This is a genomic window from Desulfuribacillus stibiiarsenatis (assembly GCF_001742305.1).
GTDB lineage: Bacteria > Bacillota > Bacilli > Desulfuribacillales > Desulfuribacillaceae > Desulfuribacillus_A > Desulfuribacillus_A stibiiarsenatis.
Genome location: NZ_MJAT01000038.1, coordinates 1 through 115,343, shown reverse-complemented (window position 1 = coordinate 115,343; position 115,343 = coordinate 1). Strand labels below are relative to the sequence as shown.

Here is a 115,343-nt window from a genome sequence, read left to right as displayed (position 1 = left end):
AGATGTTAGTCCGCTCAGGTATTCTAGAAACAATTCGTGGTGCCCGCGGAGGTGTCCGTCTACTAAGAAATCCGAAAGAATTAAACTTCCGTCATGTGATAGAAGCCGTGGAAGGTCCAATTGCTTTAAATCGATGTATAGAAAGTTCTATGCGTTGTGACAGAACCCAAACTTGTGATACACATCCGGCGTGGAAGACCATTAACCAAAAATTAATCGAAGAACTTGAGAAGGTGACGTTTGATACCCTTATCAAGCATAAATAATGTAAGTTCCTTGCTGAGTAACCGTATTATGTAAAATACTGGACTCTTGCTGCAGGGAATTTTTCTTTGATTTGTTGGCGTATGAACTGGTCTAACTCTTTTGATTTCTCATCAGGATAGACCCATTTTCCACGCCCATATTTGCCCCACTTATATTTTCGATTCGATTCATCCATATCTAATTTCGTGTTAGGAAAACGTTCAAGAATAATGTTTTTCGCTGCCTTTGTAAAACGATATTGGATTAACTCAAATGTTAAGTCTTTTACGCTTGTATTAGCTAAAGTTTTACTTAAGTGGGAAAGCATATATGAATACTCGTCCTGCCATCCTTCATAATGCATGATGGGAGCTAAGATAAAGCCTAATGGATAGCCAGCTTGTGCGATTTTTCCAGCAGCTTCAATACGTTCCTCAAGTGTTGCTGTCATCTGTTCGAAATTTCGTATGACATAATCTGAGTTTAAACTGAAACGGAAACGGGTATGTTGATTATGATGAATGTCTAGTAAAGAGTCTACTTGCGCAAACTTTGTAACAATTCGTAAGCGACCATATTTTGATTTAGCAAAAAACTCGATGGCCTTTTTTAAAGAACCTGTCATATGTTCTACACCGACTGGATCTGAGCTACTTGAGGATTCGAAAAACGTGAGTCTTGGTGCTCGCTTTTCAATATATTGATTCAAATTATCAAAGATTTCATCTGTATTTACATAAATACGTATATATGGTTTCTTGCCCATTGTTGTTTGTAGATAGCAATAATGACATCCACCGACACAGCCCGTTGAGAGGGAAAATTGATAGTTTGCTGAAGGTTTACAAATATCTAACTCCATCGTTCGCTTGATTCCAACGACGATTGTACGCTTAGCATTCCGATAAGCTTCCATAGGGTTTGCACCTGGAATTCCAGTGACTCGATTATGGGAAGGGATGATTGTAATTGGGATACTATGTTTTTGTAAAAATGTATGCATTCTTTTTCCAAGTGGGTATTCGAGAGCTTCTTTTTCGAAAAAGGCTTGTTCCGGCCGAAAACGTTTCAATACAATCCCTCCAGGTACTTTACACATATATCCGATGTTGGCATAATGTCTTTATCACTATTTCTTAATGTTATTTTGGTCTAAGGGGGTTTAAAATATGACAGAAGTGAAAAAATATAAAACTGATGGTTTTTCTACAAAGAAAAAGAAGAAAATCAAGGTTGCTAGATTGTTCTTCTTAGCGGTTATCATAATGATTGTGATTGGATTAGTAGGTAGTTCATTCTTATTTTTATTTGCATAACACTTTCTGAAATGTGATATTGTTGTATAATAGCTGGGAAATATATATAATACAGAATGACGAATGATAGACAGTGCTTGAAGGGGGTGTATTATGCCGACAAAACATGAACAAATTTTACGTTATATCGAGGATCTTCCTGTAGGAAATAAAATTTCCGTAAGAAGGATTGCTAAAGATTTAGAAGTTAGTGAAGGTACAGCATATAGAGCGATTAAAGAAGCAGAAACCCAGGGCTATGTAAGCACAATTGAACGTGTAGGTACAGTCAGAATTGAGAAGAAACAGAAGAAAAACATCGAGAAGCTTACATATGCTGAGGTTGTAAACATTGTAGATGGGTCTGTGTTAGGTGGGCGTTCTGGACTCCATAAGACATTACATAAGTTCGTAATTGGTGCAATGGAAATCGATGCTATGGTTCGTTATGTCGATCCAGGTAGTTTGCTCATTGTAGGGAATCGTTATGAGGTTCATAAGATGTCATTACACCAAGGTGCAGCTGTTTTAATTACTGGTGGTTTTGATACGACGGAAGAGGTAAAACGTCTAGCGGATGAATTAGATTTGCCAGTGATTACATCTTCTTATGATACGTTTACAGTAGCTTCATTGATTAATAGAGCAATCTATGACCGCCTAATTAAAAAAGAAATCGTCTTAATTGAAGATATCATACATAAAAATCCTGATGTTAGCTATCTGTCCATATATGACACAGTAAAGGATTGGAGCAAACTTGCTGAGTCATCCGGACATAGCAGGTTTCCAGTTGTCGATGAAGTTATGCGAGTCCAGGGGATTATTACTCCAAAGGATACTCTTGGTCAATCTGATGATACGCCAATAGAAAAAATCATGACAAAAAATCCGATCTCAGTAGCAATGAAAACTTCGGTTGCTTCTGCTGCGCACGTAATGGTTTGGGAAGGTATAGAGCTTCTTCCTGTAGTGGAAAATCGAAAGCTCGTAGGTGTTATTAGTAGACAGGATGTAATTAAGGCATTGCAATATATCCAAAAACAACCGCAAATCGGACAAACGATTGAGGATATTGTTCTATCTAACTTTACGGAAGAGAAGGTAGACGATCGTTCTATTCGATTACATGGTGAGATTACACCACAAATGTCGAATCAATTAGGTGGTGTGTCGAGCGGAGTGTTGATGATGCTAATTACAGAGGCTGGTTACTCTGCTTTGAGAAAGACGAAGAATAGTGACCTAGTCGTAGAGAATATCGTCATTTACTTCCTGAAGCCAGTACAAATCGATGTTCAACTAACGGTTCGTTCAAGAGTCATAGATAGTAGTAGAAAGTTTGGGAAAGCGGATATAGAAGTGTATCACGGTGATCAGCTTGTATGTAAATCACTGCTAACTGCCCAGGTACTGGAAAAATAATTGCACTTGAATTGGCATTTCAAAGATACTTCAATGAAACATGAATGAAAATTCAAACGACTGAGGTTCAACTGAAGGTCAATAAAAGTCAAAGAAAGTATAATAATTATCACGGTATATTTTATTCAAGTAAATGAAAATGGGTTTCAAAAATGTAAGATAAAACTTATAAATATAAATAAAAATCCAATTACATTTTTTATGTAGTTGGATTTTTTTTATTATGTTTACAAACTGTATAATTATTTGGCTTGTGAATCATTAGACGCGAAGTCCTTATAAATCACTAGTAAATAAACTGTATCACATACAACTGTATATCTGTTTCAGTAACATGAAATATTTTTAAAGCACATTACAATTTATATATTTTCACTAAAAGCATATGTAAATAATAATTACATAGATTAAAAAAAGTCTAAGTAATTAAGGTATAAGCATTGGTCAGACCATCAATACTTAACAATTATTTAACAATTTATGCTATAGTGACTATATGAAAAAATAGTTACCTTTGCCTATATTCCCAAGGAGGTTTTAATATGAATAAAAAGCTTATAGATGAACTAATTGCAGCGATAGGTAGTGAAAATGTACTATACGATGATGCGGATTTGGTTAGTTATTCGTTTGACGCAACTCCAGATATGCCTAGTCAACGTCCAGATGCTATCGTAACTCCTATGACGACGGAACATGTAATTAAAATCATGAAAATTGCAGATCAATATGATGCCCCAATTTACACAAGAGGTGCCGGCACGAATTTAAGTGGTGGAACGATTCCAATCAACAAAGGAATTGTCCTACTAATGGTGAAAATGGATAAAATTCTTGAGGTAGATGCAGAGAATCTAACGGCTACAGTAGAGCCAGGCGTTATCATTCAAGATTTAAATGACGCAGTCATGGTACATGGGCTGATCTATCCGCCAGATCCAGGTACTGTTAAAACAGCGACGATGGGTGGAAGTGTCGCTGAGAACTCTGGAGGACTAAGAGGTTTAAAGTATGGCGTGACAAAGCATTATGTAATGGGCATGGAGCTCGTAATGGCGAATGGTGATTTAGTGAAGTTTGGTGGGAAAACGGTTAAAAATGTTACCGCCTATGACTTTGTTAAACTATTTACTGGTTCAGAAGGAACACTTGGTATCATTACCAAAATTATCGTAAAACTGATTCCAGCTCCAGAACATCGTAAAACAATGCTTGCATCTTTCCAAACATTAGATGATGCAGGAAATACAGTTTCCAATATTGTAGCGGGGAAGGTTATTCCAGCGACTTTAGAAATTTTGGATAACACAACGATTAAAGTAGTTGAGAATTATACAAAGGCAGGACTTCCGGTAGACGCAGAAGCAATTCTACTAATTGAAGTAGATGGTATTGCAGAAGTAGTAGAAAAGGAAGCGAAAATAGTAGAAGAAGTTGTTAAGAAGAATAACGGTAAGTTACAAATAGCACAAACAGATGAAGAGCGAGATAAGCTGTGGGCTGCTAGACGTGCGGCGCTTCCAGCATTAGCTCAAGTGAGTCCTACGACTGTTCTTGAAGATGCTACTGTTCCAAGAAGTGAAATTACAGCGATGCTACGTGAATTAAAGAGAATCGCAGAACAATATAATCTACACATAGGAACATTTGGTCATGCAGGAGATGGAAACTTGCATCCTACCATTTTAACAGATGAGAGAAACAAGGAAGAAATGGAAAGAGTACACAAGGCAGTTGATGAAATCTTCGCTGCTGCGCTAAAGCTTGGTGGTACATTGACTGGTGAGCATGGTATTGGCATGGCGAAGATGAGATATCTAGGTTGGGAATTAGGAGAAGAAGGTTTAGCGGTAATGCGTAAAGTGAAAGAGGCACTTGATCCGAAGTATCTATTAAATCCAGGTAAAATGGTTCAGAGGAGTGAATAATAGTGGCTCAATATATATTAGAACATCTAGAGGATGACATCATCAAATGTATGAAATGCGGAAACTGCCAAGCTTTCTGTCCAATATATAAAGAAACAAAAATGGAGGGTGACGTAGCTAGGGGTAAGATTCAATTAGCAGCAGCAGTACTGGCTGGTGAGATTGGATATTCTCCAAGTGTGGAAAAACGTCTTCTCAATTGTTTGACTTGTAAAGCTTGTTCTGCGAACTGCCCATGTGGCGTCGATTGCACGAAAATTATCGTTGCTGCTAGACAGGCATTGGGAGCTAAGAAAGGTCTGCCAAAAATCAAGAGAGCCATCTTTGAAGTGGTAAAACGTCCGATGATATTCGATTTATCGATGCGTTCGGCTGCCATCTTTAGCCCACTGATGTTTAATAAAAAAGGTAAGCTAAGAGTCCCGGTCGTACTAAATCCGAAGAAGGTATATCCACTATTATCAACTTCGCCAGTGAAAAACAGATTGCCAGAGTTCAATCCAGCGAGTGCAGAAGCAAAGCAGAGAGCGAAGAAGCCTACGAAGGTTGCTTTGTTCACGGGCTGTTCTATGAACTATATATATCCCAATGTCGGGAAGTCGATTGTAGAAATCCTAAATGCGAATGGTGTCGATGTTGTGATTCCGAAAGACCAGTCTTGTTGTGGAGCTCCAATTTATATCCATGGAGACCGTAAAGCAGCTATCGGGATGGCAAAAGGAAATATTGCGGCAATGAACAAGCATGACGATATTGAAGCAATTATTACTGGATGTGGCACTTGTGGTAGCCAATGGCAAAAGTATTTCCCGGAAATGATGGAAGATCAACCAGAGGCGGAAAAGTCGAAAGAATACTCGAAGAAAGTATATGATATTGCGTACTTTTTGACAGATATCTTACAAATCGACACATCTTTATTAGGTGAAGTCAATCGTACAGTTACGTACCATGACCCTTGTCACTTAAAACGTGGGATGAATGTCTATAAAGAGCCGAGACAACTTCTTAAGAGTATACCGGGGCTGAAGTTCGTGGAAATGAAAAATGCTGATCGCTGTTGTGGGGGAGCTGGCTCATTTAGTCTAACGCACTTTGACTTATCTATGGATATCCATAAGCATAAAACAGAGGCACTAAAGGCTAGTGGGGCAGATACGGTTGTTACAGGCTGCGGCTCTTGTATGATGCAGTTTGCTGACGGTCATGATCAAGCAAAGATAGAAGTTCCAATTATGCATACCATGGAAGTGCTGGCAGAGTCCTATCGCAATAAAAAATCATAACAAATGAATTGAAACGAATGAAAAGATATTTTTGAAATATGTATTAGTATACGAAGGTCTTAGGGAATGAAGCAAAAGACCATTTTGCGCATTGGTTGCATTTTGGTCCAGAATGGCATGAATGTGCTAAAATTATGGGCGCTAAAGTGCAGGATTTTTCACAGCTTGTGTATAATACTAGAAGAGAGACACTCGAACAAATAATCAGCAGAATTACTTGCTGAAGAGTTACTTCGTTAGGGGGGTGTTATAGAAAGAGAGTTCTTGGAACATAATAGAGAGAAATGTAGAAGTTTAGTATCAAAACACAAGAAGTACACAAAAACTGAGGAGGTTTAAAATGAACGCAATATTAGCTTTAACACCTGTATTGACCGTATTCATTTTCCTAGTAGTGCTTAGATGGCCAGCAAAATACGCGATGCCATTAGCATTAGCAGTAACATCAATCCTTGCTCTTACTTATTGGGGAGTATCAGGTACAGTAGTAACTGCAGCAATTATTGAAGGTTTACTAATATCTTTTGAAATTCTTTTAATCGTTTTTGGTGCAATATTACTTTTGAACACATTAACGAACAGTGGTGCCGTTAGTACAATCCGCAGAGGATTTATGGACATCACACCTGACAGAAGAATTCAAGTAATTATCATTGCATGGATGTTTGGAGCGTTTATTGAAGGAGCAGCTGGTTTCGGTACTCCAGCAGCGGTTGCAGCGCCACTATTAGTAGCGTTAGGATTCCCAGCGATGGCTGCGGTAATGTCTGCACTTATTATCCAAAGTACTCCAGTATCCTTCGGAGCTGTAGGTACGCCAATCCTAGTTGGGGTTAACAGTGGTTTAAATGATCCAATGGTTAAAGATGCAGTAGCTGCTTCAGGTATGGAGTGGTCGCAATACCTTTACGAAATTGGTCTAAATGTAGCTGTACTTCACGGTACAATCGGTATTTTGATTCCTTTATTCATCGTAGCATTATTAACGAAAACATTTGGTAAAAATAAATCGTTTAAAGAAGGTCTAGAAGTTGCACCTTTCGCAATCTTCGCTGGTCTAGCATTAACGATTCCTTATATGGCAGTTGCTTATTTATTAGGACCTGAATTCCCATCAGTAATTGGTCCATTAGTGGGTCTTGTAATTGTAGTATTTGCTGCGAAAAACAAGTTCTTAATGCCTAAAACTACATGGGATTTCCCAGAAAAGAGTGCTTGGGATCCGAAGTGGATTGGTAGTGTTACGCTTAACGTAGGTGAAGAGCGTAAAGGTATGAACCTATTTAAAGCTTGGCTTCCTTATGTATTAGTTGGTGTTTTCTTAATCGCTAGTAGAACAATTAAGCCACTAACTACTTTCTTAAGAGATTTCAAAGTAGGTATGACTGATATCTTAGGCGTTACAGGTGTAACGAAGATGATTGAACCATTATATCTTCCTTTTGCTATCTTCGTAGCAGTAGTAATTTGCACATTCTTTATTCAAAGCATGAAAGTTAGTGAATTGACAGGGGCTATTAAATCTTCTTTCAAGACAACTGTAAGCGCTTCACTTGCAATCGGTTTCGCTGTACCAATGGTACGCGTATTCATCCGTTCTGGTATGACTGATATTGAAGGATTACGCAGTATGCCACTAGAATTAGCATCAGGTGTTGCGGCACTAGCTGGTGGAGCATGGCCGTTCTTCGCAGCAGTTATCGGAGCTTTAGGTGCATTCATTGCTGGTAGTAACACAGTAAGTAACATGATGTTCTCTTTATTCCAGTATGGTGTTGCAACTGAGATTGGTGTAGCACAGACAGTTATCGTAGCTGCGCAAGCGGTAGGTGGAGCAGCAGGTAACATGATTACAGTTCATAACGTAGTAGCAGCTTCAGCGACGGTTGGTTTGATGGATAGAGAGGGAGAGATTATACGGAAAACGATTATTCCGTTGACCTACTATCTCATCATGGCAGGTATCTTAACCCTGGTTGCTATCAACATTGGCGCAGGAATCATGCTATAATTCGAAATCGTTTGATTTATTGAAATTGCACAAACAAGAAGTAATACTTGTTTGAACAGGGGAGAGGTTAGCCTCTCCTTTTTTCAAACAAATTTTTTCTCCTTTGTGTTATAATACAAGCATTGAAATTTCCTAGTTATTATATTATTGTATGAAATACTGGTGTTTTTAAATGGATGATTATGAGCAAAACCATATAAGATGCAACAGTAGAGACATTTGATAAGAGATTGAATTGGATTATATGGGGTGTATCCAATGAATTTTAAACCAGTAAAAGTGAAGAAGATTTATGCTGAAATTGTAGAGCAGATTAAGGACCAGATAAAAGCGGGAAAACTGTCGTCGGGTGATAAATTACCGACTTTAAAGGAATTCGCTGAAAATCTTCAAGTCGGTCAGTCCGCAGTGCGTGAAGCTCTTACGGTATTAGAGGCAATGGGATTAGTTGAAATTCGTCAAGGTGGAGGGGCGTATATTCGCCGCTCACAGACAGATGAGACAATCGAACCTTTGAGTATGATGCTGTTATTAGAGAGGGATTTGTCCCTTGAAGTATTGCATGTGCGGAAATTCCTAGAGGTTGGCGCTGCAGGTCTTGCGGCCACACAAAGAACTGCTGAAGAACTGCTGACGATGGAAAAAGCGTTGCGAAAAATGGAAAAAGACATTCAATCAGGAAATCTGGGCGAAAAAGCCGATTGGGAATTTCATTATGCGGTTGCTGAGGCGTCTCATAACTCATTATTAATTCGTCTTATGCATACAGTGGCTGATAATATGAGAGTATCAATGAAAACGAACCGTAGATTATTGTTCGAACAAAACGGCATGCCGAAAAAGCTTTATGAAGAACATAAAAAAATCTATGAAGCAATTAAAAATCAGAATAGTATGTTAGCAGAACAAAATATGTATGATCATTTGTATAGAGTGGAGTTATATATGGGACATATAGATTTGGTAGAGAAAAAGTAGTCTTTTTCGCAAGAGAAAGGATACTTTTTTTCTTTATGCTAGTATGTTAACATAACTAATATCATAAACAAAACTTGGCATACGCCAAGTCCTTTTGGACGAAAGTGAATGCCTTAGTTGCCGTTATACTATCTACATTATATTTATAAATTCTGATAGTATAAACAAAACTTGGCATACGCCAAGTCGTTAAGACGCAGGTGAATGCAATCAATATATCGCGGAAGAAGTGTGTACCATGTCTTATAAATGGCTTTTAGAGAAAAATTGGAAAAATCTCGATATGTTTTTACTACTACTATTATTTGCCTTTGCACTTTTTAGTGTTACGATTATTAATAGTGCAACAGGTAGTGACGCGGAAGAAGGGTTATCCTTCTACGCAAAAAGACAGTTACTATGGATTGTAATCGCCACCATTTTAATGGCTGTCGTTGCAATCACTGACCATCGAGTATTTGAGCAGTATGCACTGCCATTATATATTATAGGAGTTTTGTTGCTACTTTACGTAGAAGTGCAAGGATTTGCAACGAAGGGATCTCAGCGCTGGATTGATCTAGGTTTCTTTCGAATGCAACCTTCAGAGTTCGTGAAAATTTGTGTAATCTTGATGCTAGCCAAAGAATTATCAAAGTTTGAAGGGGAAATTTATCGATTTAGAGACTTAATCCGATCGTTTGTAATTGTTGGGGTACCGTTTCTATTGCTAATTATGGAGCCGGATTTGGGAACATCTCTGGTCTTGATTGGAATTATGATTTGTATGTTTCTTATAGCAGGTGTGAATTGGAGAGTATTTTTGATTCTCTTTATCATCGCTGCCCTGTTTATTGGCATGTTAGTGTTTTTCTATTATGTGAATGAAGAATTATTTTTTAAGTTCATTAAACCATATCAGTTATCTAGAATTACATCTTTTATGAATCCCGAAGGTGATCCGTTACAAAGTGGATTTCAAGTGACCCAATCTTTGATTGCTGTAGGCTCAGGGCAGTTAACGGGGAAGGGTTTAAGTAGCGGTAGCCAAACCCAAGGTGGATGGATACCAGAACATCACACGGATTTTATTTTTGCTGTTGTAGGAGAAGAACTTGGTTTTTTTGGGGTTAGTTTATTAATCTGTTTATTCTTCTTTCTAATTTATCGGATTTTATTAACATCGGGGAATTCAAAAGACTTATTCGGGAGCTATGTAGCAGGTGGGATTATTGGACTTATCGTTTTTCAAGTATACCAAAACATCGGCATGACAGTTGGGCTTATGCCGATTACTGGACTAGCATTACCATTTATAAGCTATGGAGGGAGCTCGCTTCTCGCCACATATATATGTATGGGGCTTGTATTCAGTATCGGCATTGGAAAAAAACCTTCACTTTTCTCGTAACGACTAGTTCAATTATTTTTATTATTATGGAAACGTGATTCATCAGCGTCATGGGGGAGATAGTATGAGTTTTGTTCACTTGCATACACATACGGAATATAGCCTTCTGGATGGAGCGAGTAGAATCCGGGAATTGGTTGCCCGTGCAAAGGACTTAGGGATGCCAGCTTTGGCCATTACGGACCATGGTGTAATGTATGGCGCTATCCCATTTTATAAAGCATGCAAAGAAAAAGGCATTCAACCAATCATCGGTTGTGAACTATATGTAGCCAACGGATCGATGCATGATAAGCATCGACAAAAAGGAGATAACTCCTACCATTTAGTACTGTTAGTTAAGAATCAGATAGGATATGAAAATTTACTATATCTTGTAAGTAAGGCGTCGCTAGATGGGTTCTATTATCGTCCAAGAATCGATCGTGATTTGCTTAAGGAACGGGCGGAAGGGTTAATTGGGCTTAGTGCATGCTTAGCTGGTGAAATTCCTAGACATTTTCTCCGCGGAGACGAACAAAAGGCAAAGGAAATTGCACTCGATTACGTGGACATATTCGGAAAAGAGAATTTCTACTTAGAAATTCAAGACCACGATATCCCTGAACAAAAAATCGTAAATCAATCGTTAGTGGCTTTAAGTAAAGAATTAGGGATAGGACTAGTAGCAACCAATGATATACATTATGTAAAAAAAGATGATGCGATATACCATGATAAGCTGCTCTGTATCCAAACGGGCAAAACCTTATTGGATGAAGGCAGAATGAAATTTCCAAGTGATGAGTTCTATATGAAAACCTATGAAGAAATGCATAGGTTATTTTCTTATGCGCCGGAAGCGCTAGAGAATACGATGAAAATTGCGCAACAGTGTGATTTTTCTATTGATTTCGATCAGCGCCATCTACCTTATTTTGAAGTGCCAGAAAACTATTCGCATGCGAGCTATTTGCGAGAAAAATGTTATGAAGGTCTACGCCAAAGATATGGAGATAATGCTACTGATTCAAAGATTGTGGAACGACTCGAATATGAGCTACAGGTCATTCATAACATGGATTTTGATAGCTATTTCCTGATTGTATGGGATTTTATGAAATATGCCCATGAAAACGGTATTTTAACAGGCCCAGGACGTGGTTCTGCTGCGGGAAGTATAGTAGCCTATGTATTACGTATTACGAATATCGATCCAATAGAATATAAACTGCTATTTGAGAGATTCCTCAATCCAAACCGCATTTCGATGCCGGATATTGATATTGACTTTGACTATGAGCGACGGGGAGAAGTTATTGATTATGTGGTTAGAAGGTATGGTGAGGCAAATGTAGCACAAATCATTACCTTTGGAACAATGGCCGCCAAAGCAGCTGTACGAGATGCTGGTAGGGTGATGAATCTGCCATATGGAGATGTTGATAGAATTGCGAAGATGATACCTAATACATTAGGAATTACTATTGATAAGGCATTAGAAGTGAGTCCTAATCTGCGCGAGTTGTATCATCAAGATACTACAGTGAAGCAATTGATTGATGCTGCATCAGCGATTGAGGGCTTACCGCGCCACGCGTCTACCCACGCGGCCGGGGTAGTAATTGCGAAGGAAGAGCTTACGAAGTATGTGCCGCTCCAGAGAGGAAATGACCAGTCAGTAGTCACTCAATATCCTATGGATATATTAGAGAGTATAGGGCTGCTGAAAATGGATTTCCTAGGGTTACGTACGCTTACAATTATCAACGATGCGATTAAGAATATTAAGCAAAGGCTCAATATTGCGATTGACTTAGATGCAATTCCATACGATGACCATTCTACTTATCAATTATTAGGTCGAGGCGACACGTCAGGGGTATTTCAGTTAGAATCCGTCGGCATGCGCAATGTTCTAAAGGACTTAAAACCAACGAATTTTGAAGATATTGTCGCTGTTCTTGCCCTTTACCGTCCAGGACCGATGGAAAACATACCTGTCTATATCAAATCGAAACATGGTAAAATTCCTGTTCGCTACCCACATCCAAAACTAGAACATATATTGAAAGATACCCATGGGATCATTGTGTATCAAGAGCAAATCATGCAGATTGCTTCAGAAATGGCAGGTTTTAGTCTTGGACAAGCAGATTTATTACGACGAGCAGTGTCTAAGAAAAAGCGTGAGATTCTTGATGAGCAGAGGGAGCTGTTTGTCAGTGGCTGTCGCACCATGGGTTTTGCAGATACAGTCGCTAATGATGTGTATGACACGATTGTTGCGTTTGCGAATTATGGCTTCAATCGTTCTCATGCTGCTGCCTATGCTGTAATTGCCTACCAGACGGCATACTTAAAGGCTAACTATCCATTGGAATTCATGGCTGCTGTCCTTACAGGTGCGATGAACAGTTCCGACAAGGTTTCCCAATATATCGACGATACGAAAAAGTCAGGGATTGCGATTTTACCACCTGATATCAACGAATCCTATGCAAATTTCACTGTTTCTGGGGATGCTATACGCTTTGGACTCGCTGCCATCAAAGGCATCGGCGTGGGTGTGCTACAAGAAATCATTGAAGAGCGTAAAGCAGGGGATTTCATGTCTTTGTTTGATTTTTGTGAGCGTATGAGCAGTCAGGTATGTAAGAAAAACGTGCTGGAGAACTTAATTAAAAGCGGTGCATTTTTTAAATTCGGAAGTAGAGCAATGCATCTAGCAGGGCTAGACCTAGCGATTGATTATGGCGCAAGAAGGCAAAGGGAACTGAGTGATCAACAAATCAGTCTATTCGGTATTCTGGAAGAAGAGGGACACACGGAACCTGAACCGCAACTACCTGTAGTACCTGAGTTTAGTAAGGACGAATTGTTAGAAATGGAACGTGAATTACTAGGACTGTATATTTCTGGGCATCCTTTAGAGAAGTATCGTGAAATGTTACAGGATTTAACGATTACACGAATCAGCGAACTGCAAGAAGTCGAGGATCACAGCCAACATATGATTGTGGGGATGATTCATAGTAAACAACAAATTATGACAAAACGTGGCCAATTGATGGGTTTTCTAGTATTAGAAGATTTAACGGCTACTGTAGAGGTCGTAGTTTTTTCAGAATTATACAAGGACTGCGCACATATGCTAGAAAAGGATACTCCTTTACTCATTAAAGGAAAGGTTCAGCAACAAGAAGAGCAAGTGAAACTCATCGCAGAACGAATTTCACGTTTAGATGATATGGATTTAGAGAAACTGAATGAAAAGCCGAAGAAGCTGTACTTGAAATTTGACTATGAAGAGCAGGATGAAATTTTTGATAAGGTGCTCCAAACTTTACAATTATATCATGGCAGTATACCTGTGATTCTGTATCATCCGAAAAAGAAATCCTATCGTCCGCTACAATCGAATTTCTTTGTAAAAGAGGATACTTCACTGTTAGAAGAGTTGCGTGAGATTTTGACAGAAGGAAATATTGTGTTGAAATAACATTAGGAGGTCGTGCGATTGAACATACAACAGCAGCGAATTGTAGATTTACTGAATCAAAGAGGTGTGACAATTGGAGATATTGCTTCGATTGTCCATCGGCTTCAGTCTCCATATATCCCACATATTTCAATGGAAGAGTGTGAGGAAAGTGTATTACGCGTTCTCAATAAACGCGAAGTGCAATTTACTTTGTATACTGGTATAGCTCTTGACCAGCTAGCAGAACAAAAGCTTTTGCCTGAACCTTTACAAGGAATCATTGAAACAGATGAACCGCTATACGGTGTTGACGAAATCCTTGCATTCGGAATTACGAATGTATATGGATCGATAGGGCTTACGAGTTTCGGCTATTTAGATAAAGAAAAAATCGGCATTATTAAAAAATTAGATACGGACGAAGAATCGATTCATACGTTTCTTGATGATTTAGTAGCAGGCATTGCTGCTGCAGCATCGGCAAGAATCGCCCATCGATCAATCGGAAGCTATCTTGATCAAGATATAGACTCCGATGAAGAAGATGAAGAAAACTCTCAAAGTCTTACATAATTCAGACCAATATTAACAAAATGACCAATAAGAGGATAATTCTGTTTTATAACAATTAGGACAAACAGGGACTTTTCAAGCATCTGTAGTACTGATATAATGGAACAAAATAGATAAGTGGTATGACCACTAGACCACTAGACCATTATACCACTAAAGTAGGAGCTGAAGGTCATGTTAAATCTTAAAGAGAGAGCTTTAGAGATGCACAGACAGAGTCAGGGAAAATTATCAGTTTGTTCGAAAGTGCAATTAAAGGACGCGGACGATTTATCACTTGCTTATTCTCCCGGGGTAGCTGAGCCTTGCAAGGAAATACATGCAGATGTCAACACGGTATATGATTATACGTCTAAAGGTAATATGGTTGCTGTTGTTTCTGATGGTACAGCTGTACTCGGTCTTGGTAATATTGGACCAGAGGCTGCGCTACCAGTTATGGAGGGCAAGGCAGTACTTTTTAAGAACTTTGCTGGTGTAGATGCTATGCCAATTTGTATTAAACATGATGATAGTCCAGAAAAATTAATTGAAGTCATAAGGTTTTTAGAGCCAACTTTTGGTGGTATTAATTTAGAAGACATTGCTGCTCCACAATGCTTTATCATTGAAGAAATGCTTCAGGATACAATGAATATTCCTGTTTTTCATGATGACCAACATGGTACGGCAATTGTTACACTCGCAGGCTTGTTTAATGCATTAAAACTAGTCAATAAGAAAATAGAAGATGTTCTAGTGGTAGCGAATGGTGCGGGAGCAGCAGGTATTGCAATTATTAAACTGTTGATGCACTTAGGTGTGAAAGATGTAATCATGTGTGATACGAAAGGCGCTATTTATGAGGGACGTCCTACTGGCATGAATCCGATGAAGGATACCATTGCTAAAACTACGAATCGAAGTATGAAAACAGGCTCTTTAGCTGACTGCTTAGTTGGAGCAGATGTGTTCATTGGTGTTAGCGCTGCTGGTGCTGTCACACAGGATATGGTCCGATCCATGAATGAAGATGCCATTATTTTTGCCATGGCGAACCCAGTACCAGAAATTATGCCAGAAGATGCGATAGCGGCAGGTGCTAAGATTGTCGGCACAGGAAGATCAGATTTTCCGAATCAAGTGAATAATGTATTAGCTTTCCCAGGAATTTTCCGTGGAGCTCTTGACGTTCGAGCAAAATGCATTAATATAGATATGAAGGTAGCAGCAGCAAAAGCGATTGCTGAATTAATTGAACCTCATGAGTTAAGAGCAGACTATGTAATTCCTAGCCCTTTCGACCCACGGGTCGCACCAAATGTAGCGAAGGCTGTTGCAACAGCTGCCATGGCAACTGGTGTTGCAAGGATTACTGTAGATCCTAAAATCATTGAGGAGAAAACAAAACTTCTTGCTACGATTGGAAAGTAGGTACGAATCATGCTTGAACCTGTGAAAAAACGACGTCTATATGAAGAAATCATGTTTCAAATTCGCGGATTGATAATGGATGGGAGATTTTTACCTGGCGATAAATTGCCTTCCGAAAGAGACCTTGCAACAACACTTGGAGTTGCTAGATCCTCTGTAAGAGAAGCGATCAGAGCCTTAGAATTGTTAGGCTTTCTAGAAAGCCGACAAGGAGAAGGAACTTTTATAAAAAGCCATTCCGGGACAGAAATGATTGAATCATTAGCACTACTCATCCTCAAAGAAAAGGATACATTAGATAATTTATTTGAGGTCCGTGAAATATTAGAGTGTGAGACGGCACGTTTAGCAGCGGAACGAGCAAGTGAAGAGGATCTAGAACGACTAGAGATGATTTTAAGTCGTGCAGATAAAACTGTAAAAGAAGGAACAATTCCTTTAACAGAAGATACGGAGTTCCATTATGCATTAGCAGAAGCATCTGGGAACGAAATTCTAGTACGTGTTATGCATACCATCGGAGATTTTATTCGCAAAGGGAAAGAAGGCAGTTTAACTTTGCCAGGCAGACCACAAAAATCTGTTAAAGACCACTATGAAATTCTTTATGCAGTAAAAGATCAAGATGGCGAACGAGCGAGAGAAGCGATGCGTAATCACCTGAAAAAGGTTAAAACGGACCTATTTGGTGAATAATGGTCTTGTTGCGCCAGTCCTATAAATTGTGATATTATAACTAAAAATACACTATAACGCATACTGTTTATAATAGCAGTATGCGTTATTTATACAGAAACTTAAATTAATCGGATATGAGAGGGAGGAAACTCCATGTGGACCGTTATTTACATCTCTCCTACTGAGAAAATAGCGGAGAAGATTCGCACTCAATTAACAGAAGAAGGTTTTTTAATAAAGGTAAAACAAGTGAGTGGATCCAAACGTCAGTTTGAAATATTAGTGCCAGAAAGTGAATTAGACGAAGTTCAGGATGCATTACATAGAGTATTGCATTCTTCCCATTTGTGAGGTGAAACGTAGTGCTTAAAGATTTATTTCAGAAAAAGAAAAAGTACGCATCAGTTACAGCGAAACAAGTTCAAAAGGATGTACCACAGGGTATTATCGTGAAATGTCCGTCCTGTAGTGCAATACTATATGCGAAAGAATTAGAGAAGAATTATAAAACTTGTAATAAATGCAATTATCATTTTGCAATTACTTCAAGAGAACGTATTAGCTATACTTTAGATAACGAAAACTTTTTCGAATATGATGAGGATTTACAATCTTGCAATCCACTGGAATTCCCTGAATATGAGGATAAGCTTGCTTCAGACATTGAAAAAACTGGTCTAAAAGAGGCAGTAGTCACAGGTGAAGGAACAATCGACGGGATGCCGCTCGTGTTCGGGATTATGGACTCTCGTTTTCGGATGGCTAGTATGGGTTCTGTTGTAGGAGAGAAAATTACTAGAGCGATAGAGAAGGCAATCATTAAAAACTATCCGTTTGTATTATTCTCAGCTTCTGGTGGAGCAAGAATGCAAGAGGGGATTTATAGCTTAATGCAAATGGCAAAGACCTCTGCAGCTCTAAAGGAGCTTGATCGTCAGGGCGGGTTGTTCATATCAGTTATGACCAATCCCACAACAGGTGGAGTAACTGCTAGCTTTGCATCTTTAGGGGATTTGAATATTGCCGAGCCAGGGGCTTTAATTGGGTTTGCTGGAAGAAGAATTATTGAGCAAACGATTCGCCAAAAGCTACCTGACGATTTTCAGACAGCAGAATTTCTATTAAAACATGGTCAGTTAGACCAAGTGGTTCACCGTAAAGATATGCGTTCGTTTTTGAGTAAGATAATAAAAATGCATGCGCTCGGAGGTGGGCACCATTAAGAATGATATGAATTTTGAAAAGCCACTTACAGAATTACGAGAGAAAATAGATGAACTGAAAAAATTCACAATTTCATCCGATATCGACTTATCCGATGAAATTGCTAAACTAGAAGAACGTGCTGTTAAGTTAGAGAATGAAATTTATGGCAATCTATCACCTTGGCAAAAGACACAAATTGCTCGTCATAGCTTAAGACCTACGAGTTTGGACTACATAAAAGCTATATTTGAAGACTTTATAGAGTTGCATGGTGATCGTAGTTTTGCTGACGATCCAGCAATCGTTGGTGGTATTGCAATTTTGAATGGTCAGCCAGTGACTGTTTTAGGTCATCAAAAAGGGAAAGATACTAAGGACAATATTGCTAGAAACTTTGGCATGCCACATCCAGAAGGATATCGTAAGGCATTGCGATTAATGAAACAAGCAGAGAAGTTCAAGCGACCGATCATTTGCTTGATTGATACCCCGGGGGCCTACCCTGGCAAGGCTGCTGAGGAACGTGGACAAGGGGAAGCGATTGCTAAGAACCTATTTGAAATGGCGGGATTAACCGTACCTATAATCTCTATTGTCACTGGTGAGGGTGGTAGTGGTGGTGCGTTAGCATTAGGCGTAGCGGACCGGATTTATATGCTAGAGAATGCCATTTATTCCGTAATATCTCCTGAAGGTGCGGCAGCTCTATTATGGAAGGATGCATCTTTAGCTCAAAAAGCTGCTGAGACAATGAAAATTACTGCCAAAGATTTGTATGGATTTAATATTATCGACGGCATTATTGAAGAACCAAAGGGTGGAGCACACAAGGATACAGGGAAAACAGCAGATGCGATGAAGTCTATCATTGTATCGGCATTAGAAGAGTTATATCACTTGAGCAAGGATGAAATGCTAAAGCAACGATATAATAAATATAAGAATATTGGATGTTATCAATAGTAAGACACAGCACTGTATTTGCAGTGCTTTTTGTGTTACAGATGTAAACTGAGTGAGGAGGAGTTCTATGAAAAACATTGCCGTTCTTACTAGTGGTGGCGACTCACCAGGAATGAACGCGGCTATCCGTGCTGTCGTTAGAAAAGGGTTATATCATCAATTAAATGTTTTTGGTGTATATCGTGGCTATCAGGGTCTTATTGAGAATGATTTGAAAGAGATGAAAGTTCACTCTGTAGCAGATATTATACAACGTGGTGGTACGATACTATACACGGCTCGTAGTGAAGAATTCCGAACTCCAGAGGGGCAGAGAAAAGCTGTTGATAACCTCAAGAATAATGGCATTGAAGGGCTTATTGTGATTGGTGGGGATGGCTCTTTCCGTGGGTCTATGGAGCTTGCGAAACTAGGAATCCGTGTAATTGGGATTCCAGGGACGATTGATAATGATATCCCTGGTACAGACCAGACGATAGGTTTCGATACTGCCGTGAACACAGTAATCTCACTCATTGATAAAATTCGCGATACGGCAAGCTCGCATGACCGTACATTTATTGTAGAAGTCATGGGACGTAGTGCAGGGGACATCGCTGTACGTGCGGGACTCGCAGGTGGTGCAGAATCTATCATTATCCCAGAACGAGACTTTGACTACGATGATATTACTGATCGCCTAATGAAGGGTCATAATCGAGGGAAGAAACACAGTATCATTATTGTGGCAGAAGGAATTGGATCTGGAGAAGCGATTGCAGAACGGATTAAGCAATCGACTGGACTTGATACGCGTGTTACTGTCTTAGGGCATGTACAAAGAGGGGGTTCGCCAACAGCATACGATCGATGGTTAGCAAGTCTGATGGGTGGTAAAGCAGTAGACTTACTATTGAATAATCAATCGGGCTTAATGGTTTCAATAGTGAACCAGAATATTGTAGGAGTACCTTTTGAACAAGCGTTTTCGGAAAAACCGAAAATTGACCTAGATGCATATGAATTATCGAAAATTTTATCCATTTAGGTTACCATAATAGAAAACTGCGTAACAAAACATTTAATATTAACTAAAACAATAAGAAACATACATACACCATTCACATTTTTATATTACACTTGAAAGAAAGAATGAAGATATTCAGTATCAATGTTGGAGGTACATTATGCGAAAGACAAAAATAGTCGCGACAATAGGACCAGCTACAGACTCACTAGAAACATTAAGAGGAATCATTAAAGCAGGCATTAATGTCGCAAGGTTAAATTTCTCTCATGGATCCCATGAAGAACACAAACGTCGAGTCGAGCTTGTTCGTAAAGTTAGCCAATCAGTAAATATTCCTGTTGCGATTATGGTAGATACGAAGGGCCCAGAGATTCGTACGAAGGAAGTAGTAGATGGGAAGGTAGAGTTAAAGTCAGGTGAAATGATCACATTAGTTCCAGGCGATTTTATAGGAACACAGGAAAAGGTAGCAATCACGTATGACCATTTAGCTGAAGATTTATCGGTTGGCGATACGATCCTTGTGGATGATGGTCTAATCGAATTAAAGGTCGTTAGTATTGCTGCATCTGAGGTACATTGTAAGATTATCAACTCAGGAATATTGAAGAACAAGAAAGGAATTAATCTTCCAGGAATATCCACACAACTTCCAAGTATTACAGAAAAAGATGTGCAAGATATTCTGTTTGCGATTGAGAACAATGTAGAATTCATTGCTGCCTCGTTTATTAGAAAAGCCCTTGATGTGTTACAAATTCGTGAGATTTTAGAGAAACATAATTCGAAAATCCAAATTATCTCTAAAATTGAAAGCACAGAAGCGGTTGTAAATATTGATGAAATTATCGAAGTGTCCGACGGAATTATGGTAGCTCGTGGGGATTTAGGAGTAGAGATTCCGCCAGAGCAAGTCCCACTAGTGCAAAAAGAAATTATTAAAAAATGTAACGAAGCTGGTAAGCCAGTTGTAACGGCTACGCAAATGCTTGATTCTATGCAGCGCAATCCTCGACCAACAAGGGCAGAAGCAAGCGATGTAGCTAATGCAATCCTCGATGGAACAGACGCCATTATGTTATCTGGTGAGACGGCTGCCGGCGATTATCCATTGCAAGCAGTTTCTATCATGGCTCAAATTGCAGAAACAACAGAAAACTCGAATATTTATAAGAATAACTTGCGTGCCGACTATCAATGCATTCTTCCATCATCCGTTACTAGCGCAATCAGTTATGCTGTCGCGAATGTCGCCCACGAACTACATGCAAAAGCAGTAGTCACATCAACATCTAGTGGATATACAGCTAGAATGGTATCGAAGTTTCGTCCAGCATGTCAGATTATAGCGGTTACACCAGATCCGTTGGTGAGCAGACAATTGCTTATTTCCTGGGGAATACAGCCTGTATTAGGCAAGGAAACCCATTCTACGGACGAAATGTTCCGAGTTGCGATTGAAGCTGTAGACCATTCGAAATATATTAAAAGCGGTGATTTGATTATTATCACTGCCGGTGTACCAGTAGGGCAGTCAGGAACTACGAATCTAATGAAGGTTCATATTATGGGTGAAATCATTGGAAGAGGGACTGGTGTTGGTGAGAAGAGTGTAAGTGGAATTGCTCGTGTATGTGAAGTCAATAGTACTGCCTGTGATGAGATGAAAGAAGGAGAAATTCTAATCACATACGCTACTGAGAAAGATCTTATGCCAGCCATAGAAAAAGCGAGTGCGATTATCACTGAGGAAGCTGGAATCACATCACATGCGGCCATCGTTGGTATTAGCTTAGGCATACCTGTCATTGTAGGTGTTCGAGGAATTTTACATAAAGTGAAAAATGGTGATGAAATTACCGTAGATGCATCGCGCGGCGTAATCTACTCAGGTAGAGCAAATATACTATAATTGCTAACCGTGGGAAGGAGTACTACATGACAGGTCATAACTATTCAGAACTGCGCGTTCGATATCAGGAAACAGATCAAATGCAAGTAGTATACCATTCGAATTATGCCATATGGTTTGAAGTGGCTCGGACGGATTTCATGAGGACCCATGGCATTAGCTATAAGAGTTTAGAAGAAGATGGAATCATGATGCCTGTCGTGGACTTATACTGTAAATATGTAAAGCCTGCGAAATATGATGACATTGTTGAGATTCATACAGCGATTCATGATTTTACAGGTGTAAAGCTTGTTTTTACCTACAAAGTGGTTCATAAAGAGAGACAAGAGCTACTGGCGACAGGGTATACAACACATGCATTGATTCAAAATGGTAGACCAATCAGCATACAAAGAAAGTATCCGCAATTGGCGCGAATCATTGAACAACTATGGGGGGGTGCACAATGCTAAGACTACTTACCCTACTGTTTATACTTGTTCCTGCTTTAGAAATTTATGTTATTATTAAAGTTGGTCAAATCTTCGGCGCTTGGACTACCCTTGGATTCATCATATTCACAGGCTTTTTAGGAGCATATTTGGCAAAAAGTCAAGGAAGACAGACGTTATTACTTGCACAATTAGATTTACAGCAAGGAAGGATTCCGGGCGAGGCAATATTAGATGGCTTAGCCATTCTGGTTGGTGGGTTACTTTTATTGACTCCAGGGTTTGTAACAGATGTTGTAGGGTTTCTTTTGTTAATACCGACGTCCAGGGGGATTTTAAAACTATGGATGAGAACATGGTTTTCAAACATCCTGCGTTCTGGGAACATACTAATATACAAAAAGTGGTAAAAGAGTATTACTCTTTTACCACTTTCCATATGTCATGGAATACTTCTGCTTTATACAAGGTAGTCAATAGTACGAGTATGATGGGCCCCATGATGAGTCCAAATACCCCTAAAGTTTTCAGACCAACATATAATGCGATTAATGTCGGTAAGGGCTTCGTTCCAACACTAGAAGATAGAATCTGCGGTTCAATTGATTGTCTTGTAATTGCAATCGCTAGATAAAGTACAGAAAGGCCAATGGCAAGCTTGTATTGCCCGAAGATAAAGAGATATATAACCCAAGGAACAAACAGTAGTCCAATACCAATGTAAGGTAAGATATCAAGAAATGCAGAGATTAGTCCTAGCGTAAACGCATATTCTACATCTAGTGCTATCAGTCCAATAATAACGATAACCCCTGTGACACTTACTAGAATTGCTTGGGCTTTGATATAGCCGCCGAAAGCTTTCACAAGCTGATGGTATACAATCGCTCCTTTATCAGAAACTTCCTCGGGGAGACGCTCTTGTAGTTTGGCTTTATAGAGGTTCCAATCCTTTGCTATGAAATATGCTGCTAGAATCGCCACTACAACGATAGTTAAAGTCCCCGGTATACCACCTACGATACGCACTGTATCCGTGAGCACGGTTTTAATAAATGCCTGCACCTGATCCACTAAACTAGGGAAATTGCTTTGAATAGTCATCATAATATTGTGTTGCGCTTCTGCTGGTAAGCCTTGATAATAATCATTCAGAGTATCAAAGTAATCGACAAAATACTCTTGTACTAATAATTCCTGCATATATTCCGTACTGGCCGCAATATAATTTGGTAGCTGATAAGCAAGCTTAATTCCTTCAGAGATAATTTGCGCCGTAATTAAGGTAATAAAGGTTGTCCCAACTACTAAGAATAATAATAAGATGATTAGAGTTGCTACGGACCGATGCATCCGATATCGTTTTTCCAAAACATTAATTAATGGAACCATAAGAAAAGCAACGAAAGTTCCTAAAATAAAAGGTAAGAAGATAGCAAATAAATGCACAAACAAATATCCTATAATGGACAAAATCAATAACAATATAAGCAATCGAAGTAAAATTACGCCATTTCTTTTTGTGAACACCATTTTCACCTCCATGTACTATAATAGACTATCTCATATCTGATTATATCGAGAAGACTTGCATTCATTGATTATGAGACTAAGAATCCTGTAATTTGATATTCTGTTCTTGGTTAACAAGAGGTTTTGTAGAATACTTACGATTACTCAAATATACTCCTATGATGATAAGCACTGCCCCATAGAATTGATAAATCGATAACTTTTCTCCGAATATTAAGACAGCTAGTGTAACTGCTGAAATTGGCATTAAGTTAATAAAAGATGCAGCTTTCGCAGCGCCAACTACACGGATACCATCATACCAAAGAACAAAGCTTAAGGCGGACACGACAACAGCCATATAGACAATCGCTGACCATACGGTAATGTTAGCATTTGAATATTGTTCGTTCATAATCTGTGGTAAAGAAAAGACAAACAGAAAGAATGTGCCTGCAATACACGCATATGTCGTTGATACGAGTGGTGAAAACCGCTGTAAACTAATTTTCCCAACAATCGAGTAAATCGCCCAACAAATGACGGCACCAATAAGAATGAAGTCTACTTTTGTCACTCCAGCTTCAAAGAATGATAGGATGGAGCCATTCGTGATAATCACAAAGGCACCTACGATTCCCAACAGGACACCCAAAAATTGTAGTGGACGCAACTTTTCTTTTAGTACAATAACAGATAAAATAGCAATAAATATTGGATTTGTTGCGATCATTAATGAGCTTTTCGTAACAGGTGCAAGCATTACGCCATAAAAGAATAAGACATTATAGCCGTAGATTCCCACAAGCCCTAAAATGGTAAATGTTATAATATCTTGCTTGGCTAACTTCGGTCGATTGGGCTCTCGAAGTGTCATGACAATCCATAGTACAATCGATGCCCCGAAAAAACGTAGGAACGCGACGGTAAAGGGATGAAACACCGCAACGGAAACCTTTGCGGCAATGAATGCACTTCCCCATATAAAGGTTGATAGAATTAAAGAGATATACGTTTTGTTTATGTCTGATAACGGTGCCAATAGTATCCTTCTTTCTGTTTTTGAGAAACTATAATCCATTCATTATGCTTAAGCATATAAAAACAATACCATATAGTATAGCATTCAGTAAATCAATTTAGAGGTGAACATATGTCTCAAGCATCGATATTTTTAATCCTATTACTTGGTTTGGGATTACTTAGTAAGAATCAATCTGTGGTAGTGGCTGTAGCGGTTTTACTGTTGATTCGTTGGACAACTTTATCACCATATATCTTTCCTTGGTTGAAGAGTCATGGATTAAATGTGGGAATTATTATTATAACCATAGCCGTTTTAATTCCGATTGCCACTGGTGAAGTGGAGTTACGGCAGCTCTCGGATACCTTGCAATCTCCACAAGGTTGGATTGTAATTATATCCGGATTATTAGTAGCAATGCTTGGTGGTGCTGGAGTTGACTTACTCAAGAATGACCCGCAGCTTACGGGTGGATTAGTCATAGGGACGATTTTGGGAGTCATTTTTCTAAAGGGGATTCCAGTCGGACCTTTAATTGGTGCTGGAATTGCGGTGATATTCATGCGGATTTATGCGATGTTTAGCGGTTGATAAAAAGCGATTTTTACGATATAATTTTCAACTAATGAAACAGAGTATCACAAATCATGTGTTTCACTGAGGATAGGGAGGAATCATCTTGACAGGTTCAAAAATAACGATTCAAAATGGTAAGTTAAACGTTCCAAACAATCCAATTATTCCTTTTATTGAGGGAGATGGAATCGGGCCAGACATTTGGAGCGCGTCTGTTCGCGTGTTTGACGCGGCTGTAGCAAAGGCATACAACGGAGAAAAGAAGATTGCTTGGAAAGAAGTCTTAGCTGGTGAAAAGGCGAAGAACGAAACAGGTGAATGGTTGCCTGATGCGACGATTGAAGCAATGAAGGAATACATAGTAGGAATTAAGGGACCATTAACGACTCCAGTAGGTGGAGGGATTCGTTCTTTAAATGTTGCTCTTCGACAAATTTTAGACTTGTACGCATGCGTTCGTCCTGTTCGTTATTTTACAGGAGTACCTAGCCCTGTGAAAGAGCCTGAAAAGGTAGATATGGTGATTTTCCGTGAAAATACCGAGGATGTATACTCTGGTATCGAGTGGAGCGAAGGTAGCGAGCAAGCGAAGAAAATCATTGCCTATATCAATGAGGAGTTTGGTAAGAACATCCGTCCTGACTCTGGTATTGGAATTAAGCCAGTCTCTATTGAAGGTAGTAAGCGTCTTGTGCGTAAAGCGATTCAATATGCTATTGATTTAAAGCGTAGTAGTGTTACGTTAGTTCATAAAGGAAACATCATGAAATTCACGGAAGGCGCGTTTAAAGATTGGGGCTATGAAGTAGCTACTCAAGAATTCCGCGAGTACATTATCACAGAAGATGAACTATGGAATGAATATAATGGGAAAGTCCCAGAAGGCAAAATCGTTGTAAAAGATCGCATTGCTGACAATATGTTCCAGCAGGCGTTAATTCGTCCAGAAGAATATGATGTTATAGCAACGCTTAACCTAAATGGAGACTATTTGTCAGATGCTCTAGCTGCACAGGTTGGTGGTTTAGGACTAGCTCCAGGTGGAAATATCAGCAATCATATTGCGATTTTCGAAGCAACGCATGGAACAGCACCTAAGTATGCGGGTCTTGATAAGGTTAACCCAAGCTCTGTGATTCTTTCGGGTGTGATGATGCTCGACTATCTTGGATGGACAGAAGCAGCTTCCATGATTACCGAAGCTATGGAAAAAGCAATTCAACAAAAGACAGTCACTTATGACTTAGCGAGACAAATGGACCAAGCTACTGAGTTAAAGACATCTGAATTTGCTGATGCGATTATAAAAAATTTATCTTAGGCGAAATAAGTGCAACTAAGACATTCTCTTCGCGAAAGCTTGGCGAATGTCAAGTTTCTTTATAATATTCAAATAATTATCTTGGCTTAGTACTCTTATCAGTAGTAATATATTCTTATAGATGATTTTCAAGATTAATATAAAGGGAGAGGCGAAATGATGAAGAGAAATAAGATTACGATTATTGGGGCTGGAAACGTAGGTGCTACTGCAGCACATTGGGCAGCAAGTAAAGAGCTTGGGGATATCGTGCTTGTTGACGTAGTAGAAGGGGTACCACAAGGGAAAGCTTTAGATCTTATGGAAGCTGCGCCAGTAGAAGGCTTTGATTCAATTATCGTGGGAACTAACAACTACGAAGACACTGCTGATTCTGATGTAATTGTAATAACAGCAGGACTTGCACGCAAGCCCGGTATGACTCGTGAAGATTTAGTGCAAAAGAATTCTCAAATCATTCGCCATGTAACAGCTGAAGCTGTTAAGTATTCGCCAAATGCGTACATAGTGGTAGTAACAAATCCGCTGGATGTAATGTGTAAGGTTGCTTTAGAAGCTAGTGGTTTCCCTAAGCATAGAGTAATGGGACAATCTGGAGTACTTGATTCTGCTCGCTTCCGTACATTTATTGCTCGTGAATTAAATATCTCTTTTGAGGATGTTAGTGCATTCGTACTTGGTGGACACGGTGATGAAATGGTACCACTTGTTCGCTATAGCTATGCAGGTGGAATCCCAATTGAAACATTAATCCCTAAAGATCGTTTAGATGCGATTGTTGAGAGAACGCGTAAAGGCGGAGCTGAAATCGTGAATTTATTGAAGACAGGAAGTGCATTCTTTGCACCAGCTTCTTCGACAATTCAAATGGTGGAGGCAATCCTTAAAGATAAGAAACGCATTTTACCTGTGGCTGCGTACTTAGAAGGTGAATACGGTCAAAACGGTATATATCTTGGAGTGCCTGCTATCGTAGGTGGTAACGGCGTAGAGAAAATTATTGAAATCGAACTTACTGAGGAAGAGAAGCAAGCGTTACAAAAGTCTGCTGACATGGTGCATGAGACTTTAAAGGCTTGCAACTAATCTACATCAAATGAATACCCCGGGGATTTTCCCGGGGATTTTTCCGTTAATAATATTCTTAAAGAAAACTTAGTTCAGATGGAGTTTTTATTCCAACTGAACTTTAGTTGCACTTATTTCGAAGCTTGGCGGCACTTATCACTCACTTTCACCTAAGGGTACGTTATGGTTCTAATTATTTTAAAAATAGAAGAACCATTCTGTAGAAGTGGGAGTAATAGTAACGCCGCTGAGATAATATTCGTACTAATAGATTATTTGTTATATAAAATACAATAATATTTTACAAAGATGGGGTGAGGTCTATGAAGGAAATTCATGTAGATTCAATCACGGCAGCAGTAAAAGAATTATGTATGACAGCGAACTATGATTTAGGCCAGGATGTCGTCGACGCTTTCAAGAGCTACCATGAGAGTGAAGCAAGTCCAACTGGCAAGGGAATTCTCGAGCAATTATTGGAAAACGCTGAAATTGCAAAAAATGAGCGCGTACCAATGTGTCAAGATACTGGATATGCGGTATTCTTCGTGGAGTTAGGCCAGGATGTTCATATCCAAGGTGGAACATTGACGGATGCTATTAATGAAGGGGTAAGACAAGGCTATACGGATGGATACTTAAGAAAGTCCATTGTAGAGCATCCGCTAAATCGCAAGAATACAGGGGATAACACTCCCGCTGTAATACATATCGATTTAGTATCTGGCAATGAAGTGAAGATTACTATCGCTCCAAAGGGTGGCGGTAGCGAGAATATGAGTGGTATTAAGATGTTGAAGCCTGCTGATGGAGTAGAAGGTGTTAAGAATTTTGTAATCCAGCGAGTCAGAGAAGCGGGTCCTAACCCTTGTCCTCCAATCGTTGTAGGAGTAGGGATTGGTGGAACATTTGAGAAATCAGCACTACTCGCGAAGAAATCGCTGTTACGCAATATTGGGGAACGTCATGCTGATCCTGAGATTGCAGCATTGGAAGTGGAGCTTCTGACAAAGATTAATAAGCTTGGGATTGGACCACAAGGATTAGGTGGAACAACGACAGCGTTAGATGTATTCATTGATGTTTATCCTGCTCACATTGCGTCTTTACCAGTGGCAGTCAATATTAATTGCCATGCGGCTAGACACAAGTCAGTGAAATTATAGGAGGTGCTCTGATGGATTGGGTTCGAATCACTACACCAGCAACAGATGAAGATATCCGTAAGTTAAAAGCAGGCGACCGTGTGCTTCTCACAGGCTATATATATACTGCAAGGGATGCGGCACATAAGAAACTAGTAGAATTGCTTGATGAAGGAAAGGAACTACCTTTTGACATTCAAGGTCAGTTTATCTATTACGTAGGGCCATCTCCAGCGAAGCCAGGAAAAGTTATAGGTTCTGCTGGGCCGACAACGAGTTATAGAATGGACTCTTATGCTCCAAGACTGATTGAGCAGGGTTTGAAAGGCATGGTAGGTAAGGGGTCACGCAGTCAAGAAGTTCGTGATGCTATGGTAAACCATAACGCAGCGTATTTAGCGGCAGTTGGTGGGGCGGCAGCCCTGATTGCGAAATCAATTCAAGAAGCAGAGATTATTGCTTACGAAGAACTAGGTGCAGAGGCTATTCGCAAACTAAAAGTCGTTGATTTTCCAGCAATCGTTGTTAATGACGTTCATGGTAACGACCTTTACGAAGAAGGGGTAAAACAGTACTCACAACCAATGTAATATAGATGCTTTTAGATAATACTTATTTCGAGGCAAGGCGTTACTAATACTTCCGCTTATAGAAGGGGAGTATTAGTAACGCCGCTGAGTTAAAGTCAGTATGCATTAAATCATATGCATCTGGCTTTTTTTCTTCTTCATACAGTACTTTTAACAAAAGTTCGCGAAAGGTTTACATGCTCTTAATATACATCTGCTAATCTAGATACAGAAGGAAGCATTACATAGCAGAGGAGCACACCGATTGAACACATTACTCGATCATAAAAGTACGTATTTAGAAATCAGCCGAGTACCCATACTTGCATCCATTACACAAAATGTAAATGAAATTACAGAGCTGTTTGAAAAACACAAAGATGCTGCTTTAATTGTGATTATGGAGAAGGACAAAATTGCTGGAATTGTAGTTCGTTCACACTTATATAGGCAATTGGGACAAAGATTTAATAATGATTTATATCTATATCGTTCGATAACGAATCTTATGGAGACCAACTATTTAATGATTCATGAAGATGAGCCATTACATACAGTAATAAAGAAAGCAATGGAACGCAAGGAAGAAAACCTATACGATCCAATCATAGTAAGTACCATATATGGGATTCGTACTTTAAGCATCAGAGCGTTATTATTGAAAGTTAATTCGTTTCAGCGAGATAGTATGCTTTTACAAGCAGACAAGCTTACGGATAGCGTGAAAAACGCAAATGATCTAAGCGAATCATTTAACACTGTGAGTGCACATATTCACTCCCATGTGAAAGACTTTGAGGCACTCATGGATGTAATGGAAGATAGTAAAGAAAAGCTAGTGAAAATGGATTCTGTATATCAGAGTGTTACAAATATCTCAAAGATGCAAAGTGACTTATCGCTATCACTTCAGGAAAAAAGTGAAGAACTACTAAAATTCGTTGAGAATATTCTTTCTTTAGCCGACCAGACCAACATCCTATCATTAAATGCATCGATTGAGTCGGCACGAGCTGGCGAGCATGGTCGTGGGTTTGCTGTGGTTGCAGGGGAAGTGAGGAAACTTGCTGGTCATACATCGCAGGTTTCAAAGGAAATTAAAGACCAAATGGTGAATATATTTCTTATGATTAAAGATAATTCTAACACCACCATTGAAAGCCTTCATGAAGTAGAAGAAGTAAGAAGGGTTTTAGATTCCACGAAACAATCATTTCATACATTAGTATATGAAATTACAAAATCCAATCAAGAAATGGATAAAGTGAACCAACTATCTATGCAAGCATCAAAAGACGCCGTGAAAATGACGAAAGTCTTACAGCAACTATATGAGAATACGAAAAAAAATGCACAAAGTATAGTAACAGAAGAATAAATCAAAGATTCTAAAGTATAGCGTCTTGCTATACTTTTTTTGATTAGCTTGGCAAATACTAAGTTTTCTTTATATTTTTTTGAATTTTTGTTATTCTTACATCATGAGACAAGAGGGGGAGCAGAAATGAGTAGCAGAAAAATTCTAGTTGTCGACGATGAAGAATCGATTTTAAAACTAATTACATTCAATTTAGAAAAAGCAGGTTATGAAACGCTCACTGCAACGGATGGAGAAAAGGCAGTAGAAATTGCTGCAACACAGAAACTCGCCTTAATTATCCTAGATCTTATGCTACCAGGTATGGATGGCATGGACGTATGTAAATCAATTCGTCAGAATAAAATTAAAGTTCCAATCATCATGGCAAGTGCTAAAGATGATGAATTCGATAAAGTCTTAGGTCTTGAACTAGGTGCAGATGATTATATAACAAAGCCTTTTAGCCCGCGAGAGTTAATGGCAAGGGTAAAAGCGGTATTACGAAGAACCTCGGAAGCAAGTATGGAAAAGGAAGAGAATCCAGAAGAGATTATTAGTATTGGGGATTTGATTGTCAATATCAGTACTTACGAGGTAACGTTTCACAATCAATTAATAGAACTGACTCCGAAAGAATTTGAATTGTTAAAGGTCCTAGTAACGAATAAGGGGCGGGTCATTAGTCGTGACCACCTGCTAAACACAGTTTGGAACTATGACTTCGTAGGGGATACTAGAATTGTAGACGTCCATGTCAGTCATTTGCGAGAGAAAATTGAAGAAGATCCGAAAAAGCCTCAATATATAAAGACGATTCGAGGCATTGGTTACAAAATCGATTATAAAAACAATCAATAACTGGCTCATTTTTCAAGGAGATAATGTATGACTAGAAGTTTTCGATGGACCATTGTAGTACCACTCACTGTATTGATTCTGGTTACTTCAATCATTATGACTATGCTATGGCAGTATTGGTATGAAATAGATATGGAAGAAGCATATCGTGATCAATGGATTGCAAATCTTGGCAATGTTGAGTATCTTAACACGGAAGCTGAAGTCCAACGGTACCTAACAAATATCAGTAAGAAATACGCTGATGAGGATGTAATCATCAATATCTATGATCGTGATTTGCAGGTAGTATGGGAAGCAAAACCACAGAATCATAAGCAATTAGAACAACAATTTATCGCCTTTTCCGATTATTTATCCGATTTCATGCGGAATAATTCCAATGAGCATATGTTCTTCAAAAAGAAAAGTATGAAGGATCACAAAGAACATTTAATGGTAATCTATCGACTAAGCTTTGATGTTCCTCAGTTCATATTGGTATCGTATCCGATGGAAGAAATGATTGATAACAAATTGAATCAGAAGTTTCTGCTGCTAGTGATTATCATGATTGTTTTCACACTTTTAGGTGTAATTGTTGGTTTCTTTATTTGGAGGGATATATCCAATCCTTTAAAGAAAATCACTTCCATCGCTGGGAAGGTTACGGAAGGTCAATTTGAACATAGAGTGTATGTCAATCGTAAGGACGAATTTGATTTATTAGCGACGACCTTGAATCGAATGATTCAAGCAATTCGAGAAAAGGTTACAGAGCTGTCTGATGAGAAAAGTAAGTTAGAAGGCGTATTAAACAACATGTTAAGTGGCGTGATTCTCATTAATCAAAAGGGACAAGTACGTTACACGAATCCTTCAGCGGAAAGGATTCTGGTAGCTAGTAAGGAAAGTTTGATTTCCAGACATTACTCCGATGTGTTAGGTCCCTATGGTCTGCAAGAATTTATTGAAGACGCACTCCAACGGGGCGAGTTTTATCGAGACCAAATTAAGATACAAACTTCCATTCTTAGGGTAGTAGAGGTAAGTATCGTACCAATACGAAATATCAACCGATTGATACATAGTGTAATTGTTGTAATTCATGATATTAGCGATATTAAACGCCTAGAGCAAATTAGGGCGGAATTCGTAGCGAACGTATCCCATGAGTTGAAAACGCCGATAACTTCGATTAAAGGTTTCGCAGAAACGATCATCGATGGAGTGATTGACGATAAAGATACAACGCTGGAGTTTACCAATATTATTTATAAAGAGTCCGATCGCCTGAGTAAGCTTGTGCACGATTTGTTAGAACTGTCGAAAATTGAGTCCAGTGTCTACGCGATTGAAAAGCATAATGAAGATCTGGTTCAGATTGCTAGCGATGTCATAAAGAATTTAGGAAACGAAGCAACAAAGAGCGGAAAATCCTTAAAATTTGAATCAAATAAAGAAAAGATTTTTCATTTTGTCAATCGCGATCGAATGAAACAAGTATTTATCAATTTAATAAGCAATGCGTTAACGTATTCAAAAGAGAATTCCACAGTCTATACGAGAATTAATGAGTTTGATAACTGGATCGTCCTTGAGGTTGAAGATAATGGTATTGGAATTCCAGAAAAAGACTTACCAAGGATTTTTGAACGATTTTATCGTGTGCATAAGGATAGAAGTCGTGCATCCGGTGGTACTGGATTAGGGCTATCAATTGTTAAACATATAGTAGATATTCACAATGGCAACCTAGAAGTGGAAAGTAAAGTCGGAGTGGGAACAACTTTCCGTATTACATTCACGAAGTGATTAATCTCACGAATTAAGTTGACCCGAATCACTTATAAAAAATGAAAACTTTGTTACACTAGTCTTAAGTAAAGATTAAACATCAGATAGTAATGCTATCAATGTTACAAATAGACTAGGGGGTTACAAAATGTCAGAAGAAAAACGTAGCTGTACTGTTTGCAGTAAGAACGAAGATGAGCGTGTCCTTATTAAGGCAGTAGTTGAAGGGAAAGAAGGATATGTTTGTGTAAAATGTCTACCAGCGTTAATTCACGGTAGATAATTTCGTTAGGATGAAACAAAAAAACACAAGCACTGAATATCAGTGCTTGTGTTTTTTGTATGCTTTGTTTGGTACCGAAGGCCGGACTTGAACCGGCACGGTTGCCCGTACGATTTTGAGTCGTATGCGTCTGCCATTCCGCCACTCCGGCATGCTGCGTGATTTTTTATCACAAATTTTATTTTACATATATTATGACAAAAAGTCAATGTGTTTTCAGGAATATGTCTCTTCCAATGATAATTCAAATGAGGTATATATTACCGCTAATGTATTTTGGACAACAACAAAGAATAGTGAATGGTTCAAAATATCTCTTTAGGAGGACACCCAATAATGTACAATCAAATGAGCAGTCAAAATATTTCTGAGCAAATCAATCAATGTCAACAATTGTTAAGCCAGTTGATTCAACAAACGCAGCAATCAAACTCTATGTATCAACAAATGCTACAACAGGAGCAACAAAACGCGTCGCAATTAGAAGATATTGCAAGAAGAGAAAGACAAGCGACACAGATGATTCAAACTGCCCTTCAAGGCCATCAGTCTGCCATTCACAAAATGCAACAAGCAAATCAGATTTGCCAGCAATTAGAGACTGCCGTTATGAATACGACAATGAGTAGCGGTGTGAGCCATATGTCGCATATGCCAACACATATGTCGTCCATGTCAAGTGCGAGCTATCCAATGTCAAGTACGAGCCATCCAATGTCAAGTACGAGTGGTTCCATGTCTAACATGAATATGATGAATCAAATGCAGGGTGGTACGCAATATCATCAAAGATCTCAAAATGGATCGACTAATTCGATGAATACGGGTTCGTCTTACATGCCATCAGGCATACAACAATCCCAGTACCATGGGTATACTGATTCCAATCCAATGAGATAATAAAAAGCTGTTGATTAGCTATGGTCTAATCAAAGGCCATGAAAAACGTGGGTATCTACGTCTTTCATGGCCTTTTACATTTATAGTGGACATCTTTACAAAACCTTAACAATTCATTAAAACCAACTCAATATACGCACGTTACAATAAAAAATGTAAGTGAGGGACATCCTCATAAAACAAACATAAATTAAATGGGAATTTCCAGGAGGGTACTTAACAATGTCGAAAAGTTTCAAAAAAGCCGTACTTTTATTAGTAGTAGCTTCACTAATGGTATTTACAGTTGCTTGTGGAGGCGGCACTGCAACGCCAGCAGCTCCATCACCAGAAAAACCGCAAGCAGAAGCACCAAAAGCAGAAGCACCTAAATTATCAGGAAATGTACTAATTGATGGTTCTTCTACAGTTTACCCAATTCAAGAAGCTATTGCTGAAGAATATAGATCTGTTCAGCCAAATGTAAGAGTGACAGTTGGGGTATCTGGAACAGGTGGAGGATTCAAGAAGTTCACTGCTGGTGAAACTGACATGAGTAACGCTTCTCGTCACATAAAAGGTGAAGAGAAAGAAGCAGCTGAGAAAAATGGCATTGAGTATGTAGAACTACCATTAGCATATGACGGTTTATCTGTAGTTGTTAGTAAGCAAAATGATTTCGTGAAAGATCTTTCTGTAAACGAGTTACAAAAGATTTGGACTGGAGAAGCTACAAAGTGGAACCAAGTCCGTAAAGAGTTTCCAGATGCCGAAATTAAATTATTTGGCCCTGGTACAGACTCTGGAACGTTCGACTACTTTGTGGAAGCAATAATTGGTAAAGATAAGAAAATTACACCTAACTTTGTAGCATCGGAAGATGATAATATCATTGTACGTGGTGTATCAGCAGATAAGTTTGGTATTGCTTACTTTGGTTATGCGTACTATGAAGAAAACCATGACAAGTTAAACTTAGTTGCAATCTCACCTAAGGATGGAGAAGCTGCAATCCTTCCAACAGAGAAGACAATCAATGATGGAACATACGCACCTTTATCTAGACCGATTTTCGTATACGTAAATAAGAAGTCATTCAAGGAAAATCCACAAATTCAAGATTTCGCTTACTTTATGAATGAAAAAGCTGGTGAGTTAGCTCTTCAAGTAGGATATATCAACATGCCAGCACAGATGTATGAAGACAATAAAAAATTACTGGATTCTTTAAAATAGTCTAAATAATGAAACCTAAAGGCTATAAGTGTGATGTAGTATTACATCGCACTTTTGCCATGTATAAATATAAGGACTATGGGGGATAAGGGAGAGGTAAAGATGACAGATCACAACACGCTGGAAGCTAATTCAAAACAACAAATGAATAGCTTAAATCTCACTGTTAGAGATAAAATCAAAAATAAAACGGGAGTATCTGCTAGATACAATAAATTCGTAGAATATATTATGCCAAAAATCCTTTTTCTGATTTCTACAATTTCGATATTTGTTACTTTAGGTATTGTTTATACATTATTTGAATCAACAATCACGTTTTTTAGTTTCGTTTCCATTAAAGAATTCTTAACTGGAACGCGATGGACTCCATTGTTTGAACCACAGCAATTTGGAATTCTGCCCTTACTTTTAGGGTCTGTCCTTGTGGCTGTTATTGCGATTGCGATTGCTGGTCCAATAGGTCTGGGAGCAGCAGTTTACTTAAGCCAGTATGCACCTGATCGGGTGAAGAAGACATTAAAACCTATTTTAGAGGTATTAGCTGGAGTACCAACCATTGTTTACGGTTTTTTTGCATTGAATTTTATTACACCAGTACTTCAATCACTGATGCCGGGTTTAGGATTGTTTAATGCATTAAGTGCGGGTATAGCTGTGGGAATTATGATTATACCGATGATTGCTTCTTTAAGTGAAGATGCAATGGCAGCAGTGCCGAAACATATTCGTGAAGGGGCTTACGCATTAGGATCGACACGGTTTGAAGCTGCGTATAAGGTAATTATTCCAGGGGCACTCTCTGGAATTATAGCGTCATTTGTATTAGCAATATCCCGAGCGATAGGGGAGACAATGATTGTAACTATCGCAGCGGGAGCAATGCCGAATTTCACTTTTAATCCATTAGAACCAGTGCAGACAATGACTGCCTATATTGTGCAAGTTAGCTTAGGTGATACTCCGTATCGTAGTATCGCATATTATACGATTTATGCTGTTGGTATGACACTATTTATTATTACCTTTGTTATGAATATATTCGCGAACTGGCTAACGAAGAAATTTAGAGAGGAGTACTAAGCATGAAGATCAACAAAGACAAAATGAAAAGCCTGATCGTTCGACGCACTTACTATGATCGCATGTGGCAGGGACTCTTTCTATTATCTACATCAGTCGGTGTGATTGCTTTAATATTATTAGTATCTGAAATCTGGTCTGAGGGAAGCGGATGGCTCACTTGGGATTTCTTTAACAATTTTGCTTCAAGATTCCCTGAAAAATCAGGCATTAAAGCTGCTTTATGGGGAACTTTATGGATGATTGGCTTTACGATTCCGATAGCGTTTATTATTGGAGTGAGTACTGCATTCTACCTAGAAGAATATGCGAAAAAGAATGTCATTACGCGTTTTATACAAATTAATATTACGAACTTAGCTGGCGTTCCATCGATTGTTTTTGGAATATTAGGTTTAACATTATTCGTACGGGCAATGGACCTTGGTAGAAGTATCTTAGCTGGTTCATTCACAATGGCTTTACTAGTATTGCCTATTGTTATTGTAGCATCACAGGAAGCGATTCGCGCAGTGCCTGCTGATTTACGCCATGCATCATATGCCGTAGGTGGTACGAAATGGCAGACTATACGTAGAATTCTTTTCCCAGCAGCTTTTCCTGGGATATTAACAGGTATCATTCTTGCTACGTCCCGTGCGATTGGCGAGACTGCACCACTCATTATGATTGGAGCACTAACGTTCGTAGCGTTTACGCCAACAAGTGCAATGGATAGCTTTACGGTAATGCCAATTCAAATTTTTAACTGGATTTCAAGGCCACAAGCTGATTTCCAACATGTTGCTGCCGCAGGTATCATTGTATTATTGGTGATGTTAGTTTCACTAAATTCATTGGCAATCTATCTAAGGAATAAGCTGTCGACTAAGAGATAATGGGAGGACATATCATGGAATTTGCAACAAACAAGTTAGATATACAAAAGGCAGAAGTATTTCAAGTGAATAAATTGAATTTATACTATGGCAAGGATCAAGCATTAAAAAATATAGATTTATCAATTAATGAGAACGAGATTACGGCCATCATTGGCCCTTCTGGTTGTGGAAAATCAACATTTATTAAAACTTTAAACCGCATGGTAGAGCTAGTAGAATCTGTTCATACTGAAGGGGAAGTCTACTACCGTGGCAAAAACATTTTAGACAAGAAGTACGATTTAGTAGAGCTTCGTACGGATGTAGGAATGGTATTCCAAAAACCGAATCCGTTTCCTAAGTCTATTTTTGAAAATGTTGTATATGGTCCAAGGATTCACGGAATCAATGACAAAAAGTTGTTAATGGAAGTCGCAGAGAATAGTTTGCGTGGTGCGGCGCTCTGGGATGAAGTAAAGGACCGTTTGAATGAAAATGCCTATGGATTATCCGGTGGACAACAACAGCGTTTATGTATCGCCCGTTGTCTAGCAATCCAACCAGATGTGATTCTCATGGATGAACCTACATCTGCATTAGACCCTATTTCAACTCTTAAAATTGAAGAACTTGCCCAAGAATTGAAAGAAAAATATACAATTATAATCGTAACTCATAATATGCAGCAAGCAGCACGCATTTCTGATAAGACAGCGTTCTTCTTAAACGGGGAAGTTATTGAATATGATAGCACCACTACAATTTTCTCAAATCCTTCGGATAAACGTACCGAAGATTACATTAGTGGGCGCTTTGGATAAAGAAAACTCTAGTTGCCTGAGATATTTCTTGACATAACATTCAGTAAATGGCATAACATAAATATAGTTTATAACTAATATTAAAGGGTGGTTTTCATGGGACTTCAAAGAAAATCGTTTGATGCTGGTCTTACAGCACTAAATGAACGATTGTTAAATATGGGTACTGCAGTGGAAGAAGCATTGGATAAAGCGTTACAAGCGTTTGTTGATCATAACAATGACCTTGCGAAAGAGGTAATTGATCAAGATGGGGCAATAAATGACACTGAAGATACTATTGATGAATTAGTCATCCAATTGATCGCTCATCAACAGCCTGTAGCGAAGGATTTAAGAAGGATAGTTACTGCTTTGAAGATGAATGCGAACCTTGAACGTATGGGCGACCTAGCATGTAATATTGCAAAAACATCCATCCGTATGAAGTTAGAACCTGAATTAGAAGTAATCCAACAAATCCAAGAAATTGCTGCGATTGTGAAAACAATGATTCATGATATTATTCAAGCATATATCAATGAGGATGTGGACGCTGCGAAAGCAATTGCTTTAAAGGATGACACGGTCGACCGTTTGTATAAAGAATTCTTAAATAATTTATTTGCCCATATCCGTCAGAATCCTGACGAGGTCGAGACTTTAACCCAGCTTGCATTCTTAGGAAGACACTTTGAGCGTCTTGGTGACTATGTGACAAATATAGCAGAATACGTAGTATACATGGTAGATGCAAAGCGTTCGGATTTAAATTAATCAAAAGTTATTTGTATGAATTTTTAATATGTTGTTAGGTTGAATTTAATATGTCCCCTTATAGTAGACAGTTTCGATAGTAACTGTTTAGTGTGAGGGGATTTTTACATTGATGTACAGACTTAGATTTGTGCGCTAGCATGATTGCTTTGCTGAAAAGTCTTGAGTTATGATATGATACCTTAAGATTAAAGTTATGTGTTAATATGGGGGTATTCGTGTGGCTAGATTGCTTTTAATTGATGGAAATAGTATTGCGAATCGCGCATTTTATGCTTTACCACTACTAACGAGTAGTAAGGGTGTATATACAAACGCAGCGTTAGGGTTTACCACTATGTTATTGAGAATTCTAGAGGAAGAAAAGCCGGACTATATAGCCTGCATTTTTGACGCGGGAAAGGTAACGTTTCGCCATGCGTTTTACCAAGAATATAAAGGGACAAGACAAAAAACGCCACAAGAGCTCTCTGGTCAATTCCCAATGATTCAATCGATTCTTGAGGGTTTTGGCATTGCTATATATCAAATGGAAAATTATGAAGCTGATGATATAATCGGTACGTTCTCTAAACAAGCAAGTAACCAAGGAATAGAGACAATCATCGTATCTGGAGATAAGGATACATTTCAATTGGTTGGTGAACATACTAAAGTATATTTAACGAAAAAAGGTATTAGCGAAACTGAAATTATCAATGTGGAAGTTTTGAAAGAGAAATTCGACTTATCGCCGCAACAAATGATTGATGTAAAAGGTCTGATGGGAGATACATCCGATAATATACCAGGTGTTCCTGGGGTTGGTGAGAAAACAGCACTCAAGCTCATCCAGGAATATGAGACACTAGAAAATGTAATAGCGAACATCGAGCAAATAAAAGGCAAGTTAAAGGAGCGTTTAATGGAGCATCAAGAGCAAGCACTGTTAAGCAAAAGGCTTGCTACCATCGATTGTGAAGCACCTTTGACAATAGACTGGGAGATTGCTAGATATACTAGCTATGACAAAGAGAAGATATTACCGATATTTATGGACTTAGAATTTAAGCAATTAGTGGATCGATTAGGTCTATCAAAAGATGATGGATTCAATGACATTCAAATGGATGACATATCGTTTCGTAACATTACAGAAGAATCGCATCTAGCTGAAATTCAAATACTCGACCTGAAGGAGCCTATGGCCCTATACTTTGAGACAAGTGGTAGCAACTATCACAAGGATGAAGTAATCTCTCTTTCTATTGTCCAGGGGGAACATAGATTTCTAATTATGCAAGAACTCTTATATCATAACCAGTTAAAAGATATCATTGAAAATGCTAGGTTACTTGTTTATGATGCAAAACGCACATTTTTTATCGGGAATCGTTTAGGGGTTCGATTCTCTCAAATAGAAGCAGATGTAATGCTGATGAATTATTTATTAGATCCTACGGATAGTGACAAGGACATATCAGATATAGCGAATCAATATGGCATTCAATTGATTAAGGAAGAGACGATATTTAATAAGAAGAATAAAGAGATAACCAGAGACCACATCGCCAACTACCTTATGCAAAAGACAGAAGTGATTGGTAAACTAAGCAACCTACTGCTAGAAAAACTACAAGATAGTCAAATGGAAAAGCTTTTTACAGATTTGGAGCTTCCGTTAGCGATGATATTATCGGTTATGGAGAAACAAGGAGTAGCTGTCGATAGTGAGATATTAGCGACCATTGGACAAGAGTTATCAGAGCAGATAGAGAATGTTACGACTGAAATTTATACCTTGGCAGGGGAAGAGTTTAATATCAATTCGCCTAAGCAAATGGGACATATATTGTTTGATAAGCTTGGTTTACCACCAATAAAGAAGACGAAAACAGGTTATTCGACGAATGCAGATGTGTTAGAGAAATTAGCAGATCAACATGAAATTGTCGATCGAATTTTGTTGCATCGTCAACTTGTGAAATTAAACTCAACATATATAGAGGGTCTGCTGAAAGTGGTCAATCCAGAAACTCAAAGAATCCATACTTTCTATAATCAGGCGTTGACGGCAACAGGAAGGCTTAGTAGTACTGAGCCAAATCTACAAAATATTCCGATTCGATTAGAAGAAGGACGTAAAATTCGGAAGGCGTTTGTTCCATCAGAAAAAGGGTGGAAGCTATTAGCTGCGGATTACTCGCAAATTGAATTAAGAATTTTGGCACATATATCGAAAGACGCGCGAATGATTGAAGCATTCCATCAGGGAATTGATATTCATACAAAGACGGCTAGCGATGTGTTTGGAGTTCCTTTAGAAGCTGTCGATTCGCATATGCGTAGACAAGCTAAAGCTGTGAATTTTGGAATTGTTTATGGTATTAGTGATTATGGTTTATCGCAAAACTTAAATATATCTCGTAAAGAAGCAAAAGAATTTATCGACCTATATTTAGCGCACTTTAGCGGCGTGAAGGAATATATGTCGAGTATTATTAAACTTGCCAAGAAACAAGGCTTTGTTCAAACAATTCTTCATCGTAGAAGATATTTACCAGATATCCATAGCCCTAACTTTAATATCCGCAGTTTCGCAGAGCGAACAGCTATGAATACGCCGATTCAAGGTACAGCTGCTGATATAATAAAGCTCGCTATGGTAAGAATTGATGAAGAATTACAACAACGAAATCTTAAGACTCGGATGTTATTACAAGTGCACGATGAATTGATTTTTGAAGTACCTGAAGATGAAATTGTCATTATGACGCAACTAGTACCAGAAGTTATGGAGAATTGTATCTCATTGTCCGTTCCACTTAAGGTTGATTTAGCAGTTGGAGGTAACTGGTTTGATACTAAATAGAATTGGGTGATATGAGTGCCTGAACTTCCTGAGGTTGAAACAATCAAACGTACCCTTGAACAACTCGTGCTTCACAAAACGATTGAAGATGTTACTATAAATCTCGCAAGAATTGTGCGCTCCCCAGAACCAGATCAATTTAGGGCATTGCTAAAAGGGAAACAAATCCTTGCAATTGACCGTCGGGGAAAGTATTTATTGTTCCGATTAAGCTCGCACTACACACTGATATCCCACTTGCGGATGGAAGGGAATTATGGTGTATTCAACAGTATGGATGCTGCGGCAACTCATACCCATGTGATTTTTCATTTTGACGATGGTGAGGAGCTACGATATCGGGATACTCGACAGTTTGGTACAATGGATTTAGTGAAGAATCAGGATGTGGACCAACTTAAGTTTTTTCGAAATTTAGGGAAAGAACCTTTTGATTTAAGCCTGACAGAAAAGTTGTTTTATGAGAAGATAAAGAAGAAGAATAAGTCCATAAAAGCTGTATTATTAGATCAAGAGGTTGTAGCTGGTATTGGAAATATATATGCGGACGAAATACTATTCCGCTCACGGATTCGACCAGAGATGCTCGCCAACAACTTAACGAAACCAAAAATCCATGCGATTTATGAGAATATGAAAATCGTCTTAAGGGAAGCCATTGAGGCGGGTGGATCTTCTGTAAAGTCGTACGTGAATGGTCAAGGTAAGATGGGGTTGTTCCAACAGCAATTGTATGTGTATCAGAAACACGGAACACCTTGTTTGGTTTGTGGAGACGAAATTGTAAAAACGAGAGTAGCCGGCAGGGGAACTCACTACTGCCCAAAATGTCAAAAACTTAGATAAGCACCAACTCCTATTCATGCCCATATTCTAGGTATGAGGAGGAGTTAGAATGACATGGATATCCATCTTTGTATTAGCATTTGCTGTTAGTTTAGACAGCTTTGGTGTAGGCTTAACTTATGGATTGAGAAAAATTACCATTACTATTTTCCCGCTTATTGTCATTTCCTTGCTCTCGGCATGTGTAATTTTATTGGCCACACAGCTTGGAAGTGGATTATTATATATAATTCCAGAATTTTGGGCCCAGGCCCTCGGTGGTTTCATCTTAATCGTCATTGGTATATGGGCTATATATAATTTATTAACGCAAAAGGATAAAGTTCCTATTACGGAAGAGTCCAAGAATAACAATTTACGTGAACAAGGACATGAACAGGGTCCTAATCTCATAATTATAGAAGTAAAGCGGTTAGGGATTCTTATTCAAATTCTTCGCACACCTAGCAAAGCCGACATCGATCGCTCGGGTGCAATTAGTATTGCCGAGGCAGCAGTTCTTGGTTTGGCTCTTTCACTGGATGCATTCGGTGCTGGTATAGGTGCTGCGTTAGTTGGTTATCCGCCATTTTTGACAGCGCTATTGATAGGTGTCTGTAGCTTTGCATGCTTATATTCTGGGGTTTTCTTGGGAAAAACCTTTTCTGATGTAAAAATATTTCAAAAAGTATCTTACTTACCTGGTATGTTACTAATTGTTTTAGGCCTAACGAAAATATTCTATTAATGAGGGACCATATGAAAATAGGAATTACGGGCGGTATTGCTAGCGGGAAGAGTTTAGTCAGTCATATCATTCGAGAACATGGGTACACAGTTTTAGATGCTGATCGAATTGCTAGGGAGATTGTGGAGCCCGGTCGTCAAGCCTATCTGGAAATCGCACATCATTTTGGCTTGGGAATTCTTGATGACGTTGGCGATATTGACCGTGAGAAGCTTGGGCAGATTATTTTTCGTGATGCTGGACAAAGGGAAGTCCTTAACAAAATCACGCATCCGATTATTCGTAATACAATGCTTCAACAAGCAGAAGAAATAGAGAATAGCGAGGGAATAGTTTTTTTAGATATTCCCTTGCTGTTTGAAACGAAATATGAGAAACTTGTCGATGTTGTAATTGTGGTATTTGTCCCATTTGATATTCAAGTACAACGTTTGATGGATCGATCGGAAATTCCGGAAGATTATGCAAAACAAAAGATATCTACACAGATGCCATTGGATTTGAAATCTCAAATGGCTGATTTTGTGATTGATAATAGCGGGACAATCCATAATACGAAGCTTCAAGTAGAAGACTTGTTACAAGGTATAAAAGAGAAGTAAATCGGGGGGGTGATTGCGGGTTGTGAGAAAGAGATGGTGGCTATTATTACTAATTTTACTCATTCTATTTATTAATACGGATAAATTTTGGCAAACAATTTATCCTATTCAATATAAGTCTCTAATTTGGGATATTTCTGAAGAATTCCAGCAAGACCCATTTCTAATAGCTGCGATTATCAAAGTTGAAAGCCAATATGATAAGCGGCGTGTATCAAAAAAAGGAGCCATTGGTTTAATGCAGCTTATGCCAGCGACGGCACAATGGGGAGCAGAGATCAATAACATCACGTATACCGATATCGAAGAACTAGCTAGACCAGACTTAAATATAAGAATTGGAACTTGGTATGTACAATATTTACATAAGAAGTATAATGAGCGAACACCATTAGTTGTGGCGAGCTACAATAGTGGTCCCACACGAGTTGATAATTGGTTGAAAGATCAAGTCTGGGATGGAACTCTTGATAATATAGACCAAGTCCCATTTGGCGAGACGCGTCACTACTTGCAGAGGATTCAACATTTTTATGATATATATAAAAGAATTTACCAATAAAAGTTTTTGTTTTAATGCAGGATTTAATACTAAAATGTCGAAATATGATAATGGATTTTTATGTGAAGGGAGATTATTATGGTGCCAATTAAAATTGCTATCAACGGGTATGGACGGATTGGAAGACTAGTGCATAGAAGAGCGATCGAAGATGAGAATATTGAGGTGGTAGCAATCAATGCCAGCTACGATCCGACTGTGTTAGCTCATTTGTTAAAATATGACACGGTGCATGGTCAAATGAAACTAGAAATATCTGCTGATAATGATAATAAAACGATGACGGTCAATGGAAAGACAATTCAAATTATTGCAGAAAGAAATCCGGAGAAATTACCTTGGGGTGATTTAGGGATTGATATAGCTGTTGAGGCAACTGGTAAGTTCACAGACCGTAAAGGCGCTTCTCTTCATTTGCAAGCAGGTGCTAAAAAAGTATGTATTACCGCACCTGGTAAAGATGAAGATATAACGATTGTAATGGGTGTCAATGAGGAGCAATATGATAAAGAGAACCATCATATCGTATCCAATGCATCTTGTACAACAAACTGTCTTGCTCCTGTAGTAAAGGTATTACACGAAACATTCGGAGTTGTTCAAGGGCTGATGACGACGGTGCATTCTTACACCAATGACCAAAAGAACTTAGATAATCCGCATAAGGATTTACGTAGAGCAAGAGCTTGTGCAGAATCGATTATACCAACTTCTACTGGTGCAGCGAAGGCAGTAGGTCGCGTTCTGCCAGAATTAGAGGGTAAGTTAAACGGAATTTCCTTGCGTGTGCCTACACCGAATGTATCCATTGTGGATTTAGTTGTAGAGTTAGAGACTTCGGTAACGAAGGACCAAATTAACCAAGCGTTAAAGTCTGCAGCAGAGCAAAAGTTAAAAGGCATCCTAGAATTTTGTGACGAGCCATTAGTCTCCTCAGACTTTATCGGCAATAGTCATTCAAGTATTATTGATGGTCTTACTACAATGACGATGGGTGATAAGACTGCTAAGGTTTTTGCGTGGTATGATAATGAATGGGGTTACTCGTGTCGAGTCATTGATTTGGTAAAATATATGATGAAGTAGTTTTTTGCAAAAAAGAAAATATAAATACAAGAGGCACTGATTCAATCAGTGCCTCAAACCATTAGAATGTGCTAGAAGAAGAAGAAGAACCACCCATTAGTTGTTGTTCTCCAAGCTTCACAAGCTTACGAGTAATATGACCACCTACCGCACCACAATCGCGAGAAGTCATTGTACCCCAGTAACCGTTTTGTGGAGTTTGAATTCCAAGTTCAGAAGCTACTTCGTACTTGAATTGATCTAATGCTTGGTAAGCCTCAGGTACTACTAAGAAGTTACTTGGACGCTCTTGACCGATACCCATGTGTATTCACCTCCTTTGCGTTGATGTATCCTTATTATGTGATAATTCGAAAAGGTGATACTGGGAGAGTAGTGGATGTAGAGGAAACACTTACATGGAATAATACATGGAATACAGCAAACTTTGAGAAATGCATAAAGGGAACAAGGACTCTATCCTTGTTCCCTTTATGCATTTCTTTAATATTCTCCAAGTACCGATCTAGCGATATTGTATGCATGGTCACCAATGCGCTCTAAATTACTTAAAGTATCAAGGTATACAATACCAGCATTTCCAGTACAAACGCCATTGTTTAATCGCTGGATATGGGCTTTTCTAAACATTCGTTCATACATGTCAATTTGTTTTTCATTTTCCATAACCTTACGGGCTAATTCCTTGTCATTCTTTTCTAAAGCTTCGATTGCCATGCGAATAGATTCGTCTACGGCAGCAACCATAGTTTTCAAATCGTTGTAACCTTCGTCAGAAAACACAATTTTCTTGTCCATCTTATAGTCGCCAAGCTCTAGAATGTTCTCTGCGTGGTCACCAATTCGTTCAATATCATTAATGGTTTGGAATAAGATGTTATGTTGATTGGAATCCTTTTCAGAGAGAGAATTCTGTGAAAGTTGAATCATATATTCAGTAATTTTCTTATCTAGTTCGTTCACAAGGGCTTCTTTTTGCATTGCTATGGATGCGCGTTTATGATTACCCTCGAAGAAATATTCTGACGCGTCATTATAGGCTTCTCGAGCATAATTTCCCATACGAGTTAATTCATTGACTACCTGTCCTAGAGCTACATTTGGAGTCGATAGGAAATGAGGGTTTAAATGTTTTGTCCCAAATTCTATTTCTACATCGTTTCCAGGTATCATTTTCGTAACAACAGCAGCGAGGAGTCCGGTAAGTGGTAAGAATATTAACGTATTGCTAACGTTAAAAATACCATGTGCATACGCAATCTGTAACTTAATGTCTGCACCTGTATGAGATGCTATCCATATCACGAGTGGTTCAAACCACCCTATTAGTAGTAAGAAAATAATGGTTCCAAATGCATTGAAGATAAAATGAGTAAGTGCTGCTCGGCGAGCACTAATACTAGCTCCGATAGCAGCTAAAGCGGCGGTAATCGTAGTACCTATATTTTCTCCAAACAATATCGGCAATGCCTGATGGAAGGTTACACCACCCTGATACGCTAGTTCTTGTAACACCCCGATCGTTGCAGTACTACTTTGTACAACTGCTGTAAAAACTGCGCCAACTAATACACCTAGAATCTTCACGTCGCCCAATGTAACCATAAGATCTTGGAAGACCTGCCAAGAACGAAGTGGTTTCATACTATCAGACATTAAATTCAACCCGAGAAATAGCATCCCAGCACCAAAGATAACTTGTCCGAAATAGTTAATGCGCTTTTTCTTGGTGAAAAACAGTAAGACCATACCGACGCCTATCATGGGAAGTGCATATTTACTGATTTTAAATCCAATGAGAAAAGCTGTTACGGTTGTTCCAATATTAGCACCCATGATTACACCAATGGCTTGTCTAAGAGTCATAAGGCCTGCGTTTACAAACCCGACTGCCATTACAGTTGTACCTGTGCTACTTTGGATAATACCTGTAATTAAGGCTCCTGCTATAACACCCATTACTGGATTGGTTGTCATTTTTTCTAATAGCTTCCGTAATTTTTCACCTGCTGTTTTCTGTAACCCGTCCGACATGTAATGCAACCCGAATAAGAAAACCCCTAAACCACCAAAGAACGAAAAAATTAAATCCTGCCAAGAAATATCCATAAATCCCTAAATCCTCTCTTTTAAGTATCTTGTAAGAAATATTGTATCCTCTTATTGTTGTATAGTCTCTAATGTTATTATTTCCTTTATATCTTTTTAAAAGAATTTATTTTACTGGTATTTTTATTGCTTCAATTTTTTAGCTTTCGTCATAGGGTTAATTGCTTAGGTTATTCGTATTGTTTTCTCGTGAAGATTTGGTTAAGGTTTTGTAAACCCTCAATCATTATACATGAATGTTATATGAATAGAAACACATAAGTTTTAGAAATTCATCAAATTTCGACAAATAAAAAAGGCAAGCGCTTAACTTGCCGGTGTAGATAGTATCATAGTTGTTAGGTGTTGAGTTAAATCAATTTCGTAAGGAGCTGTTAAATCAATGCCGTTAGGATCAGTAATGACTCGTACAGTTGGCCGTTGAGGGTAATAATTATCAACTTTAGTTACTACAGCCGTTTCTCCAGTATTCAGAGTAACGGTTAATCCGATAGGATAAATAGCTATGTTTTGCACGAATTTCTGAATAATCTTATGTTCAAAATAATAGTCCCCGCCACCTAATATTAATTCGAAAGCCTCATGGGGTAAATAGGAGCTTCTATATACGCGATTTGATGTAAGGGCATCATACACATCAGCGATTGCCACAATTTTAGCAAATTCATGCTGTTCATTGCCAGTGATTCGTCGCGGATAGCCGGAACCATCAAATCGTTCGTGATGCTGAAAAGCGACATGGGCAGTTCGTAAGGAAATGCCAGGCTGATTTTTCAATATTTCATAGCCGTATTCCGAATGCTTTCGCATAATGTCAAATTCTTCATCTGTTAACCTACCCGGTTTACATAAAATACTCATAGGGATTCGCGTCTTTCCGATGTCATGAAGCATAGCGCCAATTCCTAAATCGATGAGATCCTTTTTGGGATAATTCAATGCTAAGCCAATGGCAGTAGCAAGGATTCCGACATTTACACTATGATGATAGAGGTAGTCATCTTTGCTATGGATATTCACCATATGGTACATGACTTGCTTGTTCTGACTTAAATCCGATATGATATCGTCCAAGAGTTTATTGAAATCTTTAGCTAGCGTAGGTGTAGATACAACAGAACGATCTTTTTGCTGTGCAAATAATGTCGTCATAGTTTTATTTACTTTTTGTAAGGCTTGTCTGCGAGTTTGTTCACTAACAATATCATCAATCATAATATCATCAGTACGTTCATCTTCTATATATACATAAGGGATTTGCATATCACTTAGACGTCTAATTAGTGAGGATGTTAACGCGACATTACTATTTAATAGAATTTGTCCGTTATCATTCAAGATGTTTTTCGCTAAAACCTGCCCCTCAACTAATTTCGAGACTGTTACTAATCGCACGGAAAATCCTCCAGTTCTTGATTCTGTAAGGTCAAAGATGTTTCTTACATTGTATAAAAAAAACAATCAGTATACAAGGTATATATGTTATAATATTTCAAAGTTATGTGAAAGAGTGGTGAATCTATGCGTTGTCCGTTTTGTGAATCGATGCGTACTAGGGTGCTTGACTCAAGGCCCTTTAATGATGGAAAACAAATTCGGCGCCGTCGTGAGTGCGAGCAATGCAGTAAACGTTTTACAAGCTATGAAATTATTGAACAAAAGCCCATCATTGTCGTGAAAAAAGATGGAAGTAGAGAAGAGTTTGACCGCCAGAAATTAATCAGGGGATTACTTAGAGCTGGGGAAAAACGAAATATTCCTATTGTCACATGGGAAGATTTAGTGGATACAATCGAAAGAGAAATTCAAAATGAAATGAAAAGCGAGATTCCAAGCACTGAAGTAGGAGATCGAGTATTAGAGAAGCTGAAACATATAGACGTGGTAGCGTATATTCGTTTTGCATCGGTCTACCGTGAGTTTGAAAATGCTGCTGCTTTTATGGAAGAGCTCAAAACATTAATTTAAATAAAGGTATTGCATGCAAGCGGCAATGTTAGTATAATAAAACTTGTCCTCTTGGAAATGAAATCATTTTAAAAGAATTTGTTGACAAGAGATTCATGGTATGATACAATAAATTTTGTCGCTAAGAAATGGACGGTTAGCTCAGCTGGGAGAGCACCTGCCTTACAAGCAGGGGGTCGGCGGTTCGATCCCGTCACCGTCCACCATTAGGAGCTGTGGTGTAGAGGCCTAACATGCCTGCCTGTCACGCAGGAGATCGCGGGTTCGAATCCCGTCAGCTCCGCCATTTTTATCATAGTACGGCTTGGTAGCTCAGTCGGTAGAGCAGTAGACTGAAAATCTACGTGTCGGCGGTTCGATTCCGTCCCAAGCCACCATATTTTGCGGAAGTGGCTCAGTGGTAGAGTATCGCCTTGCCAAGGCGAGGGTCGCGGGTTCGAATCCCGTCTTCCGCTCCATTAAGGCGGCATAGCCAAGTGGTAAGGCAGGAGACTGCAAATCTCTTATCCTCAGTTCGATTCTGAGTGCCGCCTCCACAATACACCCTGCCGGGGTGGCGGAATTGGCAGACGCACAGGACTTAAAATCCTGCGAGGCTCAAATCTCGTACCGGTTCAAGTCCGGTCCTCGGCACCAAAGCGCAGCGCTAGTGAAAACTAGCGCTTTTTTAATATTAATTTTCCGTTAAGGTGAGAATAGGATTAATAAGTAAACTTTATAGATCAATAACGATACCTTAATAATTTAATATTATGATAAAGAGGAAATATATACTCGCAATAGGAGGGGTTATACCTGAGTCGATTGGTTCATTGGCTTTCAGTAAACGATCAGCGAGCATTTACAATGGTAAATTGTCAAATGAAATGTAGATTCCTCGATGTAGCATTTCCGATTATTACGCATTTAGGCGGTGCAACTTTTACGTTGTTATCTTTATTATTTCTAATGATGTTCTTTTCGGAACTTCGCTTAGTGGCAGCGCAATCACTGTTATCCCTAAGTCTTAGCCATGTGATTGCTCATATTATTAAAAAGGCATATTGCCGTCCACGCCCTTATAATGTCCTCAGTGCAGTCAACCTTTGTGCGCATCCACTTAAGGATTATTCCTTCCCATCAGGTCATACTACAGCTGCTTTTGCTATTGCTGTTATGTTTTCAATGTATTTCTCGTTTTTAGCACCAGCACTAATTTTCATGGCTTTTCTTGTAGGTTTATCGCGTATGTATCTCGGATTACATTATCCGACGGATTGTATTATAGGAGCTTTCTTGGGATCTTTCACATCAGGAATCGTCGTCTATGTATCAAAAGTTTTGTTTTTACAGTAAGGAAGTGATGTTCTAATGATGAAGCGGATATTGATATTATCAGAACCTTTTGGGTCTGGTCATACAATGGTGGCGAAAGCTATCAGAGATTTAATCATCTGCAATAAAGCAGGATGGAAAGTGGATGTCTTAGAGTTAAGTAGTTTATTAAGGCCTGCTATAAGCCAGATGATTTCATTTGCATATTTACAGTCCTTGAAGTACTCGCCATCGCTTTGGGCTAAAATTTATAAGAAAACTCAATATACACCGATTCCCGCACATACACAATTTTTACTTCGACATCTGATGTATGCAAGAATAGAAGCTGTTATAAAAGAACACCAACCGGATGTAATTATTTGTACTCATCCTTTTCCCGCTATGATGATATCGAAATTAAAAAAGAGCGGTTTACATGTTATGTTATGTACTGTAGTCACTGATTATTGCTTCCATAGTTCTTGGGTAAATGATGGTGTAGATGTTTACTTATTGCCATCAGATAATGTTTTTCAAGAGTTCATCCAGTTTGGAGTTTCTCCATCAAAATTAAAAGTTACTGGAATACCAGTCCAACCTAAATTTCTAATAAAGAGCAATAAGACACTAGTCCGTAAAAAACTTGGATTAGCGGATATGCCTACGATTTTATGTATGGGTGGTGGACTAGGTGTAGGATTTGATAAAGAGTTAATCGATATGATTCTAACTACACAGAATATCCAAATCCTTTTTGTTACTGGAAGAAACAATCGACTGTACCAAATGATTGAAACCAACGGATATGATAAAGATTATGTGCATTTGTTTTCTTTTGTGGAAAATGTTGATGAACTAATGGACGCTTCCGATTTAATGATTACAAAACCTGGAGGAGTCACTTGTGCAGAAGCATTAGTTAAGAAACTACCCACATTGTTATTACAGCCATTACCTGGGCAAGAAGAAGGGAATCTCTTATTTATGAACAAGCATCAATATAGTATGTATACACCGGACGGTGGAAGTTTAAATCGTTGTTTAGAAAGTTTCAGTAACAATCCCACTAAGTTTCTCGACTACTTCCATATACAATATAACAACGACAATCAGGATAACGTGCTAGAAGTGCTTGGTAGTATTTAAGAAATACAGGAACTTGTAATGAAGTTGCTTTCTAAATAAAACAAGAAATAATGGGCATGTTAAGATTATGATTGTAAATCACTAAGGTGGGAGTAACATGCTAAAGAAATTGGTTTCGATGTACGTAATATATGTCGTGTATTTTTTAGGAATTGGTATGACGTCTAGTGGGATTGTTTTGATGCCATTTAATTTTATAAGGTATTCTACGGTACTGTTATTTGGTCTATTGCTTTTTACTGCTGGTTCATACATCAATGAATTTGTTATTGATAAAAAACAGATTTCTGTTAGTAAAGTATTGAAACTTATATTTAGTTCTTTAGGTTTAGCAATTGGTATTGGTATGATAAGTGGAGGGATAGCACATTTTAAAGAGGCACCTATATATGTGTCATATCTAATACCATCTGGGATTGTTATTTCTCTATTAAGTTTCACTGTGAAAAATGAATATTCATTAACTGGTAAGGAAGCGATTGTCCTTATTTTCGGGTCTATGATTATCTCTGCTATTATTTTTACAGGTTTATACCACATGGCTACAAATTATCTGGAAAGTCCAGATGCAAAAAAAGGCGGAGATATTTTCATGAATCATTAATAGGAAGTAGCTCTTGTATTATGCAAAAAAATATATATAATAATTATATTACTGAATTTGCAATTCGATTTATAATATTAATAATGAGTCGCTGATGAGGATATGTTCTTATGATTAGACTTCCAGAGAGGATAAGCCTAGGCTGAAAGCTTATCTATGTGCTGACATGAGAATACCGCCTCTGAGATCTTAAGGAATTCAACTTAAGCGTTTAATCCACGTTATTCGATTACAATGAGTATACGACGTTGAAGGATTGTTGTATTGAATTTGGGTGGAACCACGAACATTTCGTCCCTTTTTAGGGAGAAGTGTTTTTTTGCGTTTTGTATTGTAATAAGTATTTATACTAAAGGAGGCTCCATAATGATTAAGATTACTTTAAAAGACGGAACGATTAGAGAATTTCAGCAAGGAATGACAATTAAGGAGATTGCAGGGGAAATCAGCCCAGGTCTAAAAAAGAAAGCAATCGCAGGTAAGTTGAATGGGAAAAATGTAGACTTGAATACTGAAGTGCAAGCGGATTCTGAGTTAGAAATCATTGTATTAGACTCAGAAGAAGGTTTGAAGATTTACCGTCATAGTGCAGCGCACATTTTAGCGCAAGCAGTGAAAAGATTATATCCTACAGCGAAATTCGGAATTGGACCAGATATCGAAAATGGGTTTTATTATGACATATCTCTTGAAACTCCAGTGAGCATTGAAGAGTTGCCGAAAATCGAGCAGGAGATCAATCGTGTTATTAAAGAAGACCACAAAATTTCAAGAGAAGTATTAACTCGTGAAGAAGCATTGAAGCGTTTTGCTGCAGCAGGCGAATATATGAAGGAAGAGCTGATTTCTGGGTTAGCAGATGACGTGGAAATTTCTATTTACCATCAAGGAGAATTCACTGACCTATGTTCAGGTCCGCATTTAGAGTCAACCGGGAAACTAAAGAATATTAAGCTATTAAGTGTTGCCGGAGCATATTGGAGAGGGAATTCCGACAATGAAATGCTAACTCGTATTTATGGAGTTGCCTTCCCGAAGAAAGAAGACTTAGACGAATACTTATTGTTCCTAGAAGAAGCAAAGAAGCGTGATCATCGTAAACTAGGTCGTGAACTTGATTTGTTTAGCTTTTCTGATGACGCGCCTGGAATGCCATTATACCACCCGAAGGGGATGGTGTTGAGAAACCAATTAGAGTCTTTCTGGAGAGATGAACACCGTAAAGCTGGATACCAAGAGATTAAGACACCAATTATACTAAATAGACGATTATGGGAGCAATCGGGTCACTGGCATCATTATGGTGAGAATATGTATTTTACAAAGGTAGACGATATAGATTTTGCTGTGAAGCCGATGAACTGCCCTGGTGCGATGATGATTTATAAGTCTCACCTAAGAAGTTACCGCGATCTTCCAATCCGCTTGGCTGAATTAGGTCTAGTACATCGCCATGAACTTTCAGGTGCACTCAATGGATTGTTACGCGTTCGTAGCTTTACGCAAGATGATGCGCACTTATTCGTTTTGCCAGATCAAATTGAGGAAGAAATCAGTGGCGTGATTTCATTGGTTGACCGTTTCTATAAAGTCTTTGGCTTTGAGTATGAGGTAGAACTTTCCACAAGACCTGAAAAGTCAATGGGTTCTGATGAGCTATGGGAACGCGCTACAACTGCGTTGGTAAATGTACTACAAGCCCGTGGTATGAATTATAAGGTGAATGAAGGGGACGGAGCATTCTATGGTCCAAAGATCGATTTCAAGGTTAAAGATTGTCTGAAACGTACTTGGCAGTGCGGGACTATTCAATTAGATTTCCAAATGCCTGAAAAATTTGATTTGAACTATATCGGGGATGATAATCAGAAACACCGTCCAGTAATGCTACACAGAGTAGTGTATGGATCTATGGAGCGCTTTACTGCACTACTGATTGAACATTTCGCTGGTGCGTTACCGATTTGGTTATCGCCTGAGCAAGTTAGAATTATTCCGGTTTCATCTGTTCATAACGAATATGCGAAGCAGGTGGAGCAACAATTATTCGCGAAAGATATCCGTGTTACAACGGATGATCGTAATGAGAAACTAGGATTTAAGATTCGTGAAGGTCAAATGGAAAAGGTTCCATACATTTTAGTTGTAGGCGATAAAGAAGTGGAAAATGGCGGCGTGTCTGTTCGTTTCCGTGGAGATGATCTTGGTTTCCAAATGGTAAATGGCTTTTTAGATAAGGTATTACTTGAAGTCGTAGAGTATAAATAAATTGCAGAGTTTTCAGTAAAAGTGAAAATATATGCTTGACAAACATCTTGTGAATTTGATATAGTAGCAAAAGTGACAAGAAGGAGCATCCGCTTCTCACCTAGTTGACTAACGTTGACGGGTACGACGATTAACCGACTGAGTGTAATATACCTATGGTTAGAGTTAATGCGGATGATTTATTCATCCGCATTTTTTGTTGCTTTCAATGCCAAGTATGTTGTCGACATAAGGTGTTATTGAATTGTCATCAGGAGGTGTAAATTATTAGTAAAGATTTGTTAATCAATGAAGGTATTAAAGCAAGAGAAGTGCGTCTGATTGATGCAGAAGGTGAACAGTTAGGAATTGTTCCACTGAAGGAAGCGTTACAGCTTGCTACTGATCGAAATTTAGATTTGGTGAATGTTGCCCCTACGGCTAACCCACCAGTTTGCAAAATCATGGATTATGGTAAATTCCATTATGAGCAAACAAAGAAAGAAAAGGAAGCACGTAAGAACCAAAAGATTATCAGCATAAAAGAAGTGCGTCTAAGTACGAATATCGAAGAAAACGATTTTCAGACGAAATTACGCAGCGTACGCAAGTTTTTGGAAAAAGGCGATAAAGTGAAAGCTACCATACGTTTCCGTGGGCGCCAAATTGCTCACAGCGAACTAGGTAGAGATGTCTTAATGAAGTTATACGAAAACGTGAAAGACATTGCTACCATGGAAAGAACTCCAAAAATGGAAGGTCGCAGTATGTTGATGATTTTGAACCCATCAAACGAGAAATAGTATCATGAGTCATAAGTAACAGGAGGATATGAATATGCCTAAAATGAAAACTCATCGCGGCTTAGCCAAGCGTCTAAAAAGAACTGGAACAGGCAAGCTTAAGCGTAGCCACGCTTATACAAGTCACTTGTTTGCAAACAAGAAACAAGATCAAAAGCGTAAGCTTCGTAAAAGTGCTACGGTTTCTAAAGGTGACCAAAAGCGCATTGCTCAATTAGTAACATATCTATAAGAATAATGGAATAAGTAGGAGGTTTTGTCATGCCAAGAGTCAAAAATGGCTATACATCTCGTAGAAGACGTAAAAAAGTATTAAAGTTAGCTCGTGGTTATTTCGGGTCTAAACATTCTTTATATAGAACAGCAAAACAACAGGTAATGAAATCATTAATGTACGCTTACCGTGACCGCCGTCAAAAGAAGCGTGATTTCCGTAAATTATGGATCACTCGTATTAACGCGGCTGCTCGCATCAATGGTTTAAGCTACAGCAATTTAATCCACGGATTAAAGGTTGCTGGTGTTGATATCAACCGTAAAATGTTAGCTGACTTAGCAGTAAACGATAAGACTGGTTTTGCTCAATTAGCTACTGTAGCGAAAGAGAAACTAAATGCTTAATTTATAGGATAGGCCCTACTGAAAAGTAGGGCTTTTACTATTTATGGTTAGCATTGCATTCTTCACTACTTTTCGTTATCATGAAAACTATAGTAGAGATAGGTTAAATCATGGGAAGAGGTGCAATGTAATGTTGTTAGTAAGAGATTTTCGTAACACACCTGCAGTAACTGTAGAGCCGTCAGCTACATTAAAAGAATGCCTAGATATTATGGAAGAGAGAAAGTTCCGTCATTTATTAATCACCGAAAATGGAGCTCTCAGAGGAATTGTTGTTAGAAAAGATATAGAAGCAGCATTGCGTCAACCTTCTCGCTACCCTGAAACTCCCGTTGATTGGATAATGTCAAAAGATTTGGTAACAGTTGAAGATAGTGCTACACTATTAGAGGCTTTAAAGTTAATGGAGCAGTACAAATACAGTGGCTTACCCGTGGTTGAAGGAGATGTCGTAAAAGGTATGTTTACTGAGACTGATGTCGTTAAAGCATTGATTTCGATTTTGGAGAAAGAACAAGCATAAAGAAAACTTAGTTCAGATGGAGTTTTTATTCCATCTGAACTTTAGTTGCACTTATTTCGAAGCTTGGCGGCACTTATCTCCCACTTTCACCTCAGGTACGTAATGGTTCCAACTATTTTTAAAATAGAAGAACCATTCTGTAGAAGTGGGAGTATTAGTAACACCGCTGAGATAAGTAATCATAATGGAGTGAATTTCATTGAAACAATTTGCAGTCCTTGGTCTAGGACGATTTGGCAGTAGTATAGCAAAAACTTTATATGATATGGGTCATGAAGTACTTGCAATTGATAATAGCGAAGAGAAAGTGCAAGCAATTGCTAACATGGTAACACAAGCCGTTCAGGCAGATTCAACGGATGAGAAATCTTTAAAGGCGTTGGGGATTCGTAACTTTCCGTGTGTAGTAATTGCCATTGGGCAAGATATTCAAGCAAGTATCATGGCAACATTGATTGTGAAGGAAATGGGTGTTGAGCACATTGTTGTGAAGGCCCAAAACCCATTACATGGGAAAGTACTCGAAAAGATTGGCGCCCATCGTATCGTATATCCTGAGCGTGATATGGGATATCGTGTTGCCCATAACTTACTATCGCCTAATATTCTAGACTATATCGAACTGTCGCCAGATTATAGTATTCTGGAGTTTGTTGCTACGAGTTCGATGATTGGGAAAACGATTAAAGATCTGAATATTCGTGCTGAATTTGGAATTAATATTATGGCAATTAAGTCAGAAAAGGACGCTATCAATGTTGCCCCAAGGGCTGAGGATCTTATACACGAAGATGATGTGTTAGTAGTCGTTGGTCATAATGATGATTTGCGTGAGTTTGAAGGAAAAATGGCTGAATGAGCGAGTACCCAGTAATACAATCACAAGATAACGCAAAAATTAAAAAACTTAAAAAGCTACATCAAAAGAAATACAGAGAAGAATTCGGTGCATTTATTATCGATGGAGAAAAGCTCCTAGAGGAAGCATTGTGTAACAATTTACAGTCGCAGAAGTATTCTGTAAAAGAGATATACATCAGCGAGTCATTTGTCTTTGAAAGGCTCAATGAAGATATGATTGGCGACAAACCTGTATATCAAGTAGAGGATAAGTTATTTTCTCAAATATCGACTGTCAAATCGCCTAAGGGGTGCCTTGCAGTTGTAGAGAAACACGAATCAATGCAAGGGTATGATTGGATACTTAATAGTGATCAAGCTGCGCAATTAATCATCATACTCGATCAAGTGCAAGATCCAGGAAATGTTGGTACAATAATTCGCATTGCCGATGCGGTGGGAGCTAAGGCTGTGATATTAGGTGCTGGTTGTGCGGACCCATACAATGAAAAGACAATTCGAGCAGCAATGGGTAGTATCTTTCATGTACCTGTTATCGAAGAGGATTTACATACTGCTATTCAACAACTCAAGGAAGTGGGTTTTCACTTTATTGGTGCCGACATTGTAGGGGATTCATATGATACTATTGATACGCTTCCCGAAAAGGTTGCTTTAGTTATGGGTAGCGAAGGGAATGGGATTTCAGAAGAGATTCGATCATTGATCGATTCGTTTATTACCATCCCGATGCCTGGGAAGGCAGAATCCTTGAACGTATCGGTAGCTACTGGAATTATAGCATTTGATCTCATTCGGCGATGGGGACTTGCAAAAGCGTGATTCGCCATGTATAATAATGTTCAAACTTTATGAATTTCATATAAAAATGTAATGCAGGAGCGAGTAAGTGTTAGTGTGCTTTAAACAGGAAGAGCCATATTGACTGAGAGTGGCTTTAAGACCTAATACCGAAGTTCCCTCCGAAGACTACTATCCGGAAAACAGTACGGATAGTCGGCCCTATGCCGTTATTGATAATGAAGTGGTAAACAAGAGTGTTTGTTTTTCTATGTTTACAATTAGGGTGGTAACGCGAACCTTCGTCCCTTTTTTGGGATGAAGGTTTTTATTGTTTACTTAAATCTGAAATATCTGTAAATTTATGCAAATTTATAATAAGTGAGGTGAATTATACCTGATTCCAGGTATAAAAGTATGCGCGATAAAATGATGGAGTTAAAGAATGCAACGTTAGAAGCATTAGAGAAGCTAGCTGACCAGAAAGATCTTCAAGACTTAAAAGTACGTATTCTAGGGAAAAAAGGCGAATTAACAGCTATTCTTCGTAATATGGGTCAGCTTTCTGCGGAAGAGCGTCCTCTGATTGGTCAGATTGCGAACGAAGTACGAGAGTTATTAGAAGAGCAAATTTCAAAAAAAGCATCTGAAATTGTTCAAAAAGAGCAAGAAAAGCAGTTAGCAAAAGAAAATATTGACGTAACGTTGCCAGGCAGACCTGTGATCACAGGAAGTCAACATCCGTTGACGCTAGTGGCGAAGGAAATTGAAGATATTTTCCTAGGGTTAGGGTATGAAGTAGCTGAAGGTCCTGAGGTTGAAAAAGATTATTATAACTTTGAAGCTCTAAACCTGCCGAAAAATCATCCGGCTCGGGACATGCAAGACTCTTTCTATATTACTGAGGAATTCCTGATGCGAACGCATACTTCTCCAGTTCAAGTGCGCACGATGGAACGCATGAAATCAGAAGTACCTGTAAAAATCATATGTCCTGGTAGAGTGTATCGCCGTGACGATGATGATGCTACACACTCGCATGTGTTTATGCAAGCGGAAGGTCTTGTGATCGATAAGCATATTCGAATGAGCGATTTAAAAGGTACACTTTTAACATTTGCTAGACAAATGTTTGGAGAGCACCAACAGATTCGTCTGCGTCCAAGTTTCTTCCCTTTCACAGAACCAAGTGCAGAAGTCGATGTATCCTGTATCATTTGTGAAGGTAAAGGATGCCGTGTTTGTAAACAAACAGGCTGGCTTGAGATCTTAGGTTCAGGTATGGTACATCCGAAGGTTTTAGAAATGTCAGGATATGATCCTGAAATCTATAGCGGTTTTGCTTTTGGGATGGGCATTGAAAGAATTGCGATGCTGAAATATGGCATTGAGGACATCCGTCAATTCTATATGAATGACACTCGTTTCTTACGTCAATTTCAGAAAAAGGCTTAGGAGGTAAATTCATGAAGGTTTCATATAAATGGTTAAACGAGTGGATTGATTTATCAGATATCACACCAGAAATCCTTGCGGATCGTCTTACGAACGCTGGAATTGAAGTAGATGCGATAGAACGCTTAGATAAAGGTGTAAGTAATGTTGTTGTTGGGCACGTGTTAGAGGTTGTACAACATCCCGATGCAGATAAGCTACGAGTCTGTACAGTAGATGTAGGGGAAACGGAAACATTGCAAATTGTTTGCGGAGCAGCGAATGTTGCACCAGGTCAGTTAGTACCTGTTGCAAAGGTTGGAGCAGTGTTGCCAGGCGATTTCAAAATTAAACGTTCGAAATTACGTGGAGTCGAGTCCCAAGGAATGATTTGTTCTGGAAAAGAACTTGGTCTAGAGAACAAGTATATTCCGAAAGAACTACAAGAAGGAATCTACGTATTCCCAGAACAGTATGCTGTAGGGACAGACGTAAAGACAATTTTTAATTTAGATGATGTGGTGTTGGAATTAGATTTAACTCCTAATCGCTCGGATTGCTTGAGTATTCGCGGTGTAGCTTATGAGATGGGTGCGCTATTTAGTCGCCCTGTCAATGTACCCGCAATATCTTTAGTAGAAAGTGACAATTCCATCGATGGATTGATGAAACTTGATGTTCAAGATCAAGAATTATGTCCACGTTATGCATGTCGTGTGATTGAGGATGTAAAAATTGCACCATCACCGATGTGGCTTCGTAACAAGCTCCAAGCTGCAGGAATACGTTCGATTAATAACATTGTAGATATTACGAATTTAATCTTAATTGAGTATGGTCAACCGTTACACGCGTTTGACTATGATAAGGTAATTGGTAAGACTATTATTGTTCGTCGTGCGAATGAAGGAGAAATAATTAAAACTTTAGATGAAACTGAGCGCACATTACAATCCAATATGGTCGTGATTGCAGACCAGCAGGAAGCTGTTGCGATTGCAGGTGTAATGGGTGGATTTACATCGGAAGTATCCGATTCAACGGTCAATATATTATTGGAATCCGCTCACTTTAATCCAAACAGTATAAGAAAGACAGCGACTAGTATAGGGCTACGTACAGAAGCGAGTGTTCGTTTCGAAAAGGGTACCGATCCAAATATTGTCATTGATGCTATGAATCGAGCTGCCATGTTAATTGCTGAACTTGGTGGTGGCAGAGTTGCTAAAGGCCATATCGATTCCAATGCTGATGTGAGTGAGGGTAAGGAAATTATCATCACTGCTGACAGAATTAACCGTCGACTGGGTACAGATATAGCGCAGGCCGATATGGTACAGTACTTCGAAAGATTACATTTCACAGTTACAAACCGTGGTGAAGAGTTACTTGTGAAAGTTCCTACTCGTCGTCGCGATATTACGATTGCAGACGATTTATCGGAAGAGGTTGCTAGACTATTTGGCTACAAGAATATTCCGACTACGCTACCGATTGGTCAATCGACACAAGGAAAATTAACAATTGAGCAAAAAGGGAGAAGAAGGGTTCGAGAAACGTTGCTTTCTGCTTCTTGGGATGAGGCAGTTTCTTACTCGTTCATTAACCCTGTAAAAGTAACAGAACTTGAGTTACTTGATGAGAAATATCAGCAGATGATTCCACTAAAGATGCCAATGTCGGAAGAGCGTAGTCATTTACGTACGACGATGCTACCATCTATGTTAGAATTAGCCGCTTACAACTATAGTCATAAGAATGACGCGGTAAGATTATTCGAACTAGGTAAGATTTTCATGCCGAAGGAGCTACCATTGCAGCAGCTTCCTACGGAAAAGGTTATTATTGCTGGGATTGCTTATGGGGACGCCACACCAAATCATTGGTCGCATAAGCCGCAGGCAATTGATTACTACTATGTAAAAGGTGTCGTTGAGTTTCTCGTTAGCCAGTTTGGAATCTCGTTATTTGATGTGACATTCCAGGCGACTGACCTTCCAGCGATGCATGCTGGACAGACAGCCTCTATACAAATTGGTGGTAAAGAGTTAGGATACATTGGCCAGATACATCCGAAGGTTCAGGCACAATATGACCTGCCAAAAACTTTTTATTTTGAACTCGATTATGAGTTGATGCTGGAGCTTTCTAGCTTGAAAATTCAATATCAGTCACTACCACGTTACCCATCCATTAAGAGAGATTTAGCGATTGTAGTCGACAAAGATAAGGCATCATTTGAAATTATGAAATCAGTGAAACAGTATGCGGGAGCGCTATTGGTAGATCTGCAATTGTTTGATGTGTATGATGGAAAAGGTGTCGGAGAAGGAAAGAAGAGCCTAGCATTCTCATTGACTTTTAGAAATCCTGAGAAGACTTTGACGGATGAAGAGATACAACAAGTCACCCAAAAAATAATCTCTGGAGTTCAACAAGATTGGAATGCGGAACTACGTAGTTAGTATTGTTATACAGCTTCTTGCAGGGATTTTGTAATCAATCTAGAATTTAGAATATAGAGTCTAGAATTTAGAATTAAGAATTCATTAAAATCAATGATTATTCTTACTATAAGAAGAAATCGCGTATGAGGAGGGAATAATGATTGTCTGATAAGAATAAAATTACCATCGAGATATTTGGTCAGCACTATACTTTGAAAGGATCTGCTTCATCGAACCATATGCGTCTTGTAGCAGGATATGTTGACGATAAAATGAACCAGTTAGCAGAAGCAAACCCTCGATTAGATGCGAAAAAGGTTGCCGTATTAACAGCAGTCAATATCACGGACGAATACTTTAAACTTAAGGAAGAATACGAAGAATTATTAAGAATCATCGAGAAACAATAGAAAAGTCATTCGAGGTGGACCGATGAGTGTTTTAGATGGGATTATTCTCTTATTAATAGTAGTTAGCCTTATCCGTGGCTATAGTAGGGGATTTGTACTTCAGTTTATCAGCTTAATTAGCGTGATTGCGTCATTTATTATTGCATATAAATACCACCCGGAAGTGGCAGCAATCATAGCGCCTTACTTTCAACTGAAAGAGATTGATGAATTATTAGCACTACCCATTCCTATTAATCTTTCGATTAATAATACGATAGCAAGTGCAGCAGCGTTTGCTTTATTGTTTTTTGCAATTCGGATTGCATTGTTGCTTGTCGGTAGGACACTGGACATGTTTACAAAACTACCGTTAATTAATAGCGTCAACCGAATTTTAGGTCTGTTACTAAGCTTTGCAGAAACTATGATTATACTGATCATAATCATCAATATAGCATCGTTTCTACCGATAGTAACGATACAAAACGGATTGGCTCAGTCGCAAATCGGACAGTATCTTTTAACAGATTTTGGATTTGTTCGTGACAAAATTATCCGTGTATTACAAGACTCAATAGCATAAGGTTAGAACCTCAATCTTTTATATAAGCTCCTCTTGTATGAACAGTAGAAATTACTAACTGTTTATTGCAGGAGGAGTTTTATTTTTTACTATCAGAATATATGTTTCTGGCGATATGCCGATTTTCTTTATCATATAAAGCTTACATGTTTACATATTAATGCGAGACGACAACCAACGGAATATGGTACTATATAACTAGTGATTATGATCGTGTGTACGAGTCTATAACTTGGGAGAGTGGACTTCATGAGGTTTGAATATGGACTGGACTTAAGAAAGTTTGTTGCACCAGAATTTATTTTTGGAGTTGGTGCTCGTCGTTTAGCAGGTCAATATGCGAAAAATTTTGGAGCTAGCAGAGTTTTAGTCGTTACTGATGAGGGAGTACTGCAAACAGGTATAGTCGATGACATTATTGATAGTCTTAATAAATTTGGGATTCAATATTCAGTTTTCTCAAATGTCTCAATTAACCCTAAAGCGCATGAAGTTATGGAAGGTGCTAGTACATATAAGAATGAATCTTGTCATGCGATTATCGCGATTGGCGGTGGGAGTCCGATGGACTGTGCAAAGGGCATTGGAATCGTTGCTTCGAATCAACGGCATATCTTAGATTTTGAAGGTGTAGATAATGTGCAGACTCCCATTCCACCATTAGTATGTATTCCCACAACCTCAGGTTCATCTGCGGACGTATCTCAGTTCGCAATCATTACGGATACAGATAATCTCGTGAAAATAGCAATCGTAAGTAAAACAGTAGTACCAGATGTAGCATTAATTGATCCAGAAACTTTATTAACGATGTCGCCGCATTTAACGGCTTGTACATGTATAGATGCTCTATGCCACGCGATTGAAGCCTATGTGTCGAATGCTAGCTCTCCTGTCACGGATTTACATGCATTAGAGGCAATTCGCTATCTTTCACAAAGTATCCCACTTGTGATGAAAGATCCGAATGATATCGAAGTTAGAGCAAAGACAATGTATGGAAGCCTACAGGCTGGGATGGCTTTCTCAAATGCAATTCTAGGTGCCGTTCACGCTATGGCTCACAGTTTAGGGGGATACCTCAACCTTCCCCATGGAGAATGCAATGCCATTCTCTTACAGCATGTGATAGATTATAATTTTGACGCCGTCCCTGAACGTTATGCTGACATTGCTCACGCGATGGGAATCAATATTTCGAATATGGAAATGGATGAGATAAAAGACAAACTCATTGCTTGTATTGCTAACTTACGACTCGTCATAGGATTAAATAGGAATTTGGCGGAGTTAGGTGTAAATCAAGAGACAATAAAGTTTCTAGCTCAAAATGCATTATCGGATCCATGTATGCAGACTAATCCTAAGCAAGCAAGTCTTACTGATATCGAGGGAATCTATGAAAAGGCGCTATGATTCATTATCGAAATATACGGCCCCGATGGACCTAAGAGAAAAATTAATAGGGCTGGGAGAAGTGTCAATTCAGAAAAGCTATTATCCAGAACTGCAAAAACGAATCCATGAGCTAGAGCAAGCACATCAAGAAATACAGCAATTAAATACTGATTTAGAAGCGAGAGTTAATCAAAGAACGATGCAACTAGAAATGGCTAACAAAGAATTAGAAGCCTTTAGTTATTCTGTATCGCACGATTTAAAAGCTCCACTACGTACAATCAATGGATTTAGTAAAGCCCTTTTAGAAGATTACGCAGAGTCCTTAAATGAAGAAGCGCAAGATTATTTGCTTAGAATTCGTAAAGCTAGCCTTCATATGGGTAACTTAATTGACTCTTTACTAGTATTATCTCGCTCTGCAAGAAGTGATCTTTCAATGGTACGTGTAAATTTGTCGCAGATTATATGTGAACTGATTGAAAAAAGTAAGACAGAAAATCGACATCGGAAAATCCAATGTGAAATAGAACAGAATGTAATAGTTCGTGGTGATGAGAGCCTGCTCCGGATTGCGATGACAAATTTAATAGAAAATGCTATCAAATACTCTCCACCAGAAAATACTTACATACAATTCGGTACTACAGATGATACAAGTAGGAAGGCATATTTCATTAAGGATTGCGGAATTGGATTTAACATGCAGTACTATGATCGTCTATTCACTCCGTTCCAGCGCCTTCATAATGATACAGATATTCCTGGAGTTGGAATTGGTCTCGCAACGGTAAGACGGATTATTGCGCGTCATGGGGGCGAAATCTGGGCAGAAAGTAAAATTGGAGACGGAAGTACGTTCTTTTTTAGCACATCAGAATGTATTTAACTTTATTTGATGTACATAGGCTGCATTAGTAGCACATCAGTAATTACTGTTTTTTGCGTCTGCGCAACTAATGCATTCTTTAAGCGAGATTAACGTTAAAAGAAGTAGGAGGGCTTAGATGAACAAGGCGATCTTATTAGTAGAAGATAATCCAGATGAAGAGCTATTAATGTTACGAGCTCTAAAGAAAAACAATATAAAAAACAAAATTGTAATTGCTAGAGACGGTAGTGAAGCATTACGAATTATAGCACAGGATGAGCAATTCCAAGTGATTATGTTAGATTTAAACTTACCTGTCGTGAGTGGCATGGAAGTACTTAAAACGATTAGAGAAAATAATGATTTATATAGTACACCAGTCGTTATATTGTCCTCTTCTCGTGAAGAAAGCGATATGACCAATAGTTATCGTTTAGGGGCTAATAGTTATGTTACTAAACCAGTAGATTATGAAGAGTTTATCGATACGGTGAATAACTTAGGTCGCTACTGGTTGTCGGTCAATCAACTGCCGGCCTATAACTAGCAGATTAGGTCGTTCTGTAATGTGTACATTTATAAAGAGAGAGGAGGAGGTAGGTATGGATCAAGAATTGAATGTTTTGTTTATAGAAGACTCAGAAAACGATGTATTATTACTGAAACGAGCCATGGAAAATGGCGGCTTCAAAATCCGAATGAAACAAATCCAGACCAAGGAAGAACTTTTGTTTAGTTTGATGGGGCATGACTGGGATGTGATTATTAGCGACTATTCAATGCCTAACTTCGATGCCTTTTCCGCCTTACGAACTCTACAAGAAGTAGGTTTAGATATACCGTTTATCGTAGTCTCTGGAACAATTTTAGAGGAATTAGCAGTTGAGATTATGAAAGCCGGCGCCCACGATTACATTATGAAAGATAATACGATTCGATTAATACCTGCCGTTCGCCGTGAGATTCAAGAAGCAAATGTGAGACGATTAAAACGAATTGTTGAAGAAAATTTACGGGACAACGAACGTAAATTTCGGACTTTAGCGGAAAACTCATTAGATTACATCTTAAGAATCAATTCTGACGGGGTTATCATTTATGCCAATCAAAAGGTGCTGACAAGGTGTGCTAATGGCTCATCATTTAACCGAGGTATGAAATACGATGAAATAGAAATCTTCCATGATTTAGAAGTGATTCGTAAGGCGATGAATCACGTCTTTAATAAACATGGCCCCGCACGCATAGAAACACAGACCAATATAGCAGAGTGGATTGATTGGCAGCTGGTACCAGAGTTTGATGTCGATAATCACATTCGATCTGTCATGGTAGTCGGAAGGGATATTACAGAGCGGAAAATCATGGAAGAAGAATTGAAATATTTAAGTACACACGACCCATTAACGGGATTGCATAATAGAATCTACTTAGAGCATCAGTTGAAACGTTTAAACCATGAAATGTATTTGCCAATTGGATTTTTGATTTGTGATGTCGATGGTTTGAAAATTATTAATGATTCGTTTGGTCATGATGTAGGTGATAAGCTTTTGCAAGAGGTAGGGCAAATCATCAAAAAGGGGGTGCCACTGGATGCGATTAGTACTCGGATTGGTGGTGACGAATTTGCGATCTTACTCCCCAATACCTCCCGAGAGGGATTGCTTGAATGTATGGAAGACATAAGAACGCAACAAGATTTATACAATCAGAATAATCCGCAGTTACCGATTAGCATTTCTATAGGCTATGCAATTAACACTGGCGAGAACAACTTATTAGATACATATCGTGAAGCAGACAACTTTATGTATCGTGAAAAGCTACATGAAAAGAGAAGCACCCGTAGTGGAATCGTTCAACTGCTGATAAAAGCACTAGAGGTACGGGATTTTGAGACAGAGAAGCATACGGAACGTATGGAAGAGTTAGTTGTGCTGATGGCAAAACATGTAAATCTACCGGAATCACAAATTGTTGATTTACGCTTATTTGCACGATTTCACGATATTGGTAAAGTAGGTATCCCAGATGAAATTCTGTTTAAGACAGGCAAATTAACGGAAACAGAATGGGAGAAAATGAAGCAACATAGTGAAATTGGGTTTAGAATTGCAATGTCTGCCCCTGAGCTTAAACACATTGCTAACTTTATTCTGAAGCATCACGAATGGTGGAATGGGAAGGGATATCCGCTAGGTATTAAAGGAGAAGGAATACCGATAGAGTGCAGGATGTTAGCGATTGCCGATGCTTTTGATGCGATGACGAGTAATCGCCCGTATCGAGATGGGATGGCTGTAGAAGCAGCCGTTCAAGAGCTACAAAGATATGCAGGAACGCAATTTGATCCAGCATTAGTGGAAGTATTTATTTCGAGTATGCAATCATCCAGTATACAACCATCGACATGCCAATCGTCCACTATACAACAATCTTGAATATGAGAATCTATCTAACACCTGTGAAAGGTGTTGTTTTTTTGTACTTTTGTTATACTATCAGAAAGTATAAGTTTTTTATGTAGATAGTATAGCTGTGCATTAGCAACACATCAGCAGGAAACCTGCTGTGTTGATGGGTCAGCGCAACTATGGCTACAAAGGAGTGTTCTTATGGATAATTACACGATTGCATGGTATTTGAAAGAAATGGCAGTGTTGAAAGAATTAAAAGGCGAGAGTGACTTCAAGATCCTTGCATATCGAAATGCTGCCAATACTGTGGAAAGTATTCGTGAATCAATTAAGGATATGTCAACTACCAGACGCAAACAAATTCCAGGTATTGGAGAAAAAATTGCTAATATCATTACGGAATATATCGATACAGGTACAATTCAAGAATACGAGCAGCTATTACAAGAAACACCACCAGATTTTTTGAAAATGCTTAAAATACATGGAGTAGGACCGAAATCCATTCGACTTCTACATAAAAAGTTAGGAATCACAACGTTGGATCAGTTAGAAGCTGCCGCGCGAGCAAGAAAGATTCGACTAATTGACGGAATTGGTGCAAAGTTTGAATTCAAGGTTATTACTGGCATAGAAAGGCTAAAAAATCCGCCGAAAGAATTTAATCTAGGGTCTGTTTTGCCATTAGCAAAATCATTGGAAGAAATATTTCAAAAGCAAGAACTAGTGGTACAGGTATCTATGGCGGGTGAAATTCGACGTAGGTTAGATGTGATTGAGCGAATTGATTTAGTAATTAGTAGTGAAGATCCAGAGCAGTTGATGGACGAGATCCTGAAGTCACCAATGATTCGAACAGTGATTGCCAAGGAGTCTGAATACTGTGACGTGCTTTTAGAATATAGTTTGCCAGTTCCTATACGTTTTATCTTTTGTGCTCCCAATCGGTTCTTTTATACTTTGCATGAACGGACGGGATCTCTAGAGTATTTGAATTTTGCACACACATTAGCTAATGACAAGGGTATTGACTTAGAGACAGAATGGGAATCGGAAGAACAGATATTTAATAGTATAGATATGCCTTTCATACCGCCGGAAATACGTGAATTTACATTTATTGAAGAGTTCAAGAAAGGGGATTTTCCTAAATTAGTGGAACTATCCGATATCAAAGGTGACCTTCATATGCATTCTATCTATAGTGATGGTGTGCACACCATAGAGGAGATGGCACAACAAGCACGTGAACTGGGATATGAATATATAGCGATTACTGACCATTCGCAATCGTTGAAAATAGCAAAAGGTCTAACGGTAGAGCGTTGGAAGAAACAACAACAAGAAATACAAAGGCTAAATAAGACGTGGAAGGATTTTTATATTTTTTCAGGTACAGAAATGGATATTTTACCAAACAGAACATTGGATTTTGATGACGATTTCCTGCATGATGTGGATCTTGTCGTTGCTTCGATTCATACGGGATTTCAACAAGATCGAAAACAACAAACGGAGAAGTTCATTACTGCTTTAGAATCTCCATACGTAGATATATTAGCTCACCCAACAGGGCGCTTAATCGCAAAAAGGCCTGGCTATGACCTAGATATTGATGTTGTTTTTGCAAAAGCAAAAGAAACAAATACATGCCTGGAAATCAACTCTAGTCCAGATCGCTTGGATCTAAATGCTGAACATGCTAGAAAAGCAGTAAAAGAATACGGTCTGGTAATATGTATCAATACAGATTCCCATGATAAGCAATCCATGTTGGATATGGAATTGGGAGTATCTGTGGCAAGAAGAGCAGGATTAGAGGCAAAGGATATTCTCAATACAAGAACAAGAGATGAAATTTCACAATATATAAAACGTAATCACAGGTAATGTAAATATTCTATATAATGGCTAGGTGAAAAGATGAAAAAGATAGAATTATTAGCTCCCGCCGGTTCCTTGGATATCCTGCGTACTGCAGTACATGCAGGTGCTGACGCGATATATGTTGGCGGGCCAGCATTTAGTGCGCGGGCAGGGGCCAAAAACTTTACCTTGGAGGAGCTTAAAGAAGGTATTGATTATGCTCACTTCTTTCAAAGAAAAGTATTTGTAGCTGTAAATACGATTATTAAAGATAGTGAGATGAAAGAGCTCGTTACATATGCTGAACAATTAGCAGCAATAGGTCCAGATGCTGTGATTCTTCAAGATCTTGGGGCTGCGAACATATTTAAGACATATATCCCTGACTTGTCAATTCACGCTAGTACACAGCTTACGACAACGAATCAATATGGTGTACAAGCATTGAGAAATTTAGGGTTTAAAAGAGTTGTGTTAGCTCGTGAGTTAACGTTAGAAGAAATTGCAGAAATCCATCAAATACATCCAGATATAGAGATTGAGTCCTTTATCCATGGCGCTCAATGCTTCTGCTACTCGGGCCAGTGTTTAATGAGCAGTGTGATTGGGGGAAGGAGCGGCAATCGTGGTACATGCGCTCAGCCTTGCCGTTTGCCCTATGAATTAGAACAAATGCAAGGAACGTTAATTAGCCCTAAAGACTTGAATGGCATAGAATTAGTTACCTCCGCCATTCAGAGTGGTATTCATACTTTGAAAATCGAAGGTCGGTTGAAGAATCGGGAATATGTCTTTTACACAGTGAAAGCCTATCGGAATATGATCGATTCTGTATGGAATCACATCCAATCTGATAATCGTGATATGATTGTCGCAAGTGAAGTTGCTGATGTTTCACGTATGGCCCAGACTTTTAATCGTGACTTCTCTACGGGATTTCTCGAGAAAAATTTAGGAAGAGATTGGATAAGTCTATCGAGACATAACAACAAAGGCTTGTCGATTGGACATGTGGAAAAGGTCGATCCGCGAGGACACTCTGTTTGGGTACGTTTACAAGCACCACTTCTTGTTGGGGATGGGATATATATCGAACATCCTAAACAAAGAACAAACGAAACCCATCACAAGCATAGCAAAGAAATAGATAATCGATATAGCAAAAAAAGTTCCGGAAAAGAAAGTAATCATGAAGAGGAAGAAGGGTTTGGATTTTCGGTTACGGAAATCCTTATAAATAATAAAAAAAGAGAAAACGCACAAGCAGGGGAAGTTGTTCAACTTCCTGTGAAACATAAAGTGCAGGTTGGAAGTCATGTATATAAGAGCTTTGATAAGACTCTTTCCCGGGAAATAGATGAACTTGATCATCCGACAGAAATAGGAATTTCATTTCACTTAATCGGTAAAGTTGGAGAGCATGCTGTATTACAGTACTGCGATAATGATGGGAATCAAGGGGAAATTCGAACGGACTTTGTGGTTCCGATTGCTCAGAAACATCCAATTTCTTATGAGGTAGTAGAAAAACAGTTGAATCGCCTTGGCAATACAGTATTTACGCTCAAAGCAATCACGTTAGATATTGATGAGAATGCAATGATTCCTGCTAGTATACTCAATGACCTTCGAAGAATGGCTGTCGATGAGTGTACATCTCTAAGAAAAGGAAAGGGTAGTTTTCAATTTCATAATGACTTAGGAATAGACACTCAGGAACAAAAAAGTTTACAGGAAAATTATAAGAGACATCCAATGTTGATTGCAAAAATCGCGGACGTCAATGTTGTGGACTATTTGCCTGAAGAATACTCTTCCATATTCTTTGCAGGAGATTGGAGCTCTTTAGAGAAAATCATTGCTAAGAAAGCCAACCGTTCAATCTATGCTGTAATACCTAGTATGGTAAAGCAACAAAGCCTAGAAGCAATCGAGCAACTCGTTCGTAAAGCCGTTGAACAAGGTGTGGATGGCTTTGTTGTGCAACAAATTGGGCAGAGAGAACTAGTTTTGCAAGTGAACCAGAAGGCGGACATTATATTTGATAGTGGATTACATGCATTTAACCAACAAAGTTATTCTGTGCTCGATGTTTTGGCACCCAAGGGGATTGCTTTATCGTTAGAACTGAATCAATACCAATTGAAGAAGTTCCAATACAAAGGACTTATTTATATTCATTCCCGCTATCGTTTAATGATTAGTGAACATTCTTTGATTTCAGAGAATATTACCGAAGATAAAATTGGAAAATCACTGAAAAGGAATTACTTCTTGAAGGATCGAAAGGGATTCCAAATGCCAGTAAAGGAAAATCGATTTGGCCAAATTGAGATTTACAATGCTCAGATTACAAGCTTACTTTCAGAATTTGAAGAACTGCTAAACAACCGACACCAGGGGATTATTGTTGACATTAGTCATGACTTACAAAATTTAGACACTTTGCAAGATACATTGGCTGTATATGCAGAAGCTTATAAGGAATATGTGGAAACGAAAAAGATAAAGACCGAATATAGATTATCGGCCCCTTACCAAGGCGAGCTAACGAAAGGGCATTGGCAACGAGGAGTTAAATAGGAGGACGCATTATGCGCGCGAAAGATCTAGGAATCTTAGAGTACAATAAAATTAAATTATTAATTGCCCAAAAGGCGCAAACCCATATGGGTAAGGAAAGAATTGAACAGTTATTACCTACTAATAAAATTGCGATTGCGAAAAAGTTGCAGCAGGAAACTGAAGAAGCGAAAGCAATACTGAATAAAAAAGGCCACTTATCTTTTGGTGGGATTCGTGATGTTAGAACCTCGTTAAAACGGGCGAAGATGCAAGGTGTATTGAATGCAGAAGAGTTACTCAATATTTCAAATACAATACGGGGTACTAGACGTGTTCGGAATTTTATACAAGATTACTGGAAGAACCATGCTAAGAATATAAATATTGAAGGTACATCGCTTTACCCTTATGTTGAACCTTTGAACGAGCATCCTTCCCTCGAAAGAGATATAGAGTCATGTATTGATGAAAATGGCACGATTAAAGATAGTGCATCACCTACATTGTTACAAATTCGCCGACAGATTCAAACCTTGCAAGGTAGAATCCGACAGAAATTAGATGAAATCCTAAGGAATTCAAATTATCAAAAAATGCTACAAGACTTAATCATAACCACAAGAAACGACCGATATGTAATTCCTGTGAAATCGGAATACAGAGGAGTTTTCGGTGGTATGGTGCATGATCAATCATCGAGCGGGGCTACATTGTTCATTGAACCGGAAAGTGTTGTATCACTAAACAATCAGCAGAAGGAAATGGAAATTAAAGAAAAGAATGAAATCGATCGTATTCTGCGTGACCTGACGGAAAAAGTAGCAATATATGCCGATGAGATTCAAATCAATATGGTATGTTTACAGGAGTTAGATTGTATCTTTGCAAAAGCAATGTATGCGGTTGAAAAGCGTGGAGTATTCCCAATCTTAAATGATAAAGGTTTCATTAAAGCAAGAAAGGTAAGACATCCTTTAATACATGACAGTGAAGTTGTACCTGTAGATGTTACCCTAGGAGAGGATTTTCATACAATCGTCATCACAGGTCCGAATACGGGCGGGAAGACGGTAACATTAAAAACAATCGGCCTATTATCACTTCTAGCGTGTTCGGGAGTGCAACCGACTACGGAAGAAGAATGCCATTTTGCAGTGTTTGACGGCATTTATGCAGATATAGGCGATGAACAGAGTATTGAGCAGAACCTTAGTACTTTTTCTGGTCATATGACCAATATTATATATATTCTGGAATCCGTCACTCCTAATAGTTTAGTACTCGTAGATGAATTGGGAGCAGGGACTGATCCGCAAGAAGGCGCAGCCCTAGCAATGGCATTATTGACTGACTTACACAATTTAAAAGTAACGACCATTGCCACCACCCATTATAGTGAATTAAAGAGCTTTGCTTACAATATGCCAAGGATGATTAACGCAAGCGTTGAGTTTGATGTGGAGTCGTTGCGACCTACGTATCGGTTGTTGATAGGGATACCAGGTAAGAGTAATGCATTAGCGATTGCACGGCGCTTAGGCCTAAAAGAACGATATATACAGCTTGCAGAGCAATATCTAAGTAGAGAAGAGAAAGATGTAAATTCACTTTTAGAAAATTTAGAGAGTAGCCGTAAAGAACTTGAAGATGAGCGACAAAAGATTGAAAAGATTACGAGAGAACTAGAGTTACAAAAACAAAAAATGCAGGACGATATTCGCCAATTTCAAGAATTTAAAGAGAAGAAAATTAAGCAATTAGAAGATCAAGCGCGATTAGAGATTGCCCAGTCTAAGAAAGCTGCAGAAGGAATTATTTCTGAATTGCGAGATTTACAGAAAGAGCAGCAAATCCTCAAGGATCATGTATTAATTGAGAAAAAGAAAGAAATAGAAGCTATTGACACTTTGAGTTTTCAAAAGCACGAGAAGAAAACGGATGTAAAACATATCAGTCTCATGGAGAAATTGACCGCAGGGGATGAAGTAAAGGTCCGATCACTCAATCAAAAAGGTACAGTACTACAGAAAGCATCAGATTCAGAGTATCTTGTTCAAGTTGGGATTATGAAGGTCACACTAAAACGTGAAGATTTAGATAAAATCAAGGCGAAGCCTATTATAGAGACGAAACAGATTGTCAGGCTACAAAAAGAACATTCCGATGTGCGGATGGAGTTAGATTTGCGCGGAAAAACGATTGACGAAGCTATCTATGATATTGAACACTACTTAGATAAAGTGATTCTTGCGGGTCTACGAGAAGTATCAATCATACATGGCAAGGGAACAGGTGCATTACGTGTTGGACTTCAAGAGTATTTTCGAAAGCATCCGAGAATACAATCTATGAGAATCGCGAACTACAATGAAGGCGGGATGGGTGTTACGGTTCTTACCTTAAAGCAATAGTCTTACAAATATGTAAATCCACTAGGATGAACGATATCTTTTTATACTATCAGAAAGTATAAGTTTTTAAATGTAGATAGTATAACGGCAACTAAGGCATTCACCTTCGTCAGAAGGACTTGGTGTATGTCAAGTTTTGTTTATCAATTATGTAAAGGGGAGAATGGAATGCTTGAATATAGGCCTTTAGGAGATCAAGGAATCCAAATCCTCTTTGGTAATTGCATTGATGAGAATACGGTAAATCGCATCCTCACGTTTATTGAAATACTTAAAGGAAAAGAAATCCATGCAATTGTAGAGTGGGTACCCGCATACACGACGTTGACAGTCTTCTATAATCCATATCTCATAGAATATCAGGAACTAGTTAATCAATTACTAAAAGTTGAAGAAGAATTATACCAACATAATAAATCTCTAAATCATACATTTCCGAATTGCACATCTCCCAATCATTCTTCCTTAAGAACCAATGTTTCAATTGAACAGATTCTTGAGATTCCAACATTTTATGGTGAAGAACATGGTCCTGATTTAGAAGATGTCGCAAGCTTTCATAATATAACTACGGACGACGTCATAGCGATACATTCTGCTAGGATATATCTAGTACATATGCTTGGATTCACACCGGGTTTTCCGTACCTAGGAGGCTTATCCTTACAAATCGCCACTCCACGTTTAGATAAACCTCGATTAAGAGTGAAGGCAGGGTCCGTAGGGATTGCAGGGAAGCAAACAGGAATCTACTCTGTAGATAGTCCTGGCGGCTGGAGGATTATTGGTCATACACCGATAGACTTATATAATCCTTACAGAGAATCACCATTTCTATTAAAATCGGGCGACTATATCCGTTTTACGCCAATTGATAGAGAAACGTATCATACATTATTAGGAGATAAGTTATGAGGAAAATTGATATAAATTGCGATATGGGTGAAAGCTACGGCATTTATTCCTTGGGAAATGACGAACAAATGTTACAACATGTGACTTCTGTAAACCTTGCTTGTGGGTTTCATGCTGGCGATCCAAGAGTTATGGCGAATACTATTGTGAAGGCGTTAGAATATAACGTTGCGATTGGTGCCCATCCAAGCTATCCAGATAGTATAGGTTTTGGTAGACGGTATATGGAGATGGACAAGAAAGATATCTATCATATGGTCATGTATCAAATCGCTGCCTTACAAGGTATGGTTACTGCTTTTGGGGGGAGTATGCAACACGTCAAGCCTCATGGAGCGTTATACAACCGTGCCGTGAAAGATCCTGTTGTCGCAGAGGCGATTGTTCAAGCCATATGTAAAGTAGCGCGCCAGGAATGTATTCTTTTTGCTCCGGCTAATAGCTGTCTGCTGGAGCTAGGAAAACAACATGGATTACCTGTTGCAGTTGAAGTATTTGCTGATCGTCGATATCTACAGGATGGAACGCTAGTTCCAAGAACTGAGGCCAATGCTGTGATTTGCGAACCTAAACAGGCAACAGAACAAGCGTTACAATTCTTACGTGATGAGAATAAGGTCGCAGATACATTGTGTATCCATGGGGATCATGAAAATGCCGTAGCGATTGCTCATCAATTAAAACATGGAATTTTGGCTAATGGAATCCATGTGGAGGCGGTCGGTCAGTGGAAAGCAATATAGAAGGAATTGTCATTGAAAACGCTGGATTACTGGACTCAATACAAGATTTAGGCAGGATTGGATACAGGGGGCAAGGCATGACTGTATCTGGAGCTATGGATTCTCATGCCTATCAGATTGGCAACCTTTTACTAGGGAATCACAGAAATACACCTAGCTTGGAAATTACTCTAACACCGCCTGTTATCCGTTTCTCAAAAAGTACAATCATTTCTCTCGCGGGAGCAGACTTTCAGCCAATGATAAACGATAAGAAAATCCCCATGTGGAGCACCATTCCAGTCCAGCGTGATGATGTCCTTACGTTTGGGAAACAAGGTGGCATCGGCATAGGGTGTCGGAGTTATCTTTCTGTGCTAGGTGGGTTTCAAGTCCCTAAGGTGATGGGGAGTGCAGCAACATATATTCGTGCACATATCGGCGGAATCGAAGGTAGACGATTAAGGGCGGGCGACCAAATACCATACCTTGATTATACAGGCGACATTCAATGTAGGCGTACGTTAAATCACCAATATTTACCTAATGTGTTAGAAAATGTATATCCCAACGATCCCGTTACGTTACGAGTAATCGAAGGACCGCAAAGCGAATCATTCTCCGAACATGGTCTCTCTTCATTTTATCAGGAAGTCTATCAAGTAACGAAGGATTTCGATCGCATGGGAATACGACTTCAAGGAAGAAACTTAGAGCATATGAACGACCAAAGTAAAGAAATTATATCTGATGCTGTAACATATGGTTCGATTCAAGTTACCCCTGACGGGCAACCGGTGATATTAGGGGCTGACTGTCAAACAACTGGCGGATATCCTAAAATAGCTTGTGTAGCAACAATCGACTTGCCACGGGTAGCTCAATTGACATTCCATCAAAAAATCAAGTTCATGTCTATTACTGTATATGAGGCACATCGATTATGGAAAACACAAGAAAAAATTTATCGTATCCTAGGATTATCTAGGAAAAACATAAGCCACAGGCAGTAGCTATTCATTCGCTACCACTTGTGGCTTTTTGCTTTAGTATATAAGAATTCTCTTTTCTAAAGCTTGGCGTTTTACCAAGCTTTTACTAATCCTGTGATGCATTTAATGACTGATTTACGTTTGTTCGCTAGTTTGATAGAGGTTCTGTACCAGGGTTTGATGGTTGATCACCAGGGTTTGTGTTTCCTTTTACAAGGGTTAAAGTCTTAGATTTTGCAGACTCACCACTGTCATTTTCAGCTGTGATGTAATACCAGAATGCGCCTTGGGCATTTGCCGTTACATCGGTATATCGGTTGTCTGGTGTAGCTGAGATATATTCAAAAGGTCCGTTGGCAGAAGTAGCACGATAGATTTTATATCGGGAAACGTTCTCTTCTGTCGCATTATGCACCCAATTAAGAGCTATACCCATCGGTGATTCTGTGATGCTAGTACTAGCTGGTGCTTTCGGTGGATATGTTCCAGGTCGTATACTCACGGTATTACTTGGTGATGAATTCCGGTCCTGACTATCGACTGCCTTTACATGATAATAGTATGTGAAGGAGTTAGCTACAGCAATATCTGTAAGACTAGTTGTTGTAATAACACCCTCATGTACTGGGACGAAAATTCCAGAAGGAGTATCGCTTCTTTCTAATATATAGCCCTTTACATCGGAACTAGAGCTAGGCGTCCATCGCAATGTGACAGAATTTGCTGTATGTTCTGACACGCGTAAACCAGTAGGTTCCTTAGGTGGCATCATACTAGGATCATTGAGCGGATCCACTTGAGTAGGAAGCTCCTGATCAGCATCTAAAGGTAAGTACTTGCGGTCACCCTCCGGCAATACGTAAGGGGCAGGACGTTTAATGAAATAGCCAACCTTAAGCTTATGGGCTGGAGTGAATTCACTTGGAAGATATTTTTTGCCTTCCACTTCTACATAGTTTGCTTTTATCGCAACATCGCAGTAATCCGTCGGTATTGCATCTTTTAAGAATAAGTCAGAAGCTACCCAACTAGCTTCAGCAGCAGCTTCAGAAGGTAATTTACCAGACTTTGTCGAGACAGCTACACTTTCAATGCCTTCTGGCTGTACAAAACGTTTATTCGCAGGGAAGCGATCAGGGAATTTATCGAATACTTCCTTCATGATTTTATTAAATATAATTGTCGAACGAGACCCTTCACTGGATGGCATAGGATATGGAATGTCAAACCCTATAAACACGCCTAATGCAACGTCCGGAGTATATCCTAAGAACCAGGAATCCTTTGTGTCATTTGTCGTACCAGTTTTGCCTACAATATCACGGTTTTTAAATTCTGCACCGACACGTCCACCAGTACCACTTCGTACAACAGTGCGTAACATATCCGTCATAATATAACTTGTTTGTTCAGAAAACACAGGAACGGCCTTTGGTTTGTGCTCGAACAATATATCACCATTCACATCCGTTATTTTTTTAATTAAGAACGGATCGTTATGCGCGCCTTTATTGGCAAAGGTTGCATAAGCGCCAATCATCTCTTCTACACTAATCCCTCTTTCGAGGCCACCTATGGCAGAGGCTAATTGTCGTTTATCACCCGGAGTTAACGTAGTTACGCCCATCTGCTCGACATAGCTCATTCCGACTTGTGGCGATAACTGTTCAAACACTTTCAAAGCTGGGATGTTATAGGACCACTGTAAAGCTACACGTGCAGTAATCAGTCCATGGAACTTTTTATCCCAGTTTTGCGGGAAATATTGGCCAGAAGCCGCCGATGGATCGTCTCTTACAAATGGTACATCATCAATCACGCTGCCAGGCATAAGGATTTTTTTCTCGATGGCAGGTGCAAATACTGCAATTGCTTTCATGGCAGAGCCAGTTTGACGAGTCACACGAGTATGGTTCGATTGACTTCTTTGGAACTCACGTCCTCCGCCCATTGCCCAGATTGCACCAGTCTTAGGGTCTACCATTGTGACACCAGCTTCCTGCATGGCATCTTCAATCATTTCTCCTGTAAGAGGATGTTTATAATTAATATTTTTCATGAAGTTGTCTGGATTGCTTAGAACGTTATCAACGATTTTCTGCATTTCTGGTTGAATTGTTGTATAAATGTTCACACCACTACTTAAAATCGCGTAGTGCGCTTCAGCTTTGTCGTCATATAATCCTGCATTCACAAGTGCTTCTGCAGCACGATCTTCAATATCCATCATTACAAATGGATACTTCGAATATGCACGGGCTTGCGGGCGAATTAAGTTAGCATTGATATCGTATTCTAGTGCCTCATCATATTCAGACTTAGTAATGAATTTACTTGTTAACATGTAATTAAGTACACGTTTTTGGCGGTTTTGCGCACCTTCAAGGTTGCGATATAATGAATATCCAATGGGATTCTGTGGTAAACCGGCAATGATAGAAGCTTGAGCTAAATTTAGGTCTTTCGCAGAAACGCCAAAATAACCTTTGGCTGCAGCTTCGACGCCATATATATTAGAGCCATTGGCATCTTTTCCGAAATAAATTTTATTTAAGTATGCCGTTAAAATTTCTTCTTTCGTAAGGGCGCGCTCCATACGTAGAGCTAGAAACATTTCTCGTACTTTTCTTTCCATAGACTGTTGGTGCGTAAGGAAAGTATTACGTGCAAGCTGTTGGGTAATCGTACTAAAACCACTCACGATATCCCTTGCAACTAAATTCTGCTTTACTGCTCGGAATGCTGCCATGATATTCACGCCAGGATGGTTGAAGAAGTCTCTGTCCTCTGTAGCTATAAAGGCATCGATTAAATACGGTGAGATTTCATCTAGTTCCACTGTTTTTCTATTTTCCTCAGCACGCAATTGCCCGATTAGAGTACTATCGTCGAAATAAGCAAAACCTACTTGCCAGCCTTCATTGACCTTTTCTCTAATTTCCTCTTTCGTTGGTGTAGGCATGCCATTCACCTTCGAAGCGACAAAACCTGTCACTGCTCCACCTGCAAAGAATCCAATAACAACTGCTATAGCTATAAATAATTTTAATCCTTTTAAAAATAGGCCCCCTAACATTTTCAACTGTTTCTTTCTATTTGAATTTGTCGGCGCTTTTCCTTCTGACATCGGATGGTACTCCTCTCTATTTATAAAGCATATAAAATGCGATAAGTCATTAGCAAAAAATTATAGTTTATTATAACATAATTTCAAATAGTGAACAAAAGCAAAAAAATATTTGCCATAACAGACAATTTGTCGACGACTATTATATAGGGAAAGAAAGTACGCAAAAGTCAAATAAAGATATACAAGCAGAATACTTTTCCAACACACGTGCATAGAATTGTTATAAGCGAGGTGTTGGATAGTGCCCCTTTTTAAACGATATCGAAGAAAACATTCACTGATACTATTTTTGTTTATGGCTGTATCAATTTATGGCAGCTTATATAGCTTTTATTATTTGGAGACAAACTTACGTCCAAATCTAATCTCAATTGCTGAAGTGCGGACGAAAAAAATTGCAACGGAAGCGATTAACGATGCCGTCAGTAAAAAGATTGCCGAGGAAACAGATTATCGCAATCTATTAGATATTAAATTGGATAGTCAAGGTCGAGTGTCTTATGCGCAATTAAATTTCTCTGAAGTTTCTAGGATAGCTGCCGAAACAACAATACGCGTTCAAAACACATTAAATGCGATAGAAAAGGAAGTAATCCGCATTCCAATCGGTCAGGCATTTAACTCAACGATATTATCACAATATGGACCAACGATTCCGATTACGATTGTTCCTCAGGGAGCTGCGTATACGAATGTGGATTGGCGTTTCGAAGAAGCAGGTATTAACCAAACCCTGCATGTCGTGTTTGTAGAAGTAAAGGCAGATGTTAAGATTGTAATTCCTTTTGATACGAAGAATACCCAGGTTGTCACACGAATTCCAATCGCCTATGCCTTGTATGTAGGGAATGTTCCACAATTCTACTATAACGGCAGAGGATTGCCGCAAGGAACTGAAGGAGGCGGAGATAGTCCGTCAGTGAAACCACCGAACATTTTCCCGCCTATTCAGATCATGGGTAATTAGCTGCGTGGTGGTAAAGGAGCGTTATCTCGAATATAAGCAATTTCTTCCTTATATACTCCAGTTGGAGTTTCGAGAATAAACGTAACATGTTGTAATTTATCGTGCCGAACAAATGATTGGAAGAAATCGCCCCCTAAGGTACCATAACCGATGTCTTCGTGACGATCCTTATGACTACCTAGGGGCATTTTACTGTCATTTACGTGGAATACTCGCAAACGATCAAGACCTATTTTACGATTGAATTCGTCCAATACACCATCTAAATCTTGGACTAAATCATATCCTGCCGTATACATATGGCAAGTGTCACCACAAACGCCTATCTTCTCTGGATGTTTCACAAGGCTAAGAATTTCTTGGATATGATCCATCGTTCCACCTAGTTCTGAACCATGTCCTGACATCATTTCTAATAAGACTGTTGTTTGCTCTTCTCCAGTGAGTGTTTCATCGAGTGCTTGTACAATTCTTTTGATGCCTTGTTTCTCGCCACTACCAGTATGAGAACCTGTATGGACAACTACATTTTGCACCCCTAATATCTGAGCACGCTGTATATCAAGAGATAAAATTTCCTTTGCTGCAGTAAAGGTATCTTCTTTCGGTGCTGCTAAATTGATGATATAAGGTGTATGAATAACCATAGATTGAATGCCACGCTCTACGGCAAGAGCTTTTCCTTTTTCTACATCCCTATCGATTAAATCCTTGGCTTTACCACCTCGAGGGCTTCTAGTAAAGAATTGACATGCCGTAGCATTCATATTCACTGCTTCTTGAATTGCTGCATGAAACCCCTTCGCAAAAGATACATGTGCCCCAATTATCATTTCAACCACTCCTATGTAACTTAATTGTTTTAAGTAGCTTAATTATTTTTAGAAAAAAGAAGAATGTTTTATTACAAATGTTGAATTCTGTGATGTTGAGTAAACTGAGTTAATGTTATCGATAATGTATATTTTCGTCAAATTTAATGTAAATAATGAGGATACACTATTGACCTTTTTTGAATCCGTGCTATAATGTCCATTATGCAGAGACGTTTGTATCTCATTCGAGGACAGAAGGTGATGAATAAACATGTCTAAACAAACTACATATTACCTTGTCCAGGAGGATATCTTACCAGACGTTGTAATCAAGACAGCTTTAGCTAAGGAACTATTAAATAGAGGCGAGGTTGCAACTGTCAAAGAAGCAGTGGAACGTGTAGGGATCAGCCGAAGCGTCTTTTACAAGTACAAAGACGGAATTATACCTTTTCACGAGGCATCCAGGGAGCGCATTGTTACAATCGCCCTAGATTTAAAACACGAATCTGGGATTCTCTCGAAGGTTCTGAGTGCTGTTGCAAATCACCAAGGTAACATTTTGACAATCAATCAGACCTTACCATTACAAGGGATGGCAATTGTTACTTTGACAATAGAAACCAAGTCTATGGATGTAGACTTGCCACTGTTATTAGAAAACCTTGTTAGCTTACAAGGAGTTAAGAAAGCTCATTTAGTAGGACAGAATTAACGTATATACAAAATTCAAGCAATATCTAATAGTAATTAAAGAAACGATTACAATCAATTATGAGGAGTGGGAATTATGGAAACAATAAAAGTTGGTTTGTTAGGTTTAGGTACTGTTGGTACTGGTGTGGCGAGAATTATTAAAGAAAATCAAGAGGATTTATTTAAGAAAACAGGGTATCACATTGAAATTAAAAAAGTTCTGGTAAAGAACTTAAATAAGAAACGTAATATAGAACTTTCCGAAGATATATTCACAGATAATCCTCTGGATGTTATTATGGATAAAGATATTCAGGTCCTTATTGAAGTTATGGGTGGAATCGAAGAAACTAAGAAACACATTATCGACGCCATCAATCAAGGGAAGCATATAGTTACTGCGAATAAAGATTTAATTGCTATATCAGGACAAGAGCTTTTTGAACTAGCGGACCAAAAGAAATGTGACTTAATGTATGAAGCTGCAGTTGCTGGCGCGATTCCAATTGTTCGCGCGTTAAAGGAAAGTTTAGCCGCTGATGATATTGTAGAAGTAATGGGAATCTTAAATGGAACAACCAACTACATTTTAAGCAAGATGACACAAGAAGGAGCAGATTTTGCTGATGTGTTAAAGGAAGCCCAAGAGCTGGGATATGCAGAAGCTGATCCAACCTCTGATGTAGAGGGATATGATGCTGCGCGAAAAACGGCTATTTTGGCCTCTATTGCCTTTAGTTCACGTGTTACATTTGATGATGTAAATGTGGAAGGGATCACGAAAATCTCTGCGCGCGATATTGCGTACGCGAAGGACTTAGGATATGTCATTAAACTTTTAGGTGTGGCGAAGCGTGAAAATGGTCAAATTGAAGTACGAGTAAATCCTACGTTTATCCCGAATAATCATCCGCTAGCTGCAGTTAATGGTGTATATAATGCAGTGTTTGTAAAAGGTAAGGCGTTAGGTGATGCGATGTTCTATGGCCGAGGTGCTGGCGAACTCCCGACAGCGAGTGCTGTCATGGGGGATGTTGTAGAGGTTTTAAGAAATATTCGTAGTAATTCCAATGGCAGAATTGGTTGTACGTGTTATCATGATAAGAATATTAAAGATATCAATGATATCGTTTCCAAAAGCTACATTCGTCTACTCGCTAAGGATGAGCCTGGCGTATTAGCAGGTGTCACTCGAATTCTAGGTGAGAATAACGTCAGCGTAGAATCAATTATTCAACGTGGAGGCAGAAGCGCAGGTTGTGAAGATTGTGCAACTGGTGAAGCAGAAGTTGTACTTGTAACACACACAGTAAGACACGAGCAGCTACAAAAGGCTACAAAGGAAATAGGCAAACTTGCTCAAGTTGCTAGGGTTTATAATATTGTTCGAGTAGAAGAAGGAGGCAAATAAGCAGTGAAGTGGGAAGGAATTATTGAAAAATACAAAGCATTTTTACCTGTAACAGATAAGACACCTCGCGTGACTTTATATGAAGGAAACACACCACTTGTTTACGCGAAAAATCTTTCTCAAGAATTAGGGATTGAACTATATTTTAAATATGAAGGATTAAATCCTACAGGATCGTTTAAGGACCGCGGAATGGTAATGGCTGTTGCGAAGGCAGCAGAAGAAGGTAGTAAAGTGATTATGTGTGCGTCTACAGGCAATACATCAGCTGCCGCTGCTGCGTATGCTGCTAGCATGGGTATGCGATGCCTAGTGTTAGTTCCTGCAGGGAATATAGCGTTAGGGAAATTAGCGCAAGCAATCATCTATGGTGCGGAAGTTGTAGCTATAGAAGGTAACTTTGACCAAGCATTAAAAATTGTGCGTGATATTACTGATGAAGAGCCTATCACATTAGTGAATTCTGTCAATCCATATCGCATAGAAGGTCAGAAAACGGCTGCTTTTGAGGTGTGTGATCAATTGGGAGATGCACCAGATTACTTAGTTATACCAGTTGGTAATGCAGGGAATATCACTGCGTACTGGAAAGGCTTTAAAGAATATTGCGAGCATAAGATTTCTACAAAAACTCCGATTATGCTAGGTTTTGAAGCTGAAGGTGCAGCTGCAATTGTGAAAAATGAAATTATTGAAAAACCAGAGACAATTGCTACAGCGATTCGTATTGGTAACCCAGCAAGCTGGGACGGGGCAGTAAACGCAGCGAAAGAATCTAATGGAAAAATTGATATGGTGACTGATGAAGAAATCATTGCTGCATACAAATTAATGGCAAAGCGTGAAGGGATTTTTGCAGAGCCTGGATCGGCTGCTTCTCTAGCAGGTGTATTAAAGTCTGTGCAAGATGGGACGATTCCAAAGGGTTCTAAAGTTGTAAGTGTCCTTACAGGGAATGGCTTAAAGGATCCTAACACAGCTTTAAGTGTAACGAATTACGAGCCGGAAGTAGTTCCAGCAGAGAAAGAAGCTGTATTAAAGAAGATTATTGGCTAAACAGATATGATTTGGAGGAGACATAATGGTAAAGGTCACAGTACCTGCTACGACTGCGAACCTAGGCCCGGGCTTTGATACGATGGGAATGGCGTTGGATATGTATAATACAGTAGAAATGGCAATCCATGATTCGTTAGTGATAACTGTTAGTGGGGAAGGCGAGTCTGATATCAGTCTAAACGAAACGAATATTGTCTACCAAGCTGCGAAAATGGTCTTTGATCAAGTTGAGCAACATTGTCCTGGATTACGTATTCATCTTCATAATGAAGTGCCTGTTGCAAGAGGTCTTGGGAGTAGTGCGGCAGCGGTAGTAGGGGGAGTTGTCGCAGCCAACGCGCTGTTAGATAATCCATTATGTGAACAAGAATTAGCTGAACTCGTGACAAAGATTGAGGGACATCCTGATAATGTACTTCCTGCTTTATTAGGCGGAGTTATTGTCGCGGGATGGGGCAAGGATAAATTGCTTTATCAGAAAATAGTACCTGGTATCCAGATTGAAGCAGTTGTCGCAATCCCAGAATTTCCGTTAGCGACGAAGAAGGCAAGAGAAGTCTTGCCTAGCACAGTATCGTTTCAGGACGCGTTATTTAATGTGAACAGGGCATCGTTGTTAGTGACTGCTCTTATAACGAATAACCTACAATTATTAGCAGAGGTTATGGAAGATCGATTGCATCAGCCATACCGCTGTACACTTATACCAGGCATGAATGAAGTAATAGAAAATGCCAAGGCGGCAGGGGCCCTAGGAGTAGTGCTAAGTGGAGCGGGACCGACAATCTTAGCACTCACTACTGACGACTCAAAACAAGTGCAAACTGTTATGAAGGAAGTCTTTGAAGCGCATGGCGTGAAATGTAATATTAGGGTATTAAAGCCTATTTTATCAGGCGCTAAGATTGATAAATCTTAAGTGAGAAATGGAGTTTCTCGTCCGTACTGGATGATGAACTCTTCTTTTTTAATACAAATGTTAATAAAACGTGCTAAATTGTAGCATTATAACGCACTACTTCGTTGCTAGTATATAGAATCCTTCTATCTCAGCGGCTTTATTAATACTCCCACTTCTACAGAATGGTTCTTCTATTTTTAAAATAGTTAGAACCATTACGTACCTTTAGGTGAAAGTGGGAGATAAGTGTCGCCAAGCTTCACCCGCAAGGGGTACAGGCGAAATAAGTGCAACTAAAGCATTCTCTTCGCCTAAGGCTTGGCGAATGCTAAGTTTTCTTTATCTTAGCGGCTTTACTAATTCTCACTTTATAAGTGAGAGATAAGTATCGCCAAGCTGCGAAATAAGTGCAACTAAAGCATTCTCTTCGCCTAAGGCTTGGCGAATGCTAAGTTTTCTTTATAGGAGATGGACGAAAATGAAGAATAGAGTAGTAATAAAAGTAGGAAGTAGTAGCCTTACGGCCGATGGAATTATAGCCCACGATCAAATGGAAAAGCTGACAACACAGATAGCGTACCTCATGCGTAAAGGGTTTGAAGTGGTGTTAGTATCTTCTGGTGCTGTTGCGGCAGGGCTTGGTAAGTTAGGTTGGGAGCGCGAGGGGCTTCTCGTACCACAGAAACAAGCAGCAGCTGCTGTAGGTCAGGGTCTATTAATGCACCGTTATGAACAACTATTCCAATGCGAAGGCATCAATGTCGCACAAATTTTATTAACCAATGAAGATATTGCAGACCGAAAACGCTACGTGAATGCCAAAAATACGTTTCAGACTTTATTGCAAAACGGCATTCTTCCAATTGTGAATGAGAATGATACAGTAGCAGTGGATGAGATTAAATTTGGTGACAATGATCGACTTGCAGCACTTGTTGCAGGTGTTGTAGAGGCCGATTCACTGCTTGTTCTAACAGATATAGATGGTCTTTACACGGATCACCCGAAGCATAATCCAGAAGCGAAGAAGCTAGATGTTGTAGACATAATTGATGAATCAATTCAACAAATGGCTAAAGGTGCTGGTACCAAGGCTGGTACCGGTGGTATGATCACAAAAATCGAAGCGGCGAGAATTGCGACACTGAGCGGTGCTACTACATATATTGCAAAGGGTTCAATACCGTGGGTGTTGAAGAAGATTTTCTTAGAGCATGAGAATATTGGAACGAAGTTTCTTCCTGCCCAAAAGACGTTAAAAAATAGGATGCAATGGCTAGCTTTTGCAAGTAAGCCACTGGGTAAGATTTTTGTCGACCATGGTGCAGAACATGCGATATATCATGATAACAAAAGTCTTTTAGCCGCTGGGGTAAAAGAAATAAAAGGTGATTTTTGTAGCGGAAATGTCATTGAAATTTGTAGTGAATCTGGCAAAGAATTAGGGAAGGGCGTTGTCAGCATTTCCAGTGCGGAGATTAAAGGCATATTAGAACAAGAAATTCGACCAAAAGGAATTATTGTTATTCATAAAAATGACCTATTTATCCACTAGAGAAATGTGTTATTATGGTTGGAAATATAATCAGTCAATCGCTCGGAGGGATATCCATGTCAGAAGTAGTAGAAAAAGCAAAAATAGCAAAACAGGTCTGTCGTAAGTTATCCACGACATCATCAGAGGCAAAGAATCAAGCAATCTTAGCCATTGCTCAAGGGTTACTACAAAATATTGATGTCATTGTCGCGGAGAATCAAAAGGATATTGATGCGGCAATTGCCAACCAAACTTCTCAATCCATTATCGATCGTTTGATTTTAACAGAAGCGAGAATTAAAGATATGGTAGAAGGTTTAGAGCAAATTACTCAATTAGAAGATCCAATCGGAGAAGTATTACTCGAGAAAGCTCTAGATTCGAATGTCTTGATGCAAAAGGTTAGAGTACCGTTTGGACTCATCGGTATCATTTATGAGGCGCGACCAAATGTTACGATTGATGCGATAGGACTTTGTTTGAAGACGGGCAATGCTGTCCTTCTACGTGGTGGTTCTAATGCGATTCATAGTAACACATGCTTAGTTTCAATCGTAAAGAAAGCATTACAAGGAACAGAGGTATCGCCAGATGCTGTACAACTCATTGAAGGCTTAGATCGTAAGTTAGTAGAGGAAATGCTTACATTAAATCAATACCTGGACTTAGTGATTCCACGCGGTGGGGCTGGGTTGATACAAATGGTAGTTCAGAAATCTACGGTACCTGTGATAGAAACAGGAGTTGGTAATTGTCATTTATTTATTGATAAGGAAGCACAAGTAAGTATGTCAATAGATATTGCAATCAATGGAAAGACACAACGTCCGGCAGTATGTAATTCGATAGAGACAATTCTTGTCGAGCAACAATGGGCTCGCAATCATCTTACTACTCTTAATGACGCTTTAATAGAGCAGAGTGTGAAAATCCTTGGTTGTGCAAAAACACAAACTCTAGATTCGAGGGTAGAATCCGCAACAGAGGAAGACTATTATACGGAATTTCTAGACTATATAGTAGCTATGAAAATCGTCGAATCTGTTGACCAAGCGATCGAACATATAGAGATATATGGTAGTCGTCATTCGGAGGCGATTATTACAGAAAATCGTGAAAACGCCAACAAATTTTTAAATGAAGTGGATGCCGCGGCTGTCTATCATAATGCGTCTACGAGATTTACGGACGGCTTCCAATATGGTTTTGGAGCGGAAATTGGCATTAGTACTCAAAAGCTACATGCTAGAGGACCAATGGGATTACCGGAATTAACAAGCTATAAATACCGACTGTACGGCCAAGGACAAATTCGTCAATAGAAAGTGAATTGTACGTCATGGAAGTACGTCTTGGAATGTAATGAAAGTATATCATGAAAAATAGAGTGAGCCATATGTAATAAAATGTACAGAGATGAGGGAACACGATGAGTGCAAGTACTTTAGGAAAATCGATTTTTTTTATTGGTGCTGGGTCGATGGCGGAAGCCATTATAAAAGGACTTGTAACATCAGCAATAATTGCACCGCAACAAATCTATGTTACAAATCAAAAAAATCATGATCGTCTAGTAGAATTGCGCGAAAAATATGGAGTTGAGCTAGCTTCCTCGATTCAGCAAGGGTGTGAACTTGCAGACGTCATAGTGCTTGCGGTAAAACCTTGGGCTATTAAGGATGTTACTACGGAGCTCGCTGCTTTTCTTAATAATCAACAAATTCTTATATCCGTAGCAGCGGGGATTACAACTGAGATCATCGAGACTATTATTAAACAAGAAATTCCAGTGATTAGAACAATGCCGAATACTTCTAGTGCTATATGCGAATCTGCCACTGGTATTTGCAAAGGTAAGTATGTAAATGCTGAAACATTGCACATAGCTGAGAAAATTTTCGAGACTATCGGTAAAGTTGCAGTTGTTGAAGAGTCTCAAATGGATGCGGTGACTGGTTTAAGCGGTAGTGGACCGGCGTATATCTATTACCTTATTGAAGGTATGGAGAAAGCTGGTGTTGAGGCTGGTTTATCACAGGAAGTATCGCGTGAGCTTGTAGTGCAGACTGTCTATGGGGCTGCCAAAATGCTATTAGAGACGAAAGCAGAACCAGCAATATTACGACAACAAGTGACTTCGCCAAACGGAACGACTGCCGCAGGCTTGCAAAAACTTGAAGACAATCAATTTCATGACATATTATATGCTGCAGTGGCAAGAGCTAAGGAACGGGCTGGAGAAATAGGAAAGGAATTGGAAGCAACTTTATGGAATACAAAATAGGTTATTTAGGTCCTAGGGGTACTTTTACACAACAAGCAGCAGAACAACTTATGCCCAAGAATCGTCAATTAATTCCTTATCCGAGTATTGCTGATGTTCTTCTAGCGGCTGATGAAGGGAAAATCGATGCTGCTGTTGTACCAATCGAGAACTCTATTGAAGGGTCAGTGAACTTGACGGTAGATTTCTTAGCCAATCAAGTAGAGCTATATATTGCGAAGGAAGTCGTAGTACCCGTTTCTCACTCGTTATTAGTCAATCATGGGGTTCATCTAGATCAGATTCAGACAGTGATGTCTCATCCGCAGGCGATAGCTCAATGTAGGCACTATTTGAGAGAGTTCTTGCCGAATGCGCAAACAGAGCATTTACAAAGTACGGCAAAGGCAGCAGAATATATTCATGAAAATAAAGATCGAGATAAAGCTGCCATCGGAACAGTACTCGCGGCAGATATTTATGACTTAACGATTCTAGCAGCAAATATTCAAGATCGCACGAATAATAATACCCGCTTTGTATTAGTAACGAAGAAGTGGAAGGAACTATTAGAATATGTACGTTCAGATAATGAGCCATGGAAGACTTCTATACTTGTTACTTTAGGGAAGGACTATCCAGGAGCATTATATGAAGTATTGCGTTCTTTTGCAGAGGAATCCATTGACTTAACGAAAATTGAGTCTCGTCCAACGAAGAAGCAACTAGGTTCTTATCACTTTTTTATTGACCTGCATGGGCATATTGATGATGAAAAAGTACAGAAAGCATTAGCTCATGTTAAGAAGACGGGATCTACTGTGCAATTTTTGGGAAGTTATCAATTATTAACCTTCACTCCTTTGAAAAAAAGTGGGTCATAAGTATTGACATCTCACTGCTAGCTAGATATAATTTTCTATAAACATTCAAAGAATAATCATAGATTTCAGAAAATTTGCAAAACATTTTCATTGATAAGCGATGAAGAGGACAAGTAACTTATAGAGTATTAGTGTACAGAGAGCCTGGAAGGATGAGAACAGGCCACTAAGCTATTTGTGAACTCACCTCAAAGCAATCAACTGAACCGATATCGATTACGATATCCCACTAGGATTGATCGTTAGACACACGATACGTGTTGAACAGTATCCATGATGGATGATAGGATTCCGCCCAAAAGCGAATACTATTATTATCTGTGGATCAAGAGACTTGAGTTGTAAAACTTAAGTGAACCAGGGTGGTACCGCGACCAATACCTTCGTCCCTGTTACAGGATTATCCTGTATACAGAGATGAGGGTTTTTTTAATACCTATCAGAATCTAACCTTACACTAATGGAGGAGTTATACTATGAAGAATCAAGTGACACAAGGAATCGAAAGAGCACCTCATCGTTCGCTTTTTAAGGCTATGGGGTATATTGATGAAGAGTTAAAGCAGCCACTGATTGGGATTGTTAACTCTCATAACGAAATTATTCCTGGACACAAGCATCTTAAGCAAATCTCTGAAGCTGTCAAAGCTGGTGTAAGGATGGCAGGTGGAACACCATTAGAATTTTCGACAATTGCTGTATGTGATGGTATTGCAATGAATCATTTAGGAATGCATTACTCCCTCGCGAGTAGAGAAATCATCTGTGATAGCATTGAAGTAGTGGCAAGTGCTCATGACTTCGATGCGATAGTATTCGTTCCAAACTGTGACAAAGTTGTTCCTGGTATGCTTATGGCAGCTGCGAGAATTAACAAGCCATCGATTTTCATTAGTGGTGGACCGATGCTAGCTGGTAAATTTAAAGATAGAAGCGTTGACTTAAGTAGTGTCTTTGAAGCAGTTGGAGCTGTGAAAGCAGGGAAAATGTCAGAAGCTGACTTATATCAAATGGAAGAGAACGCTTGTCCTGGGTGCGGTTCTTGTGCTGGTATGTTTACAGCGAACTCTATGAACTGTCTAACGGAAGCAATTGGAATGGCATTACCTGGATCAGGAACAATTCCTGCGGTGTTTGCTCATAGAGAGCGATTAGCAAAATACACTGGAATCAAAATATTAGAACTACTGGAAAAGAATATTCGTCCTAGAGATATTATGTCTGCCAAAGCACTTGAAAATGCTTTATCCGTCGATATGGCACTTGGATGCTCATCTAATACTATATTGCATTTATTAGCAATTGCGAATGAATTAGATGCTGATTTAGACTTAAAGTATATCGATTCAGTTAGTGCACGTACTCCGCAACTTTGCAAATTAAGCCCTGCTGGAGACCAACACATTGAAGATTTGTACTTTGCAGGTGGAATTCAAGCGGTAATGAAGGTGCTAGCTGGTCAATTAGATACATCTGTCATTACAGCAACTGGCAAAAGCTTAGGTGAAAACTTAGAGAATGCTGCAAATTTAAATACTGAAGTAATTCGTCCAGTCGATAATCCTTACAATCAGACAGGTGGAATCGCGATTCTTTTCGGAAACTTAGCTCCTGACGGTGCGGTAGTAAAGCAAGGGGCAGTAGCTCCTGAGATGATGGTTCATGAAGGGCCTGCTAAAGTTTTCGATGGGGAAGAAAGTGCTGTACAGGCTATTATGACTGGCGGAATTGTAAAAGGTGATGTAGTAGTCATCCGTTACGAAGGACCCCGTGGTGGACCTGGTATGAGAGAAATGTTAACACCTACCTCTGCATTAGCAGGTATGGGTTTAGATAAGGAAGTAGCATTACTAACGGATGGAAGATTCTCTGGAGCAACTCGTGGAGCGTCAATCGGGCACGTTTCTCCAGAAGCGAAAGCGTATGGACCAATCGCTATTGTACAAGAAGGGGATATCATTGCAATCGATATTCCAAAGCGTAAGCTTGATATTAAGTTAAGCGACGCTGAGATTCAACAACGCATTGAAGACTCAAAAGCAACCATTGATGCTAAACAGCCTAGAGTAACAAAAGGATATTTAAAGCGCTATTCTTCATTGGTTCAATCCGCTAATACAGGGGCAGTGTTTAAAAAATAAGCTGGCTTTCCATAGAGACAACGGAAATAAGTAGCTGAAGTTAGAAATATGACACAGCATATATAACGAAGTAACACTAGATAAAAGATAAAGTTCACTGGATGAGCTAGGAGAGAAGAAATATAAGAGAGAGGTGTATATCGCGATGAGTGCTAGTGGAGCCAAAACAGAAAAAGAAAAAATCAATGGAGCACAGATGGTAATTGAGTGTCTAAAGCAAGAAGGCGTAGATCTTGTATTTGGATACCCTGGGGGAGCTATTATGAAGGTGTATGATGCTCTTTATGATAGTGGGTTAAAGCACATTCTAGCTAGACATGAGCAGGGTGCAATTCATGCAGCCGATGGCTACGCTCGAGCGACTGGAAAAGTCGGAGTATGTATTGCAACTTCAGGACCAGGGGCAACGAATCTTGTAACTGGAATCGCTACAGCCTATATGGACTCAGTTCCACTTGTATGTATTACAGGCCAAGTAGGGACAGACCTATTAGGAACAGATGCTTTCCAAGAAGCGGATATTACAGGTATTACAATGCCAATTACAAAGCACAATTATCTGGTAAAGCATATTAAAGAGATTCCTCGTGTAATGAAAGAAGCCTTTCATATTGCTAGGACTGGGAGACCAGGGCCAGTTCTGATTGACTTTTGTAAAGATGTAGGCGTGCAATTAGCCGAATTTTCTTATCCAGACAGCGTCTACATTCGAAGCTATAATCCTACGTATGCGCCAAATAAAGGGCAGATTAAAAAGCTAGCGAAGGTAATTAAAGAAGCAAAAAAACCATTGATTATGACTGGTGGGGGAATGATCCGTTCCAATGCTTCCAATGAATTATATAAAGTAGCTAAAACAGCGAACATTCCTGTTGTGTCAACCTTTAATGGGTTAGGTGCATTCCCAGGAAGTGATGAGTTACATTTAGGAATGTTAGGGATGCATGGTACTATAGCGGCAAACTGGGCTGTCAATGAGTGTGACTTGCTATTAAACTTTGGTGCACGTTTTGATGATCGTGTGACAGGAAAGCTTGACGAATTCGCAAAACACGCGAAAATTGTTCATGTAGATATTGATCCTGCTGAGATTGGTAAGAATATTTCTGCACATATTCCAATCGTGGGCGATTTAAAGAATGTATTGGAAGCGCTCATCGAACATGTTGAGCCTTTGGACATTGAAGAATGGAGAACACAAGTTAAGTTTTGGAAGAGTGAGTATCCTCTCACATACTTGAAAGGTGATGGAAAGCTCCGTCCGCAATTTGTAATTGACACAATTTGTCAAAAGACAGATAGTAAAGCCATTATCGCTACCGATGTAGGGCAGCATCAGATGTGGACTTCGCAATATTATACATTTAATGAAGCGAATCAGTTCTTCTCATCTGGTGGTTTGGGAACTATGGGCTATGGCTTACCTGCAGCAATCGGTGCACAGCTTGGGCGTCCAGAACGCCAGACAATTTGTATTTCCGGTGACGGTAGTGTGCAAATGAATATTCAAGAGCTAGCGACAATCTCTGAACATCAGATTCCATTAAAGCTTGCAATCCTGAATAATGGGGCTTTGGGAATGGTGCGTCAATGGCAAGAAATGTTCTTCCAAAAGCGCTACTCACAAACAATCTTTAAAGGACATCCAGACTTTGTGAAACTCGCTGAAGCTTATAGCATTAAAGCATTCCGTGCAACTACTCCGGAAGAGGCAGAGCAAATCATTGATGAAGCATTAGCTTTTGAGGGTCCGTGTGTGTTAGAATTTGTTGTTGAACAATCAGAAAACGTATTTCCTTTCATTCCACCAGGCGCTCCAGTTGAGAATATGATGAGAGGAGATGAGTAATATGAAAAATGTTAAAAATGTAATCTCTGTTCTTGTTAACGACCAATCGGGTGTTCTTTCACGGATTTCTGGTCTCTTTAGTCGAAGAGGATTTAACATTGATAGTATTACTGTAGGTCCAGCTGAAGAAGTTGGTTTATCCCGAATGACAATTGTTGTTAGGGGAGATGAGCCAACGGTTGAGCAAGTTATGAAGCAGCTGCATAAGCTCATTGATGTGATTAAGGTCATTAATATTACCCATGAACCAAATGTTACTCGCGAACTAGCACTCATTAAAGTAATGGTAACAGCAAACACTAGGCCAGAGGTTCTTAACTTAATTGAACCATTCCGCGCAAGCGTCGTCGATGTGAGTCGCAACTCACTGATAGTTCAAGTGGTTGGAGATGAGTCAAAAATTACTGCTATGCTTGAATTATTAAGACCATATGGCATTAAAGAAGTTGCTAGAACTGGTGTCGTATCTTTACTTAGAGGTACTACTACAAAAGATTCATAGTTAGCTGAATTCAATGAAGGAAAGCTAACTTATCTAATATAAAATCTAAAATTTGATCTAATACTTAGGAGGAATTATTAAAATGGTAAAAATGTATTATGAAAACGAGGCAAAATTAGATATCTTAAAGGGAAAAACAATTGCTGTAATCGGTTATGGTAGCCAAGGTCACAGCCAGGCACAAAACCTTCGTGATAGTGGGTTAAAAGTAATTATTGGTCTTCGTCAGGGTAAATCTTGGGAAGTAGCAGAAGCAGATGGTTTTGAAGTGTATTCTGTAGGAGAAGCAACACAAAAGGCTGACTTCATTCAAATTCTTCTTCCAGACGAAAGACAAGGAAAAGTATATGCTGAGGAAATTGCTCCTTATTTAACAGAAGGTAAGACATTATCATTCTCTCACGGCTTTAACATTCACTTTGGACAAATCGTTGCTCCTAAAAACGTGGATGTAATGTTAGTAGCTCCAAAGGGCCCTGGTCACCTAGTTCGTCGTGTATACGTAGAAGGTGGCGGAGTACCAGGACTATTTGCTATTCAACAAGATGCAACAGGTAATGCACGTGAGATTGCTCTTGCTTATGCAAATGGTATCGGTGCAGCTCGTTCAGGTGTACTTGAAACATCATTTAGAGAAGAGACAGAAACAGATTTATTCGGTGAGCAAGCAGTATTATGTGGTGGAGCATCGGAGCTTGTAAAAGCTGGCTTTGAAACATTAGTAGAAGCTGGATACCAACCAGAAATCGCATATTTCGAGTGCTTACATGAGTTAAAGTTAATCGTTGATTTAATGTATGAAGGCGGATTAAGCCGTATGCGTTACTCAATCAGTGACACAGCACAATACGGAGATTTCATGATTGGTAGAAGAATCATCACGGATGAAACTCGTAAAGAGATGAAGAAAGTATTGAAAGAGATTCAAGACGGAGAATTTGCACGTAACTGGATCTTAGAGAACCAAGCAAACCGCCCTGTATTTAACGCAATTGCTAGACAAGAGGAAGAGCACCAAATTGAAAAAGTTGGCGCTGAATTACGTGGCATGATGTCATGGTTAAATAAGAAATAATACAACCGAATATAGAGTTTCTATAAAAATTAAAAGCATTTTTAAAGGATAGAGGTGGAAAGCATGCGTGAAATTCAAATTTTTGATACGACTCTAAGAGATGGCGAGCAATCCCCTGGGGTCAATCTGAACACGAATGAAAAACTAGAGATTGCTAGTCAGTTAGAAAGACTTGGGGTTCATGTAATGGAGGCAGGCTTTCCAGCTGCCTCTGTCGGTGATTTTGAGGCTGTAAAAGCGATTGCAAATGCAGTGAAGAACACGACAGTAGCAGCATTATCACGCTCTGTAACGAAGGATATTGATCGCGCCTGGGAAGCCGTGAAATACGCGGTTAACCCTCGAATTCACGTCTTTATCGCGACTTCAAGCATTCATATGCAGCATAAACTTCAGAAATCGCCAGAGCAAGTTCTTGAAATTGCTAAGGAAATGGTCCGTTACACGAAGAAGTATGTATCGGATGTACAGTGGTCTGCTGAGGATGCAGGTAGAAGTGATATAGAATACTTAAAGCGCATCATTGAAGCAGTTATCAATGAAGGTGCTACTGTAATCAACGTTCCAGATACGGTAGGATATTTAATGCCTGAGGAGTACGGAGAATTGATTCGTCGTTTAAAAACAGAGATTCCTAATAGCCATAAGGCGCGTTTCAGCGGTCATTGTCATAACGATTTAGGATTAGCAGTAGCTAACTCCTTGGCAGGAATTCGAAATGGTCTTGATCAAGTGGAGGGAACGATAAACGGTATTGGGGAACGTGCAGGGAATGCCGCTATTGAGGAAATTGCAATGGCTCTTCATACACGTAAAGAGTTATACCAAGCAAAAACAACCCTTGATTTATCACAAATCTCTCGTACATCACAGTTAGTTAGCAGATTAACAGGTATGATGGTGCCTAGAAATAAAGCAGTAGTAGGTGCAAATGCATTTGCACATGAATCTGGCATTCACCAGGATGGAATGTTAAAGGATAAATCTACTTATGAAATCATGACTCCAGAAACGATAGGACTAAAGAAAAGTAGTTTAGTTCTTGGTAAACATTCTGGACGCCATGCATTCCGTGATAAGTTACAGGATTTAGGCTTTGTACTTAGTGAAGATTTAATCAATAAGGCATTTGAGCAATTTAAGGAATTAGCAGATAAGAAGAAAGAGGTAACAGATGCTGATATATCTGCGATTGTCGAAGAAGAGGCTATCACTTCGCCGCAAGAGAAATATCATCTTGATTACTTCCAGATTTCAAGTGGCAATTCCACAATACCAACGGCAACAGTTCGTTTAAGAACAGAAGCAGGAGTTACACAAGAAGAAGCTGCTTGTGGAGATGGACCTATCAATGCGATTTACAATACCATTGATCGATTGTCAGGAGAACCGCTTGCATTAACCGATTATCGCATACGCTCTGTTTCTGGTGGAACAGATGCATTGGGAGAAGTATTTGTCCGGGTACAACAAGGGGAAATCAGTGTAAATGGTCGTGGTATGAGTACAGACATCCTAGAAGCAAGTGTAAAAGCATATATCAATGCATTAAATCGCATGATAGTAAAGAAAGGGGAAATGGATAATGGGAATGACTCTAGTAGAGAAGATTCTAGCTGCACACTGTGATCGTGAGCAGGTTAAGGCTGGAGAACTAATCAACGTAAAGTTAGATGGAACATTAGCAAATGATATCACAGCGCCAGTGGCGATTCGTGAGTTTAATAAATTAGGGGTAGCTACAGTATTTGACAAAAACAAGGTGTTTTTAGTACCTGACCACTTTGCTCCTAACAAAGATATTATGTCAGCAGAACAAACAAAGATCATGAGAGAATTTGCTTACAAGCATGAAATCGTCAACTATTTTGAAATTGGCGAAATGGGTGTAGAACACTGCCTGTTACCTGAAAAAGGGTTAGTATTACCTGGCGATGTGGTAATCGGTGCTGATTCACACACATGTACTTATGGAGCTCTTGGCGCATTTGCAACAGGTGTTGGTAGTACAGACCTAGCTTGTGGAATGGCGACAGGAGAAGCTTGGTTAAAGGTACCTGAAACAATTAAATTTGTCTTCACAGGTACGCTACAACCATACGTAACTGGAAAAGACTTAATCCTTCACACTATTGGTCATATCGGTGTAGATGGTGCAAGATACTGCTCGATGGAATTTACTGGACCAGTTATTTCACAGTTAACGATGGACCAACGTTTTACAATGGCGAATATGGCAATTGAAGCTGGTGCAAAATGTGGATTATTTGAGCCAGATGAGACAACATTAGCCTATGTGAAAGATCGTGCAAAGCGCGAATATACAGTATATAAAGCAGATGCAGACGCGGTATATTCTCGTGTTATCGAATTTGATGTAACAACTATCGAGCCAACAGTGGCATTCCCACACTTACCAGAGAACACGCATCCAGTAAGTGCTGGAAAAGACATCGTGATTGATCAAGTGGTCATTGGGTCATGCACAAATGGTCGTTTAGAAGATTTGCGCGTAGCAGCTCGCTTACTAGAAGGTAACAAAGTAAACCGCAGAGTGCGTACAATTGTAATTCCTGGTACACAACAAATCTATCTTGATGCTATGAAAGAAGGATTAGTAGAAATCTTCATAAATGCTGGAGCAATTGTAAGTACTCCTACATGCGGACCATGCTTAGGTGGACATATGGGTATATTAGCGAAAGGTGAGCGTGCACTATCTACAACAAATCGTAACTTTGTAGGTCGTATGGGTCACCCAGAGTCAGAAGTATACCTAGCAAGTCCTGCTGTTGCTGCGGCGACTGCAATCCGAGGAACGATTACCGATCCTAAGGAAATTAAGCCATTTGAGGAGGTAATGAAATAATGAAGCTTTCAGGAAAAACATGGAAATTCGGAAATGATGTGGATACGGATTTAATTATCCCAGCTCGTTATTTAAACACCTCTGACCCTAAAGAGCTTGCTAAGCATTGTATGGAGGATGCGGACGCAACATTTGCGGGAAAAGTATCTCCTGGAGATATTATGATTGCCGGTAAGAACTTCGGTTGTGGTAGTTCTCGTGAGCATGCTCCAATTGCTATTAAAGAAGTTGGCGTTACAGTTGTTATTGCGGACTCTTTTGCACGCATCTTCTATCGCAATTCTATCAATATTGGATTACCAATCCTTGAATCTCCAGAAGCGGCAAAGGAAATTCAAGAAGGTGATGTTGTTGAAGTAGACCTAGATAAGGGAATCATCTTTAATCAAACACAAAATAAAACCTATGAAGTAGCTCCATTCCCACCATTTATCCAAGAAATCATCAACGCTGGTGGTCTTGTGAATTATGTGAAAAAGAAGGTGGCTCAATAGTGACGAAGAAAATTGCTGTTCTTCCTGGTGATGGAATCGGTCCAGATATTATTGCAGAAGCAGTGAAAGTATTAAAAAAAGTAGAACAAAAATTTGGTACATCGTATCAATTTGATGAGTATCCAGTCGGTGGATGTGCAATTGATCAAACTGGTGAGCCACTTCCTGCTGATACACTGAACGCTTGCCTGGCAAGCGATGCAGTTCTATTAGGTGCCGTTGGTGGATTTAAATGGGATAACTTGCCTGGTAATAAGCGTCCTGAAGCAGCATTACTTGGACTTCGTAAGGAGTTAGGTCTATACGCGAACCTTCGACCTGCGATTGTATATCCAAGTTTAGTAGGCGCTTCTACATTAAAAGAGGAAGTTGTTTCTGGTGTGGATTTATTAGTTGTTCGTGAACTTACTGGTGGTATTTACTTCGGTGAGCATAAGCGTACGACAACAGAAGATGGAACAGAGAAAGCAATTGACGTGTTAGAGTATACGCGTCCTGAAATCGAGAGAATCGTGCGTCTTGCGTTTGAGCTTGCTATGAAACGTAGGAAGAAGGTTACGTCTGTTGATAAGGCGAACATCATTGAAACTTCAAGACTATGGAGAGAAGTGGTTGCGGAAGTACGCAAAGATTTCCCTGAAGTTGAAGTCGATCAGCAGTACGTTGATAACTGCGCAATGCAATTAGTTAGAAATCCTAAGCAATTCGACGTAATCGTAACGGAGAATATGTTTGGTGATATTCTAAGTGATGAGGCTGCTATGTTAACTGGCTCTATTGGAATGTTAGCATCTGCGAGCATTGGAGCAGGGAATAATGCTATGTATGAGCCAATTCATGGTTCTGCCCCTGACATTGCTGGTATGAATATTGCCAATCCAATTGCGACAATATTATCAGCTGCTATGATGCTGCGTTTCTCTTTCAATCAAGTAAAAGAAGCAGATGCAATTGAAACGGCAGTTGCGGCAGTTCTTGAAAAGGGCTTACGCACTGGTGATTTAGCTGTCAAAGGTCAGCCAACTCTTTCTACTACAGAAATGGGCGCAGCCATTATAGAAGAATTAGACCGCATGTAATAAGAAAATTAAGCAAATAATATATAAAGACAAACTTCTCGCTAAATGTGAGAAGTTTGTTTCATTTTTGGTAAAGTGTATATTTTATACTGAAGATTCGTTTATAATACATATATATTGAAATTGAAGGGGTTTGAGCATGCGGAAGACTGTCCTGTTACTAAGAATGATACTTTTAATGATGTTTTTAGTTTTTCTATCGATTAATAATAACTACGTGTCTTTAAATGAAGTAGAGATTCGGAGTACGCAATCGAACCTAGAAATTCCCGTTAAAGTTCTACACATATCAGATTTACATGGAAAACTATTTAGTACTAAGCAAAGAAAATTAACACTTATGATGGATCGTTTAGATTATGATGTCGTTGTAATGACAGGTGATATGATTGATAAAAAAACTGATGATTTTATGCCTGTAGAATTTTTATTGCAATATTTCCAAGAGCGGGGCAAGCCGACCTTTTTTATAACAGGAAATCATGAAGGAGCCAACCCTTTATATCCCGAATTTCAAAATCTTATAGAAGAATACGGGGTTACAACTTTAGATAACCAAAAATATACATTGAATTTGGAGAATGGACAATCCGTTTCTTTTGTGGGTCTAAGTGATCCAAATATTGTTTCATTTCAAGAGTCTCAACCTATAGTTGATGAACTATTATCCGAAGCAGGTGAGCAAACAGATACAACGATTTTATTGTCTCACAGACCAACGTTTATGCCCCACTTCACTGGCAAGACTGATGTTATTCTAAGTGGGCATTCGCATGGAGGACAGATTCGACTTCCGTTTATTGGTGGACTTATCTCCCCAGGAGAAGGATGGTTTCCGAAATATGACTATGGAGTCTTTGAGGAAACATTTGTAGAGAATAATCGCCAAACCGTTATGTATGTCACGAAAGGTATGGGAAATAGTATAATACCGATTCGATTGTTCAATTCTCCAGAGGTAGCATTTTTAACGATTTACTAATATTACTAGTCAGTTCGGAGGATATAATTTTTTGTTGTTAGTTATTTAAAGCAAAACTTTATAGCAGGTCAATGTTTGGTTAAAATTCGGAAAATATATGTAAAAAAGGAATGATTGCGAACTTATCTTGCAATTATTCCTTTTTTATTGAGAAATATAAAAATTTGATTAATGGTGTATTGCAAGTTATGGATAGGACAAGAGAGTAATTAACGTTATCGGAACTGTGTAATTAAGATTGGTCGGTTTTCGCCGTGCTTTAAATATACTTCACAATTATGACAGCGACCAGTATCTAAGCCGGAGGGGCCTTTGCAAGGTGTACCTTTTACAGTCCAACATGGGAAACATTGGTTCTTATACACTTCACACTCGCTACCACCATATTTTATGCTACAATTTGTAAGCTCCCAGCAAGGAATCTTTGTTTGAATATCTTTTATCAAGTCATGATTTTGATTCAAAGAGAAAAACTGAATGAAACGGGTGCCGATGATAGGAATATGGGACTCTTTTAAAGTGGCAGCCCAATAGGGTATGAATAACTGCATTTGTGGCATCGGAAATTCTTCCAATATACCAAAACGTATTTCATTCTGTACGGTAATCCTAGGTAAGAATGAAAACGCGCCAATCGCATTAATAGCGATTTTTAAAGAATGAATATTTGATAAATTCGATTTCACATTACTACATGTATGCAAATCTATTGTATGTTGTTCCAAACCTTCAAGCAAAGTTTTGGATATACCAAAACTCTTTTCTAACATTAATAACTGACCTTTCTTAAAATCCAAATTCGATAATGCAGTTGCATCTAATACCGGATCATTTTTACTAGCGACTAGAACTAATTCGTCAAACGCTAACAAATGAAGATCGACCGTATCGTCTTGCACAGGCCCCTCGATAAATGCGATATCAATCTTTTTTTCTTTTAAAGCAGTTAGTACTTCATGATCATCCATAACCTTCAACTCTACTGTAATATGCGGATACTTTTTCTCAAAATCAAGAATATCTAAAGGTAGGTAATAAGTGCCTAGGATATGGGTCGAGCCAATCGTAATTTTTTTCACATCGGAAGACGAGATAATAGCATCAATTTGTTGCTCCATTTTTTTATGAAGATCAAAAACATCCACTGAGAAATTATAAACGATTTGTCCAATTTCTGTTAATGAAACTCCATGAGTGTGTCGGTCGAAGAGTGGAATACCGATAGTTTTTTCTAGGGAATTAATTTGACTGCTAACACCTGGCTGCGTGAGATGTAGTTTTTTTCCCGCTTTTGAGAAGCTCTGTAAATCTGCAGCTTCTTTAAAGATTTTTAATTGATCGAATCGCATGTTTCACCCCTGGAATCATATTTTCGATGATAAGATTTTAACTTTATCGCGAAAATGTGAAGGTATTATGTTTTATTATATGACGTAAAAGTATTTAATACAACTATCCTCCGGACTATAATTGCATCGAAAAGTAATCAGAAATAACTAGTTTGATATTTAAATATCTCATGATATAAAGGAACGTTATGGCCATAAAAATTACTGCTATTATGCAACGAAAGTAAAGTTATATATAATCGCCTTAGAATTATGAATACATTATGAAGTGAAAGATTTATAAATGTGCAAACATCACAATTGCAAGGATGGGGGGATGATTGGAATTATAGATTGTGAATTCATGTAGTGGATTTTTTGTATAAAAGGAAAGGGGAGAAAACAATGTTTGATAATCGTGTGTCAAGAAGAACGTTTTTAAAAGCAACGGTTGCTACAGGAGCATCAGTCACAGTTGGCACTACTGGCCTTTTATCTTATGAGCAATGGTTAGAAGCATCTGAAAATGCAGTTGTATATACAAAGAATACCTTGTGTAATGGATGTACCAATCGCTGTGGGATGATTGTATCAGTGAAAAATGGTCGTGTGTGGAGAGCGAAAGGAAATCCTGATTGCTCGAACGGCTTAGGAACGTTATGTGGTCGTGGGCAAGCAATGCTAGACCAGCCTTATGCTACATCCGGATATCGCGTCACGCAACCAATGAAAAAGGTTGGAGACAATGAATTCGAACCAATCTCCTGGGAACAAGCATTTAGTGAAATTGGAGCTAAATTTAAAGATATCATTCAAAAGCATGGATCAGAAACACTGTTTATCGGTCAAAATCCTAAAGCTTTTGGAACATTTTATTTGACAAGATTAGCCGATGCACTACAAATCCCTACTCGTGTAACTCACAACCCATCATGTAATACCGCTAGAAATAGTGCCATGCCTTTAGTGTATGGTGCGGTTCATAGTTCAGATATTAATAATGCCAAATACATCGTTTACGTTGGTCGTTCACCAGCTGATGGAATGAGACCGAATCAAGCAAGAAGTCTACGTATTGCAAGAGATAATGGGGCGCAGATTGTTATCTTAGATCCGCGCTATAGTAATTCTTGTGCTTTCGGTTCAAAATGGGTTAACATTCGTCCGGGTACAGATTTGGCTTTCTTATTAGCAGTAATGCACGTCTTAATAAAAGATGATCTATATGATAAAAAGTTTGTTGAAGAATATACTATCGGCTTTGCTGAGTTAGCGGAGGAGATGAAGAAATATACACCGGAATGGGCAGCAGAGATTACTGATGTACCAGCCGATACTATCATCGAGGTTGCTAATGGGTTAGGTGCGAATAAGCCAGCTTCATTAATTGAGGAAGCTTGGAAAGGTTCTGTAGGGTGTAGCTATGAAAACAGCTCGGAATTAGGTAGAGCAATGGCTTGCATCAATGGCTTACTAGGTAACATCGGTAAAAAAGGTGGGATACGTTTTTCAAGTGATCCCGAATTCGGGAAAGTTGATGGACCATCACCAAAAGCACCAAAAGGACTACGCCGCTTAGATGAAGTTGGTGCTGGGGATACATTCCCATTTACTGTAGCAAGCCAAGGTGTAACACATTTAGTTGTGAAAAAAGCAATTGACGGCATTACTAAGGGTGGAATAGTACGCCAAAATAACATTGCTCGAAACTTTGCTGGACGCGACGTCATGGTAAAAGGTCTTAAGAGTATGGAATGTTTAGTGGTAATCGATATATTTATGACCGAAACAGCAGAATGTGCAGATTATATCCTTCCAGAACCAACGTTTTTAGAAAGACGAGAAATTGTTGAAAACAAAGGCATGAGAGTTTGCATAACAGATCAGGTCATCGATAAAATCTACCCTGATACCAAGCCGCTTGATGAAATCGTAGCAGGTATTGCTAAAGCAGCAGGAGTTAGTGAGTTCTTTAATTTTACACTTGATCAATTAAATGAAGCAAGATTAAAGCCACTTGGTATTGCGTATAAGGATTTATTAGAAAAAGGGTACATTACGTATAAGCAACCACAGAAAGAACCTGTGGAAGGTGAAGTGGAAAAGTTTGTAAAAACTCCTAGTGGGTTAGTAGAATTTTTCTCTGAGAAATGCTTAAAAGAAAATTACCCACCTGTAGTGAGATGGGTGCCACCATTAGTATCACCAGACCCTTCGAACCTTAATGAGTTCCGTTTAATTTGGGGTAAGTATGCCACGCATACACATACTGCTACGATAACTTTACCAAGCCTAGCATATGTCTCTAAGATATCAAATGCCGATTGGATTTGGATGAGTAGTAAGCGTGCAAAAACTCTAGGAATTAAACATGGGGACCTTGTAATCGTTGAAAACGAGCAACATACTGCTAAGCTTAATGTGAAAGTGACTGAGAGATTACATCCAGATTGCATCTTTATGCCAGGACACTTTGGTCAATTTGCAACTCGCTTACCTGAAGAATTACGCATGGCGGCAAATCCAAATGACTTTACACCATTCATGATGGAGAAGTTCTCTGGAACAATGAATGCACATGAAACCTTAGTAAGAGTGAGAAAAGCTTAATAGGCGAAAGGGAGGTTATGAAAGTGACACGATATGGAATGTTAATAGATAATAGTAGTTGCGTGGGCTGCCACGCGTGCCAAATTGCTTGTCAAAATCAATGGCAACTTCCTTATAATGAACATTTTATTGATGTTCATACTTTTGAAAAAGGAACGTACCCGAATGTCAATATAGAAAATTTCACAACACAATGTAACCATTGTGACGACCCACCATGTATGAGAATTTGTCCGACGTATGCTACTTATAAAAGACAAGATGGCTTAGTATTAGTAGAGGAAAAGAAGTGCATCGGATGCAAAGGCTGTATTGTAGCTTGCCCGTATAATGCTCGAATTTGGAGTGAGAAGTACCATGTGCCAGAAAAGTGCAAGTTCTGCGCCGACTTTATTGCTACTGGGGAAACACCAGCTTGTGTAAACACTTGTGTTACGAAAGCTAGAATGTTTGGAGATCTCGATGACCCAAACAGTGAGATTAGCAAAGAAATTATTAAAAAGCGCGCAGTGCCACTAAAAGCCGAGCTTGGTACGAAACCACGAATTTATTACATTCGTCAAATATAAAGGGGGCGATTTAAATGGCTATGAAAGAAACAATGTTGTACCACGAAGTGAATTTACCTAGTGATTTCACAAAAAATATGAATCTACCGTTTATGGGAATCATAGGCGTACTCGTTGCGCTATTCGGTTATGGTGCAGTGATGTCACTGATATATTCTCATCAAGCTTGGGGAACATCGAATGAGGTTGCCTGGGGTGTCTTAATCTCAGCTTATGTATACTTTGCCGTAGGATGTACAGGATTATGTTTATTATCTTCTTTGGGTCATGTGTTTCATATTAAAGCATTTGAATCAATGGGGATACGACCTGTAATTTTAGCAGTTGTATCTATGATTACTGCCTTTATTATTATCGCAGTAGAATTACATTACCCAATTCGCTTAGTGATCTATGCGATATTGTCACCGAACTTTAGTTCAGCATTTATATGGATGGGATATTTATACGGAATCTATCTAATGTTTCTGATTGCGGAAACATTACTATACGCATTAAATTTACACAGACTATCTCGGTTTTGTGCAATCTTTGCAATCCTAACGGGTGTTGCAGCAACAAGTAACTTAGGGGCGGTATTTGGTACATTAGCTGCAAGACCGTTCTGGACAGCACCTTTCTTACCGGGAATGTTTATTATCAATGCTCTTGTCTCTGGAGCGGCTGCACTGATTATCCTATTCTACTTTGTGGAAAGAGATAAAAGCCGTAAGAATACTAATGAGTTAGTTGATATTTTTGGCAAATTGCTCGGGTTATTTATTGCAATTACTTTGTTCTTCACGATATGGAATGTACTAAGTGGTTATATTGGAAACGTTCCTGAACGATATGAGGCTACGATGGCAATGATTAACGGGCCATTAGCGATTTCGTTCTGGGTTTTCGAAATTGGTTTAGGTCTACTGGTACCGTTCTTGATTGTACTATTTTTTGCAAAAACGCAAAAAAACCTACTATTTGCTGCAGGTCTGGCTTTAGTAGGTCTGATGTTTGCTAGACACAATCTTGTAACAGCGGGTCAAATTATCTCTTTAGGGCCAGAAACCTCAGCAACTACAAGTTATTTAGTATATAATCCTACATTTGTTGAGTATAGTGTTGTTATAGGGGCATTCGGCGTAATTGTGGTGGCGTATATGCTAGGCGAAAGAGCATTTGTATTTGTACAAAATAAGTATGGTAATATCGGTGAGCGTCAACATGGATAAAAAAATGCGCAGTAACGCATATAGCTTGTTGTCTGAATTAATCAAGCCACCGACGAAGCGTTTTTTTCAAGATTTGACGCATGGAGCTTTAGAAGTTGAGATGGAGATATTATCGAAAGGCATCGGATATACTTTTGAAAAAAATAGTCTCAGCGAACAGCAGTTTTTAAACTTTGACGACTATCATGCTCAATATACAAAGGTATTTAACAATGTTGCCTCTGAGCAGATATCCTGTGCGCCGATTGAATCGCTATATAAGCCTTGGACTCAGGATCCTACAGCAGGTGTTTCTTGGGCTAAAGAAAAAGGATTTCTGTATGGTGACCCGGCACTCCATATTGAAAGCATATATAATGCACTGAAACTAACAATCCCTACAGGTTACGAAAAGAAACCAGATCATTTGGGGCTGATGTTAGAGCTAGCCGCAATTTTAGTAGATGTAACGGATGAAGAATATCAGCTGCAATTCATGAAAGATCATTTTGATTGGCTAGAAGAGTATATAAAAGTACTTGAATCTAAGTCTAAACATACCTTCTTTATTAATTGCATAGAAATCATCCAGAAATTTATTACTTGGGATATGAATCGTATGGAAAGAAATTTAAAAGTAAGTTAGATTTCAAAACAGAGATGAATTTTGGGAAGGGGCACATGGTGGTGCCCCTTTTGTATTGTGTTATGGACTTGTATATGCCGAGTTGTGCTTTTCTAAAGATTCTTATTGCTGACACCAGCATCAGCGAAGGTCGCCATTTCATGTAATATTTGCAAAGAGGACTCAATTACATGAATCGCAAGGGCGGCACCTGTACCTTCACCAAGTCGCATATTCATATGCAAGAACGGGTGTAGAGTGAGCTTCTGATATATAACTCGATGTCCAGGCTCCACAGAAGAATGGGAAGGAATCATATAGGATACAGATAGTGGAGAAAGAGACTGTGCAATCAATGCAGCTGCTCCAGAGATAAATCCATCTAAGATGACTGGACGTCGATTCGCTGCACATGCTAGAATAACTCCGACCATGCCTGCAATCTCCAAACCGCCGATCTTTGATAATACGTCTAACCCGTCGTTTGCGTTAGGCTTGTGTTTTTCAAGGGAAGTTTTGATAATCGACCTTTTGATTTGCAAAGAGTCCGTACTAATTCCAGTTCCACAGCCTACGGTATCCTCTAATGGCGCATTGGTTAGCGCCGTTACAATCGCTGAACTAGATGTAGTATTGCCAATCCCCATTTCGCCGATAATAAAGAGATCAACCCCGCGATTGATTGCTTCGGTCGTCAGAAGAATTCCAGTTTCTATCGCAAGAATTGCTTGCTCTCTTGTCATAGCAGGTTCCTTTGAAAAATTCTTTGTACCATGTGCGACTTTACACTGAACCAAGCCCTCAATTATTAAGTCTCCATTGACTCCAATATCAACCACTGTTACCGGTGTTTGAGCTTTCCTAGCTAGTACATTGATTGCTGCGCCTCCGTTTATGAAGTTTAATACCATTTGTTTCGTTACCTCTTGCGGAAAGGCGCTAACACCTTCTTCTGTAATTCCATGATCAGCTGCAAATACAAAGGCCTGCTTCTGCTTAATGATAGGCTTAGAGTTCATAGTGATTCCGGAAATCTGAATGGCAAGGTCTTCTAATACGCCTAAACTTCCTATCGGTTTCGTAAGGCTATCGAGATGAGTTTTGCACAAGTCCATCGAATGTTTATCCAATGGTTTTATTGATTCTAATACATTTTCTAAATTCATTTTTCTCCTCCTCATAAATAAAAAAGTCTATAGCAAATAAGCTATAGACTTTTCCATCGTCTAATCATTATGTATCCTGATAGGCAGGTCTCCTGGCTTCTTTTCATAGATACCCTAACCCTTCCCGCTTAAATCGCAGTGGTTATGCTAGGAATCTCCAAGTTACAGTGGCGGGACCGCTAATGATTTGCACATTATTCCCTATTCTCCTATATATTTGATATAGGCACCTATCGAGGTTTTGTTTGATAAAATTATACCATTTTGGCTGTTGCATTTTCAATTATATATTGTTATCGTTGAATTTATAGAGAAAAGTAAGGAGAGAGTGGATGAATCAACGGTTTCTCTTGATAATTATTATGATGGTAATGTTCATGACTCTTGTAAGTTGTTCTAGTGGGAATCGAGGTATATCTGACGAGCAATTTTTATTACTGTCTTTTGATCCACATTCTACAATGACATATATCTATTAGTTAAATGCCTGTAAAATAGGCGTTTAACAGGTTGCTGTGAAATCTTTCAAGCATATAGTAAATTGACTATATCTTTTAAGGAGGATTTCTCAGTGGATTATAATCGTACTTACGTTGTTAAGCCTGGCGATACAATGTATAAGATTGCAAAGCGTTTTAATGTACCATTAGAAGTGTTGATAGCAGCGAACCCACAAATTAGTAACCCGGATTTAATATATCCTGGACAGATTATTATGATTCCGGCTAGTACTCCAGGACCACTACCTTGTCCGCCAAAACACGATCATCATCACCATCATCCGCATCACCCACACCATGAACATCATCATCCGCAACGTCCTAGACCAATGCCAATACAACCTTGTCCACAACCAGCACCAAATCCGTGTTTGAGACCAAGGGCAACAAGACCATGTCCACAGCCTATGCCGTATCCGATGCAGAATCCAATCCAAAGCCCTATGTACGATGAGGGACCATACCCATGTTTGCCTACGGGAATACCGCGCTCTAAATGTGGATGTGATTATCCTACAGTTGGCCCGAGATATCCATTAGGCCCGAATTGGAGAATGTATCAGGGGCAACCAAGTGGTGGTTGGTATGAGAATTACCCAGTATTCCCAGGTGTTGGTGAATATCCGATGTATCCAGGGAATTATACAATGGATGAAGAGGAAAACTAAATAGATTATAATTATTATATAGGGGACGAATAGTCCCCTTCTTTACATCATTAGAATTTATAAAAATTATGATGATAAGTAGCTTTGCATTAGCAACACATCTATAATAAATTAGTTTTCTATATCAATATAATGTGCTTTAATTATACTGAGCGAATGCTAATTATGTACATACTCGTATAGTATAATATTTGTTGTAACGAAGTAGATGAATGAGATTGATGAGCTTGAACAGATTAGGAGGTTTATACAAATGTTAAGAGGGAAAAAGTTGATTACATGTGCTATTGCGCAAATGAAACCTCTATTGGGTGATGTTCGCAAGAATTTGGACAAGCATTTAGACTACATAGAAAAGGCAAAGCAACAGCAGGCGAATGTCATCGCATTTCCAGAATTAAGCCTGACAGGCTATAATCTTCAAGATCTATCGTATGATGTTGCACTTACTATCAATAGTAGAGAAATTCAACAACTGGTTCAGAAAAGCTCAGATATTGATATCATCTTCAGTTTTGTGGAAGAAGACGAACGTCACTCCTTTTACATTTCATCGATTTATGCATCAATGGGGAAAATTCTACATATTCACCGTAAAGTATATTTGCCGACATACGGCTTATTTGATGAAGCAAGATACTTTGATGCTGGAAATCGCATTCAAGCATTTTCTACTGAAGATGCTAGGATAGGTATGCTAATCTGTGAGGATGCTTGGCATCCATCGACAGCTTATATTTTAAGCACAGATGGTGCACATGTAATATACGTGGTAGCTGCTAGTCCAGGCCGCGGCCCGATTGATGGCCAAATTCAATCAAACCTATGGTGGCAAACGACAATTCGTTCTTATGCTCAACTTCATGGCGTTTATGTCGTGTATGTGAATCGAGTCGGATATGAGGATGGACTTTCTTTTGCAGGTGGATCTTCTGTATATGATTCAGAAGGGAATCTAGTACTACAAGCTCCTAACTTGGATGAGGGGCTGTTTATGGCAAACATTGATTTGCGTAAAATACGCCGCAGCAGAATTGCGAATCCATTGAAGCGAAATGAAAAGCTTGATTTAACTATCAAAGAGCTTCAACGCATCTCTGCAAAAACGAACGAGCAGTTAATTACTCCATCGTTAGGGGGGCAAAGGGATGAAAAGTGATATTTCAACATTGTTAATTGACACGGAGCTAACTACGAAAATCTTAGTTCAATTTATACAAAACGAAGTTCACAAGGTGGGTTTTCGTAAAGTAGTCATGGGTCTATCCGGGGGAATCGATTCCGCTGTTGTCGCATATTTAGCGGCCCAAGCTCTAGGGCCTGAAAATGTACATGTCATCATGATGCCATACAAGACAAGCAATCCTGATAGTCTTGGGGATGCTAAAAAGGTGATAGAAGATTTACAATTGCCTTCTAAAGTTATTGAAATAACACCTATGATTGATGCCTACTTCAATCATTTTAAAGACGAAGGTTATGATATGTTGCGCAAAGGGAATAAAATGGCCAGAGAGAGAATGACGATTCTATACGATCATTCTTCTTTATGGAATGCATTAGTGATAGGGACCAGTAACAAAACCGAATTATTGTTAGGATATGGTACGATTTATGGAGATATGGCATCGGCCTTAAACCCTATTGGTGATATATATAAAAATCAAATGTATCAACTTGCTCGATACCTACAAATACCGAAATCAATCATTGAAAAAGCACCAAGTGCAGACTTGTGGGAAGGGCAGACCGATGAACAAGAACTGGGATTTACTTACGATGAGGTTGATTGCTTTCTATACTATAAATATGATTGCAGATATAGCGATGTGGAGCTCTTAGACTATTTCAATCAAGACTTTATTGCAAAAGTGACCAAGAAAGTTCAGTTGAATCATTATAAAAGAAAAGCACCGATAATCGCGAAGATATCCCATAGATCCGTTGGGCACGACTTTTTATACCCTAGAGACTGGAACTCTTAATGACTCCTGTGATAAAATAGTCGAGTATTATTAGTGATTATATATTTGTAAAATGAATGGATGGTGTAAGAACTATGGCTGGACACTCCAAATGGAAAAACATTGCCCATAGAAAGGGACGTCAAGATGCAGCAAGGGGAAAAATCTTTACCAAACTTTCGAAAGAGATTTTCGTTGCAGCACGTGAAGGTGGTGGCGACCCGAACGCTAACTCGCGTCTTCGACTAGCTATGAACAAAGCGAGAGAACATAACATGCCGAATGATAACATTGAGCGAGTCATTAAGAAGGCAACTGGCGAATTAGAGGGAGTAAACTACGAAGAAATTAACTATGAAGGATATGGTCCTGGCGGTGTTGCTATATATGTAGAAGTACTCACAGATAGTCGAAACCGTGCGGCATCAGATATGCGTCATATTTTTTCTAAATACGGTGGAAACCTAGGTGAATTAGGTTGTGTGAACTGGATGTTTGACAAAAAAGGCGTAATCAACATCATGAAAGAAGAAAATTCGATTCAGGAAGAGGAACTATTGCTTCTTGCCCTAGAGGGCGGAGCGGATGATATGAGATCAGAAGAAGAGTATTATGAGGTCATCACGCAACCAGAAGTATTTGAAGAGGTGAAAGCGACAATAACAGCCGCTGGAGTCAAAGTATCAAATTCAGAGGTAACCATGGTTCCTCAAAATACAATCACTTTAACAGGTGATGAAGCTCAAAAAATGTTAATACTCATTGACAAACTAGAAGATAATGACGATGTGCAAAATGTCTACTCCAATTTTGATATTTCTCAAGAAGACTTGGAGAAGTACCAGGGATAGTATAGATACCCTTCAGTTTTGGCCATACTGTGGTTAAAAAATAAACTGAGGGGTGTTTTTATGTCCAACAACAGGCCATTTATCATTAGCAGCATTATTGTTGTATTATTATTAGTTGCATTATACGCGCAAGAATTATATTTGGAGAAAAAACAACATCGTTTTGTTGTAGATCCGACAGTGACAGAAGATGTTTTATTACAAGAAGCTCTTAGTTATGCTACCTTGTATAAGGTCACGCTTGTCGACAGTTACTTATGTGGTTCGGAAGATATCACATATCGAGAAGTGTATGCACCTTCGTTAGAAGTTTTGCAATTAGGCCTTAAAAGAGAATATAACGATAATTATCAAGTGCAAAAAATTGAAGAAAATGAAATTCGTCTGACAAATGAACATGCAAACATTCATCCTGATATGTTAGGAAATATCTTATTCGGGATTAATGCGAGAAACCAGTTAGTGATTTATCATCAAGATGAAACTCCGAATCATCCAATGAATGAGTTTTTCCCCATAGAAGTGGATTGGATTCCAGAAGAGCAAATCGCGCAGTTGGAAAAAGGTATCGTGATTCACGATTTAGAAGACTATCATAGTGTACTTTCTACTTTCAATGAATATATAATTGAGTATCCTTTTTCCCAGCCTTGATTTATAAGGTTTAAGTAATATTATTAAACTATATAGTAAGCACTTACTAATCTAAGTCCTTAGTAAACTAAGTGATTACTAAGGAAAAGCACTATATAAAGTTTCTTATGTTGTATTATTTTTGTACGCCTTGAAACATGGTAAAAGATACCTGTTGCAATTGTTATTCGATTCGTGGTAAGATACTATTTGTCGCTCCGAAACGAGCACAAACAACACATCGTACAACAGACACAAGCTTCGGCTTGCAACATGGTGAGGCAATCTCGAAAGAATCGCCCTACACAAATTCAAAAAAAGATTTCGAACAGACTCAAAAAAAGAATTTGAAAAAAACATGTTGACACAACAAACTGGCTGTGATATGATATGAAAGTCGCTAAAAACAAGGCGATGACACAAACGAAACAAACAAGCGTGGGTTGAAGCAAAAACAATCCATCAAAAAGTTCCTTGAAAACTGTATAGTGCAATCATAACAACGTCAATTCTCGCATTCGAAAGAATGCAGACTGTGCAGGACAGGAAACCTGCTATGTTGATAGAACAGACAAACTATTCACAAGTCAGTGACTTCTG

At 38.9% G+C, this 115,343-nt stretch carries 102 protein-coding genes, 7 tRNA genes, 1 riboswitch and 3 other annotated features (1 of these 113 running past the window's edge); of the genes, 98 read left to right on the top strand and 11 right to left on the bottom strand.

Going from position 1 to position 115,343, the window contains the following annotated elements; genetic code table 11:
• Positions 1-266: the 3' portion of an RrF2 family transcriptional regulator gene (locus BHU72_RS13755; RefSeq protein WP_176720498.1), read on the top strand. The gene continues 139 nt to the left of window position 1, outside the view; only the last 266 of its 405 coding nucleotides appear in the window; its start codon lies off the left edge, out of view; it ends in the stop codon at positions 264-266.
• Between the two features lie 26 nt (positions 267-292).
• On the opposite strand, the gene splB is transcribed toward BHU72_RS13755, so the two are convergent.
• Positions 293-1,318 (bottom strand): spore photoproduct lyase, encoded by a 1,026-nt coding sequence (splB, locus tag BHU72_RS13750; protein ID WP_245671915.1) that lies wholly within the window; start codon positions 1,316-1,318, stop codon positions 293-295.
• Between the two features lie 97 nt (positions 1,319-1,415).
• Here splB and BHU72_RS15950 point away from each other — a divergent pair, with 97 nt between their 5' ends.
• The 18 genes from BHU72_RS15950 to BHU72_RS13665 all read left to right on the top strand — a co-directional run bounded on the left by BHU72_RS15950 (position 1,416) and on the right by BHU72_RS13665 (position 22,620).
• Positions 1,416-1,562, top strand: coding sequence for a hypothetical protein (locus BHU72_RS15950; RefSeq protein ID WP_176720497.1), 147 nt, complete (start codon positions 1,416-1,418; stop codon positions 1,560-1,562).
• A 93-nt stretch (positions 1,563-1,655) separates the two neighbouring features.
• Positions 1,656-2,966: a DRTGG domain-containing protein gene (locus tag BHU72_RS13745; protein ID WP_069703195.1), complete on the top strand. Its 1,311-nt coding sequence runs from the start codon at positions 1,656-1,658 to the stop codon at positions 2,964-2,966.
• A gap of 542 nt (positions 2,967-3,508) precedes the next feature.
• Positions 3,509-4,894 (top strand): FAD-binding oxidoreductase, encoded by a 1,386-nt coding sequence (locus tag BHU72_RS13740; RefSeq protein ID WP_069703194.1) that lies wholly within the window; start codon positions 3,509-3,511, stop codon positions 4,892-4,894.
• A 2-nt stretch (positions 4,895-4,896) separates the two neighbouring features.
• The gene (locus BHU72_RS13735) at positions 4,897-6,180 is read left to right on the top strand and encodes a (Fe-S)-binding protein (protein ID WP_069703193.1); all 1,284 of its coding nucleotides are present in this window, start codon (positions 4,897-4,899) and stop codon (positions 6,178-6,180) included.
• 340 nt (positions 6,181-6,520) lie between these two features.
• Positions 6,521-8,191, top strand: a complete 1,671-nt coding sequence (locus BHU72_RS13730) for an L-lactate permease (protein ID WP_069703192.1) — start codon at positions 6,521-6,523, stop codon at positions 8,189-8,191.
• 258 nt (positions 8,192-8,449) lie between these two features.
• Positions 8,450-9,169 carry a FadR/GntR family transcriptional regulator gene (locus BHU72_RS13725; RefSeq protein WP_069703191.1) on the top strand — a complete coding sequence of 240 codons (720 nt, stop codon included), beginning with the start codon at positions 8,450-8,452 and terminating at the stop codon, positions 9,167-9,169.
• Between the two features lie 238 nt (positions 9,170-9,407).
• Positions 9,408-10,559, top strand: a complete 1,152-nt coding sequence (gene rodA, locus BHU72_RS13720; protein WP_069703190.1) for a rod shape-determining protein RodA — start codon at positions 9,408-9,410, stop codon at positions 10,557-10,559.
• A gap of 64 nt (positions 10,560-10,623) precedes the next feature.
• Positions 10,624-14,040: a DNA polymerase III subunit alpha gene (locus tag BHU72_RS13715; protein WP_069703189.1), complete on the top strand. Its 3,417-nt coding sequence runs from the start codon at positions 10,624-10,626 to the stop codon at positions 14,038-14,040.
• A 24-nt stretch (positions 14,041-14,064) separates the two neighbouring features.
• On the top strand, positions 14,065-14,595 hold the full coding sequence (locus tag BHU72_RS13710) for a phosphatidylglycerophosphatase A family protein (protein ID WP_083248493.1): 531 nt from the start codon (positions 14,065-14,067) through the stop codon (positions 14,593-14,595).
• A 174-nt stretch (positions 14,596-14,769) separates the two neighbouring features.
• Positions 14,770-16,008, top strand: coding sequence for an NADP-dependent malic enzyme (gene ystJ, locus BHU72_RS13705; RefSeq protein WP_069703187.1), 1,239 nt, complete (start codon positions 14,770-14,772; stop codon positions 16,006-16,008).
• Between the two features lie 9 nt (positions 16,009-16,017).
• On the top strand, positions 16,018-16,704 hold the full coding sequence (locus BHU72_RS13700; protein ID WP_069703186.1) for a FadR/GntR family transcriptional regulator: 687 nt from the start codon (positions 16,018-16,020) through the stop codon (positions 16,702-16,704).
• A 135-nt stretch (positions 16,705-16,839) separates the two neighbouring features.
• A complete protein-coding gene (locus tag BHU72_RS13695; protein WP_069703185.1) occupies positions 16,840-17,037 on the top strand; it encodes a glutamate decarboxylase in 198 nt (65 codons plus the stop codon).
• An 11-nt stretch (positions 17,038-17,048) separates the two neighbouring features.
• Entirely contained in the window at positions 17,049-17,909 is an 861-nt protein-coding gene (gene accD / locus BHU72_RS13690; RefSeq protein WP_069703184.1) for an acetyl-CoA carboxylase, carboxyltransferase subunit beta, read from the top strand.
• On the top strand, positions 17,905-18,855 hold the full coding sequence (accA, locus tag BHU72_RS13685; RefSeq protein WP_069703233.1) for an acetyl-CoA carboxylase carboxyl transferase subunit alpha: 951 nt from the start codon (positions 17,905-17,907) through the stop codon (positions 18,853-18,855). Before accD ends, accA begins: the two co-directional genes overlap by 5 nt.
• 67 nt (positions 18,856-18,922) lie before the next feature.
• Positions 18,923-19,882, top strand: coding sequence for a 6-phosphofructokinase (pfkA, locus tag BHU72_RS13680; protein ID WP_069703183.1), 960 nt, complete (start codon positions 18,923-18,925; stop codon positions 19,880-19,882).
• Between the two features lie 139 nt (positions 19,883-20,021).
• Positions 20,022-21,776 carry a pyruvate kinase gene (gene pyk, locus BHU72_RS13675; protein ID WP_069703182.1) on the top strand — a complete coding sequence of 585 codons (1,755 nt, stop codon included), beginning with the start codon at positions 20,022-20,024 and terminating at the stop codon, positions 21,774-21,776.
• Between the two features lie 26 nt (positions 21,777-21,802).
• Entirely contained in the window at positions 21,803-22,231 is a 429-nt protein-coding gene (locus BHU72_RS13670) for an acyl-CoA thioesterase (RefSeq protein WP_069703181.1), read from the top strand.
• Positions 22,225-22,620 (top strand): FxsA family protein, encoded by a 396-nt coding sequence (locus tag BHU72_RS13665; RefSeq protein WP_069703180.1) that lies wholly within the window; start codon positions 22,225-22,227, stop codon positions 22,618-22,620. The genes BHU72_RS13670 and BHU72_RS13665 overlap by 7 nt, the downstream gene beginning before the upstream one ends.
• Before the next feature lie 7 nt (positions 22,621-22,627).
• Here the strand turns inward: BHU72_RS13665 and ytvI are convergent, their stop codons facing one another.
• Together ytvI and BHU72_RS13655 are read right to left on the bottom strand one after the other, a co-directional pair.
• Positions 22,628-23,740: a sporulation integral membrane protein YtvI gene (ytvI, locus tag BHU72_RS13660; protein WP_218076146.1), complete on the bottom strand. Its 1,113-nt coding sequence runs from the start codon at positions 23,738-23,740 to the stop codon at positions 22,628-22,630.
• Between the two features lie 79 nt (positions 23,741-23,819).
• Entirely contained in the window at positions 23,820-24,764 is a 945-nt protein-coding gene (locus tag BHU72_RS13655; protein ID WP_176720496.1) for a DMT family transporter, read from the bottom strand.
• 111 nt (positions 24,765-24,875) lie between these two features.
• Here BHU72_RS13655 and BHU72_RS13650 point away from each other — a divergent pair, with 111 nt between their 5' ends.
• The 9 genes from BHU72_RS13650 (at position 24,876) to BHU72_RS16420 (ending at position 33,702) form a co-directional block, all read left to right on the top strand.
• Positions 24,876-25,337, top strand: a complete 462-nt coding sequence (locus BHU72_RS13650; protein ID WP_069703177.1) for a DUF441 domain-containing protein — start codon at positions 24,876-24,878, stop codon at positions 25,335-25,337.
• Between the two features lie 85 nt (positions 25,338-25,422).
• The gene (icd, locus tag BHU72_RS13645) at positions 25,423-26,643 is read left to right on the top strand and encodes an isocitrate dehydrogenase (NADP(+)) (protein WP_069703176.1); all 1,221 of its coding nucleotides are present in this window, start codon (positions 25,423-25,425) and stop codon (positions 26,641-26,643) included.
• A 159-nt stretch (positions 26,644-26,802) separates the two neighbouring features.
• Complete coding sequence (mdh, locus tag BHU72_RS13640; protein ID WP_069703232.1) at positions 26,803-27,729, top strand: malate dehydrogenase; 927 nt, start codon at positions 26,803-26,805, stop codon at positions 27,727-27,729.
• A gap of 305 nt (positions 27,730-28,034) precedes the next feature.
• Positions 28,035-28,877 (top strand): fumarate hydratase, encoded by an 843-nt coding sequence (locus tag BHU72_RS13635; protein ID WP_069703175.1) that lies wholly within the window; start codon positions 28,035-28,037, stop codon positions 28,875-28,877.
• 11 nt (positions 28,878-28,888) lie between these two features.
• Positions 28,889-29,446: a Fe-S-containing hydro-lyase gene (locus BHU72_RS13630; protein WP_069703174.1), complete on the top strand. Its 558-nt coding sequence runs from the start codon at positions 28,889-28,891 to the stop codon at positions 29,444-29,446.
• 244 nt (positions 29,447-29,690) lie between these two features.
• Positions 29,691-30,803, top strand: coding sequence for a methyl-accepting chemotaxis protein (locus BHU72_RS16425; protein ID WP_069703173.1), 1,113 nt, complete (start codon positions 29,691-29,693; stop codon positions 30,801-30,803).
• Positions 30,804-30,929: 126 nt separating this feature from the next.
• Positions 30,930-31,643 (top strand): response regulator, encoded by a 714-nt coding sequence (locus BHU72_RS13620; protein ID WP_069703172.1) that lies wholly within the window; start codon positions 30,930-30,932, stop codon positions 31,641-31,643.
• Between the two features lie 27 nt (positions 31,644-31,670).
• The gene (gene pnpS / locus BHU72_RS13615; protein WP_069703171.1) at positions 31,671-33,437 is read left to right on the top strand and encodes a two-component system histidine kinase PnpS; all 1,767 of its coding nucleotides are present in this window, start codon (positions 31,671-31,673) and stop codon (positions 33,435-33,437) included.
• A gap of 130 nt (positions 33,438-33,567) precedes the next feature.
• Positions 33,568-33,702 carry a hypothetical protein gene (locus BHU72_RS16420; protein WP_301553544.1) on the top strand — a complete coding sequence of 45 codons (135 nt, stop codon included), beginning with the start codon at positions 33,568-33,570 and terminating at the stop codon, positions 33,700-33,702.
• A 69-nt stretch (positions 33,703-33,771) separates the two neighbouring features.
• On the opposite strand, the gene BHU72_RS13610 is transcribed toward BHU72_RS16420, so the two are convergent.
• Positions 33,772-33,853: transfer RNA gene (locus BHU72_RS13610), tRNA-Leu, on the bottom strand.
• A 185-nt stretch (positions 33,854-34,038) separates the two neighbouring features.
• Between BHU72_RS13610 and BHU72_RS16415 the strand changes: the two genes are divergently transcribed.
• The 12 genes from BHU72_RS16415 to BHU72_RS13550 all read left to right on the top strand — a co-directional run bounded on the left by BHU72_RS16415 (position 34,039) and on the right by BHU72_RS13550 (position 46,011).
• The gene (locus tag BHU72_RS16415) at positions 34,039-34,602 is read left to right on the top strand and encodes a hypothetical protein (RefSeq protein WP_069703170.1); all 564 of its coding nucleotides are present in this window, start codon (positions 34,039-34,041) and stop codon (positions 34,600-34,602) included.
• A gap of 222 nt (positions 34,603-34,824) precedes the next feature.
• A complete protein-coding gene (locus BHU72_RS13600) occupies positions 34,825-35,817 on the top strand; it encodes a PstS family phosphate ABC transporter substrate-binding protein (RefSeq protein WP_069703169.1) in 993 nt (330 codons plus the stop codon).
• Between the two features lie 102 nt (positions 35,818-35,919).
• The gene (gene pstC, locus BHU72_RS13595; protein WP_301553543.1) at positions 35,920-36,900 is read left to right on the top strand and encodes a phosphate ABC transporter permease subunit PstC; all 981 of its coding nucleotides are present in this window, start codon (positions 35,920-35,922) and stop codon (positions 36,898-36,900) included.
• 2 nt (positions 36,901-36,902) lie between these two features.
• Positions 36,903-37,778 carry a phosphate ABC transporter permease PstA gene (gene pstA / locus BHU72_RS13590; protein ID WP_141709329.1) on the top strand — a complete coding sequence of 292 codons (876 nt, stop codon included), beginning with the start codon at positions 36,903-36,905 and terminating at the stop codon, positions 37,776-37,778.
• 14 nt (positions 37,779-37,792) lie between these two features.
• Complete coding sequence (gene pstB, locus BHU72_RS13585) at positions 37,793-38,581, top strand: phosphate ABC transporter ATP-binding protein PstB (RefSeq protein ID WP_069703168.1); 789 nt, start codon at positions 37,793-37,795, stop codon at positions 38,579-38,581.
• A 96-nt stretch (positions 38,582-38,677) separates the two neighbouring features.
• A complete protein-coding gene (phoU, locus tag BHU72_RS13580; protein WP_069703167.1) occupies positions 38,678-39,337 on the top strand; it encodes a phosphate signaling complex protein PhoU in 660 nt (219 codons plus the stop codon).
• A 220-nt stretch (positions 39,338-39,557) separates the two neighbouring features.
• Positions 39,558-42,188, top strand: coding sequence for a DNA polymerase I (polA, locus tag BHU72_RS13575; protein ID WP_069703166.1), 2,631 nt, complete (start codon positions 39,558-39,560; stop codon positions 42,186-42,188).
• A 15-nt stretch (positions 42,189-42,203) separates the two neighbouring features.
• Complete coding sequence (gene mutM / locus BHU72_RS13570; RefSeq protein WP_069703165.1) at positions 42,204-43,034, top strand: DNA-formamidopyrimidine glycosylase; 831 nt, start codon at positions 42,204-42,206, stop codon at positions 43,032-43,034.
• A gap of 49 nt (positions 43,035-43,083) precedes the next feature.
• Positions 43,084-43,761 (top strand): sporulation membrane protein YtaF, encoded by a 678-nt coding sequence (gene ytaF / locus BHU72_RS13565; protein ID WP_069703164.1) that lies wholly within the window; start codon positions 43,084-43,086, stop codon positions 43,759-43,761.
• 11 nt (positions 43,762-43,772) lie between these two features.
• Positions 43,773-44,363: a dephospho-CoA kinase gene (coaE, locus tag BHU72_RS13560; RefSeq protein WP_069703163.1), complete on the top strand. Its 591-nt coding sequence runs from the start codon at positions 43,773-43,775 to the stop codon at positions 44,361-44,363.
• A 22-nt stretch (positions 44,364-44,385) separates the two neighbouring features.
• The gene (locus BHU72_RS13555) at positions 44,386-44,925 is read left to right on the top strand and encodes a lytic transglycosylase domain-containing protein (RefSeq protein WP_176720495.1); all 540 of its coding nucleotides are present in this window, start codon (positions 44,386-44,388) and stop codon (positions 44,923-44,925) included.
• Positions 44,926-45,006: 81 nt separating this feature from the next.
• The gene (locus BHU72_RS13550) at positions 45,007-46,011 is read left to right on the top strand and encodes a glyceraldehyde-3-phosphate dehydrogenase (RefSeq protein ID WP_069703229.1); all 1,005 of its coding nucleotides are present in this window, start codon (positions 45,007-45,009) and stop codon (positions 46,009-46,011) included.
• 61 nt (positions 46,012-46,072) lie between these two features.
• On the opposite strand, the gene BHU72_RS13545 is transcribed toward BHU72_RS13550, so the two are convergent.
• The 3 genes from BHU72_RS13545 to BHU72_RS13535 all read right to left on the bottom strand — a co-directional run bounded on the left by BHU72_RS13545 (position 46,073) and on the right by BHU72_RS13535 (position 49,515).
• Positions 46,073-46,315: an alpha/beta-type small acid-soluble spore protein gene (locus BHU72_RS13545; RefSeq protein ID WP_069703161.1), complete on the bottom strand. Its 243-nt coding sequence runs from the start codon at positions 46,313-46,315 to the stop codon at positions 46,073-46,075.
• A gap of 179 nt (positions 46,316-46,494) precedes the next feature.
• Entirely contained in the window at positions 46,495-48,120 is a 1,626-nt protein-coding gene (locus BHU72_RS13540) for a Na/Pi cotransporter family protein (RefSeq protein ID WP_069703160.1), read from the bottom strand.
• A gap of 306 nt (positions 48,121-48,426) precedes the next feature.
• A complete protein-coding gene (locus tag BHU72_RS13535) occupies positions 48,427-49,515 on the bottom strand; it encodes an HD-GYP domain-containing protein (protein ID WP_069703159.1) in 1,089 nt (362 codons plus the stop codon).
• A 126-nt stretch (positions 49,516-49,641) separates the two neighbouring features.
• On the opposite strand from BHU72_RS13535, the gene nrdR reads away from it, so the two are divergent.
• From nrdR to BHU72_RS13380, 31 genes are all read left to right on the top strand, one after another.
• Positions 49,642-50,088, top strand: coding sequence for a transcriptional regulator NrdR (gene nrdR / locus BHU72_RS13530; protein ID WP_069703158.1), 447 nt, complete (start codon positions 49,642-49,644; stop codon positions 50,086-50,088).
• A gap of 130 nt (positions 50,089-50,218) precedes the next feature.
• Positions 50,219-50,294, top strand: a tRNA-Val gene (locus tag BHU72_RS13525).
• A gap of 3 nt (positions 50,295-50,297) precedes the next feature.
• A tRNA-Asp gene (locus tag BHU72_RS13520) sits at positions 50,298-50,374 on the top strand.
• A gap of 15 nt (positions 50,375-50,389) precedes the next feature.
• Positions 50,390-50,465: transfer RNA gene (locus BHU72_RS13515), tRNA-Phe, on the top strand.
• Between the two features lie 6 nt (positions 50,466-50,471).
• Positions 50,472-50,546 (top strand) — tRNA-Gly (locus BHU72_RS13510).
• 4 nt (positions 50,547-50,550) lie between these two features.
• Positions 50,551-50,624: transfer RNA gene (locus BHU72_RS13505), tRNA-Cys, on the top strand.
• An 11-nt stretch (positions 50,625-50,635) separates the two neighbouring features.
• Positions 50,636-50,724 (top strand) — tRNA-Leu (locus tag BHU72_RS13500).
• A gap of 210 nt (positions 50,725-50,934) precedes the next feature.
• The gene (locus tag BHU72_RS13495) at positions 50,935-51,423 is read left to right on the top strand and encodes a phosphatase PAP2 family protein (protein ID WP_069703228.1); all 489 of its coding nucleotides are present in this window, start codon (positions 50,935-50,937) and stop codon (positions 51,421-51,423) included.
• Positions 51,424-51,438: 15 nt separating this feature from the next.
• Positions 51,439-52,530, top strand: a complete 1,092-nt coding sequence (locus BHU72_RS13490; RefSeq protein ID WP_069703157.1) for an MGDG synthase family glycosyltransferase — start codon at positions 51,439-51,441, stop codon at positions 52,528-52,530.
• 97 nt (positions 52,531-52,627) lie between these two features.
• Positions 52,628-53,134 (top strand): hypothetical protein, encoded by a 507-nt coding sequence (locus BHU72_RS13485; protein ID WP_069703156.1) that lies wholly within the window; start codon positions 52,628-52,630, stop codon positions 53,132-53,134.
• A 366-nt stretch (positions 53,135-53,500) separates the two neighbouring features.
• The gene (thrS, locus tag BHU72_RS13480) at positions 53,501-55,402 is read left to right on the top strand and encodes a threonine--tRNA ligase (RefSeq protein ID WP_069703155.1); all 1,902 of its coding nucleotides are present in this window, start codon (positions 53,501-53,503) and stop codon (positions 55,400-55,402) included.
• 71 nt (positions 55,403-55,473) lie between these two features.
• Positions 55,474-55,607, top strand: a sequence feature (ribosomal protein L20 leader region).
• Positions 55,608-55,665: 58 nt separating this feature from the next.
• The gene (gene infC / locus BHU72_RS13475; RefSeq protein WP_245671917.1) at positions 55,666-56,184 is read left to right on the top strand and encodes a translation initiation factor IF-3; all 519 of its coding nucleotides are present in this window, start codon (positions 55,666-55,668) and stop codon (positions 56,182-56,184) included.
• A gap of 34 nt (positions 56,185-56,218) precedes the next feature.
• Positions 56,219-56,416 carry a 50S ribosomal protein L35 gene (gene rpmI / locus BHU72_RS13470; RefSeq protein WP_069703153.1) on the top strand — a complete coding sequence of 66 codons (198 nt, stop codon included), beginning with the start codon at positions 56,219-56,221 and terminating at the stop codon, positions 56,414-56,416.
• A gap of 29 nt (positions 56,417-56,445) precedes the next feature.
• Positions 56,446-56,805, top strand: coding sequence for a 50S ribosomal protein L20 (gene rplT / locus BHU72_RS13465; RefSeq protein WP_069703152.1), 360 nt, complete (start codon positions 56,446-56,448; stop codon positions 56,803-56,805).
• 43 nt (positions 56,806-56,848) lie between these two features.
• The gene (locus BHU72_RS13460; protein WP_083248486.1) at positions 56,849-57,328 is read left to right on the top strand and encodes a CBS domain-containing protein; all 480 of its coding nucleotides are present in this window, start codon (positions 56,849-56,851) and stop codon (positions 57,326-57,328) included.
• A 193-nt stretch (positions 57,329-57,521) separates the two neighbouring features.
• Positions 57,522-58,187 carry a potassium channel family protein gene (locus BHU72_RS13455; protein ID WP_069703150.1) on the top strand — a complete coding sequence of 222 codons (666 nt, stop codon included), beginning with the start codon at positions 57,522-57,524 and terminating at the stop codon, positions 58,185-58,187.
• The gene (locus BHU72_RS13450; protein WP_069703149.1) at positions 58,184-59,011 is read left to right on the top strand and encodes a TrmH family RNA methyltransferase; all 828 of its coding nucleotides are present in this window, start codon (positions 58,184-58,186) and stop codon (positions 59,009-59,011) included. The genes BHU72_RS13455 and BHU72_RS13450 overlap by 4 nt, the downstream gene beginning before the upstream one ends.
• Positions 59,012-59,053: 42 nt before the next feature.
• Positions 59,054-59,282, top strand: a binding site (T-box leader).
• Positions 59,283-59,386: 104 nt separating this feature from the next.
• Positions 59,387-60,424, top strand: coding sequence for a phenylalanine--tRNA ligase subunit alpha (gene pheS, locus BHU72_RS13445; RefSeq protein WP_069703148.1), 1,038 nt, complete (start codon positions 59,387-59,389; stop codon positions 60,422-60,424).
• 11 nt (positions 60,425-60,435) lie between these two features.
• On the top strand, positions 60,436-62,868 hold the full coding sequence (gene pheT / locus BHU72_RS13440) for a phenylalanine--tRNA ligase subunit beta (RefSeq protein WP_069703147.1): 2,433 nt from the start codon (positions 60,436-60,438) through the stop codon (positions 62,866-62,868).
• Positions 62,869-63,011: 143 nt separating this feature from the next.
• Complete coding sequence (gene zapA / locus BHU72_RS13435) at positions 63,012-63,260, top strand: cell division protein ZapA (protein ID WP_069703146.1); 249 nt, start codon at positions 63,012-63,014, stop codon at positions 63,258-63,260.
• Between the two features lie 22 nt (positions 63,261-63,282).
• Positions 63,283-63,825 carry a CvpA family protein gene (locus tag BHU72_RS13430; RefSeq protein ID WP_069703145.1) on the top strand — a complete coding sequence of 181 codons (543 nt, stop codon included), beginning with the start codon at positions 63,283-63,285 and terminating at the stop codon, positions 63,823-63,825.
• A gap of 249 nt (positions 63,826-64,074) precedes the next feature.
• Positions 64,075-65,241 (top strand): alcohol dehydrogenase-like regulatory protein ErcA, encoded by a 1,167-nt coding sequence (gene ercA / locus BHU72_RS13425; RefSeq protein ID WP_069703144.1) that lies wholly within the window; start codon positions 64,075-64,077, stop codon positions 65,239-65,241.
• Positions 65,225-66,112, top strand: coding sequence for a sensor histidine kinase (locus BHU72_RS13420; protein WP_069703143.1), 888 nt, complete (start codon positions 65,225-65,227; stop codon positions 66,110-66,112). Before ercA ends, BHU72_RS13420 begins: the two co-directional genes overlap by 17 nt.
• Before the next feature lie 118 nt (positions 66,113-66,230).
• Positions 66,231-66,641, top strand: a complete 411-nt coding sequence (locus BHU72_RS13415; protein ID WP_069703142.1) for a response regulator — start codon at positions 66,231-66,233, stop codon at positions 66,639-66,641.
• A 55-nt stretch (positions 66,642-66,696) separates the two neighbouring features.
• Complete coding sequence (locus tag BHU72_RS13410) at positions 66,697-68,538, top strand: HD domain-containing phosphohydrolase (RefSeq protein ID WP_069703141.1); 1,842 nt, start codon at positions 66,697-66,699, stop codon at positions 68,536-68,538.
• 174 nt (positions 68,539-68,712) lie between these two features.
• On the top strand, positions 68,713-70,404 hold the full coding sequence (gene polX / locus BHU72_RS13405) for a DNA polymerase/3'-5' exonuclease PolX (RefSeq protein ID WP_069703140.1): 1,692 nt from the start codon (positions 68,713-68,715) through the stop codon (positions 70,402-70,404).
• Positions 70,405-70,437: 33 nt separating this feature from the next.
• Positions 70,438-72,963: a U32 family peptidase gene (locus BHU72_RS13400; protein WP_069703139.1), complete on the top strand. Its 2,526-nt coding sequence runs from the start codon at positions 70,438-70,440 to the stop codon at positions 72,961-72,963.
• A gap of 11 nt (positions 72,964-72,974) precedes the next feature.
• Positions 72,975-75,356: an endonuclease MutS2 gene (locus BHU72_RS13395; protein WP_069703138.1), complete on the top strand. Its 2,382-nt coding sequence runs from the start codon at positions 72,975-72,977 to the stop codon at positions 75,354-75,356.
• Between the two features lie 168 nt (positions 75,357-75,524).
• Complete coding sequence (gene pxpB, locus BHU72_RS13390; RefSeq protein ID WP_069703227.1) at positions 75,525-76,271, top strand: 5-oxoprolinase subunit PxpB; 747 nt, start codon at positions 75,525-75,527, stop codon at positions 76,269-76,271.
• The gene (locus BHU72_RS13385) at positions 76,268-77,014 is read left to right on the top strand and encodes a LamB/YcsF family protein (protein ID WP_069703137.1); all 747 of its coding nucleotides are present in this window, start codon (positions 76,268-76,270) and stop codon (positions 77,012-77,014) included. The genes pxpB and BHU72_RS13385 overlap by 4 nt, the downstream gene beginning before the upstream one ends.
• Positions 76,999-78,006 (top strand): 5-oxoprolinase subunit C family protein, encoded by a 1,008-nt coding sequence (locus BHU72_RS13380; protein WP_083248483.1) that lies wholly within the window; start codon positions 76,999-77,001, stop codon positions 78,004-78,006. The genes BHU72_RS13385 and BHU72_RS13380 overlap by 16 nt, the downstream gene beginning before the upstream one ends.
• 127 nt (positions 78,007-78,133) lie before the next feature.
• Here the strand turns inward: BHU72_RS13380 and BHU72_RS13375 are convergent, their stop codons facing one another.
• On the bottom strand, positions 78,134-81,112 hold the full coding sequence (locus BHU72_RS13375) for a transglycosylase domain-containing protein (RefSeq protein ID WP_069703136.1): 2,979 nt from the start codon (positions 81,110-81,112) through the stop codon (positions 78,134-78,136).
• A 244-nt stretch (positions 81,113-81,356) separates the two neighbouring features.
• Between BHU72_RS13375 and yunB the strand changes: the two genes are divergently transcribed.
• On the top strand, positions 81,357-82,082 hold the full coding sequence (gene yunB, locus BHU72_RS13370; protein WP_069703135.1) for a sporulation protein YunB: 726 nt from the start codon (positions 81,357-81,359) through the stop codon (positions 82,080-82,082).
• On the opposite strand, the gene BHU72_RS13365 is transcribed toward yunB, so the two are convergent.
• Positions 82,079-82,915, bottom strand: a complete 837-nt coding sequence (locus tag BHU72_RS13365) for a deoxyribonuclease IV (RefSeq protein WP_069703134.1) — start codon at positions 82,913-82,915, stop codon at positions 82,079-82,081. The genes yunB and BHU72_RS13365 overlap by 4 nt on opposite strands.
• A gap of 253 nt (positions 82,916-83,168) precedes the next feature.
• Between BHU72_RS13365 and BHU72_RS13360 the strand changes: the two genes are divergently transcribed.
• The 17 genes from BHU72_RS13360 to BHU72_RS13280 all read left to right on the top strand — a co-directional run bounded on the left by BHU72_RS13360 (position 83,169) and on the right by BHU72_RS13280 (position 102,639).
• The gene (locus tag BHU72_RS13360) at positions 83,169-83,612 is read left to right on the top strand and encodes an ACT domain-containing protein (RefSeq protein WP_069703133.1); all 444 of its coding nucleotides are present in this window, start codon (positions 83,169-83,171) and stop codon (positions 83,610-83,612) included.
• 75 nt (positions 83,613-83,687) lie between these two features.
• Entirely contained in the window at positions 83,688-85,004 is a 1,317-nt protein-coding gene (locus BHU72_RS13355; RefSeq protein WP_069703132.1) for a homoserine dehydrogenase, read from the top strand.
• Positions 85,005-85,007: 3 nt separating this feature from the next.
• Positions 85,008-86,060: a threonine synthase gene (thrC, locus tag BHU72_RS13350; protein WP_069703131.1), complete on the top strand. Its 1,053-nt coding sequence runs from the start codon at positions 85,008-85,010 to the stop codon at positions 86,058-86,060.
• A 25-nt stretch (positions 86,061-86,085) separates the two neighbouring features.
• Positions 86,086-86,982, top strand: a complete 897-nt coding sequence (gene thrB / locus BHU72_RS13345) for a homoserine kinase (RefSeq protein ID WP_069703130.1) — start codon at positions 86,086-86,088, stop codon at positions 86,980-86,982.
• Positions 86,983-87,442: 460 nt separating this feature from the next.
• Positions 87,443-88,519 carry a glutamate 5-kinase gene (gene proB / locus BHU72_RS13340; protein ID WP_083248482.1) on the top strand — a complete coding sequence of 359 codons (1,077 nt, stop codon included), beginning with the start codon at positions 87,443-87,445 and terminating at the stop codon, positions 88,517-88,519.
• A 56-nt stretch (positions 88,520-88,575) separates the two neighbouring features.
• On the top strand, positions 88,576-89,823 hold the full coding sequence (locus BHU72_RS13335; protein WP_069703128.1) for a glutamate-5-semialdehyde dehydrogenase: 1,248 nt from the start codon (positions 88,576-88,578) through the stop codon (positions 89,821-89,823).
• A 107-nt stretch (positions 89,824-89,930) separates the two neighbouring features.
• The gene (gene proC / locus BHU72_RS13330) at positions 89,931-90,785 is read left to right on the top strand and encodes a pyrroline-5-carboxylate reductase (RefSeq protein WP_069703127.1); all 855 of its coding nucleotides are present in this window, start codon (positions 89,931-89,933) and stop codon (positions 90,783-90,785) included.
• Positions 90,770-91,648, top strand: a complete 879-nt coding sequence (pheA, locus tag BHU72_RS13325; RefSeq protein WP_069703126.1) for a prephenate dehydratase — start codon at positions 90,770-90,772, stop codon at positions 91,646-91,648. Before proC ends, pheA begins: the two co-directional genes overlap by 16 nt.
• A 91-nt stretch (positions 91,649-91,739) precedes the next feature.
• Positions 91,740-92,042 (top strand) — a binding site (T-box leader).
• A gap of 82 nt (positions 92,043-92,124) precedes the next feature.
• Complete coding sequence (gene ilvD, locus BHU72_RS13320) at positions 92,125-93,789, top strand: dihydroxy-acid dehydratase (protein ID WP_069703125.1); 1,665 nt, start codon at positions 92,125-92,127, stop codon at positions 93,787-93,789.
• A gap of 145 nt (positions 93,790-93,934) precedes the next feature.
• Positions 93,935-95,638 carry a biosynthetic-type acetolactate synthase large subunit gene (gene ilvB, locus BHU72_RS13315; protein WP_069703124.1) on the top strand — a complete coding sequence of 568 codons (1,704 nt, stop codon included), beginning with the start codon at positions 93,935-93,937 and terminating at the stop codon, positions 95,636-95,638.
• A gap of 1 nt (position 95,639) precedes the next feature.
• Positions 95,640-96,140, top strand: coding sequence for an acetolactate synthase small subunit (ilvN, locus tag BHU72_RS13310; protein WP_069703123.1), 501 nt, complete (start codon positions 95,640-95,642; stop codon positions 96,138-96,140).
• Between the two features lie 82 nt (positions 96,141-96,222).
• Positions 96,223-97,215, top strand: coding sequence for a ketol-acid reductoisomerase (gene ilvC / locus BHU72_RS13305; RefSeq protein WP_069703122.1), 993 nt, complete (start codon positions 96,223-96,225; stop codon positions 97,213-97,215).
• 63 nt (positions 97,216-97,278) lie between these two features.
• Complete coding sequence (locus tag BHU72_RS13300) at positions 97,279-98,844, top strand: 2-isopropylmalate synthase (protein WP_069703121.1); 1,566 nt, start codon at positions 97,279-97,281, stop codon at positions 98,842-98,844.
• Positions 98,801-100,084 carry a 3-isopropylmalate dehydratase large subunit gene (gene leuC, locus BHU72_RS13295; RefSeq protein WP_069703120.1) on the top strand — a complete coding sequence of 428 codons (1,284 nt, stop codon included), beginning with the start codon at positions 98,801-98,803 and terminating at the stop codon, positions 100,082-100,084. Before BHU72_RS13300 ends, leuC begins: the two co-directional genes overlap by 44 nt.
• Complete coding sequence (gene leuD, locus BHU72_RS13290; RefSeq protein WP_069703119.1) at positions 100,084-100,578, top strand: 3-isopropylmalate dehydratase small subunit; 495 nt, start codon at positions 100,084-100,086, stop codon at positions 100,576-100,578. Before leuC ends, leuD begins: the two co-directional genes overlap by 1 nt.
• Complete coding sequence (gene leuB, locus BHU72_RS13285) at positions 100,578-101,657, top strand: 3-isopropylmalate dehydrogenase (protein WP_069703118.1); 1,080 nt, start codon at positions 100,578-100,580, stop codon at positions 101,655-101,657. The genes leuD and leuB overlap by 1 nt, the downstream gene beginning before the upstream one ends.
• A 139-nt stretch (positions 101,658-101,796) precedes the next feature.
• Positions 101,797-102,639 carry a metallophosphoesterase gene (locus tag BHU72_RS13280; protein ID WP_069703117.1) on the top strand — a complete coding sequence of 281 codons (843 nt, stop codon included), beginning with the start codon at positions 101,797-101,799 and terminating at the stop codon, positions 102,637-102,639.
• Positions 102,640-102,854: 215 nt separating this feature from the next.
• On the opposite strand, the gene BHU72_RS13275 is transcribed toward BHU72_RS13280, so the two are convergent.
• On the bottom strand, positions 102,855-103,988 hold the full coding sequence (locus BHU72_RS13275; protein WP_069703116.1) for a LysR substrate-binding domain-containing protein: 1,134 nt from the start codon (positions 103,986-103,988) through the stop codon (positions 102,855-102,857).
• Positions 103,989-104,372: 384 nt separating this feature from the next.
• Between BHU72_RS13275 and BHU72_RS13270 the strand changes: the two genes are divergently transcribed.
• The 4 genes from BHU72_RS13270 to BHU72_RS13255 are packed head-to-tail and all read left to right on the top strand — an operon-like array spanning position 104,373 to position 108,982.
• Positions 104,373-106,577, top strand: a complete 2,205-nt coding sequence (locus BHU72_RS13270; protein ID WP_069703115.1) for a molybdopterin-dependent oxidoreductase — start codon at positions 104,373-104,375, stop codon at positions 106,575-106,577.
• 23 nt (positions 106,578-106,600) lie between these two features.
• On the top strand, positions 106,601-107,146 hold the full coding sequence (locus BHU72_RS13265) for a 4Fe-4S dicluster domain-containing protein (protein ID WP_141709326.1): 546 nt from the start codon (positions 106,601-106,603) through the stop codon (positions 107,144-107,146).
• A gap of 14 nt (positions 107,147-107,160) precedes the next feature.
• Positions 107,161-108,357, top strand: a complete 1,197-nt coding sequence (nrfD, locus tag BHU72_RS13260) for an NrfD/PsrC family molybdoenzyme membrane anchor subunit (protein WP_069703113.1) — start codon at positions 107,161-107,163, stop codon at positions 108,355-108,357.
• A complete protein-coding gene (locus BHU72_RS13255) occupies positions 108,350-108,982 on the top strand; it encodes a TorD/DmsD family molecular chaperone (RefSeq protein ID WP_069703112.1) in 633 nt (210 codons plus the stop codon). The genes nrfD and BHU72_RS13255 overlap by 8 nt, the downstream gene beginning before the upstream one ends.
• 92 nt (positions 108,983-109,074) lie before the next feature.
• Here BHU72_RS13255 and cobT read toward each other — a convergent pair whose 3' ends face one another.
• The gene (cobT, locus tag BHU72_RS13250; protein ID WP_069703111.1) at positions 109,075-110,127 is read right to left on the bottom strand and encodes a nicotinate-nucleotide--dimethylbenzimidazole phosphoribosyltransferase; all 1,053 of its coding nucleotides are present in this window, start codon (positions 110,125-110,127) and stop codon (positions 109,075-109,077) included.
• A gap of 65 nt (positions 110,128-110,192) precedes the next feature.
• Positions 110,193-110,376: riboswitch (cobalamin riboswitch) on the bottom strand.
• A gap of 322 nt (positions 110,377-110,698) precedes the next feature.
• On the opposite strand from cobT, the gene BHU72_RS13245 reads away from it, so the two are divergent.
• From BHU72_RS13245 to BHU72_RS13225, 5 genes are all read left to right on the top strand, one after another.
• The gene (locus BHU72_RS13245) at positions 110,699-111,295 is read left to right on the top strand and encodes a LysM peptidoglycan-binding domain-containing protein (RefSeq protein WP_069703110.1); all 597 of its coding nucleotides are present in this window, start codon (positions 110,699-110,701) and stop codon (positions 111,293-111,295) included.
• 253 nt (positions 111,296-111,548) lie between these two features.
• The gene (locus BHU72_RS13240; RefSeq protein ID WP_069703109.1) at positions 111,549-112,454 is read left to right on the top strand and encodes a nitrilase-related carbon-nitrogen hydrolase; all 906 of its coding nucleotides are present in this window, start codon (positions 111,549-111,551) and stop codon (positions 112,452-112,454) included.
• Complete coding sequence (locus tag BHU72_RS13235; RefSeq protein WP_069703108.1) at positions 112,444-113,280, top strand: NAD+ synthase; 837 nt, start codon at positions 112,444-112,446, stop codon at positions 113,278-113,280. The genes BHU72_RS13240 and BHU72_RS13235 overlap by 11 nt, the downstream gene beginning before the upstream one ends.
• Positions 113,281-113,354: 74 nt before the next feature.
• The gene (locus tag BHU72_RS13230; protein ID WP_069703107.1) at positions 113,355-114,110 is read left to right on the top strand and encodes a YebC/PmpR family DNA-binding transcriptional regulator; all 756 of its coding nucleotides are present in this window, start codon (positions 113,355-113,357) and stop codon (positions 114,108-114,110) included.
• Between the two features lie 60 nt (positions 114,111-114,170).
• Entirely contained in the window at positions 114,171-114,764 is a 594-nt protein-coding gene (locus tag BHU72_RS13225) for a BofC C-terminal domain-containing protein (protein ID WP_069703106.1), read from the top strand.
• Positions 114,765-115,343 lie beyond the last annotated feature (579 nt).

What these genes read in the sequence shown, in the direction of transcription:
- BHU72_RS15950 (WP_176720497.1), top strand. Translation starts at nt 1,416, where the DNA reads ATGACAGAAGTGAAAAAATATAAAACTGATGGTTTTTCTACAAAGAAA.
- BHU72_RS13745 (WP_069703195.1), top strand. Translation starts at nt 1,656, where the DNA reads ATGCCGACAAAACATGAACAAATTTTACGTTATATCGAGGATCTTCCT.
- BHU72_RS13740 (WP_069703194.1), top strand. Translation starts at nt 3,509, where the DNA reads ATGAATAAAAAGCTTATAGATGAACTAATTGCAGCGATAGGTAGTGAA.
- BHU72_RS13730 (WP_069703192.1), top strand. Translation starts at nt 6,521, where the DNA reads ATGAACGCAATATTAGCTTTAACACCTGTATTGACCGTATTCATTTTC.
- BHU72_RS13725 (WP_069703191.1), top strand. Translation starts at nt 8,450, where the DNA reads ATGAATTTTAAACCAGTAAAAGTGAAGAAGATTTATGCTGAAATTGTA.
- rodA (WP_069703190.1), top strand. Translation starts at nt 9,408, where the DNA reads ATGTCTTATAAATGGCTTTTAGAGAAAAATTGGAAAAATCTCGATATG.
- BHU72_RS13715 (WP_069703189.1), top strand. Translation starts at nt 10,624, where the DNA reads ATGAGTTTTGTTCACTTGCATACACATACGGAATATAGCCTTCTGGAT.
- ystJ (WP_069703187.1), top strand. Translation starts at nt 14,770, where the DNA reads ATGTTAAATCTTAAAGAGAGAGCTTTAGAGATGCACAGACAGAGTCAG.
- BHU72_RS13700 (WP_069703186.1), top strand. Translation starts at nt 16,018, where the DNA reads ATGCTTGAACCTGTGAAAAAACGACGTCTATATGAAGAAATCATGTTT.
- BHU72_RS13695 (WP_069703185.1), top strand. Translation starts at nt 16,840, where the DNA reads ATGTGGACCGTTATTTACATCTCTCCTACTGAGAAAATAGCGGAGAAG.
- pfkA (WP_069703183.1), top strand. Translation starts at nt 18,923, where the DNA reads ATGAAAAACATTGCCGTTCTTACTAGTGGTGGCGACTCACCAGGAATG.
- pyk (WP_069703182.1), top strand. Translation starts at nt 20,022, where the DNA reads ATGCGAAAGACAAAAATAGTCGCGACAATAGGACCAGCTACAGACTCA.
- BHU72_RS13670 (WP_069703181.1), top strand. Translation starts at nt 21,803, where the DNA reads ATGACAGGTCATAACTATTCAGAACTGCGCGTTCGATATCAGGAAACA.
- BHU72_RS13665 (WP_069703180.1), top strand. Translation starts at nt 22,225, where the DNA reads ATGCTAAGACTACTTACCCTACTGTTTATACTTGTTCCTGCTTTAGAA.
- BHU72_RS13650 (WP_069703177.1), top strand. Translation starts at nt 24,876, where the DNA reads ATGTCTCAAGCATCGATATTTTTAATCCTATTACTTGGTTTGGGATTA.
- mdh (WP_069703232.1), top strand. Translation starts at nt 26,803, where the DNA reads ATGAAGAGAAATAAGATTACGATTATTGGGGCTGGAAACGTAGGTGCT.
- BHU72_RS13635 (WP_069703175.1), top strand. Translation starts at nt 28,035, where the DNA reads ATGAAGGAAATTCATGTAGATTCAATCACGGCAGCAGTAAAAGAATTA.
- BHU72_RS13630 (WP_069703174.1), top strand. Translation starts at nt 28,889, where the DNA reads ATGGATTGGGTTCGAATCACTACACCAGCAACAGATGAAGATATCCGT.
- BHU72_RS13620 (WP_069703172.1), top strand. Translation starts at nt 30,930, where the DNA reads ATGAGTAGCAGAAAAATTCTAGTTGTCGACGATGAAGAATCGATTTTA.
- pnpS (WP_069703171.1), top strand. Translation starts at nt 31,671, where the DNA reads ATGACTAGAAGTTTTCGATGGACCATTGTAGTACCACTCACTGTATTG.
- BHU72_RS16420 (WP_301553544.1), top strand. Translation starts at nt 33,568, where the DNA reads ATGTCAGAAGAAAAACGTAGCTGTACTGTTTGCAGTAAGAACGAAGAT.
- BHU72_RS16415 (WP_069703170.1), top strand. Translation starts at nt 34,039, where the DNA reads ATGTACAATCAAATGAGCAGTCAAAATATTTCTGAGCAAATCAATCAA.
- BHU72_RS13600 (WP_069703169.1), top strand. Translation starts at nt 34,825, where the DNA reads ATGTCGAAAAGTTTCAAAAAAGCCGTACTTTTATTAGTAGTAGCTTCA.
- pstC (WP_301553543.1), top strand. Translation starts at nt 35,920, where the DNA reads ATGACAGATCACAACACGCTGGAAGCTAATTCAAAACAACAAATGAAT.
- pstA (WP_141709329.1), top strand. Translation starts at nt 36,903, where the DNA reads ATGAAGATCAACAAAGACAAAATGAAAAGCCTGATCGTTCGACGCACT.
- pstB (WP_069703168.1), top strand. Translation starts at nt 37,793, where the DNA reads ATGGAATTTGCAACAAACAAGTTAGATATACAAAAGGCAGAAGTATTT.
- phoU (WP_069703167.1), top strand. Translation starts at nt 38,678, where the DNA reads ATGGGACTTCAAAGAAAATCGTTTGATGCTGGTCTTACAGCACTAAAT.
- ytaF (WP_069703164.1), top strand. Translation starts at nt 43,084, where the DNA reads ATGACATGGATATCCATCTTTGTATTAGCATTTGCTGTTAGTTTAGAC.
- coaE (WP_069703163.1), top strand. Translation starts at nt 43,773, where the DNA reads ATGAAAATAGGAATTACGGGCGGTATTGCTAGCGGGAAGAGTTTAGTC.
- BHU72_RS13545 (WP_069703161.1), bottom strand. Translation starts at nt 46,315, where the DNA reads ATGGGTATCGGTCAAGAGCGTCCAAGTAACTTCTTAGTAGTACCTGAG.
- BHU72_RS13540 (WP_069703160.1), bottom strand. Translation starts at nt 48,120, where the DNA reads ATGGATATTTCTTGGCAGGATTTAATTTTTTCGTTCTTTGGTGGTTTA.
- nrdR (WP_069703158.1), top strand. Translation starts at nt 49,642, where the DNA reads ATGCGTTGTCCGTTTTGTGAATCGATGCGTACTAGGGTGCTTGACTCA.
- BHU72_RS13495 (WP_069703228.1), top strand. Translation starts at nt 50,935, where the DNA reads ATGGTAAATTGTCAAATGAAATGTAGATTCCTCGATGTAGCATTTCCG.
- BHU72_RS13490 (WP_069703157.1), top strand. Translation starts at nt 51,439, where the DNA reads ATGATGAAGCGGATATTGATATTATCAGAACCTTTTGGGTCTGGTCAT.
- BHU72_RS13485 (WP_069703156.1), top strand. Translation starts at nt 52,628, where the DNA reads ATGCTAAAGAAATTGGTTTCGATGTACGTAATATATGTCGTGTATTTT.
- thrS (WP_069703155.1), top strand. Translation starts at nt 53,501, where the DNA reads ATGATTAAGATTACTTTAAAAGACGGAACGATTAGAGAATTTCAGCAA.
- rpmI (WP_069703153.1), top strand. Translation starts at nt 56,219, where the DNA reads ATGCCTAAAATGAAAACTCATCGCGGCTTAGCCAAGCGTCTAAAAAGA.
- rplT (WP_069703152.1), top strand. Translation starts at nt 56,446, where the DNA reads ATGCCAAGAGTCAAAAATGGCTATACATCTCGTAGAAGACGTAAAAAA.
- BHU72_RS13460 (WP_083248486.1), top strand. Translation starts at nt 56,849, where the DNA reads ATGGTTAGCATTGCATTCTTCACTACTTTTCGTTATCATGAAAACTAT.
- BHU72_RS13450 (WP_069703149.1), top strand. Translation starts at nt 58,184, where the DNA reads ATGAGCGAGTACCCAGTAATACAATCACAAGATAACGCAAAAATTAAA.
- pheS (WP_069703148.1), top strand. Translation starts at nt 59,387, where the DNA reads ATGCGCGATAAAATGATGGAGTTAAAGAATGCAACGTTAGAAGCATTA.
- pheT (WP_069703147.1), top strand. Translation starts at nt 60,436, where the DNA reads ATGAAGGTTTCATATAAATGGTTAAACGAGTGGATTGATTTATCAGAT.
- BHU72_RS13430 (WP_069703145.1), top strand. Translation starts at nt 63,283, where the DNA reads ATGAGTGTTTTAGATGGGATTATTCTCTTATTAATAGTAGTTAGCCTT.
- ercA (WP_069703144.1), top strand. Translation starts at nt 64,075, where the DNA reads ATGAGGTTTGAATATGGACTGGACTTAAGAAAGTTTGTTGCACCAGAA.
- BHU72_RS13420 (WP_069703143.1), top strand. Translation starts at nt 65,225, where the DNA reads ATGAAAAGGCGCTATGATTCATTATCGAAATATACGGCCCCGATGGAC.
- BHU72_RS13415 (WP_069703142.1), top strand. Translation starts at nt 66,231, where the DNA reads ATGAACAAGGCGATCTTATTAGTAGAAGATAATCCAGATGAAGAGCTA.
- BHU72_RS13410 (WP_069703141.1), top strand. Translation starts at nt 66,697, where the DNA reads ATGGATCAAGAATTGAATGTTTTGTTTATAGAAGACTCAGAAAACGAT.
- polX (WP_069703140.1), top strand. Translation starts at nt 68,713, where the DNA reads ATGGATAATTACACGATTGCATGGTATTTGAAAGAAATGGCAGTGTTG.
- BHU72_RS13400 (WP_069703139.1), top strand. Translation starts at nt 70,438, where the DNA reads ATGAAAAAGATAGAATTATTAGCTCCCGCCGGTTCCTTGGATATCCTG.
- BHU72_RS13395 (WP_069703138.1), top strand. Translation starts at nt 72,975, where the DNA reads ATGCGCGCGAAAGATCTAGGAATCTTAGAGTACAATAAAATTAAATTA.
- pxpB (WP_069703227.1), top strand. Translation starts at nt 75,525, where the DNA reads ATGCTTGAATATAGGCCTTTAGGAGATCAAGGAATCCAAATCCTCTTT.
- BHU72_RS13385 (WP_069703137.1), top strand. Translation starts at nt 76,268, where the DNA reads ATGAGGAAAATTGATATAAATTGCGATATGGGTGAAAGCTACGGCATT.
- BHU72_RS13375 (WP_069703136.1), bottom strand. Translation starts at nt 81,112, where the DNA reads ATGTCAGAAGGAAAAGCGCCGACAAATTCAAATAGAAAGAAACAGTTG.
- BHU72_RS13365 (WP_069703134.1), bottom strand. Translation starts at nt 82,915, where the DNA reads ATGATAATTGGGGCACATGTATCTTTTGCGAAGGGGTTTCATGCAGCA.
- BHU72_RS13360 (WP_069703133.1), top strand. Translation starts at nt 83,169, where the DNA reads ATGTCTAAACAAACTACATATTACCTTGTCCAGGAGGATATCTTACCA.
- BHU72_RS13355 (WP_069703132.1), top strand. Translation starts at nt 83,688, where the DNA reads ATGGAAACAATAAAAGTTGGTTTGTTAGGTTTAGGTACTGTTGGTACT.
- thrB (WP_069703130.1), top strand. Translation starts at nt 86,086, where the DNA reads ATGGTAAAGGTCACAGTACCTGCTACGACTGCGAACCTAGGCCCGGGC.
- proB (WP_083248482.1), top strand. Translation starts at nt 87,443, where the DNA reads ATGAAGAATAGAGTAGTAATAAAAGTAGGAAGTAGTAGCCTTACGGCC.
- BHU72_RS13335 (WP_069703128.1), top strand. Translation starts at nt 88,576, where the DNA reads ATGTCAGAAGTAGTAGAAAAAGCAAAAATAGCAAAACAGGTCTGTCGT.
- proC (WP_069703127.1), top strand. Translation starts at nt 89,931, where the DNA reads ATGAGTGCAAGTACTTTAGGAAAATCGATTTTTTTTATTGGTGCTGGG.
- pheA (WP_069703126.1), top strand. Translation starts at nt 90,770, where the DNA reads ATGGAATACAAAATAGGTTATTTAGGTCCTAGGGGTACTTTTACACAA.
- ilvD (WP_069703125.1), top strand. Translation starts at nt 92,125, where the DNA reads ATGAAGAATCAAGTGACACAAGGAATCGAAAGAGCACCTCATCGTTCG.
- ilvB (WP_069703124.1), top strand. Translation starts at nt 93,935, where the DNA reads ATGAGTGCTAGTGGAGCCAAAACAGAAAAAGAAAAAATCAATGGAGCA.
- ilvN (WP_069703123.1), top strand. Translation starts at nt 95,640, where the DNA reads ATGAAAAATGTTAAAAATGTAATCTCTGTTCTTGTTAACGACCAATCG.
- ilvC (WP_069703122.1), top strand. Translation starts at nt 96,223, where the DNA reads ATGGTAAAAATGTATTATGAAAACGAGGCAAAATTAGATATCTTAAAG.
- BHU72_RS13300 (WP_069703121.1), top strand. Translation starts at nt 97,279, where the DNA reads ATGCGTGAAATTCAAATTTTTGATACGACTCTAAGAGATGGCGAGCAA.
- leuC (WP_069703120.1), top strand. Translation starts at nt 98,801, where the DNA reads ATGGGAATGACTCTAGTAGAGAAGATTCTAGCTGCACACTGTGATCGT.
- leuD (WP_069703119.1), top strand. Translation starts at nt 100,084, where the DNA reads ATGAAGCTTTCAGGAAAAACATGGAAATTCGGAAATGATGTGGATACG.
- BHU72_RS13280 (WP_069703117.1), top strand. Translation starts at nt 101,797, where the DNA reads ATGCGGAAGACTGTCCTGTTACTAAGAATGATACTTTTAATGATGTTT.
- BHU72_RS13275 (WP_069703116.1), bottom strand. Translation starts at nt 103,988, where the DNA reads ATGCGATTCGATCAATTAAAAATCTTTAAAGAAGCTGCAGATTTACAG.
- BHU72_RS13270 (WP_069703115.1), top strand. Translation starts at nt 104,373, where the DNA reads ATGTTTGATAATCGTGTGTCAAGAAGAACGTTTTTAAAAGCAACGGTT.
- nrfD (WP_069703113.1), top strand. Translation starts at nt 107,161, where the DNA reads ATGGCTATGAAAGAAACAATGTTGTACCACGAAGTGAATTTACCTAGT.
- BHU72_RS13255 (WP_069703112.1), top strand. Translation starts at nt 108,350, where the DNA reads ATGGATAAAAAAATGCGCAGTAACGCATATAGCTTGTTGTCTGAATTA.
- cobT (WP_069703111.1), bottom strand. Translation starts at nt 110,127, where the DNA reads ATGAATTTAGAAAATGTATTAGAATCAATAAAACCATTGGATAAACAT.
- BHU72_RS13240 (WP_069703109.1), top strand. Translation starts at nt 111,549, where the DNA reads ATGTTAAGAGGGAAAAAGTTGATTACATGTGCTATTGCGCAAATGAAA.
- BHU72_RS13235 (WP_069703108.1), top strand. Translation starts at nt 112,444, where the DNA reads ATGAAAAGTGATATTTCAACATTGTTAATTGACACGGAGCTAACTACG.
- BHU72_RS13230 (WP_069703107.1), top strand. Translation starts at nt 113,355, where the DNA reads ATGGCTGGACACTCCAAATGGAAAAACATTGCCCATAGAAAGGGACGT.
- BHU72_RS13225 (WP_069703106.1), top strand. Translation starts at nt 114,171, where the DNA reads ATGTCCAACAACAGGCCATTTATCATTAGCAGCATTATTGTTGTATTA.